This window comes from Vibrio chanodichtyis (assembly GCF_028863985.1).
GTDB classification, from domain to species: domain Bacteria; phylum Pseudomonadota; class Gammaproteobacteria; order Enterobacterales; family Vibrionaceae; genus Vibrio; species Vibrio chanodichtyis.
In genome coordinates, this window is the sequence record NZ_JARBFT010000005.1 from 115,344 (window position 1) to 230,686 (window position 115,343).

A 115,343-nucleotide genomic window follows, 5' to 3' on the forward strand; every position below is an offset into this window, starting at 1 on the left:
ACAATCCATCTCTTTGGCTTTAAACATCACCACCGGTGTGGGTACAAATTTATCAATAAAGCTCACCACAATACCATTCGCGGCTAATACTTCGGCAAACCAGCGTCCGGCTTTATCGGATAAAAAGCGGCGGTCATAGCCAATCACGAAGCCTTGTGCTGCCACTTGTTCATGTTGAATGATGTTCGCCAAAGCTTGAGCCACCAAACGCACATTATCTTTAGTGAATTCCTCACCAATAAACGCACGCCAGCCGCCAGTACCAAATTTAATCATTTTCTCTCCCTATTCCTTTGCCTGTTGTCATTGTCGGGGGCGCTGACAACGGGTTTGGACATAAAACGTTTAGGTATTAGAAAACGGGCACTCAGCGAATGCCCGAAAATCGGTTAACCCAGAATCACCACCACTTGATTGATGCTGCCTGCGGCTTGAACCGGCACAGCACCTTCAATCGCTTGGCCATTGAGCGTGATCGATTGCACACCTTTTGATACGCCGTGTGGGTTTTCCACTTTGATTTGGTAAGTCGCATCACGCCACTCACGAGTCACTTCAAAACCGGGCCATGAAGTTGGGATACAAGGATCAATTTCCAGTCCAGCAAAGCCCGCTTTGATACCTAACATGTAGTTGGTGACCGCGTGATACGCCCAGCCAGAAGTACCGGTTAACCACGGGTGGTTAGCGCGGCCATGATCTTGGTGATCGCGGCCCATAATGAACTGCACGTAAGAGTACGGTTCGGCAATCCGAGTCTCGATGATGTCGTTTTGGTTGTATGGGTTGAGTGCGTCATACAGTTCCATCGCACGATCGCCACGCCCCAGTTTCGCTTCAGCCACCCACGCCCATGGGTTTGGATGCGAGAAGATCGCGCCGTTCTCTTTCACGCCTTGGTAAACACGAGTCACGAAACCAATGTCATCATTTGGCGTTGCGAATGAGGGGGCATTCAGATGTAGGCCGTATTTGGAGAACAGATATTGGTAGACCGCATCCATCGCTTTGATGCCGCGTTCATGGCTGACTGTGCCAGAGAGCACCGCCAATGAGTTAGACTCTAAGTGCACCTTACCTTCGACTTGATCAAAGGTACCGATCTTGTCGCCATTTTTGGTCAGGCCACGGATGTACCATTCACCTTGCTCATCCCACAAGTGAGTTTCACATGCATTACGCACGCCGTCTGCCATTGCTTGATACTTGTCGGTGGCCGCTTGATCATTACGATAACGTGACAGCTCAAGAAACGCTTCCAATGCCCAGAAATGTAGGAACGAGACCATAGATGACTCACCGCCACCTAAGTTCAAGCAGTCATTCCAGTCCGCACGTAAGCCTTTACAAATCCCGGTTTGGCCAACGTATTCAGCCGAGAAGTCCAACGCAGCCATCATATGCTGATACACGCTAGCGTTACCGCCATCAGCATAAGGGATCACTTCATCGATAAAGGCAAAATCGCCGGTTTCTTTCACATAGCTGAGGATGGTCGGCACAATCCACAGGTGATCGTCCGAGCAGGTATCTTTGATGCCGTGGATCTTGTCGTCATCCGATGGGGTTGGTACCACGGTAGGTGATTTAGACGGTTTGACATCCGCTTTCGCCGGATCGAACCAATCAGGATCAAACAAGTGCAAACCGTAACCCGCTTTCACTTGGCCGCGCAGTAGGTCAACCAAGCGTTTACGCGTCATGGTTGGGTTAGTGTGCGGGACGGAGATCGCATCTTGCGCGGTATCGCGGTAGCCAAGACCGGTACGGCCGCCGACTTCAATGAAAGAAGCAAACCGTGACCATACTACACAAGTTTCTGCTTGGTAGAGGGTCCAAGCGTTGATCATGGTATCCAGTCCTGGATTTGGCGATTTTACTTGGAACTTAGCACAGCGCTCATCCCAGTGGGCTTTAATGCCGGCAAACGCTGCATCGACTTGAGTGAGGTCTTGGTATTTGGCACGCAGTTTCGCACCATTACCTTTACCGACCCCAAGAATTACCGCGAAGCGTACTTTTTCACCAGGTTGCAGCACAAATTGTTTATGCAGTGCGCCACAGTGGTTGTAGCAGGTTTGCGCGCTGTTAGAGCATCGACCTTGGGCAACCGCAATTGGGTTAGCTTCATCACGGTACATGCCAAGGAACTGGTCACGTTGACCGTCGTAGCTGTCGGCATCAAAGGTTGCAGTTAAGTAGTAGAAACCTAAGAAATCATCGGTGTTGTAATACAGATCATATTCGATCACGCCATCTTGGAACGAAGTGCCCGCAGAGTAGAGTGACATCTGGTGGTTTTGGTTATCCGATTTGATGTGGCTGAAAGAGAACTCAACGTAGTTAAACGCACTGATGGTACGTACTTCATTCGAGGTGTTTTCAATCACCACATCCCATACTTCGGCATCTTCCCCTTTGGGGACGAACAGCGTTTTAGTCGCGTGGATCCCGTTGTAGTCACACTTGAATTTTGAGTATGACAAGCCGTGACGCACTTCGTATTTGGCTTGCTCAAGGCTTTTCGCCACTGGTTGCCAAGATATTGACCAAAAATCACCGCTCGCATCATCACGCAGATACACGTAATGACCAGGGCGATCTTGGGTAAAGTTAGGGCGGAACTTGGTCACGCGATTGTACTCAGGCGAGTGGTAGAACGAATAACCTCCCGCGTTATGAGAAATCACAGTACAAAACTTTTCTGTACCGAGATAGTTAGTCCAAGGGGCGGGTACGTCAGGGCGAGTGATGACGTATTCGCGTTGTTCATTATCGAAATAACCGTATTTCATGGTGCTTTCCTTTTAAACTAGCTGCGTTGGGCAGCTAAAACCTATGCTAGTGAAAACTTATGCTGAGTAAAAATTTATGCTGAGTAAAAAAAGGGTTGATAAGCCCACGACAATTCGAGACAACTCACATCGTCGTGGTCTTTGGTTACTCTTTCCAAGGTGCGCGATAAGTGATGTTTTGCTTATCGAGCAGCGGCAAATGCCCCTTTAGGCGTGCCAAATAATCTAACCAGTTACGTTGCGATTTTTCGGTCCAGCCCCCCTCGGCTAAAGCGGTTAAACGCGGGTAGAGCATATATTCCATCCGCTTAGGGTTATTGATCAGCTCACACCACAAGGCGCACTGGGTGCCGAGGATCCGTTTGCGTAGTGGGTCATCGATTGCAATATCGGCCAGCGGTTCATAACCGTAAGCACGCTCTAGCGGTGTGACGCCAGCCCAATCCACGCCCGGCTCTTCTGGGGCGAAATCTTGGGTCATATCGAGATAAGTGAATTGCCCTGGTTGCAAGATCACATCAAAGCCAAGCTTGGCGCATTGCAAAGCCGCCTGTTCGGATAACCAAGCGTAAATGATGGTGTCTTTGCTGACTTTATCGCCATGGTGGGCCTCTTCCCAGCCCACCATGCGCTTACCCAAACTTTTCAGTTTCTGTTCGGCATAACGCAGCAGGTGGCCTTGGAGCTCTTTGGGATCGGTATAACCTTGCTGTTGCATTAACGCTTGGCATTTAGGGCTATCGACCCACACGCCATTAGGAACTTCGTCGGCACCAATATGGATCAACGGACTTGGGAACAGATCGGCGACTTCTTGCAGCACAATATCTAAAAATTGATAAGTTCCCGGTAAAGCTGGCGAGAGCACATTATCGGTATAGTTTTGAATACTGCGATATTGAGAGCGATCTTCATCGTCGACTAACCATTCCGGCAGCGCTTTAATCGCGGCTCGGCAATGGCCAGGAATATCAATCTCAGGAATAACCGTGATACCGCGTTGCTCGGCATATTCGATCACTGAGCGGATCTCATCTTGGGTATAAAACCCGCCATGCCGTTCGGTCAATAAACTGTATTGAGGTTCGAGCACTTCATCCATACCGCGCCATGCGCCGATAGCGGTTAATTGAGGCAGGCGTTTGATCTCAATGCGCCAGCCTTCATCATCGGTGAGGTGCCAATGGAACACATTAAATTTGTAGTGTGCCAGTTGGTTGATCACTCGTTTCACTTGTTCTAACGAGTGAAAATGGCGTGCGCAATCGAGCATCATGCCGCGATATTTGAAACGTGGCGCATCGACGATTTTGACCAATGGGAAGCGTAAGTGGTCCGCTTGAGGCTGGGCCAGTTGTAATAAGGTGGCGCTGGCATGAATAAAGCCGCTATGGCTGCCTGCTTCAATGCTGATCCCTTGCGTATCAATCAGCAGTTGATAGTGACCGTCATCGAGAGTGGGATTGCTGCGATAAACAATATCACTGTGCCCAATCGCACTTAGGCCAACCCCATGTAAAGTTTGTAGTTCTTCAGCGAACCAGTGCGCGGCACGCTCAGCCAGATCGGAGTGCAAAGCGATCTGACTCGAACGGCTGATAACAAACTCGCCCTTAACTCGTTGCAGTGAGTTGGGCTTGGGGATCACGCACAGCTCGGCTGCGGTCACCGCAGGGATCTGGCTGCGCTCACGGTATGGAGAGGCGAGTACGATCGGGTTAACCACCACTTCGATGCGTTCTGCCGGTTGTCGGTCATTACGTTGTACGAAAGCGTGGGCGATACCATTGTCATAAAAATGATACGGCGCGGTTTTAATGATGAACTCACAATAAAAGTGACCATTGGCGGGCAGCACAGGCTCAGTGGGCACCAGTGAACATAAGCTGCCGACTTGGGTCAGTTGACCATGGGAGACGCTGGCTGGCTGAATATAGCGGTCAATCACAAAGTGCAGTGACCAGTCATGCAGATCTTGATCGCTCAAATTGTGCAAGGTTAAGCCAAAACGACAATCTGGCTGTTGTTCGGAGAGCACCGCAAATTCAATTCGATAACTCATAAACCATCCTTATACAGGTTGTGCTCGGGTTTTCCGGCAAACATTAATCCACCTTCGATAGCATCCGCTTGGGGGGCGACTAGCCATTGTTGGACTGGTGGCGATAACCAATCATGCAGGCGTTCAGCAATGCTACCCATCAGGCAGATCTGCTCTGCGCCTTTGCGATGCAGCGCGATTAGTAACATTTCGATATCCGCCGCCGTTTGCTTGAGTAGCTCGATCGCGAGCTCATCTCCGGCATACGCATGGCTGAAAATTTGTGGTGAAAACTGGGCATAATCGCAAGGTAGTGCGGTTTTGGACCAAGTGACGATCGCATCCAGATCATGTTGAAAATGGTCCATCACCACTTCACACAGTGGAGTGTGTGGGCGGATCTCATCTTGCGCGAGCAGAACCTGCTGAATGAGGCGCAGCCCCATTACGGCACCGCTGCCTTGATCTGAGATGGGAAATTCACGACCGCCGACCACATATGACTGACCATGTTTAAGCAGTAAGCCACATGACCCAGTACCCGCTATCATGATTGCTCCGTCATGGCCCAAATGTGCACCAAGGCAAGCGCCATAAGCATCCGTGTTTAGGGTCATTGACGCAAAAGGGTGGGCTTGTTGCATAAAAGCATGCCATGCGTTTTTTTGTTCTGCGCCAGCTAACGCCAACCCAACATGCATGTTAGCGAATGCCTGCTCACTTAATCCACCTTGCTGGGCCGCGAGAGTAATGGCATCGATCACCGCTTGCAGCGCCCGATCGACCCCTAACAAAATGTTGGCACTGCCACTTTTCGCTTCGCCGATCGATTGACCTTGCGCATCGCGGATCCTGGCTCGACAAGAGGTGCCACCACCATCAACTCCGACGTAGTAAGTCATTCGGTCACCTCCGCAGTGGTGAAGTGATCAAATTGAGTCATGATCGCCAGCAGATACCAAGCGCCATGCGGGATCCACTGTTCACCCCAGCGCCAGTTTTGCAGCGGATCGTGTTTTTGCTCATCAGGGTTGAACGCGATATCGCGCGGATCATCAAATCCGGCGGTGATCCCGTTACACACCCCGCCTTTGGCATTGAAAAAGCCCAAATGAGGCAGATAGTCAGGGTTATTTTGGCCATGACCATCGAGCATGCACATGTCGTAAGGGTTAAGGCCAACAATCCAGTTCAGTGCATTCTGCGCCCAAACTTGCAGTGCTTGGGCAACGCTCGGCGTCAAATGAGGCTGGGCGAGGTAGGCCATGCTAGCCAGTGAGGCTAAGCGGGCATTTTCACCTTGCCACCAGTAACCACTCTCGTTGTCTTGTGCGATAAAAAAGCTGCTGCGTTTTGGGCTAGTGATGCCTTTCACGTACTGGCGTGGATAACCAAATGGGTTGGTGACTTGCGCGGTGATCGTCAGTTCAAATTGACAAGCTTGCTCGACCACGCGTTGCTGCTGGGCATAGTAAGCGGTATCGGTTTCGATATTGAGGTATTCACACAGGGCAATGACCGGTAGGCCCGCATCGGAAGGATGAAAGTAAGGGCGAACTCCATCACGGGTCGCCGACCAGTAATGGGTCATTTGCTGATCGCAGGTTTGACGCTGAGCCAAACGCTGTGCCCATTCACGCGCTTGCGTGAGATATGCATGGTTGTCGGTGCTACGGTACAGCTCACAACAGGCGAGAAGTGCGCAATATTCATCAATGATGTTTTCTACTCCATCATCGAGATATTGGCTATTGTGCTGTTTAAGGTGCCAATAACCCGTTTCTGCCGCCTGTAAATATTGCGTTTGGTTAAACTCACCATGGGTATCTAAGCGTGCTGCCGCGGCGAGCGCAGCAATCGCGATTCCGCCACCTTGACGAAATCCAGCTTGATAAGCGGCAGATTTATCGCCTTTTTGCGTCGCATAAGCGCAAATCTCTCGCTGTTTAGTGTCTTTGCTCCAGCGATCAAATACCGTCATATAGAAAAAGCCTGCCGAATCTTGCATTCGGAGCAAGAAGTCAGCGCCAAACAAGGCTTCATCGGTTAGGCGCGTGCGAGAAAATGGCGCAAAATCCGCGTGGTGTTGTAACACCGCTAGCCCTTTGAGCATGTTCCACACCACCATAGGTGTTTGCTGTGGATTCAAATAGTTAGCGTAAGAAAGGTGACTGAGATACTTACTGACGTCACCGGAAGCATCGTACCAGCCGCCATGCACATCGGCAGTGGTTGATGTGCCGAGCAGCGGTACGTGCTTGTCTTGTTGATCAAACTGCCCTGAGCAGCGCTGCGACTTGAAGTAGTGCAGCACATCGGAAAAGGTACGCTGCATCAGCACGCCTTGCCCAATGCTAAAGATGGCAGATTGAGTGTGCTCAAGGCGCAAATAGTAGTCGCCTGGAGTGGTAAAATCGGAAAAATCGATACGATGAAACTGTCCCTGATGCCAGCTATCCACGCTACCGTGCTGCTCGATAACAAGCGTGGCAACGGTTTGATGGCTACGAGCGCAAACCAAAAGCACACAGTCATCCATTAACTGTGTTTGGCCACATAGCAAAACTGCTTGCTTGGCACCTTTGGTTTCATAGCCAATGTGGTTGGTCAGTAACTGCATTCATGTTCTCCACTGGATGGATGGAGCTGGCTCCTGGCAGGATCAGGAGCCAGCTCGGTGGTTATTTTTGAGCTTGTTATTTTTCGAACAGATAACAACGTACAAAGTGGTTGTCAGAGAGCTGAGTTACTTCCGGTACCGCTTCACGGCACTTCGCACTGGCATGTAAGCAGCGTCCAGCGAAAGGACAGCCGACTGAATCTGGCGTCCACAACGGGATCTCACCTTTATTGCCTTCCAGTTTTTCATGGATAGATTTTTTCGGATCCGGTACGGCAGAAACCAGCAGTTTGGTATAAGGATGCTGAGGATCGTGAATGATCGCATCGGTATCCCCCCATTCCACCATGTGTCCGACATACATCACCGCCAAGTCTTCCGCGATGTAACGTGCGGTGGCGATATCGTGGGTGATGTACAGCAGCGACATCTGCCGCTCAAACTTCATCTCTTCCATCAGGTTGAGAACGCCCGCTCGAATCGACACATCCAGCATTGAGGTTGGTTCGTCAGCCAGTACCACTTCTGCGCCTACCGCAATGTTACGTGCCAAGTTGACCCGCTGCCGTTGACCACCCGAGAGTTGGTGTGGGTATTTGGCTGCCGTTTCTTTTGGTGGGATAAGGCCCACTTGCTCCAGCAGTTCATAAACCCGCTCTTCTAGCTCTTTTTTATTGCCCGGTGTGACCTTTTTGTGGATCAGCAGGGGGCGAGCGATATGGTGGAAAATGGTATGGGTTGGGTTGAGTGAGCCAAACGGATCTTGCCATACCATCTGCACACCTTCGCGGTAGTGCATCAGATCGTCACGTGATGTGATGTCTTGAATGTCACGGCCTTTGTACTCAATGGTGCCCGAGGTTGGCGCGTACATCTTGGCGATCATTTTGGCGGTGGTCGATTTGCCTGAGCCTGACTCACCTACTACCGATAAACCGCGGCTTTTGTACATTTTGAATGACACGTCGTTAATCGCACGCATCATAGGTTGTTTGAGTGCGTTACTGTTGATCGGAAAATCTTTAACCAGATTTTTCCCCTCAACCAGTAATTCGCCAAATGATTTGCTCATAATTGTCTCCAGAAATTCTTTGCTACTGCTTAACCTTGCGCCTTAAGCTTTGATGGTCGCATTCGGTTGGGCGTAGAGATGGCAATTAGAAAAACGGCCATGCTCAATTTGACGCAGTGCGGTCGGTATCTTAGTGCAAGCCTCATGAACTCGGTCACAGCGAGCTTGGAAACGGCAACCTTGTGGAATTTCCAGCAGGTTGAGTGGGTTGCCAGGGATCCCTGTGAGCTTGGTTTTGGGTCCGGTTAACGGTGGAAAAGAGCTACCAAGACCTTTGGTGTAAGGATGGAAAGGGCTTTCCAGAATCTGTTTTGAAGGCGCAACTTCAATCAATTCACCTGAGTACATGATGCCGATGCGGTCAGAGAACTCGACCATCAGTGACAAGTCATGAGTAATAAATAAGATAGAGAAACCAAATTCTTCTTTTAACGCATATATTTTTTGCAGAATTTCACGCTGTACCACCACATCTAAAGCGGTGGTCGGCTCATCCATAATGATCATTTTCGGATTGAGCGCGAGAGCAATAGCAATCACCAAGCGTTGTCGCATACCGCCCGAAAACTGGTGCGGATAGTCATTGAGTCGGCTGGGATGGATATCGACGATCTCTAACAGACCTTCTGCGCGCCGTTTTGCTTGTTCACGTGTCATGTTGGTGTGACGCATGATCACATCGCAAAATTGCTCTTCCATGGTCAGCACTGGGTTGAGTGCATTCATTGCGCTTTGAAACACCATCGACATTTCTTTCCAGCGGAAGGATTGCATCCGTTCATCGCTGTATTTGAGGATATCTTCACCGTTGAAGATCACCTCACCACCGGTGATAAATGCGGGCGGCTTATGCAGGCGCATCAGCGAGAAGGCGACGGTTGATTTACCACAGCCAGATTCACCAGCCAGACCAAATACTTCGCCTGGGGCTAAATCAAAGCTGACATTGTTACAAGCTCGTACATCACCCGCATCGGTAATGTAGTCGACGCATAAGTTGCGGATTGAGATTAATGGTGCAGTCATGATTATTGATCTCCGCTACAAAGTGCATTTTGTTGTGCTAGGTCTGGTTGACGGGCTTTTTTGTCTTGCTTAGCCAGATTTTTCCAACGCTTCATACCTTTGTGTGAACGCAATTGTGGGTTGGCAATTTCATCAACCGCAAAGTTGAGCAGCGCTAGGCCAGTTACCAGCAGGGTTAAAGAGATACAAGGAGCAAGCAGTTCCCACCAAGCGCCAATCAGCATCGACGATGAGGTTTGTACGTTGTAAAGCATGATGCCCCAACTGATGGTGTTAGGATCGCCCAGTCCTAAGAAGGAGATGGTGGCTTCCATCATGATCGCGTACATCACCGAGCCGATAAAACTAGCGCCAACAATTGAAATTAGGTTAGGTAGAATTTCAATGAAGATAATGCGCCATGACGATTCACCGAGTACTTCTGCGGCTTTTACGAACTCTTTTTCACGCAGTGCCATGGTCTGTGACCGTACGACCCGTGCGCCCCACGCCCAGGAGGTACAGCCAATAATTAACGCAATAGTTAGCGGTCCCGCCTCGCCGATAAAGGCGGCTAATACAAACAGCAGCGGGTATTGTGGGATCACCAGCATGATGTTCATCGCGGCGGTTAGGAAGTCATCGATTTTCCCACCAAAATATCCAGCGGAAATGCCGATTACAGTGGCTAAGAAACACACCGTGATCCCCGCGCCAAAACCGACCGCGAGTGATACACGAGCCCCATAGGCGACTTGTGACCAAACATCGCGCCCCATGCGAGTGGTGCCTAGCACGTGATCTGCTTTTTTAGATATGGCCAGCGTACGACGATCGGTGGCTAAGTTTTCTGCTATCCAACCATCGGGATTAGCTTGTGCAGCTTTGACTACAAACGCAGGGTACTCATGAGGATTACCGGTGCGTTTATCTGGCGCAAAAGAGGTGATAACTGGGGCCGCTAGTGCGATAAACAGGAACATGCTTAAGATGGTGACACCAATCATCGCCATGCGGTTGCCACGTAAGAGTTTCCAAAGTGCTTTCATGATTATTTACCTCCCTTGCGTAAGCGAGGGTCTAGAACAACGTATAACATGTCAGCCAGTAGGTTAAAGAACAGCATGAACAGGGTCATGATAAGTAGCTGGCCTTGTAAAACTTGATAGTCACGAGCCGTAATGGCGTTAAACAGTACAGTACCTAAGCCTGGGTAGTTAAAGATGATTTCAATAATCAACTGACCACCAATCGCCATACCGAGTGACATGGAAAGGGCGGTCACACTTGGCAGTAGCGCGTTACGTGCGGCGTAGTTGAATACCACGCGGTTTTCGCTTAAGCCTTTGCCTTTCGCCATAGTGATGTAGTCTTCTGCGAGCAGGTTAATCATGTTGTTACGCATGTTGACTAAGAAACCGCCGATTTGCACAATTGAAGCACAGACCAGTGGCAATACCGCGTGATAGCCGACATCTTTAATAAATGCCCAGTTAGTCCAATCGGGTATGGTGCCCGGAGTGTAGGCGTAGCCGGTTGGGAACCAGCGTAAACCTATCGCGAAGGTAAACATCGCCAGCATAGCGATAACCACTTGTGGCACGGCTTGAATAACCAAGGTACCTGGTGTGATGAAGGTGTCATAACTGCTGCCTCGTTTCCATGCGGCAAAGATACCGAGCACCGAACCGATAGAGAAAGAGATGATCACCGCCGTACCAGCAAGGAACAGCGACCAACCAAATGCACCACCCAGTAACTCATTGACACTTAATGGGTAAAATTTGATCGAAGTACCCAGTTCCCAAGTCAAGATGCTTTTGATGTATGTCACATACTGAACATACCAAGGGCCATCAACAAAGCCTAAAAGTTGTTTCATGGCTTCGATGCGCTCAGGTGTCACTTGTGCTGTGGCATGAGCAAACATCATAGTTACCGGATCACCCGGCATGGCACGAGGAATAATAAAGTTTAATGTTGCTGCAACCAGCAACGCGGCAAAATAGAACGACAATCGTCTTAAAAAGTAACCCATAACTTACACCTTACTCACCCAGTTTTGTCCTGTCTCTGGTTTCAGGTCTCGCCCCTAGCGAATTTGAGAGCGAGAAATCCCCTGACGACGAGCGCCATATGTTTGCTTAGCAGCCAATTAGCTTAACAACCAAAGGGGATTTAGATAGGCGGCGCACAGCGTGCGCCGCAAGAAATGAACGTGTATTACTTAACTGGTTTCAGATCCAGTACATGCAGTAGACGCTCTGGGATACCAGCCCAAATGCTTGGACGGCCCTGTGGATTTTCTTCACTCCACCAACCAGTAAAGCGAGTGGTGTTGTATTGGTACATCCACGCACCAGACATTACTGGGATAGTTACTTGATTTTCAGCAATAATCTTCTGAATACCGTGTGCAATAGCTAGCTGCTCATTTTTGTCTGCAGTTTTGTAGAAACTGTCGAGCAAGCTGTCGAGTTTCTTATCTGCGAAGTAGTGCATCGCGAAACGAGGCATACCGTCACCAGATTGCAGAGCTGAGTTGTAGCCGCTATTCCAGTAAGTGTGTGGATCAGCACCGTGGAAGTAGTTGGTGTACGCCACATCGTAAGTACCATCCAGCATTGCTTGGTTATAAACCGCAAATTCTGGTGTACGAGCACGCGCTTTGATACCCACTTCTTGGAGCTGTTCAACGGCTAGTTGCACTGTGTTATTAAAGTCAGTCCAGCCGTTAGGTGATTGGATCAGCAGTTCGAAAGATTTGCCAGATGGAGTTTCTACGAAACCGTCACCATTGACATCTTTGAAGCCCGCTTTTGCTAACAGTTTTTTAGAGCCTTCAACGTCATAGGTGTTGAAGCCTTTATATTTTTTGTGGGTCGCTTCATCAGACCATGCTTCGAATGCATAGCCTAGACCTGATGCGAAGTCATTGACAGTACCGCTGCCGTAGAAAGCGATGTCAATGATGGTTTGACGGTCAAGCGCCATTGAGAACGCACGACGGAAGTCTACGTTAGTCAAAGCTTCTTTCTTCGCAGGATCTGGGTTTTTGAAGTTCACCATGAACGACTGAGTACCCGCTGCTGGATACCAGTAGTGGTGATTAGGATTCGCTGCCGCATAAGTGCGATCGATATCTGGAATGAATGAAGAGGTCCAATCCAGTTCAGAGTTTACGATTTTGCCCAATAATTGGTCGTTGTTTGCGATTTGTGGTACACGCAGACAGTCAACCTCTAGGTTAGCGTTATCCCAGTAGTTCGGGTTACGACATTGAATGTACAGCTGTGGGGTGAAGGTATCGATCACGGTGAAAGGACCAGTGCCCACTGGGTTTTCATTGGTGAAAGTGGTTGGATCTTTAACATCTTTCCATACGTGCTCAGCAACGATAGGGATCAATGAAATTTCATAAGGTACGTTAGAGTTTGCTTCCGACAGGCTAAAGCGCACTTGGTACTCGTTTACTTTCTCAACTTTAGTAACCCACTTGTTGATACCACGTTGATCCAGTTCAGGTTTTGCTTTCAACAAATTGAAAGAATACACCACATCGTCAGCGGTGAAAGCTTCACCATCAGACCACTTAACCCCTTTACGGATATCAAAGGTGACACTCATCAAGTCATCAGACATTTTTAAGTTTTCCGCTAAACGGAAGACTGGAGTGTTACCTTTCATTTCATTAAAGACCACCAGTGGCTCATAGATGAAATCTGTAGTGGTACGCAGGTTAGTCGCTAGGTACGGGTTAAAGTTACGTACCATTGTAGGGTAGAAATCTGGCACGATAGTTAGCTCACTACGAGCAAAGGCTGGAGCTGAAACACTGGTTGCTGCTGCGATTACTGCTGCGGCTAGTGCGGTTTTTTTAATATTGGCAAGCATAGCTGTTCCTTACTAGTTGCTTTCATTTCACTAATGGATGGAATGTTATCAATTGATAAACACTCTCCAAGACCTACCTCATGATGATGCCCCGTCGGAGGGAGGGGGTAAATGAGTGGCCTGTAGGCCTTTGGCAGGAGTAAGAAAACACCTTACCAAGAAATTTATCAATTCGATTTCCCGTTAAAAACGTCAAAAGCATTGCTTGTCACGTTATTAACGTCAATATGCCTTGTGGTGAGTGTTTTTTATGCAAAATTTGTTGGGTGATTCGCGTCGCAAAAGCCAAACGGGTTACTGTTGTTAGTTAGTGATTACTTCTGTTGTATTCTTTTTAAATATTAGCGTTTGAGTGGTTTTTTTATTAACGAGATCTTGCTCACTAGCCCGATGTTCCGTTAATTTAACCGATGAAATTAATTCTGGCGAATTGTTGTGACCCCCTTCGCAATCTCAAACAAAGAGCAATGCTCCCCCTTAGCTGAGCGATGGCTTGCGTGTTTTTTTCGTCGTTTTGGTGAGGGTGAGGGCCGTGATTGTTACGTTTTTTTGTGATGTAAAGTAAGTGGCAAATATAGCATTTAGAGTCATTTCCAACCTTAGCCTGTTGGCCTACGGCTCGATAATTGCTGATAAAAAAAACCCACCATGTGGTGGGTTGAAATGATATCGGCTGATTAATCGCTGCTGGTGAGCAGCTTTTGTAACTTATCGCGCTGCATTTCAATATGAGCCCGTTCCGGACCTGATTCTTTGCAGTGTTCTAAGATGTAATCCAGCGAGTTGAGTACGGTTCTCCAACGTGGTGTTCTTGGTAGGGTTTCGATACGTAGGTATTTATCCAAGGTGCGAGTTTGTAAGGTACTACGGTCAAGATAGACACGCCATAAACCGCTTTGTTCAGCAAAGGTGAATTTGCTTTGCCCAGAAACTCTCTCCCAATAATTGAGCGCACTGGTCATCGCTTCGACTAATACTGCGCGCATCAAATCTTGTTTCGATTGATACTCACCAGTCGCTTTGTCGGCGAGCCGAGTAAACTCGCCACCGAGCTCTTTGAGTTTTTGCAGTTTGTCTTTATCTCCCTCAAAGGCATAGCTAGACAGCGCCTCTACTGCAGTCTCTAAATTGTAGATCCGCGCGGCGTTGATACTGCCACCGACATTAAAAATGTACATCGCTTGCAGGCCGGAACCTTGTGGTAAGCGCAGCACATCGGCCGAGAGGTGTTGGCGTACATCTTCAACATAAACATCAATGTTACCGCAGTAATGCTCTTGATCAATCGAGAGGTATTTAGGGGCGATCAATTCTTCAGCATTTGAGCGTTTAAGCTGCTCTGGCGTGCGTCTAAATAGGCGAGCGGCCGCTTCATTGGCAAAACGTACTTTATGTTCTTCATTGACACATAAAATTGCTTCGGGAGCCGATTCGAGCTGTTCCAATAAGCGTCCTTGAGTTTCCAGTAAACTGGCTTCGACCATAGCTCGATGCTTGAGCTCTTGTTGTAACTGTGCATTTTCAATCCGGCGTAACTCGGCCTTACTGGCGGTCAGATGAGCCATAATTCGCGCCGCGAGCTCTTGCTTATTAAACGGTTTACATAAGTAGTCATTTGCACCAGCATCAAAGCCACGCACTCGATCATCAGGCTGGTTGAGTGCGGTGAGCATGATGATTGGCAACTCGGCATGATCGTAGTCTTGTCTTAATTTTTCACAAACTTGATAGCCACTCATCCCTGGCATCATGATGTCGAGCAATACCAGCTCTGGTTTTTCAGCTTGTACCGCATCCAGTACTTGGTGTCCATCTTGGACGGTATGCACTCGATAACCTTCAAGACGTAAAAAACTGTCTAATACTCTTAGATTGACAGGTTCATCATCAGCGACCAGCAGCAGTGGCCCATGTTCATTTTCCGGTAATGAACTCTGCTCTGGTAGCTCTGGGTCAACCAGATCAGGGGCTTGGAAGTGCGACAGTTCTATAACGTCCGCTTGTTCGATCTCAGCTTGAGTGGCTAATGGCAGGGTAAAGCTGAAAGTGGTTCCGACCATTGGTTGACTGCTAACATACAAGGTGCCATCCATTAGCTCGATCAACTGGCGGCTGATCGATAATCCTAAGCCTGCACCTTGGCGGTAGCGACTGGCGTCTTGACCGGCTTGGGTCAGGGGTTCGAAAATCTGCTCAAGTTGATCGGCTGGAATGCCTTGCCCGGTATCCACCACTTGTACACGTACCTTATCTTCCATACAGGTGGTCGAAATGACAATTTTGCCTTCGGAAGTGTACTTAATTGCATTACCAATCAAGTTGTACAGAACTTGCTCTAAGCGTTGGGGGTCGACGGACACCCAGACTGGTTGATCTGGCACTTGGTTGATGATCCGTAAGGTTTTTTTGCCGAGTAAATGATGCGAGAGTTCAAGTACTAAGCGAGTGGATCTCGACAAATCGACGGCACATCGTTGAATGTCTAACGCGCCATAGCGCATTTTATGATAATCAAGCAGATCATCGACTAGGGTTGCTAAGCGCTGGCCACTACTAATAATGATATCAAGCTGATATTTATGTGCTGCCGTTAATGGGCCATTGGCACCAGACACTAACGCCTCGGCAATGCCGATCATGCCATGTAACGGGGTGCGTAACTCGTGTGAGGTGGTGGCAAGAAATTCATCTTTCAGCTTGTTAGCCAGTTGTAGCTCATCATTTTGTTTACGAATGATCAGCAGATTGCTTTCCAGCTCTTTATTTTGTGCTTTGATCAGGGTGATTTTGTCACGGATCGAACGTTGCATCCGTTCAAAACTGACCGCTAAACGGCCAATTTCATCTTTACGTTCGGTGTTGATCATCGCTTCATCCAAATCGCCGGCCGAGACGCGTTCTGCCGCCCAGGTTAGTTTCAATAATGGCGAAGTAATGAAGTTTGACAGGTAATGCGACGCGATAATCACTAATACAATTGCGGTCAGCATCGCTAACACAAACAATTTTTCTAGCTGGCGTATACCAGCAAACGCTTCTTTTTCTGGCAACTCAACCACGAGTGCCCAGTGAATATTTTTCAGATTAATGGGTGTATAGGCAGCAATAACATTTGCTCCCTCGGTGTTGGTATAAGTGCCAACTGAGCGTTGTCCTGATAAGGCTAAATCGACCACTTGCTTACTTTTTTCAACCGCCATATCCGCCGTAGTCAGGGTTCGAGATCGATGATCTTGACCGACTAAGATAGTTTGCATTGTTGGGTGGTTATTGCCGTCGGCAATCAATTTAGTAATCGCATTACTCGGTAGGCGGAACATCGCATAACTGTGCAGGTAGCCTTGCTGGATGATAGGCGCACCTAGCCAAGCGTACTGTTGACCATTTTGTGGTTCAAAATCAGAGATCACCACCGGAGTGAAATCTTCATTGGCTTGGCGCTGTTCACTGACCATTTGTTCGAGGCGTTTAAAAGTTTGGCCAAGTAGGGTGGCTTGGTCTTTTCCGGTGAGTAAGTTGGTACCAAAGTTATCGTGTTTGTAGATTGAATAGACCACGTTACCGTCAATATCGACCAACAAAATATCATCAAAATCGGAACGTTTAAGTAACTCCAAATATGCCCAGTGATAACGCTTATGCAGTAGGCGGTAACGTTCACTGCCTACATAGGCGCTCGACTGTGGTAGTACTGAGGTTTTGATCTGATCGCCAGAGCCAGGGATATAGCGCTGTTGGGCATGTTCACGCGCCCCTTCAATCGTGATGTCTAAGCGTTGAAATGCATTGACCAGACCATAAAAACGCCCGCCACTGGCGTAGGCGAGCTCAGAGCGCACAAAGCCCATCACTTCCGACTCTTTCGCCAACATGTAATCAATCACTTGTTGCTGTTTAGTATCTCGTACTGAAACAAGGTAAGAGGTACTTTGCTGTTCGAGATCTTGACTGTGTGAACGCAGGAAAAACAGCGCGGTAATCGTCAGTGGAATGATGCTCAGTGTCAGAAACGCGGCCATCAGCGTATTCTGTAGGCGCTTGAATTTTTGTTTTCGATAGAACCTAAACATAATTAAGACGTTACTTCTTGGTCAAACTCAATGGCGTTGGTCAGCCATGAGTGAGTGGATGATAAGAAACAATGAAAGTAACGAAATTAACGAGTTTTTTTACTTTGACAAGTAAGTCCAAGCTAAAGCGTGGGGATAGGCACAAAAAAGGCCAGAGTAAGGCCGTTTTTAGGCGAACTTTTCGTCAAAAACGGCAAAATAGGCGACGTTATTTTTTTGCGTGATAGATGGTAAATTTGCTGGTTTTGGCTGCAATATCACACTGGCCAAAGGCTTGTTCAATGATTGGTGGATATTTTAAAAAGCTGTTGGCGACCACCCACAGTGAGCCTTGATTGGCGAGGTGATTGACCGAGTGTGCCAACAACTGTTCAGTCGCGCCATAACTGGTTTGCAAGCCGGAGTGGAAAGGCGGATTGGTGACAATCGCTTGGTAATCACAGCCCGCATTAGAAAGCATATCAGAGGGATAGACCTTGCCGTGTAGCTGGTTGGCGCGCAGCGTTTCTTGACTAGAGCGAATCGCCAGTGCGCTGATATCGGTCATCTCCAGCTCAATTGCTGGGTTGAGAGTGGCCATGACGCAGCCTAATACACCAGCCCCGCAGCCAACATCAATCACTTTGCCACTTAACGCTGGTAAGGTATCTAGCAACAGTCGACTACCAAGGTCAAATTCACCATGGCTAAACACTCCTGGTAGGCTGCGAATCGTCAGCTCGTGCCCTTGATAGTGAACGGTATAAGATTTAAACCATTGCTCGAGCTTAAAGGCGGCCGGAGTATTAACGCATTGTCCCCAATAAAATGAGCAGCGACGTGCCGAATCGTATTTGTGGATCGGGCCGTAAGCGGCGAACATTTTTTCAATGCTTTTGACCCCAGAGCGATTTTCACCGACCACGATAATTTCGGTGCCGGTGCCGAGTTTAGCCAGCAACATCGCCAGCAGATATTCCGCTTCTTGCTTGGCTTTCGGCCAATAGAGCAAAATTAAATCAGCCTTGACCTCATCAGTGAGCTGTTCACCAAAATAACAGTCGATGGCAGCGTGCTGCTCAAGTTGTGAAAAATAGCCGTAATGCGTTGTGAACACCGCAACTGAAGCACAATGTTCACGCAGTTGGAGTGGAAACAGATCTTCTACTTCACCGGCAACCAACACATGCTTATCGGCAAAATAGTCGAGTTGACGAAGGGCAATTTCACTTGGGGCGGTATAAGGTTGCATGGCACGCTCTAGAGCAGAAAAAGGGGGCCGATTTTCGCACACTCAGCCCGCTGAATGAAGTGTTAACTTTGGATCAACTGTTGTCTTGTTGATCCAAAAAGCTACGAAACTCTTCTTCGTAAAGATTAAACAGCACTATGGTGATGGCAAAGATCAGTGGACCATAAATTAAGCCAATCAAACCAAATAACTGGAGTCCGCCAAGCAGGGAGAAAAAGATCATCAGCGTATTCATGCCGGCACTGCCTTGCATTAATAAAGGGCGCAGCAAATTATCAATTGAACCCACTATGATCACGCACCATATGGTAAGGAAAATTCCCCAGTTAGTGTCGCCAGTTAACAACAAATACAGTGTGGCTGGGATCCAGATTAACGCAGTACCGATCACGGGAATGAAAGAGGCGAAGCCCATCATGGTACCCCAAAATAGTCCGGGAAATCCGGCGAGCCACATGCCCAATCCACCGGCTAAGCCTTGGGCGATCGCGGTTAAAAACGAGCCCATTACCGCCGATTTAGAGACATTTTCAATTTCTGTCAGTAAGCGATCTTCTTGGCTGCGTGATAGTGGCAAGATATGACGGATAGCACTGATGATCTGATCGTGGTCACGCAGCAAGAAAAACAGCACAAACAGCATCAGGAAAAAACTCATGATAAAGCTGGTGGTATCCCCGACAATTTTGGCGCTAATACTCACCAAATTACTACCAAATGCAGTAGCAAATTGGCCAATTCGCTGCGCGATTTGTTGCGAGCTAATCTCTTCAAAGGGCAAATATTGATTGATTAAATCGAGCCCTTTAACCACCCATGGGTGATTGAATAACTCCTGAATACCGCCATGCGAGACCCAAGTGTAAAGGTTTTGCGAAAATTTCGATCCTTGTTGTACCAGCGCGCCAAAAATAAAACCGAGCGGGATCACCACAATTACGGTCAGCACAATACAAGATAACAGCGCGGCAAGATTGGGGTGTGAGCGCAACTTCCCCTCAAACCAGCTATGGATTGGAAACATCAATAAAGAGAGGATGAACGCCATCACAATCGAATTGATATAAGGTTCAACCAGCCAGTAACAAGCGAGAGCTGCCGCCAGCAGTGCCACCACTAATACACGATGACGGGAGGTTAATGGGATTTTTTGTGACACAGAAGTTGTCCGCTTAAAGGAGTGTTAAGGCTATAATGAGGCCAATCGCGCTGCTTAGCAATCGAGAGGTGGATATGGGCTGTTGTGATAACAATGAGTGTAGTGACAAGTCGGCAAAACGTAAGTCAATTCCGTGGCTGGCTTTGGTGATTGGTGTTTTAGTGCTGCTGAGCCTGTATTACTGGCAGTAAAGTTGGCTTACCCGTATCACGAATCGATAAAAAGGCAGCCGATCGGCTGCCTTAGTTATCTATAGCGGGTTATCTACAGTTATTTATAGATTTAGCCATCTATGGTGTATGGCTTAAGCCTGCGCGGCTAGGATTGCAAAGCTGCGATCGGCTGCTTCCAGCGTAGCGGCAATTTCTCTGCTGCCATGTGCCAATGAGGTAAAGCTTGCTTCAAAGGCAGAAGGGGCGAGGTAAACGCCATGCTCTAACATCAAATGGAAGAAGCGTTTGAAACGTTCCACATCGCAACGGGCCACGTCTTCATAGCAGGTTACTTGCTTCTGCTCGGTAAAGAAGAAGCCAAACATGCCACCGACTTGATGGACTAACAGCGGAATGCCGTGTTGATCAGCCAGTGATTTGAAACCATCCGCCAGTTGTTTGGTGATTTCAGCGAGGCGTTTTTCATTGCCTTCTTCACGCAGCAGATTAAGGCACGCATAACCAGCGGCCATCGCAATCGGGTTACCCGATAGGGTTCCAGCTTGGTAAACCGGGCCCGTTGGCGCAATGTACTGCATGATTTCACGTCGACCACCAAACGCACCGACGGGCATTCCGCCACCAATCACTTTACCTAATGTGGTTAAGTCGGGCTTGATGTTGTAATAAGCCTGCGCACCGCCTAGTGCCACGCGAAAACCAGTCATTACTTCATCAAAAATCAGTAGTGCGCCGTGTTGGTCACAAATCTCGCGCAGCCCTTGATGGAAACCTTCCACAGGTGGGATACAGTTCATATTACCCGCTACAGGCTCAACAATAATACAGGCGATTTCACCGGGATTGGCGGCGAAAAGCTGGCGTACGGAGTCTAAATCGTTAAAACGAGCGGTTAAAGTATGCTTAGCAAAATCTTCTGGAACACCGGGAGAGCTTGGTTGACCCAAGGTCAGCGCACCAGATCCGGCTTTGACTAATAAGCTATCGGCATGGCCGTGGTAACAACCTTCAAACTTGATGATTTTGTCGCGGCCGGTGTAACCCCGCGCGAGGCGAATCGCACTCATGGTCGCTTCCGTACCTGAGTTAACCATGCGCAGTTGTTCCATCGATGGCACTAACTCAGAGACTAATTCTGCCATGGTGATTTCCATGGCGGTTGGTGCGCCAAAACTTAAACCGCGCTGCGCCGCTTGCATCACCGCATCACGGATCGCGGCATGGTTATGGCCAAGGATCATCGGTCCCCATGAACCAACATAATCAATATAGGCTTTGCCATCGGCATCAAAAATCAGCGCGCCGTCAGCTCGTTCAATGAAAATTGGCGAACCACCAACTCCGTTAAAGGCACGCACTGGCGAGTTTACTCCGCCAGGAATGGTGGTTTGTGCCTTTTGATATAACTCGGCGGATTTGGTCATGTTATTTTCCTCTTATGATCAATAGGACCAATTTGGGGGGCATTGTACGCCTATGCTCCATAGGGTGAAATATTTTCGCTACATTTTTACCGAAGTTGTCGATCAATCATCGCAAGTCTACTTGTCATGCAGCGATTTCCGTCAGCAAATCCATTTCGATTAAGGCTAATACTTGAACGCTTAACTCAGGTATTAGATAATCGCGCCATTATTACTATGAGATGTGTGGCGCACCCTTGACGGGTTAGCGTGGCACGTTGCACGAATGAGAGGTCATCGTGAGCGAAGTTACTATTCCATTATCCTTTTCTGACGCGGCAGCAAGCCGGGTCAAGGCATTGATTGCTGAAGAAGAAAATCCATCGCTAATGCTGCGTGTTTACATTACTGGTGGCGGTTGTAGCGGTTTCCAGTACGGTTTTACTTTTGATGAAACGATCAATGAAGGCGATACCACGATTGATAACAGTGGTGTGATCTTGGTGGTTGATCCGATGAGTTTGCAGTATTTGATTGGTGGGGTGGTTGACTATACTGAAGGGCTGGAAGGGTCGAGATTTTTCGTCAATAACCCAAATGCCACCACTACCTGTGGCTGTGGTGCATCATTTAGCGTTTAATTGTGCGCGCTATCGAGCCTCAATATGACTAACAACGAAGAGGGCCAGTCGTGTTTTGACTGGCCCTCTTTTTATCGATGGTTTCAATGCTACTGCTTGGCATACAGCAACTGGCTGTAGCGTTCGAGTTTGGCCATGCGCTGCTTGGCATTGGCAATAAAGGTCTCTTTGGCTTTGCCTTTCAGTGATTGAGCCTGCGGTAACTCGACCGTTCTTGGGTTTTTGTGTACGCCGTTGACCAAAAATTCATAATGCAAATGCGGCCCTGTGACGCGACCAGTGCCACCTAAAGTACCAATCGTTTGATTTTGTTTGACTCGTTGACCGGTTTTCACCATACGTCGTTGTAAGTGCAGGTATTTGGTCAGGTAAGTGCTGTTATGCCGAATATAAACATAGTTACCGTTAAATTGGTTGTAGCTCGATTTTTCCACCACGCCATCCCCCGCGGCCCAAATTGGGGTACCAACCGGAGCCACATAGTCGGTACCACGGTGCGCAGCGACTTGGCCAGTGACCGGATGCAAACGCCGCGGATTAAAATTCGATGAGACACGGCGAAAATCAACCGGTGAGCGCAAAAAGGCTTTTTTCATCGCACGACCATCTTGGTCGTAATAGTTACCCGTGTTGTCATCCAAAATGGTGGTAAAGGTTGTGCCTTGGTTGGTAAAGGTGGCAGCAATAATATTGCCGCGTCCAATCACGCTACCCTCAACAATTTTTTCTTGATAGAGCAATTTGAAGTGATCACCAGCGCGAATATCGAGTGCAAAATCGATATCCCAGCCAAACAGATTGGCCAACTCCATAATTTGGTTGGCACTTAATCCCGCAGATACGCCCGCATTCCAGAAATTAGAGGTGATTTCTGCTTCGGCATAGTTGAGTTGGAAAAACACCTCTTTCTTATCAAATTCGGAGCTGAAACCCGAATCTGAACGCGTCACCACAAAGCTTTCGTAAGGGCTAATGGTACGTTTGAGTTGCACCAACTGATCATTTTCATCAAAACCGAATTTCAATTCATCCTTCGGCATGAGTCTAGATAATTGACTATTGATATCACTGTTGCTTGAGGTTAGCTCATGCAGCAAACGTGACGAGAGTCCAGCGCGTTGAAATAGTACTGCGGCACTTTCGCCATTGCGGACTTGGTGCGTTTCCCAGCGCAGCATCGCGGTTGAGATCGGCGTCTCTTGCTCTAGGTTAGCAAACAGTTGGTTATCGAGCTCTATCGGGTAATGACGCCCAACTTCTAATTGACTGTTCGATTGACGTAAGCCATCAGAGTTGGGCAGAAAAAACACCGCGAATACGATGATGGCGCTAAATGCGGTGATTAACACGCGGTGTAGCCAAGGCAGACGATTGAAAAGAGAAAGCATATTCAGTTCAAATTCATTTAATTATTAACAAAATCGCTGCCCGCTAGTCTAACTGGTTTCAAAATGCATCGCTATTCAAGTAAGATGTCCCACTAGCATATTTTTGCCAAATCTGTGGGAGTGAACAAGAATGGCGAGTATTGAAGCGGCTTTGGCTGAGATTAAACGTGGTGTTGAAGAGCTGATCCCAGAAGAAGAGCTGATGGCTAAGCTCAAAGAAAATCGTCCACTACGCATTAAATTGGGCGCGGATCCAACGGCTCCGGATATTCACTTAGGTCATACGGTTATCCTCAATAAGCTGCGTACTTTCCAGGATTTAGGCCATGATGTGACGTTTCTGATTGGTGATTTTACCGGTATGGTTGGTGATCCGACTGGTAAAAATACCACTCGTCCACCGCTGACCCGCGAAGATGTATTGCGCAATGCGGAAACCTATAAGCAGCAAGTGTTTAAGATCCTTGATCCAGCAAAAACCAAAATTCAATTCAATTCAGAATGGTTATCGCAGCTCGGCGCTGAAGGGATGATCCGACTCGCTTCGAATCAAACGGTAGCACGTATGCTGGAACGGGATGATTTTAAAAAGCGCTACCACAATGGCCAGCCGATTGCGATTCATGAGTTTATGTATCCTTTGCTACAAGGTTATGACTCAGTGGCGATGGAAACTGATGTCGAGCTTGGCGGTACCGATCAGAAGTTCAACCTGCTGATGGGACGCGAGTTGCAAAAATCCCATGGTCAAAAACCACAAGTGGTATTGATGATGCCGCTGCTGGTTGGGCTGGATGGCGAGAAAAAAATGTCGAAGTCCGCGCACAACTATATTGGGGTGAGCGAAGCGCCGAGCGAAATGTTTGGCAAAATCATGTCGATCTCTGATGATCTGATGTGGAGTTACTACGAACTACTCTCTTTCCGTCCGTTAGAGCAAATTGCTCAGTTCAAAGCGGATGTGACGCAAGGCACCAACCCGCGTGATATTAAGATCCTACTCGCGAAAGAGATCATTGCCCGTTTCCATAGCGAAGCGGATGCTGAGGCGGCAGAGCAAGAATTCATCAATCGTTTCCAAAAAGGCGCGATGCCAGAGGAAATGCCAGAGTTTAGTTTTGCGACTGGGATTGCGATCTCTAATCTGCTTAAAGAGGCGGGGCTAGTGGCTTCTACCTCGGATGCGCTGCGTATGATCAAGCAAGGTGCCGTGAAGCAAGACGGTGAGAAGCTCGAAGATGCCAAATTAGTCCCTGCTTGTGGCACTGCGGTTTACCAAGTGGGTAAGCGCAAGTTTGCCCGTGTGACCATTCAGTAATATAAGTATTCAGTAATATGACCATTGAGTTGTAGTCAGCTACTTGCTTACATCGAAAAAAGCGCCAATCGGCGCTTTTTTTATCGCCGCCGTTTGAGTGGCTAAGCCCATTGATTAAGCCCATTGATTAAGTTTACTGACTAAGCTAGCGCGCCTTGAGCACTGTAGTGGTCACACGGTGAGTCAGTTCAGCTTTATGGCGTATTGGCCGGTGAGCGATCCCACTCAATCAGCTGTTGGTAAAGCTCGCTTTCAAATTGCACAATCGGCGCTTCCACTGCCACGCTGGGTTTAGCGGGGGGCGGAAAATAATCCGTGACAAATTGAACAAACAGAGTGGTTGGACGCTGCTGTTGATCGACGATAAAGCCAGCCATGTTATAGGTGCCATACAGCGAACCACTTTTGGCTTTAATTTGACCGCTGACGAGTGGGCTACGCATACTGCGTCGATATTGCAAGGTGCCAGATTGCCCAGCGCTAGGCAGCATAGCAATCAAACCAAGTTCGGCATCGTGTTGATAAATATAGCGCAGAGTCTCTAGCATCACTTGTGGTCGGATCCGGTTATTGCGCGACAGACCTGAGCCATCTGCCAACGGGCTATCTTGTAAGTCAATCCCGGCTCTGGAATACAAGATCTGTTTAATCGCTTGCGTGCCGTTGGCAAAACTGCCTGGTTGCAGATAAAAATGCTGACCTAAAGTTTTGGTTAAGCTATCGGCAATCAAGTTGTCGGATTTTTGCAGCATAATGGGCAATAATTCAGCCAGAGGCGCGGATTGATGTTGTGCCACGCCTTCAAATGGTGCAAATGGCGGAGTGCCAATCTTAACTTGGCCTTTGAGCTTAATATTTAACTGCCCCAGTAGGCGATACACGATGCGCTGGGTATACAGACCCGTATCTTGTACCGCTAATTTCAAGGCTAATGGTTTATCGCGCTGCACTAAACAGCCGGCTAATTGATAGTGGTTTTCAGGGCTAGTGGTGAGCTCTAAATCGCAGCGTAGGCTTTCTTGCTGCGCTTGGCTGACACTGATGGTTTGTGACTGCACATGCACAGGATGGTGCTCCGGTACATAGACTCGGGTTTTGCCTTGCGGCTCTGTATAAATCGAGGCTTGAATGCAGTTGCTGTCTAAATTGATCGCACTGACTGGAGCACTATAGCAGACGCCGAGAATGTCCCACGGCCAGCCAACCGCACGTTGATAGCCGCTAAATGCGCTATCATCCAGCCATAAATCACCTTCGATCTGCCCGCCACTGTGCGCTTTAAGCTGCTTGAGTAGCGCATTAATATCGGCGCTGGTCAGGGTTGGATCTCCGGCAAAGCGAATCGCCCAATCTTGTTTCGCGCGCAGCAGTTCGGTACTAAAGCGAAACTCATCGCCCAATTCCAGCTTGGCCGCCAGTGCGGTTAATATTTTAAGGGTGCTGGCGGGCGGATAATATCCGTCGGCGTTGAGCGCAAGCGTGGGTTGCGTAGCGTGAATTGGCTCAATCAGTAGCGCATAACGTGTACCAGCCGGAAGCTTATGGACTGCGCCACTCAACGGGTTTTGCGCGCGTAGTGGTGTACCGCCAAGCAGTAAACTGAGCAGCAGTAGCCTAATTGAGATAACGCGCCAACCCATAACTCAAACTTCCAAGCACCATTGAATTTGCAGTATAGCCAGATAAAAAAACGCCTGCTAGTAAGCAGGCGTTAAGCATGTGACCTTAAGTCAACAATTAGAAGTCGTAACGTAGGCCGATTGCCAGTTCGTCTTCTGCTTTAGTTTTACCTACTTTATCTGAGTCTAGCAGATTGAAGTTGTAAGAAATGTAAGAGCGGAAGTTTGGCTTGAAGAAGTAAGTTGCGTCGATAGCAAAGTTATCTGTTGAAGTTTTGCTATCTGTTTCTGCATTATTATAGGTAGTTGTAAATTTAGCTTGACCTAATTTATAAGCCGCTGCTAATTCATAGCCAGTTTTATCCACGACTTTTAGATTTGGCTCTTCACCAACAACAACTTCACCATCAACAAAAGCTCCCGCGAAGTAGAAATCAGCAATTGCGTAAGAAGCTGCCAGCATATATTGGTTAGCTTGATCTTGGTCTGCATAACCGGCACCGATATTTAAGCCAGTGTCACCGAACGCGTAGATTGCGGATAGAGAGTAGCCATCTTGGCCATTGTCAATAAATTTATCATTAGAAACGCCAGAAACGAATGTGCCTTCTGCATCTCGATCGGCAAAACGATAGCTCGCTTTGATACTCAGATCAGCAAATTGACCTTTATACGCCAGCATATTGTCTGTGCGATCTGCAACGGCAATTTTGTAGGCTGCTGAGTTACCGTGGTAAGCCATGATATCGGTAAAGTCAGTGATCACACCCAGTGCGCCATCGTTTTTACCGTAAGTCACTTCACCAAATGTGCCGCCGATACCGGCATAGGTATAACGGTTATCTAGTTCTGAACCATCTTTTACTGAATCGTCAGTAGTGAATTCACCTTCGTAGAAACCGACACCGTACAGGCTGTCGTTGATCGCCACTTTACCTAGGAAGTTTAGACGTACGCGAGTTTTGTCTTCCGCTTTACCATCTTGCACAGACAGACGCGCTTCAGCTCGGCCGCCCATGTTCAAAGAGGTACCATCTTGATTGTAGAGTTCGCTAGCGTTTACACCGGTAGCCACTGCAGCAGCTGAAACAGCAAGAGCAATAAGAGTCTTGTTCATATTATTAAGTCCTAATTTATTGTCCATAAATTTGATTTTTATACGACGTAAGCCACGTCACACGAAATTGACTCATCATCAAGCAGGACCAATCTGCGGTATGGGGGTACATAACCACACAGTCTAGCGAAATTGATGTTGTCGCCGATTTCGTGGTTGTTTTTTTACTCCCAAAGTTCCGCTATTGGTTAGTAAAATGATATAAATCAGACTTATGAACACTGTTTTATTGTTGGTAAAAAAATATCAAGATGATGTTTTTATTAATTTTTTATTAAATTTTGTTGTTCAAAAAAAATATTGTTTTAGCGGTGTTTTTTATTTTTTTTTATCAGATTTGAGTAAATTGACGACAATTCAACTGTGTGGACGATCACAGATAAAATGGTCAAATCACCATTGGCGTAAATTCGCCTCGCAAATCTTGAATTTGGATGATTTCACTCTTAACTTTGTTTACACTTTCGGGTAATCCAAATGGTTCAACCCTGACCTGACTCGCTTTAGGATGTTGGGGATGTTTTTTATTGTCCAAAGCAACACTTTGGCGCAGAGGTAGATGATGGAAAAAGTTCCAATGACATTGCGTGGCGAACAACTGCTACGTGAAGAGCTTGATCGGCTATTAAAGCTGAGACCGAAAATTACGCAAGCGATTGCCGAAGCTCGCGAGCTTGGTGATCTGAAAGAGAATGCGGAATACCATGCCGCTCGCGAAGAGCAGGGGATCTGTGAAGCGCAAATTCGTGATATCGAATATAAGCTATCGGTAGCGCAAGTGATCGATGTGACCAAAATGGACAACAGTGGCAAAGTGATTTTTGGTGCCACGGTTACTGTGATTGATGTCGATAGTGACGAAGAGAAAACTTACCAAATCGTTGGTGATGATGAAGCCGATATCAAATCAGGCCGTATTTCGGTTAACTCACCGATTGCTCGTGGTTTGATTGGCAAGTTTGAAGGCGATGAAGTGGCGATTGCGACTCCAGGTGGCGATAAGCTGTTGGAAATTGATCGCGTTGAGTATCGTTAATTCGATGCCCAATAAGGAAAAAGGTCGCGATTGCGACCTTTTTTGTGGATCCTGCGGCTAATTTATTTGCGCGGTAATTCGATTTTACGTTGCGGTGATTGGCGATAAAGTACCAATACTTTACCAATCACTTGTACTTTTTCGGCACCAGTTTCGCGAACAATAGCATCAACAATCAATAGTTTAGTTTCACGATCTTCTGAAACCACTTTGATTTTAATCAGTTCGTGGTGATCAAGCGCAATTTCGATTTCCGCCAGCACAGCTTCTGTTAATCCGTTTGCGCCCATTAACACAACGGGTTTTAAGTTGTGTGCCAAGCCTTTCAGATGCTGTTTTTGTTTGTTGCTTAGGTTCATTACGCGGCCAAATTTATTTAATATTAGGGTTGAAAACCGTCATTTTAGCGCCATCTATTCGAGAAGACTATATTTTCTACCATACTTTCTCAGATCGTGGTGACTTAGTTAGGAATATAATGAGTAAACAGAAACACTCAGCCAGCTCAACTCGCTGGTTAAAAGAGCATTTTGATGACAAGTACGCTAACGAGGCGAGAAAAAAAGGTTATCGTTCACGTGCGATCTTCAAAATAGAAGAGATCCAAAACAAAGATAAACTGCTTAAACCCGGCATGACGGTGGTCGATCTAGGTGCCGCACCGGGGGGCTGGTCGCAGTTTTCTGCCAAAGTGGTTGGCGAGAGTGGGCGGGTGATCGCCTGTGACCTGCTACCGATGCAGTCGATTGCTGGCGTCTCTTTTCTACAAGGGGATTTTCGGGAAGAAGCGGTATTGAATGCCTTACTTGAGCGCATTCAGCCAGACATGGTGGATGTGGTGATGTCGGATATGGCGCCGAATATGGCTGGCAATCTATCAGTTGATCAACCGCGCGCGATGTATCTGGTTGAGCTTGCACTGGATATGTGTCGACAAGTTCTGGCTCCCGATGGTAGTTTTGTGGTGAAAGTGTTCCAAGGCGAGGGTTTTGATGACTATGTCAAGGCCGTGCGCGATCTGTTTAAAGTGGTGAAAATTCGTAAACCCGATTCCTCACGAGCCCGTTCACGAGAAGTTTTTATCGTGGCGACTGGTTACAAAGGTTAACTATTTCACCCTTGGGTGTCCAAGTAGAGTCTATAGCCGCTAGTGATAAACTGTAGTACCCTATTTTTCAATTACAATTAGTTATCGAGAGGCTTACACCTTGAGTGACATGGCAAAAAATTTAATTCTGTGGCTGGTGATTGCGGTCGTTTTAATGTCGGTATTCCAGAGCTTCGGCCCGAGTGAAAACAGTGGCAGAGCGGTTGACTACACCACCTTCGTAAAAGAAGTGGGTCAAGGCCAGATTCAGGAAGCACAATTCAACAACGGTGAAATTACTTTCATGCGTCGTGGTGGTGGTAGCCGTTATGTAACTTACATGCCGGTTTATGATCAAAAGCTGCTCGATGACTTGATTAATCAAGACGTTAAAGTACAAGGCACGCCTCCAGAAGAGCAAAGCTTACTCGGTACCATCTTTATCTCATGGTTCCCGATGATTCTGCTGATTGGGGTGTGGATCTTCTTTATGCGTCAAATGCAAGGCGGCGGCGGTAAAGGCGCCATGTCGTTTGGCAAAAGTAAAGCACGCATGATGAGTGAAGAGCAGATCAAAACCACCTTTAATGATGTGGCTGGCTGTGATGAAGCTAAAGAAGATGTGAAAGAGCTGGTCGATTACCTGCGTGATCCTAGCCGCTTCCAAAAACTCGGTGGTAAAATTCCAACTGGGGTTCTGATGGTGGGACCTCCTGGTACTGGTAAAACACTGCTAGCCAAAGCGATTGCCGGTGAAGCAAAAGTACCGTTCTTTACTATTTCCGGCTCTGATTTCGTTGAAATGTTTGTCGGTGTCGGTGCATCGCGTGTGCGTGATATGTTTGAACAAGCCAAGAAAGCCTCACCGTGTATCATCTTTATTGATGAAATCGATGCGGTCGGCCGTCAACGTGGCGCGGGTGTCGGTGGTGGTCATGATGAACGTGAACAAACCCTCAACCAAATGCTGGTTGAAATGGATGGTTTCGAAGGTAATGAAGGCATCATCGTGATTGCGGCTACCAACCGTCCAGATGTACTTGACCCTGCTCTATTGCGTCCGGGACGTTTCGACCGTCAAGTGGTGGTCGGATTGCCGGATGTGCGTGGCCGTGAACAGATCCTTAAAGTGCATATGCGTAAAGTGCCTTTGGCCGATGATGTACAGCCTGCATTGATTGCGCGTGGTACTCCTGGTTTCTCTGGTGCTGATTTGGCTAACCTAGTTAACGAAGCCGCACTGTTTGCCGCTCGCGGTGATAAACGTAACGTGTCGATGGTTGAGTTTGAACTGGCGAAAGACAAAATCATGATGGGTGCCGAGCGCCGTTCGATGGTGATGTCGGAAGAAGTCAAAGAGTCTACCGCTTATCATGAAGCCGGTCATGCGGTGGTTGGTCGTTTAGTACCCGAACATGATCCAGTGTATAAAGTGTCGATCATTCCTCGTGGCCGAGCGCTAGGGGTGACCATGTATCTGCCGGAGCAAGATCGCGTCAGCATGTCGAAGCAGCATCTGGAATCGATGATCTCTAGCCTATATGGTGGCCGTCTTGCTGAAGAGCTGATCTACGGCAAAGATAAAGTGTCAACCGGGGCTTCGAATGATATTGAACGTGCCACTGAAATTGCACGCAAAATGGTGACCCAGTGGGGCTTCTCGGAAAAACTTGGCCCGATGCTATATGCCGAAGATGAAGGTGAAGTGTTCCTTGGTCGTAGCGTGACTCAGACTAAGCATATGTCGGATGACACGGCTAAGTTGATTGATGATGAAATTCGTATTTTGATCGACCGCAACTATGAACGTGCACGTCAAATCATTAGCGATAACATGGACATCATGCATGCGATGAAAGATGCGTTGATGAAATATGAAACCATCGATGCTGGTCAAATTGATGACTTGATGGCTCGTAAAGCGGTGATCCGTGAACCTGCGGGTTGGGGCGATCACGCTAAAGCGGCTACTGAAGTCAAGGCAGCACCCGCTGCGGCAAGTGATTCAGATAGCGCAGCTCCGGAAGAATCGGTCGATCCTCAACCGGATGCTAGCGCATCGAGTGATAACAAAGACGCACAATAAACGCGCTGTTAATCCTAAACCCCGACTTGTTCGGGGTTTTGTGTTTGCAAGGGAGGGAAAATTTATCCATATGAAAATTAGCTATGCCAATAAGCAGCTTGATCTGCACTCTCCAGTCGTGATGGGGATTTTAAATACCACGCCAGACTCTTTTTCTGACGGCGGATGTTATGTGGATCTCGACCTCGCGCTGACTCGCGCACAGCAGATGATCAACGCGGGGGCGGCGATCATTGATATTGGCGGTGAGTCGACTCGCCCTGGTGCGCCAGAAGTCACCTTAGCTGATGAATTGCAGCGCGTGATCCCGTTGGTGCAAGCGATCCGTGCGCAAGACTCACAAGTGTGGATCTCGATTGATACCAGTAAAGCGGAAGTTATGCGCCAAGCTATCGCTGCCGGTGCCGACTTGATTAATGATATTCGTGCCTTACAGGAGCCGCAGGCGTTAGAGGTTGTGGCGCAAGCACAAGTGCCAGTGTGCATTATGCATATGCAAGGCCAACCGCGCACCATGCAACAAGATCCGCACTATCACCATTTGATTGAAGAGGTTAGTCAATTTCTGGCTGAGCGGATTGCTATCTGTGAAGCGAGTGGTATTAAGCGTGAGAATATTATCTTAGATCCCGGTTTTGGCTTTGGAAAATCGATCCAACACAATTATCATTTGCTCGCTCACCTAGAGCATTTTCATCGTTTCGGATTGCCGGTTTTGGCGGGAATGTCCCGTAAATCAATGATCTTTAAAACGCTGAATAAGCAACCTGCAGAGTGTGTCGCAGGGAGCGTCGCGTGTGCGACCCTTGCCGCACAGAAAGGGGCGCAAATCATTCGGGTACATGATGTTGAAGCAACAATTGACGCACTGAAAATGGTGCAGATGATGCACAGCAATCAGTAAAAATAATAAATTAAAGGGAACGCAAATGTCTGATAAAAGACGTTATTTTGGCACTGATGGGGTGCGTGGCAAAGTTGGCCAGTACCCGATTACACCTGATTTTGTACTTAAGCTTGGCTGGGCGGCTGGACGTGTTTTGGCAAAACAAGGCACCAAAAAAGTCATCATAGGTAAAGATACGCGGATTTCTGGCTATATGCTGGAGTCGGCCTTGGAAGCGGGGCTGGCAGCGGCGGGATTAAAAGCCACCTTTACCGGACCAATGCCGACCCCTGCGGTTGCGTATCTGACTCAAACTTTCCGCGCTGAAGCGGGGATCGTCATTTCGGCATCGCATAATCCTTATTATGACAACGGGATTAAATTCTTCTCTTATCAAGGCACCAAACTGCCGGATGAGATTGAATTAGCGATTGAAGCCGAGATGGATAAAGAGATTGAATGTGTTGAATCGGCTGAGTTGGGTAAAGCGACTCGCATGGTGGATGCCGCGGGGCGCTATATCGAATTTTGTAAAAGCACCTTTCCTTCTCAACTCAGTTTGTCGGGATTGAAAGTGGTGGTTGATTGCGCGCATGGTGCAACCTACCACATTGCACCGAATGTGTTCCGCGAGCTGGGTGCTGAGGTGATTGCGATTGGTGTTGAGCCGAATGGCTTAAATATCAATGATCAAGTCGGTGCCACTGATGTGCGTGCTTTGCAACAACGGGTGGTCGCAGAGCAAGCGGATCTTGGCCTTGCTTTTGATGGGGATGGCGATCGCATCATTATGGTTGACCATCTGGGTAATAAAGTCGATGGTGACCAAATTGCCTACATCATTGCGCGCGATGCATTGCGCCGTGGTGAACTCAAAGGTGGCGTGGTCGGAACCCTAATGACCAACCTTGGGATGGAAAATGGCTTAAAACAGCTCGGTATTCCGTTTGTGCGTGCTGCGGTCGGTGATCGCTACGTGATGGAAAAACTGCTCGAAAAAGGCTGGAAAATTGGCGCAGAAAATTCAGGTCATGTGATTTTACTGGATAAAGTCACCACTGGAGATGCAATTGTGGCTGGCTTGCAAGTGCTCGCTTCGGTCGTCGGCAGTGAAATGACCCTGCATGATCTTGCCAAAGGTATGACACTTTACCCACAAGTGCTGGAAAATGTTCGTTTTGCTGGTGACAATAACCCGCTGCAAGCCTCTGCCGTTAAAGCGGTGGTTGCGCAAGTTGAAGCGGAACTCGGTTCGAAAGGGCGTGTGTTACTGCGTAAATCGGGCACAGAACCGCTACTGCGCGTGATGGTAGAAGGTGAAGATGCCGAGTTGGTGCAACAATCTGCTCTGAAAATTGCCCAAGCGGTCAAGGATAACTGCTAAGCAGGATGGATTGGTGATGATTCCTAGCCGATTGATTTTGCGCTAGGAATTATCGCAATGCTTAAAAAATCGCGCTTGTGCGAGTTTTTTAAGCGATCAAAGCGAAAAGTGATTTTTTTAGAAAATTCCGCTTGTCAGCTCCAGAACCATTGGGTAGTATTGCGTCCGCTTTCGGAGAGAAAGGTCGCTGGCTTTGTTCGAATCGTCAATGATAAGAATGGCGCTAGCTCAACAAATATGAACATAGGTGGAAGTAATGTTTACAGTTCTACTTGTGATTTACCTGTTGGCAGCGGTTGCTATTATTGGCCTAGTGTTGATTCAGCAAGGTAAAGGCGCAGATATGGGAGCCTCATTCGGTGCCGGCGCGTCAAACACTGTGTTTGGTGCTGGTGGCTCAGGTAACTTCCTAACCCGAATGACTGCAATTTTTGCAACAGTATTCTTTGTTATTAGTTTGGTGCTGGGCAATATGTCTACGCATAAAACTGAATCACAATGGGTTGACCCGTCACAAGGTCAAGTGATTCAACAAACTAGTGATACAGTGAGTGAAGCGCCTGCTAAGAGCAGTGACGAAATTCCTCACTAAGCTGTCAGTAATACGATAGCGCAAGATATGCCGAGATGGTGAAATTGGTAGACACACTAGCATGAGGTGCTAGCGCCTTAGGTGTGAGGGTTCGAGTCCCTCTCTCGGCACCATATTTACAAACTTGTAAATCACCTTGTTGAGCGTATAATGCTCGCAAGTCGGACGCGGGGTGGAGCAGCTTGGTAGCTCGTCGGGCTCATAACCCGAAGGTCGTTGGTTCAAATCCAGCCCCCGCAACCATCTCTCTTTAGCTAGAGAGACAAGTTTGGCAGTGTTAACCTCACTGCAGTTGAGAAGCGATTCTCAATTTATCAGGGTCCAGCAATAAAAAACCCCGACTTAATCGGGGTTTTTTATTATCTGAATTTCCTTTTCGGGAAGATTTGGATGTTTGCTTGGAATTTAAATTGGGCTCTCAGCCCTTTTTTTGTTTCTGGAGTGGTTTAGATGACGGGTTTAGAAAGACAACTTACTGAAATGCTTGAAGCTCCGGTAGTTGCTGCTGGTTATGAGTTGGTCGGATTAGAGTTCGTACGTGCGGGAGAACACTCCACACTGCGTCTTTTTATCGATCATGCCAACGGTATCAACGTGGATGACTGTGCGGCAGTGAGTCACCAGGTGAGTGCCGTTTTGGATGTTGAAGATCCGATTTCGGTCGTTTACTACCTCGAAGTCTCTTCACCGGGTCTGGAAAGACCACTCTTTAAAGCAGCACATTATGAGCAGTTTATTGGTCACGAGGTCAGCATCGTTTTGAAGATGGCTGTTGGCAACCGTCGCAAGTGGAAAGGTGTTATCCAATCAATTGATGGAGAGACTGTTTCTGTGCTGGTTGATGGGCAAGCGGAAGAGTTTGCTCTCAGCAACATTTCAAAAGCTAACCTGATCCCTAAATTTTAAGTCTTTGAGGCTAGAACAATGAGTAAAGAAATTTTAGCGGTAGTTGAGGCGGTTTCTAACGAGAAAGCGGTACCTCGTGAGCGTATTTTTGAAGCGCTAGAAACTGCGTTAGCGACTTCAACTAAAAAGAAGTATGAAATTGAGGTCGATGTACGTGTTGCTATCGATCGTAAAACGGGTGCCTTCGAAACTTTCCGTCGTTGGTTAGTAGTCGAAAACGTTGAGAACCCAACCAAAGAGATCTCATTTGACGCGGCAAGCTATGATGATGAATCAGTACAATTGGGTGATTACATTGAAGATGAAATTCAATCAGTAACCTTCGACCGTATTACCACTCAAACCGCTAAACAAGTGATCGTACAAAAAGTACGTGAAGCTGAGCGGGCACAGATTGTTGAGCAATTCATTGATAACGAAGGTGAGTTGGTTACCGGTGTGGTGAAAAAAGTGAACCGTGAAACGGTGATCTTGGATCTTGGTAACAATGCTGAAGCCGTGATCCTGCGTGAAGACCAACTGCCGCGTGAAAACTTCCGCGCTGGTGACCGCGTGCGTGGTTTGCTGTTTAAAGTGGCTCCAGAAGCGCGTGGTTTCCAACTGTTTATTACTCGTTCTAAGCCTGAAATGTTGACCGAGTTGTTCCGCGTTGAAGTGCCTGAAATCGGTGAAGAGCTGATTGAGCTGAAAGCGGCTGCGCGTGATCCTGGTTCGCGTGCCAAAATTGCAGTGAAAAGCAATGATAAACGTATTGACCCAGTGGGTGCTTGCGTTGGTATGCGTGGTGCGCGTGTACAAGCGGTTTCTGGTGAACTCGGTGGTGAGCGTATTGATATTGTGTTGTGGGACGATAACCCAGCGCAATTTGTCATTAATGCGATGGCACCTGCGGATGTAGCTTCAATCATTATGGATGAAGATACCCATTCAATGGATATCGCGGTGGAAGCCGATAATCTTGCACAAGCGATTGGTCGTAACGGACAAAACGTTCGTCTTGCTTCACAACTGACCGGTTGGGAACTGAACGTTATGACGGTTGCCGATCTGCAGAAGAAACACCAAGAAGAGTCAATGGCATCGATCGAAAACTTCATGAAGTATCTCGATATCGAGCAAGATTTTGCTGAGCTATTGGTTGAAGAGGGTTTCTCAACCCTAGAAGAAGTTGCTTACGTACCAATGAATGAGCTGTTAGATGTTGATGGCTTAGATGAAGATTTGGCTGAAGAGTTACGTAGCCGCGCTAAACAAGCGCTAACCACGCTTGCGCTTGCGCAAGAAGAATCGTTCGAAGGTCTTGAGCCAGCAGAAGATTTGCTAGCACTAGCAGGACTTGAGCGCGAAATGGCATTCAAACTGGCAGCGAAAGGTGTTGCGACACTAGAAGATCTCGCTGACCAAGGTGTGGATGATTTAGAAGGTATTGAAGGTCTAACTGAGCAACGTGCGGGTGAGCTGATTATGGCGGCTCGTAACATTTGTTGGTTCGGTGAAGACGCATAATTTCAGCAAGGGGAGGAAGCGGCATGACACAAATTACCGTTAAAGCACTGAGTGAAGAAATTGGTACACCAGTAGACCGCTTATTAGAGCAACTTGCTGATGCAGGAATGAACAAAGCCGTTGCCGATCATATCTCGGAAGATGAGAAGCAGAAGTTGCTGACTCATTTACGTAAAGAGCACGGTGACGCGACCGGCAGTGAGCCAACGCGTTTGACACTGCAGCGTAAAACCCGCAGCACACTAAGCGTAAGCGCAGGTGGCGGTAAAAGTAAGGATGTTCAGATCGAAGTGCGCAAGAAACGTACCTATGTTAAGCGCAGTTCTATTGAAGATGATGCGGCTCGTGAAGCGGAAGAAGCCGCAACGCGTGTCGCGGAAGAGCAAGCTATCCGTGAAGCGGAAGAAGCTGCACAACGCGCGGCAGCAGAAAAAGCCAAACGTGATGCAGAAGAAGCCGTTAAGCGCGAAGCTGAGGCCAAACGTGTTGCTGAAGAAAAAGCGAAGCGTGAATCGCAAGCTACCGCACAACCACGTTCTGACCAAGATAAATTGAAGCAAGAAGCAGCGCGCAAAGAAGTCGAGGCGTTAAAACGCCGCCAGGAAGAAGAAGCAAGACGTAAGGCCGAAGAGGAAAGTCGCCGTCAACTTGAAAAAGTACGCGAATTGGCTGAAAAGAATGGTGAGCGCTGGTCTGCTGAAAAAGAGACAGTAGGTGATATGCAAGAAAATACCGATTACCATGTAACCACTTCGCAATATGCTCGCGAAGCGGAAGATGCGGCAGATCTTCACGAAGAAGGTGCTCGTCGCCGTTCGACAAAAGCGAACAAGAGAAAGATGTCTTCGCGTGATGATAACCAAGAACGTGATTCTCGTCCTCGTGGTGGCAAAGCGGGTCGTAAAGGCCGCATCCATAAACCAATGTCTATGCAGCACGGTTTTGATAAAACGGCTGTAGTTGCTAAAGCAGATGTTGTGGTTGGCGAAACCATCATCGTTTCTGAACTGGCACAAAAAATGTCAGTAAAAGCAACTGAAGTGATTAAAATCATGATGAAGATGGGCGCCATGGCGACCATTAACCAAGTGATCGATCAGGAAACTGCACAACTGGTTGCTGAAGAAATGGGTCACAAGGTGGTGATTCGTAAAGAAAACGAATTAGAAGAAGCGGTTCTTTTGGATCGTGACGACAAGTTCGAAGAAGTTTCTCGCGCACCAGTGGTGACCATTATGGGCCACGTTGACCACGGTAAAACCTCAACACTGGACTACATTCGTCGTACCCACGTGGCCTCTGGTGAAGCGGGTGGTATTACCCAGCACATCGGTGCTTACCACGTAGAAACGCCGAATGGCATGATCACCTTCCTTGACACTCCTGGACACGCCGCGTTTACCGCCATGCGTGCTCGTGGTGCGAAAGCGACGGATATCGTTGTGCTAGTGGTTGCGGCAGACGATGGTGTAATGCCACAGACGGTTGAAGCGATCCAACACGCGAAAGCGGCGGGTGTACCGCTGATTGTTGCAGTGAACAAGATCGATAAAGAAGCGGCGAACCCAGATAACGTAAAAACCGAACTGGCGCAGTACAATGTTATGCCTGAAGAGTGGGGCGGCGATAACATGTTCGTCCACATCTCAGCGAAACAAGGTACCAACATTGAAGGCCTACTTGAAGCTATCCTGCTACAAGCTGAAGTTCTTGAACTGAAAGCGGTTGAGCAAGGTATGGCATCAGGTGTGGTGATCGAATCACGTCTTGATAAAGGCCGTGGCCCAGTGGCGACCGTTCTGGTTCAGTCTGGTACTCTGCATAAGGGTGACATTGTTCTGTGTGGTCAAGAGTATGGCCGCGTACGTGCAATGCGTGATGAAGTGGGCAATGAAGTTGAAAAAGCTGGCCCATCAATTCCTGTTGAGATCCTTGGTCTGTCTGGCGTACCTGCTGCCGGTGATGAAGCGACAGTGGTTCGTGACGAGCGTAAAGCGCGTGAAGTGGCTAACTACCGTGCTGGTAAGTTCCGCGAAGTGAAACTGGCTCGTCAGCAGAAATCTAAACTGGAGAACATGTTCTCCAACATGACTGCTGGTGATGTGGCTGAATTGAACATCGTTCTGAAAGCTGACGTACAAGGTTCGGTAGAAGCGATTTCTGATTCATTACGCAGACTTTCGACTGAAGAAGTGAAAGTGAACATCGTTGGTTCTGGTGTTGGTGGTATCACTGAAACAGATGCGGTGCTTGCGGCGGCTTCAAATGCGATCGTGGTAGGCTTTAACGTTCGTGCTGATGCTTCAGCGCGTCGTACCCTTGATTCTGAAAATATTGATCTGCGTTACTACTCAATCATTTACCAATTGATTGATGAAGTGAAACAGGCGATGAGCGGTATGCTTTCTCCTGAATTCAGACAAGAGATCATCGGTCTAGCTGAAGTTCGTGATGTGTTTAAGTCACCGAAACTAGGTGCGATTGCCGGCTGTATGGTTACCGAAGGTGTCATCAAACGTAATGCTCCGATCCGCGTACTACGTGATAACGTAGTCATTTACGAAGGTGAACTGGAATCTCTGCGTCGCTTCAAAGATGACGTGGCAGAAGTTAAGAATGGTTACGAGTGTGGTATCGGCGTTAAGAACTATAATGATGTTCGCGTGGGTGACCAAATCGAAGTCTTTGAGACTATCGAAGTAAAACGTACCATCGACTAATCAACTACTGTTGCATTAATCAAGGCAATGTTGGTTGTTGAATACACCATGGGGGGCTGGTCAAAACCATCCCCCCATTCTTTCTATTAGTGAGAATAGATATGCCGAAAGAATTTAGCCGCACTCAGCGTGTGGCACAGCAATTACAAAAAGAACTGGCGATGATCCTGCAACGTGAAGTGCGCGATTCTCGCTTGGGTATGGTGACCATTTCTGATGTGGAAGTATCACGCGATCTGGCTTATGCCAAAGTGTTTGTGACCTTCCTATGCATTGGTGAGCAGACGCCAGAATCTTGCCTAGCCGCGCTGCGTGAGCACGAAGTTGCAGTACGTATGCTCCTTGGTAAGCAGATCCGCCTACGTTTAACGCCAGAAATTCGTTTCTATTACGACAACACTTTGGTGGAAGGTATGCGCATGTCGAACCTTGTGACTGAAGTCGTGAATACTGACAAGCGTCGTATGCACGAAGCGGGTCGTGATGAGGACGAAGCGTAATGGCTCGTCGACGTAAAGGTCGGATTGTTCACGGGGTGATCTTGTTGGACAAACCGACTGGGATCTCTTCTAACGACGCTTTGCAAAAAGTTAAACGTCTCTATGGGGCAGAAAAAGCCGGTCATACTGGTGCGCTCGATCCATTAGCAACCGGAATGCTGCCGATTTGTCTTGGTGAAGCGACTAAGTTTTCGCAATTTCTGCTCGATTCCGATAAGCGTTATCGGGTGATCGCGAAACTGGGCGAACGCACCGACACTTCAGATTCTGATGGTCAAGTGGTGCAAACTCGCCCGGTTAATGTCGAGCGGGATACGCTGCTCGCGAGTATCGCCAAGTTTCGTGGTGAGACGGCTCAAGTGCCATCGATGTTCTCAGCCTTGAAACATCAAGGTCGTCCACTATACGAATATGCTCGTCAGGGCATTGAAGTGCCGCGTGAAGCGCGCAACATTACCGTGTATGAGATTGAGCTGCATCGTTTTGAAGGCGATGAAGTGGAGATGGAGGTGCACTGCTCGAAAGGGACTTATATCCGCACTATCGTTGATGATCTCGGTGAAATGCTCGGCTGTGGCGCACACGTGACTATGCTACGTCGGATCGGGGTCGCGAATTATCCGTATGCCAGAATGGTGACCTTAGAGCAACTGCAAGAGTGGGTTGAGCAAGCTCAGCGTGAAGAAAAAACCGTGGCAGAGGTGCTCGATCCGCTGTTATTGCCGATGGATACTGCAGTAGAGGCATTACCGGAAGTCAATGTGATTGCTGAGCTGATCCCGTTGGTGCAACATGGCCAAGCGGTACAGGTCGCTGGCGCGCCAACCGAAGGTATGGTGCGGATTACTGGCGGCGAGCATAAATTGTTTCTCGGGATTGGTGAAATTGACGATCATGGCCGAATTGCCCCGAAACGTTTAGTGGTGTACGGAGAATAATCCTTTCGCTGTGAAGCCATAGAAATTTGTGTTGTTGTCTGAACTTAAGTCTTCGCGATCTGACTCTAAATCGTTCTTATATCATTTCTTATGAAGTGGTAAAGAGAATAAAGATTAAATCAGGTTTTGATGACGTTTATAAATCTTCACTAAAATGACGATTGAAGCTAAGTTTCAATCGTCATTTCTCATTATTATTAATCTGGTTTTGATATCTTTAATGATATATATATTATTTGTATAAAGATACATGTAAATAATGCCATTGTTCAATCTTTATTATGTGTGTTATGGATTTCATGCTATTTAAAATTTTTATTCTTTAGGTTTTATTATTTATATTATATATATCTTGTATTATAAATGTCATTTCTACTTAATAAAAACACAATCAAATTTGGATAATGTAGTAAGCATGATGTGATTTCAATTAGGGAATAATAAACATGCTTAGCTTTAAAAAGGTTTCTTTAAGTATTGCTATTACGGCTGCATTGTTATCTGGGTGTAATAATGATAGTAAAGATACATATTTCAATGATTCTATTAAAATTGGTATAGTAACAGACACTCATTTATATGATGCTAGTATGGGTGCTGATATTGATGGAGAGTTCTTTCAATCTGCAATATCTAGTGATCGTAAAGCCTTTTTACAAAGCCAAGAATTGCTAGATAATGCAATTCAAGAAATGATTAATAATGATATTAAAGTTATTTTGGTTCCTGGTGACCTGACTAAAGATGGTGAGAGGATTAACCATAATAAAGTACGAGAAAGTCTGCAGTACGCTAAAGATAAAGGCATTAAAGTTTATGTGGTACCAGGTAACCACGATATGAATAATCCCTATGGATTTAAAGAGTCTTTGACGCAAACCCCGACTGCCAAAGGCGCTGTATATTTGGAAGGGAATGAGCATGGTATTGATCCTGGTACCATGGCGCCACACATGACTAATGCTACTGGTGAGCCTTTATTTATGGAAAATTGGGATGTTTTTTATCATGATTTTGGCTTCAGTGAAGCTGTCTCTCGTGATCCAAATTCTTTCTCATTTGTGGCAGAACCTATTGATGGGGTTCAAATTTTAGTCATTGATGCAATTACTTCCTCTATTAAAGATGTTCAGAAACACTGGCAAAGTGATAATTCTGATTATGGTAAAACGGGTGGTTCTTTGCTAACCCCTGAGCGTGCTGAAACTTTAGAGTGGATCCAGAATAGGGCGAGAGAAGCAAAAGCTCAGGGCAAGATTCTGCTTGCGATGAGCCATGCTGGAGTAGTTGAACACTTTCCCAGTAAGAGCGCATTAATTCCTGGTTATGTGATTGACGGTGAAAAAACTTCTTTTCATGATAATATCGATGTAACACCCTATACCGAAGAATTCACAAACATCTATACTGGTGAACAAAGCCAATCAATTTATACAAGCACTAGTGAATATGTATCAAAAATATTAGCTCAATCCGGTGTGAATATTGTTTTTACAGGCCATTTTCATGCCAATGATATTGCAAAACGTCAATATGAAGATGGTAGTTGGATTTATGATATTCAAACTGGGGCATCGGTAAGTTACCCTGCGCCTTATCGTTCAGTTCTCGTTGATATTAAAAATAAAACAATTACCACTGATGTCGATAATACCACGGTAATGGAATCTGTTCCTGATGCAGATTTGATTGGATTAGTCGATGGCCTCAGTGAAAATATTTTTGCTGCATTGGGGGTCGATGTGGATGGCCCACTGCTGGAGATCCTGGATAACTCGCTTACCAAGAAACCAGTCGCGCAAACTATGTTGGATGTTTATAAGCGTGAGGATATGTGCTCCGATTTAAGTACTGAAGAGTGTCAAAAACAGTTTGAAGAGGAGGTATTATCGGGATCTAATTTATCGTGGGATGATCTCTATGATACAACCCTTAGCCAGTTAATTGGTGCTGTGCTCAAGGCGCATTACCATGGCGATGAAGCTAATTCAGTGCAAATTGATCATAAGATGCGCTTTGTGTTGAACTGGGCCCGTGAATATGGTCAAAAACATAATATCAGTAAGCAAGTGTTTGCTGATGAAGTTTCTAATATCAATGAATTAGCGCTTTCTTACGAGTGGAATCCAAGTAAAGATTTCAGCAATCTACTTGGTGATAAAACGCTAGCTCCGATTTATGGTCTGCTTGGCACGGTTGGTGAAGGGATTATCTATGATCCTGTGCCTGATATTCATATTCAGATTGACTTGACTAACGGTAAATTTGAAAGCCTTAACTGATTATTCGCTTTTCCTTTCGATCCCCTCCGCTCATCTGATGATGAGCGGATATTTTATTTGTACAGCCAAAGTTTGCTAAAACGTGAGCGGTAAAATTCCTTACCCCCTTTTTAGTCTCTTGTTGCCTATCTTTATCTTCTGCTCACGGGGACTACTACCGTTGCCCTCGCATCGAGTGAGACATTCCGCTTGTGCGGTTCGGGAATCTTCCCTATAATTCGCGCTTCTCGTGTCGGCTGAATCAGAGATTGGCTGACACAAACTTAAACCTTAACTCTTTAGGAGAGAATTATGTCTCTGAATGCAGAAACTAAAGCAGCAATCGTTGCTGAATACGCACGTTGTGAAAATGACACTGGTTCACCAGAAGTACAAGTAGCTCTGCTGACTGCTTCTATCAACCACCTGCAAGGTCACTTCCAAGCACACAAAGGCGATCACCACAGCCGTCGTGGTCTGCTGCGTATGGTTTCAAGCCGTCGTAAGCTGCTGGACTACCTGAAAGGTAAAGATCTTTCTCGTTACCAAGATCTGATCAAACGTCTAGGCCTGCGTCGTTAATTCGTCGCTGTACTGCACAGTTTGTATAGAAAAGGGGCTTATGCCCCTTTTTTGCTGCCTAAATTCGCTATCTAATTAGCTATCCTTTCGCTAAGTAGTTTATACTAGCCGCCGTTCAGTCTATGTGGCTGAACAAGTTTGTGCTCACGGCATTACAGTCACCGCAGTCGACCAAAAGGTCGCGGCTATTAAAAACAGACTGCTCTCTCAAGAATATCCCTAAGTATCCAGTCTTTTTTTACTAGTCGCGATTAGTAGTGCTTTGAGTATTGATGATTTAATTTCAGGCAAGTCCTGAAGATAAGGAATACTCATGTTCGAAAAACCAGTAGTAAAAACGTTTCAGTACGGTAACCACACCGTTACTTTAGAAACGGGTGTTATGGCTCGCCAAGCAACCGCAGCCGTAATGGCCACCATGGATGACACTTCAGTGTTCGTCAGCGTGGTAGGTAAAAAAGAAGCGGTAGTCGGCCAAGACTTCTTCCCACTGACCGTAAACTACCAAGAGCGTACTTACGCGGCAGGTAAAATCCCAGGTGGTTTCTTCAAGCGTGAAGGTCGTCCATCGGAAGGTGAAACCCTGACTGCACGTCTGATTGACCGTCCAATTCGTCCTCTGTTCCCAGATGGTTTCACGAACGAAGTGCAAGTGATTGCAACCGTAGTATCAGTAAATCCAGATGTGCAACCAGATATGGTGGCGATGATCGGTACTTCTGCTGCGCTGGCGATTTCTGGTCTGCCATTCAATGGCCCAATCGGTGCGGCACGTGTTGGTCACATTGATGGTCAATTAGTGCTTAACCCAAGTGAAAAAGAGCTGAAGCAGTCTCGTCTGGATCTGGTGGTTGCGGGTACTGAAGGTGCGGTGCTGATGGTTGAATCAGAAGCACAGATCCTGAGCGAAGAAGAGATGCTGGCGGCTGTGGTATTTGGTCATGATCAACAGCAAGCCGTGATCAACGCGATCAATGAATTTGCCGCTGAAGTTGCGACTCCGGCATGGCAATGGACTGCACCAGCTGAAAACACTGAGCTGAAAGGCAAAGTGGCAGCTTTAGCTGAAGCGCGTCTGGTTGAAGCCTACCAAATCACTGAGAAAATGGCGCGTTATGATCGCATCCATACCATCAGTGCAGAAGTGACGGCGGCTCTGCTGGCTGAAAACGAAGCTTTAGATACTAAAGAAATTCACACCATTTTCCACGATCTGGAAAAAACCGTTGTTCGCCGCAGCATCATCGCGGGTAACCCACGTATTGATGGCCGTGAAAAAGACATGGTTCGTGCACTTGACGTTCGTACTGGTGTATTGCCACGTACTCACGGCTCTGCGCTGTTCACCCGTGGTGAAACTCAGGCGCTGGTGACCGCAACGTTGGGTACACAACGTGATGCGCAAATCATCGACGAGCTGACTGGCGAGAAGAAAGATCACTTCCTGCTGCATTACAACTTCCCTCCATACTGTGTGGGTGAAACTGGCTTTGTGGGTTCTCCTAAGCGTCGTGAAATCGGTCACGGCCGTTTGGCGAAGCGTGGTATTGCCGCGGTAATGCCATCGGCAGATGAATTCCCGTACACTGTACGTGTTGTGTCTGAAATCACTGAATCAAACGGTTCATCTTCTATGGCTTCTGTGTGTGGTTCATCGCTAGCGCTGATGGATGCTGGTGTGCCAATTAAGGCTTCTGTTGCGGGTATCGCAATGGGTCTAGTAAAAGAAGACAATGATTTCGTTGTACTGTCAGACATTCTGGGCGATGAAGATCACCTAGGTGATATGGACTTTAAAGTTGCGGGTACTGCAACGGGTGTTACTGCACTGCAGATGGACATCAAGATTGAAGGTATCACCAAAGAGATCATGCAAATTGCACTGAACCAAGCCAAAGGTGCTCGTCTGCACATTCTGTCGGTGATGGATCAAGCGATCGCGACTGCGCGTAATGATATCTCTGAATTTGCTCCACGCATCCACACCATGAAGATCAGTGTTGAGAAAATCAAAGACGTGATCGGTAAAGGTGGTGCAGTGATTCGTCAACTGACTGAAGAAACTGGCACTACGATTGAGATCGAAGATGACGGTACGATCAAGATCGCAGCAACTGACGGTGATCAAGCGAAAGAAGCGATCCGTCGTATTCAAGAGATCACCGCTGAAGTTGAAGTGGGCGTGATCTACACCGGTAAAGTGGCTCGTCTGGCTGATTTTGGTGCGTTTGTAACCATTCTGCCTGGTAAAGATGGTCTGGTGCATATTTCGCAAATCGCTGACAAGCGTGTTGAAAAAGTGTCAGACTACCTGACTGAAGGTCAAGAAGTTCAAGTGAAAGTTCTTGAAATTGACCGTCAAGGCCGTGTTCGCTTGAGCATGAAAGAAGCGGTTGAAACTTCAGCCGAAGCAGTAGAGCCAGCGGCACCTGCTGCAGAATAATTTACCTTTGATGGTAAAAACAACACGGCTTTTCTTTTCATAGCCAAAGCGTGTTATAAAGGGGAGCGTTATTCGCTCCCTTTTTTTATGCGAAATCCACAGGAGTATGATGAGTGAAATGGTTTCGATTACCGATCGCGCTACTAGGATTGGCGGTACTGTCTGGCTGTGCTGCGCAGCATAAATCGGCCACTCAGTGGTTGTATCCACCGATGGCGGTACCACTACAAGCCTCAGTACAACAGGAAGTGCAAATTGCTCGACTCAGCCAATTATTGCTAAGAACAGATCTTGATGCAGAACTGCGCGCTAAGATGTTGTTTGAACGTGGGAATAATTATGACAGCGTTGGCTTACGTGAATTGGCTCAGCTCGATTTTACTCAATCGTTGGCGCTCAATCCGGCGCAGCCTGATGTGTTTAATCTGCTTGGGGTGTATTACACCGAAGCTGGAGAATTTGATGCTGCGTATGAAGCTTTTGATTCAACGCTAGAATTAGACCCAAGTAATGAGTATGCGGTGCGTAACCGGGCGATTGCTCTTTACTATGGTGAGCGGCCACAATTGGCGCTGGAAGAGATCACTAAACATTATCAACAAGATCCCAATGATCCTTTTCGTGCGATCTGGTTATACATCATCGAAAGTGATGTGAATCCAGAGCAAGCGCGTATCGATCTACAACAACGTTATCAGCAGCATGATGAGCAGTGGGGGTGGGTGTTAGTCGGCTTAATGTTGGATCAACTTCCAGAAGAGATTGCGTTTAAAGCGATTATCGCCGGCTCTCGTGAAAATGATCTGTTAGCCCAAAGGTTAACCGAAGCCTATTTCTACCTTGGCAAGCGTTATCAAATGCAAGGCGAACTGGCGCAAGCACTATCCTTGTATAAGCTGGCCATCTCTTTCAATGTGTATGAATACGTAGAGCACCGTTATGCCTTTCTTGAACTAGGGCGTATCTTCCAGCAAGTGCGTGAAGAGCGTTTAGCTACCTCGAAAGCTGAGTCATCGACTCCTTAGGGTGATCTTCTGATCATAAAAAGCCGCCAATCGCGGCTTTTTTTATGCCTGTCATTTTGCTAATATAGTTAGCCTTGCTAATTATGTGGTGCAATTTATGTTGGAAACTAATCTTGAGAAAATGGAACGTTTTTCGGCTAAGGTGTGGCGCAAATATGCCAAAGAGGATCCTTTTGCCCAGCTCAGTTTCAATGAGTACGACTATTTGAAAGTGCTGCAGAATTCCCCGCAAGCGATTCGTTTAACCGATTTGGCTCAGGCATTAGAAGTCAGTAAGCCTTCGGCATCTAATATGCTTAAAAAGCTTGAGCGGCGAGGCTTGGTCAAGCGAATTTGTTGCGCGGAAGATGCCCGTGCTCAGTTGTTTGAGCTGACAGAGCAGGCTGAGCAGAATTTGGCTTATGAAGCGCGAGTCTATCAAACTTTAGCCCAGCAAGTGGCGCAGAGCTTGTCTGCTGAAGAAGTGGTGATCCTCGATTTGCTACTCGGCAAAGCATTGCGCCAATCGTAATTTTTATTAGATAAACTAACTAAACAAGACGTGTTGTTATGATGAATCGATCTATTTACCGACAGTTTGTTCGCTATACCATTCCTACGGTCGCGGCGATGCTGGTTAATGGTCTGTACCAAGTGGTGGACGGTATCTTTATTGGCCACTATGTTGGTGCGCAAGGGTTGGCTGGGATTAATGTGGCTTGGCCGGTGATCGGTACCATTTTGGGGATCGGCATGTTAGTGGGCGTCGGCACTGGAGCGCTGGCTTCGATCAAGCAAGGACAAGGTGATGCGGAGAGTGCAAAACGCACCCTGGCGACGGGCTTAACCAGTTTACTGCTGCTAGCGCCTTTAGTGGCCTTGATCTTATGGTGGAGGGCAGATGATTTTTTGCATTGGCAAGGCGCACAAGGGCGGGTATTTGAATTAGGCCAACAATATTTACAAGTGTTGCTGGTCGGCTGCGTGTTTACCTTGGGCTCTATTGCGATGCCATTTCTGCTGCGTAACGATAATAGTCCCAATTTGGCGACCTTACTGATGGTGATTGGTGCGCTGAGCAATATTGCGCTCGATTATCTGTTTATTGCTTGGCTCAATTGGGAGCTGACGGGAGCTGCGATTGCCACTACTTTGGCACAATCGATTGTGAGCTTGCTCGGCTTAGCGTATTTCTTCTCCAAACGTGCCAAAACCCGTTTAACCCGCCACTGTTTTAAGTTGGAGTGGCGCACGTTACCTAAGATTTTAACCATTGGCGCTTCGAGCTTTTTTATGTACGCCTATGGTTCAACCATGGTCGCGCTGCACAACACCTTGATGATTGAATATGGTGATCCGGTCATGGTAGGGGCTTACGCGGTGATGGGCTACATAGTGACGATTTATTATCTGACGGTCGAGGGGATTGCTAATGGTATGCAGCCGCTGGCCAGTTACCATTTTGGTGCACGTAACTATGGCCATATTCGGCAATTATTACGCTTGGCGATGAGTATTGCGGTGCTGGGTGGGATGCTATTTGTCATACTACTCAATCTGTTTCCTGAACAGGCGATTGCAATTTTTAACTCTAGCGACCGTGAGCTGATGGCCGGTGCGCAGATGGGGATAAAATTACACCTATTTGCTATGTATCTGGATGGTTTTTTGGTGGTGAGTGCGGCGTATTATCAATCGATCAATCGCGGTGGTAAGGCGATGTTTATTACGCTTGGCAATATGTCGATTATGTTGCCATTTTTGCTGATTTTGCCGCTGTTTTTCGGTTTGACTGGGGTGTGGATTGCGCTGCCAATCTCTAATATTGTGCTGGCTACGGTGGTGGCAATCATGCTGTGGCGTGATGTGCAGCGTTTGGGTAATGCTGAGCAAGTTTGCCCAGTATAACTGTGTTCAAACCCACTCAGCAGGCACCTGTCCGCTGAGTGGGTCGTTAAGTTTAGTGGCTAGCTAAGCTTAGTAGGTAGTTAAGCTTAGTCGTTTTTAATCGCCAAGCCGGCTAATTGATGCCAATAACCATTACATTGGTGCTGGGTGATCACTTGTGGTTTTTGCCCATGCTGATTGGCTTTGAACTGCTGGAGATGCTGAAAGGTTTCGACACCAAGTGGGCTTAAACGCACCACATCGACTAATCCAGCCATGCTGGGCAAATCATTCACCAAGTTATAGCAATAACCCGATTGGGTCTGAATACCATTGAGGTTAAACACTGATTGTCCTTCTTGGCTTGCCACCTGAATACCGGTTGGGTAACGAATACAGCAGGTTTCACACTCATCTTTGGCGCGGTTTTCTGCTCGTGCCGTGAAACAGCGTGCGGAATAAGCCAGCGGAAGGTAGCCATGGCTAAATACTTCGACTTCAAACTTGCCGATAATGCCTAGCTGATCACACTGTTGCAAGGTATTGACTAACCAGTCGCGTGATAATTCCACCGGCATACACCAGCGGATCATACCTTGCTTTAAAAACAGCTTTAATGTGTGTGCGTTATAGGTGTTGATGGCGGGGCCGACGATAAAAGGAATGCCTTTTTCGTGTGCCATTTGTACCGCGGAGACATCATTGGCTTCAATCGCAAAATCACCGTTATCGATGTATTTTTTCATCAGGTTGATTTCGCTGGGAGCTTCAAGCAGGGCCATGGTGGAGAGCACCACTTGCTTCCCCGCCGCTGAAAGGGATTTGGCAATCTCCAACCAGTGCTGTGGCTTGAGTTCACGCCGTTTCGAACACACCGTTTCGCCAAGATAAATGATATCGGCTTGGCTCGCTTCGGCTTGGGCATAGAAACGGTCGATGTCTTGTTTGGGCCAAAAATAGAGTAGAGGACCTAATGCATACTTCATAATCGTGTGACCTTATTGCCATTGACGGTGATAAGCACCGAGTGTGGTTTGCGTTCCTTCCGATACATTGGCCAGTGCCGCATCCCATTGGGGCTCGACCTGATAATGGGCTGGATTGGCCAGATAGCGATCAATCGCGGCGCGCCATGTGCGAGTCACTTGCTCGACGTAGGCAGGACTGCGTTGGCGTCCTTCAATTTTTACTGACGCGACATTGGCAGCAAACAGCTCAGGCAGCAAAGATAAAGTATTTAAACTGGTCGGCTCTTCTAAGGCATGGTAACACTTACTTTGCGTATCGATTTCGGCGATAAAGCGACCCTTACATAGGGTTGGATAACCGGCATTTTCTCCAGCAGCATACTTATCAATCAGGATCTCGTTTAAGCGAGACTCAAGCCCTGATTCAGTTTCTTGCCAGCGTACATATTTGGCTGGCGAGCATGCTCCGACGGTATTGGGTGACTCACCAGTCAGATAAGATGAGAGATAGCAGCGCCCTTCGGACATGATGCACAAACTACCAAAGGCAAACACTTCCAGCTCGACACCTTGTGGAATATTACGCGAAAGCTGCTTAACCTGATGGATCGACAGCACACGCGGTAGCACGACCCGTTTGACGTTAAAATTCTGATGATAAAACTCAACCGCTTTAACGTTAGTGGCTGATGCTTGCACAGACAGATGCAGCTCAAGGTGTGGATATTTGCGCGCCGCGTACTCTAGTACGGCAATATCGGCGATGATTAAGGCATCGACGCCAAGATCGGCGGCTTGATCAACGGCGGTAGTCCAGCGTTCAAAACCATGTGGATGAGCAAACGTATTGAGCGCAATATGAATTTTTTTGCGGTGATCGTGCACATATTGCACGGCTTTTTCGAGTTTCTTGCCGCTAAAATTAAGACCGGCAAAATGGCGAGCATTGGTATCATCTTTAAAACCGATGTAAACCGCATCGGCACCGCAATCAATCGCTGTTTTCAGGGCCGGCAAATTTCCGGCCGGACAGAGAAGTTCCATAGCGTAAGGCTCTGAATTCAGGGAATAGTGTTTGCATTCTAGGCAGGATTAAGCGCAGCAGATTTGATATAAGGCAGGTTTCCGATAATCAAAACCAAATTACCCCCTTAGAGGGATTTGTGATGACGACGATTTTGGGCAAATAGCTCTTCCACTTCATGTTTTGGCTGTGGACGATAAAAATGGAAGCCTTGGATCGAATGGCAGTTGAGGTTAGAAAGTAAAGTTGCTTGCTGCTGGGTTTCTACCCCTTCTGCGACCACAGTCAAACTCAGCGAACGGCCTAAGTTGATTATGTTTTCTATCACTGTCAACTGCTTAGGTAGAGTATCGATATCACTGATGAATGCGCGGTCAATTTTTAGTTCATCAATCGGGAAGCGAGCTAAGTAGGCGAGCGATGAATAACCGGTGCCAAAATCATCGATTGATAAGCTAAAGCCTAATTTTTTAATCGCATTGAGCATTTGTAGCGTGTGTTCGCTATCACTCATCACCGCACTTTCGGTTAGCTCAAAAGTGATGCAATTTGGATCTAACCCACTGGTGCGCAGCAGTTTTTCTAAGTAGTCAATTAACTGCGGATTGCCAAATTGTTCTGGTGAGATATTGATGGCGACCCGCCCCGGCAAAATGCCTTGTAGCTTCCAGCGTTTAACGGTTGCGAACACTTCACGCATCACCACGCGACCTAAGTGTTCAATCAAGCCTGCTTTTTCTGCCACTGGAATAAAGGAGCTTGGGCTGATATAGCCCTCAACGGGATGCTTCCAACGCACCAGTGCTTCAGCACCATTGATACTAAAATCGCGTGCGTTGACTTTCGGCTGATACCAGACTTCTAAACCATTTTGCTGCAGTGCTTTTTGCAGTTCAATTTCCAACCACAGACGCATACGTGCTTCTTTGTTCATCTGATCATTAAATTTGATCAGGCGATTGCGACCACGTTCTTTGGCTTCATACATTGCAGTATCGGCATTTTGTAGCAGTACCCGCGCATCATTACCATCTTGCGGATAGCATACGCTACCAATTGAACAGGCTAAGCGCTTACTAAAATGGTGCAGATCAAAAGGCTGATTAATCAAAGAGATAATTCGCTCTGCCAACATTTCTGCGGAACGATGATGCTCAGGTTCGGGTAAAATTAGTCCAAATTCATCACCGCCCAAATGGCCCAAAATCGCTTGTTGTGGCAGCAGACGCTTTAAGCGTGCGGCGACTTCTTTAATCACCTTATCACCGATATGATGACCTAGTGAGTCATTGATATTTTTAAAATTATCGATATCCAGATACAACATCACCAGCGGGGTTTCGTTGTGGATACACTGTTGTAAACGTTTAGTAAAACCGTGTCGATTATACAGACCAGTTAGGCTATCGAGATGGGCATCGACCTGAGCGGTGGTTGAAAATGGTTTGGGGGTATCATCAGCACTTTGTAATAAAATCAATTGTGCTTGATTGCCGAGCAGTGAGGCATGCTTGGCATGCAGTTGCACTTGGTGCTCAAAACCACATCTTGGTCCGGTCAGACAGACGAGGGGCCTTTCGGTCAGTTGAGTGGCCAATTGGTTGGAAAAAACGGTTTTGGTTTTTTCATCGATAAACAGGCGCGATAGGTTTTCACCTAACAGTTTTTGCGGATCCTCAAAGCCCAGTAAACGTGCGGCCGAGGGATTGGCGGAGAGAATGCTGTCATTCTCGACCATCAGCAAACCATCGGGCAATAGGCTGGTTAGTAACGCATAGTTAGTTTCAGACTCTTGCAAACTACGCGCTAAAATCTGTTTTTCTGAGCTATCGAGTGCGTGAAACACGATGTATTGTACTTGCTCGTTGACCACCAGCGGTGACAGTGAAAAGTGCAAACTGGTTTCGAGGTCTATTTCGCTCAGCGTTAGCTCGGATTCAATGTGTTGATTATTAAAAGCTCGTTCATAGAAGGGTTTGAGATGGTTGTAAAAATGTTCGCCTAACACTTGCTTATCACTCATACCCACCATCTCTTCACATGGTAGGCCAGCAATATCACCATAGCGCTGATTGACCATCACATACTGGTGTTGATCATCAAGGATGGCAAAAAAGAACGGACTATGTGACGTAATTTTTGCAAACCAGTGCTGGAGTTGGGATAGGGCTTGAACTGACATCAAGTGATTACCAACGGTCCATACGCAGTGACATTTATGTGATCCCTTCTAAGTTGAGCCTAATATCGGCGGCAGTTGATACCAGCTGATGCAGATTATGCTGTTCATCATGGCTTGGTTTCAACAATCGCAATTAGCACTGATGGTCAGAATGTTACACTCCGATCTGATAACTGAGTCACTATAACCGCGATTGCTAGCATAGAGAAGCTTCTCAGCCTCAAGTTATTTTTTTGATACATAACAGGAATCGGTAGCCTGACATCCAGTATGATGCGCGTAGACAGACTAACAAGGTAACGGATAACGCTCGTGTTAAACAAGATTCGCACTCAACTGGTTCAGAACGCGGCTTCAATTTTGCGATCTCCAATCCATTTATTGCCTCAAAACGTTCAAAAAAAAGCCTTGCTTGATGCAATGAGTTTAGTATTTCGCGAGGCATTACAAGACGGAGATTTTGAGTTTTTGGAAGATAAATGGCTGAAAGTCGAAATAAAAGATCTCGATTTGCGTTGGTTTATCAGCTATCAAAACGATAAATTGGTGGTGGCGGATAGCCCTGTCGAGCAGGATGTCAGCTTTAGCGCTGAGTTAAATGATTTAGTGCTGATCGCGGGACGTAAAGAAGATCCCGACACGCTATTTTTCCAACGCCGTCTTTCGATTGAAGGCGATACCGAACTTGGATTAGAAGTCAAAAACCTGATGGATAGCGTGGATCTGCAACAATTACCTAAACCTTTACAGATTTTACTTCACCAGTTAGCCGATTTTGTGCATAAAGGGATGTCAGTAGCGAACTCATCCCAAGAGGTTATTAATGCTTATTCGAACTGAAGCTCCCGCCGATATTCTGGTGGTCGATCAACTGCTCAAAGAGGTTTTTGCCACCGAGGCGGAAGCCAATTTGGTAATGGCACTGCGTGAAAATGGGCGGCGTACCTTATCGTTAGTCGCTTGCGATGATGAGGGGGAAATTGTCGGTCATGTGCTATTTAGCCCAGTAACGGTCGCCGGTGAAGATTTGAATTGGCAAGGCTTAGCGCCTTTGGCGGTTAAGCAAGCATATCGTCGTCAAGGGATTGGTGCCGAGTTGGTCAAAGAAGGGTTAAGTTCACTCGGTGAGCTAGGTTATCCGGCTTGTGTAGTGCTTGGCGATCCAGCTTATTATGCTCGGTTAGGTTTTGAAGATGCGGCTCAATATCAGCTCTATTGTCCTTGGGAAGTGCCGCAAGGTGCATTTCGCGTGGTGGGATTGTGGGAACGAGAATTAGACGGTCGTCATGGTTTGATTGAATATTGTCCAGAATTTGCCAGCGTTTAGCCGTTTATCATCGACCTAGCCGTAGAGAAAGGAGCTTTTGAGCTCCTTTTTTGATTAGCGCTTGAGTCGGTTATCCTCGGTTTGTTAGCATGGTCACTCAAGTTAGTTGCGAGGCATGCATGTTTTCTTCTTCACACTATTTATCCGCGATGGGCATTCAACAATGGGATTTGATCCATCCTGAACGCTTGAGCGGTTTTCAAGTGACTGCGCAGCGATTGGATCCGGATTGTCGATTGTTGCTGGTGGCCAACCAGCCTCCACAAGATGCGGAAATTGTGTTGTTAGAGCGTATTATTAGTAGTTTTAAGCTAGAACTGGCAATGGTACGTTATATTCAACCGAGTCAGCTCAAACAACTGGCTTATCAAGACCTTGAGTGGATCTGGTTTGCTGGCTGTGAACCGATGGTTCACCAAGCACAAAAACAGCTACACTCACCTCGTTTGAGTGAGATTGCCGGCAATACTCAATATCGCCGCGCTCTGTGGCAACAAATTTGTCGTTATCAAGCTGCTACCACTCAAACCACCACCACGCAAGAAATCACCACGCAAGCCAGCGCGACTCAGCCACTGAACATCCAAGGAACTCATATATGACACCACGGTTTAGCGCGATGCAAACTGAACATTTGCAGGCCATTTGGCACATTGAATGCCGTGCTCATTCGCATCCTTGGGCCGAATCTTTAGTGCGTGATCTCTCTAGCCGAGGAGCCTGTCATCAAGTGATGCTGGTTGAACAACAGGTAGTGGGGTATTTCTATGCCCAGAATATCGTCGGTGAAGTAACGCTACTCAATATTGCGATAGATCCCGCCCAGCAAGGTAAAGGTTATGGTAAGCAACTGTTAGAGCATTTTATTGAGCAGAGTGAGCAACAACAGGCTGAAAGCGCTTGGCTTGAAGTACGTGAAAGCAATCAGCGCGCTTTTCAGCTGTATCAACAGGCAGGCTTTAATGAAATTGATCGGCGGATTAACTATTACCCTGCCGCTAATGGTAAAAGTGAAGATGCAATCATCATGAGTTATCTATTTTTTTGAGCAATCCATGTTTTTTGAGCAATCCATGGTGAGCGGTAAGCGGTCGATTTGTGCATAGCTATTGCTAATAAAGCGCTGCGCGATCTCCTCTGCCCGTAGCGGTTTGTCAAATAAGTAGCCTTGAAATTGCTTGCAGCCAAGCTTTTTAAGGGCGGCAAGCTCGCAAACATCCTCAACACCTTCCGCGATGACTTCTAAGTCCAGTTTCCGTGCAATCGCCAAAATAGTATCGACGATGGCTTGATCGTTATCATCGAGATGAAGCCGATTAACGAAAGAGCGATCGATTTTCAAAGCATCGATCGCCAAGTCTTTTAGATAACGCAGTGAAGAGTAACCGGTACCAAAATCATCAATCGAGATACTGATCTGACTCTCTTTGAGTTTGGCCATTTTTTGCAGCGCATTTTCCACGTTTTCCAGCAGTAACCCTTCGGTGATCTCAAACTCAATCTGTTCGCCAGTGATCCCCGTTTGCTGGAGGATATGCTTCACCTGTTCGATAAACGAATCTTGTGCAAATTGTAATGGGCTAATATTGATGGCTAAGCGGTGAAAATGCGCGGGTAGAATGCCCTGTTTTTTCCATTGGGCGTATTGATAGCACGCTTGTTCGATGATCCAGTGACCAATGGACAGAATCAGTCCGGTTTCTTCGGCAATCGGCATAAATATCCCTGGTGAGAGTAAACCGCGTTTAGGATGATGCCAGCGGATCAGCGCTTCCACGCCAATCAACTGACCGTGTTCATCCACTTGTGGCTGATAATAAAGCTCTAATTGATGCTGTTTAAGCGCTTCATGCAGCCCTTTTTCGATCTCTAGAAAAGACTCCACCTGTGCCTGCATCTCTGGCTCATAGAAGACAAATTTATTGCGGCCACTGGCTTTAGCTCGGTACAGGGCAGTGTCGGCCTGACGTAGTACATCAATATTACGGCATCCAAGCGCTGGGAAAATCGCGATGCCAATACTCGCGGTACAATAAAGTTGGTGATCATCAACGCTGTATGAGTTGGAGATCAGCTTAAGCAGCTGTTTAGCGAGTTTTTCAGCTTTATTGGGCGATAAATAAGGGATCAACACCACAAACTCATCACCGCCAATCCGAGCGGATAAATAGGCATTTTGCGCCCAAATGTCCATGCGTTGCGCCACCGCTTTGAGCAGTTGATCGCCAATTGTGTGACCAAGTGAATCATTAATAGTTTTAAAACGATCGAGGTCGAGATAAAACAACACGCCAGTGGTGTGTGAGTTTTCGGCGGTTTCAATCGCATCCGTCAGTTTTTGCAGCAATAAACGACGGTTGGCCAAGCCGGTTAAACTATCGTAATAAGCAAGCTGGTTGAGCTTGGATTCTGCCAATTCTTTTTCTTGCCACATGGATTGAAAGGTGGAAGCCAACTCACTGAGTTCATCATTCTGCTTGAGCCGAGCCGGTAATGGTGCGCGTTGTGTATCATTGAGTGAGTTGACTCAACTGATCAGCATAGTGAGTGGCAATGAGAGCTTTTGATAGAAAAAAATCAGCAAAATCGAAGTCAGTAAGATATTTCGCAACAGATCAAACAACAAATCATGGGTGGTTCTCGCGATAAACATTCTGGCCAGTGAAAAACCATCAATATAGAAGCTCAGTTTTCCAACCACCTGATCCGAGTTAGGTTGATGGAGATCCATACTAAAAACCGAGACCTCTGGGGTTAGATAACCCGCCAGTACACTGACTAATCGGGTTTCTTCACAAGCATCGCGCGCGGTATTGGTCATCACATCACCAAAATCATCGACAATTTCGACTTTGGAGATACCAGGATCAAGCATCAAGGTGGTTGCCACTTGCTCCGCTTGCAGATTATTTAAGTTATACGCAGCTTGGCTGGCATTTTTATAACTCTGCGCCAGCTTAATGTTGTAGTACTCCTGTACCTTAGCTTGTTCATCGTGTAGGTCGGCTAAGGTGTGGTAGAGACTAAAACAGAGCCCTAATAGCACCGAAACTAAAAAGACACTTTTAGCTTGTTTAAACGCCAAAGAATGAAATTTGCGAAATTGGGTCATCGGTTGAGCTCGTGATTAGTCTCATTCTAAAGTTATAGCCGAAGTTGAGAAAGTTATGTCAATCATCCCCAAAATATGAAACAAAGCACTTACTGGTCGGATATGTTGCACCAAGTTGCATTCTTAGTGTTTCGTACGAAAAGAGTATTTTTATGCCTCGTCGATCCATATGATTTGGTGCCCACGTTTATACCCAAATAACTTGGAGTTGCAGGTTGGCGGCAAGTGAGTCCTTATGAACATAGGCAAAGTATGTGATTGGAGTGAACGAACGTATCCAACACCGCTGCAGCTTCAAGTAGGAAGGGTAAAAGTAAAAGCAGGGGGGCTGCATGAGTTGAAGAGTAATTAATATCGCTATTGAGGAAATATGATGCAACCGTTGAGCATATTTCAATTAATTTATAGCCAAATGATTCATAGGAAATATTACATAATTTAATTTTGATTAAATAGACATGTCTAATTGCTGTTGTTTTTAGTGTTTAATTTTCGGAATATCCGAAAGCATTTGTCTTGTGAATGTCACGGTTGTTGATTTATATATTTTTTCGAGTTTTGGTAATGAATTGATAGTTAATCATTGATGATTTTAATGGTCATATTCCATTGGTTTTATAATCAGGCGTGCATTATTTTTCTTTTTGAATTAAGTGGTTATTTTAACGTTTGCTATTTACCTTGCTGAGTAATCGCTCTATTATGAGCCAAATATGGATATAGGTGGTCTCAAATGTTAACTATTAGATCGAAAGTAATATTAACCAATGGTTTGGCGTTGATTCTTTTGATTGCGCTGTCATTTATGGTTACTAATGTTATGCAACGTAATACGTCAGTGGTCAATGGAATTGATAGTACAGGTTATCCCAGTCTAAGCCTTTCATCGGCTAATCTTTCCTTACTAAAAGAAGCATTTGAAAGATTTAATATAGCGGTCACACTTGGTGATGATGAGTTATTGGAAATCAATGATGCCGTTAGGCTTGAAATTATTAATAACCTCAAGCAACTTGAGAGTATGCAGCCTGAATATGCAGCAACCGTTATTCAGTTGAGTCGTCAGACAGGACAGTATTTCTCTGCCGCTGCTAACCTAGCTCGCTCAATCATTGATGGTGGGGTTGACTTAACCAATGCCACAGCGACAGCGCAGCAGAATAACCAACATTTTGAAGCGCTAAAATCTGATTTTGAAGCCTTTTATGATCTTAACCGTAATAGCTTAACCAGTACGATACAAAATCTGGCGGTGCAAAATGAGAATACGGCTAGATTTATCCAATTAGCTTGTGTGATCAGTTTGATTTTGATTGCGGGATTAGCTCTGTATATTGTTAATGGTATCCGCAATGATTTGCGTTTGATTACTGAAAAAATGCGCGACATCTCAACGGGTGATGGTGATCTCAGAGCTAGACTCGAATATCACAAGCAAGATGAGTTGAAAGATTTGGTCAACTATTTCAATCAATTTGTTGGCAAGCTGAATGACAACATTAGTCAAGTGATCCGCAATACCCAAACTCTATCTGATATTTCTAGTCATTTATTGGCCGCCAATCAGACGGCGAGCCAAGTTTCAGAACAGCAGTTGGCCGCAATGGATGAAGTTGCAAATGCGATAATGCAAATGACTCATGTATCTGCCGATATTTCCGGTAATGCTCAGGATACCGCTCAAGCCGTGAGCCGTTCCATGACGCTGTCGCAAGAAGGGGCAACAATGGTAAATCAAACGCTATCTGCGTTAGATTTACTGGTGAATGATGTTCAACAAACCTCTAGTGTTGTCTCTGAACTTAATGACAGCACTCGTAATGCGGAATCAATTCTGTTGGCCATTAACGCTATTGCTGAACAAACCAATTTACTGGCCTTAAATGCGGCGATTGAAGCGGCTCGCGCTGGTGAGCAAGGTCGTGGTTTTGCGGTGGTCGCTGATGAAGTACGTACCCTTGCTGGCCGTACCCAAAGTTCAACTCAAGAGATCCAGACGGTACTGGTGAACTTACAGTCTAAAGCTGATACCGCGATGGAGATTATTCGCGGTAGTTTGGTTAATACAGAATTATGTGATGAAAAATGCAATCAGGCTGAATTGACAATTAAAAATGTGGCAGAAAATATGAGTGATATTGATCAAAGAAATATCCTGATTGCTGCCGCGACCGAAGAGCAAGTCCAAACCAATAAAGAAATGGAAGCGCATTTATTGAATCTTCAAAATATGTCGCAACAGACAGTAAATAGTCTTAAGCAGGTTGATGATATGGTTCAAGAAATTGAACGAGTCAAAGAGGCTTTGATTTCTGTATCACAACAGTTTAAAACCCATGACTGATATCAATATGTAAATATTCACCAGGTTAATTTCTGGCGAATATTTAATGTCACATGTTTAAAATGTTAGCAATGTGTATATAAACGCATGCGGTATCGTCATGCCTTATTATTGTGATTTTTATTCAAAAAAATAGAAAGGGAAATAATGAAAAAGAGCAATTTGGCCATTATTGTGGCATTGGCTTTGTCTGCGCCTTATTCAATGGCTGCCTCAGTGGGAAATATGAATGTCAGCGGTTTTGGCAGTGTTGGGGTTGGTATTGCCAACAATGACGCAGGCTATGCTGGTTATGAAAATAAAGTGGATTATAAACAAGACTCGCTACTCGGTTTGCAATTTGACTTCCAAGTAAATGACCGAGCTAAGGTTACTACACAACTGGTGGCGAATGGTCGTTATGATTTTGACCCGACAGTTGAAGTGGCGTATTTAAGTTACGATCTCGATTTTGCCACCGTACGTGGTGGTAAACTGCGTACTCCATTCTTTATGTATTCCGATTATTTAGATGTCGGTTATGCTTACCCTATGCTGCGTCCATCGCAAGAGATCTATGAGTTATTGATCATCAGTAACTTTACAGGGATTGATGCTTTAATACCTATTAAGCTAGGTAATACCACGTTGCAGTTACAACCCTTTACTGGTGTCAGCCAAGTTGAAGAACGTGATTCAACCTTAGGTAGTCAAGTCGATATTAAGGATGCCTTTGGTCTAACCGCGAACTGGTACATTGATGACTGGACACTGCGTGGTTCATACACTCAGGCAAGAACTGAAGAGCATGAAAACCTGATGGTGTCTGATAAAAAGTCAACTTTTGCCTCATTCGGGCTGCAATATAATGACGGTGCTTTACTGTTTAATACCGAAGGTATGTTGATGAAGTTATCTGGGAAATACCCTGATGTACAGGCGGTATCGGCTCTACTCGGTTACCAATTTGGAGCATTTACGCCTTATGTCGCTAGTGCTTGGGTGAAGTCTACGGATAATGATCAACGCACTAATCCTGTAGAATCAATCTTCTCTATGAAGCGTACCTCATACTCGGCTGGTATGCGTTGGGATTTAGCTCCGAAGGTTGCATTGAAAACTGAAGTAACATATGCCGATTTCCACGGTACAGTTGGCGGTATTACATCTAATGTAGATCTATCATCATTTAAACCGCTATATGACGACTCTCTTGTCTACTCTGTATCTCTCGACTTTGTATTTTAAGGAATCAGCACAATGAAAAAAACCATTCTGGGTCTGTTAGTGATGGGCTTGAGTTGTGCCGCTCAAGCGGGTGTGGTAGTGATTGGCCACCCTCAAGGTATTGATGCCATCTCGGCAGATGCGGTGAAACAGCTGTACTTAGGTAAAGATCAGCAATTAGCCAATGGCTCTGCTGCGCAGTTGTTTGAACTTAGCGAAGGCAGTGCTGAGCGGGTTGAGTTTCACGGCAAAACCACAGGCCGTAACGATGCGCAGCTGCAATCAAATTGGTCACGTTTAGTGTTTACGGGTAAAGCGGTTGCGCCGGTTATCGTTGCTGATTCTGCAGCGATGATTTCAGCAGTAAAGAGCCAACCGAACGCGATTGGTTATATCGATGAAGCGGCGGTAACAGCAGAGGTTAAAGTCCTGCTCAAGCTGTAAATAGCGCTTAACATTACGTGTTAGCTTACCAGCCCCACCTTATTTTTAGGCGGGGCTTATTTATTCAATAAGGATGTAATTTTACTACTACGACACGAACTCTTTGGCTTGCAGTGGGCAGTTTTCGACGAGTCAACTCTCGTTGTGTGCTGAGTAGGATATTGCAATATTAACCTTGATTGAGCATGAATGATGATCGATTGGGCAAGCATAGATTGTGTATAACCGCAAGATCAGCGAAAATAGCCGCTAATTACGATTCCCACGATGGATTTGATCGGTGCCGTGCTCAGTGCTGAGCTAAATGGCGATCAATCTATGCATAAACCAAAAGAATTTATCCATGGCAAACCAAGAATTTCTTAATGAAATCAATAAGCGCCGCACTTTTGCGATCATTTCGCACCCAGATGCGGGTAAAACCACGATTACTGAAAAAGTATTGTTGTTCGGACGTGCAATTCAAGTTGCCGGTACTGTAAAAGGTCGTGGCTCCAACCAGCATGCCAAATCAGACTGGATGGAAATGGAAAAAGAGCGGGGTATTTCGGTTACCACCTCGGTGATGCAGTTTCCATACGGTGATTCGCTGGTCAACCTGCTGGATACCCCAGGACACGAAGACTTTTCTGAAGATACCTATCGTACTCTAACGGCTGTCGACTCATGTTTGATGGTGATTGATGCGGCCAAAGGGGTTGAAGATCGTACCCGTAAATTGATGGAAGTGACGCGTCTGCGTGATACGCCTATTGTTACTTTTATGAATAAGTTGGACCGTGAGATCCGCGACCCAATGGAACTGATGGACGAAGTGGAAAATGAGCTAAAGATTGCTTGTGCCCCCATCACTTGGCCGATTGGTTGCGGCAAAGAGTTCAAAGGTGTTTACCATATATCTCGCGATGAAACGATTTTGTACACTAGTGGTCAAGGCCACACTATTCAAGATCAGCGTATTATTAAAGGGTTAGATAATCCTGAGTTAGCTCAAGCGATCGGTGAAGAGTTGGCTGAGCAGCTGCGCGAAGAGTTGGAGTTGGTGGTGGGGGCTTCCCATCAATTTGATCATGAACTGTTCTTACAAGGTGAACTGACCCCTGTGTTTTTTGGTACTGCGCTGGGTAACTTTGGCGTGGACCATATGCTAGATGGCTTGACGCAATGGGCTCCGGCTCCGATGCCACGTCAAGCGGCAGAGCGAGTGGTTGAGGCCAGCGAAGAGAAATTCAGTGGCTTTGTGTTTAAAATTCAAGCCAATATGGATCCGAAACACCGTGACCGCATTGCTTTTGTGCGCATTGTGTCTGGCACCTACAAGCAAGGCATGAAGATGAACCATGTACGCTTGGCGAAACAAGTTAATATTTCTGATGCGGTAACCTTTATGGCTGGCGACCGTGCCCGTGCTGAAGAGGCGTTTGCTGGGGATATTATTGGCTTACACAACCACGGTACCATCCAGATTGGTGATACTTTTACCCAAGGTGAAACGCTTAAATTTACCGGTATCCCTAACTTTGCACCTGAGCTATTCCGCCGCATCCGTCTGCGCGATCCGCTCAAGCAAAAGCAGTTGCTCAAAGGTTTAGTACAGCTGTCTGAAGAAGGTGCGGTACAGGTTTTCCGCCCATTGCAAAATAACGATTTGATCGTTGGTGCGGTCGGTGTGCTGCAGTTTGATGTGGTGGTGTCGCGTCTTAAATCAGAATATAACGTTGAGGCCATTTATGAAGGCGTTAACGTGGCGACTGCGCGCTGGGTAGACTGTGATGATGTGAAGAAGTTTGAAGAGTTCAAACGCAAAAACCAGAGTAACCTAGCGCTGGATGGTGGCGATAACCTAGCCTACATTGCGCCGACTATGGTTAACCTTAACTTAGCTCAGGAGCGTTCACCAGAGGTGGTGTTCCGCGCTACGCGTGAGCATTAATCCTGAGCATGATTGACTAAGGTGCACGTTGTATAATTCGTAGCTTAGTGACTAAATTGCAGTGATAAAAAAGCCGATGATGAATCATCGGCTTTTTTACTAGAGATTTTTACTAGCGGTTTATTGACTAGCGAGTTAACGGCTCAAGCGGGTGGCTATTTCTTTTTGGCCTTTTTGACTTTGCCAGTGCTTTTTTTCTTAGCCGTGCTTTTATCCGCTGGTTTCTTGCTGTCTTTTTTCTTTTTCTTGAACACCGGTTTTTTATGTTTAGGGCGTAGGCCATCAACAAAGCGCTCTTTGACTTCCTCTTTGATGTAGCGCTCAACGCGCGCCATCATCGGCTGATCATGCGCTTCAACCAGTGAAATCGCGATGCCTTTTTTGCCGGCACGCGCGGTGCGGCCAATACGGTGTAAGTAAACATCGGCACTGCGTGGTAGGTCAAAGTTGATCACGTGGCTGATGTCTGGCACGTCGATGCCACGCGCAGCAACATCGGTCGCGAGTAGAATGTTGATTGAACCATCACGGAAACGACTGATCGCATTGTTACGGCGATCTTGAGGCATTTCACCTTGGATCCACACGCACGGGATCTGGACTTTTTCTAATTCTGCACGTATTTCTGCCAGGCGTTCACGTGTTTTGAAAAAGACAATGGAACGCTCGGCTTGTTCGGTGAGGATTTTTTTCAGCAGCTCGACTTTATGTGGCATATCATCAGCGCGATGATACCACTGAGAGATCTTTTTACGCTCGCGACGTGGTGGCTCGGCATCGACATGCGCTGGGTTTTTCAGCAGATCGGCAGTAAAGCCTTCGACGCCACGCCCTTCCAAAGTGGCAGAGAATAGCAGAGTCTGTTTACGCCAGCGGCATTCGGTTGAAAGACGATCCACTGTTGGACCAAAGCCCATATCCAGCATGCGATCCGCTTCATCGAGGATTAACCATTCAATCGCACGGCAATCAAAGCGTTCGGCATCAATATATTCTAAAAGACGGCCAGGTGTTGCGACCACGATATCTTGGGTTTTCGCCAAAATGTCCGCGTGCTCTTGGTACTGAACACCACCGGTAATGGTGAAAATATTGAGATGGGTATTTTTAGCTAGAGTTTGGATTTGATCGGCAACTTGCATCGCCAGCTCACGGGTTGGCGTTAAAACCAAAATCCGCGCAGGGCCTGCTTTACGGCGTGGAAAATCGAGCAAATATTGCAGCGCAGGAATCGCAAAGGCTGCGGTTTTGCCGGTACCCGTTGGAGCCGAGGCTAAGACATCACGTCCATCCAGAGCTTGCGGGATCGCTTCAGCCTGAACTTGGGTTGGGCGGCTAAAGCCCATATCATCGATCGCTTCAAGCAGCACCGGATCGAGTTCGAGATCGGCAAAAGTTTTAATCACAAATAATTACTCCACAAGCGTTGAAAGGCTCTGTCTTAAAACAGGCCGCACATTATAGATGGATCACACTTTAGATCACATCTTTAATTACGTCATCTTCAGATAAAAATCGCGTGTCAGTTGGCAAAATGGCTCACTGTAAGCGCCATGCTGCTGGATCACCAGCTCGGTGGCTTGGCTGATACAAGGTGAGCGGTGCAGCTCAAACAGTAACCGATGGACCGGTTTGCTGGCAGTCGCTTGAACCTGACAATAGCGTCCCAGATAAAGTCCTGCCTGTTGGGCTAACGCGATAAATTGCTCGCCTTCGCTTTTTGGCAGAATAAAACTCGCTACGCCGTCTGAGGTTAGTAACTGAGGCAAGCGTGCAATTAATGCTGGATGACTCAAACCGAGCGTGTGGCGAGCGGTGGCGCGAACCGGTTGTTGTGCGCTTGCACCACTAGTGAAATAAGGTGGATTACAAATAATCGCCGCAAAACGTGTCAGCGGTTGCCAATCGAGAATATCGGCCTGTTGGCTTGTAATGCGTGCTGCCCAAGGGCTGTTTTTGCGATTGAGTTCAGTGGCTTGATAGGCGCTAACTTCAATATCGATGGCTGTGATGACAGCCAGAGAGAAACGCTGTGCGCACATTAAACTCAACAGTCCAGTGCCACAACCAATATCCAGAATTGTTACCGGTGGAGTGCTAAAGGCCCAACTTCCGAGCAGTACCCCATCGGTACTGACGGGCATGCCACATTGCCCCTCTTGGATACTGAATTGTTTAAATTGAAAGCTTTTATTGATTAATTTATTGGTTTTCATCGTAAATTTGCTGCCAAACAGGAGTTAAGCGAAAAGCTCTTTCGGAGAGATGATTCATAATATTTTATTCTGTTGGTTGGTGAAAAAACAAGCGCATAAATCAGTTTGTCGTGCTGGTTTTCTTGCGGCAGATAGCACATGTCACTGGGTTATTGTGCTAATTATAAATTATTGTGGCGTTTTTTGCTTTGCGGTTGCGAAATAGCAGCACATTGGTCATTATTCGGCAACACAGGTTAGGGTTAAATTTTACTAAGCTGTGAGATGCATACACAACATTCATTACATTTATAAATAAGGGTTATCTGTGAAGCAGACGTTAAAACTAGCAGATATTTTAGCTTTGGGCTTTATGCTGTTTGCCTTCTTTCTTGGCGCAGGCAATATCATTTTTCCACCACTCGCGGGCCAATTAGCGGGTGAGCATATTACTCCAGCCATGCTTGGCTTTTTAGTGACTGCCGTGGGTTTACCGCTGATCACCATTATTGCGATTGCGGTAGCCGGAGGAAGTTGGGAGCATCTGACCAAAGATTTACCAGCTAAAGCCTCGCTGCTGATGGCGGCCTTGATCCTGATTGTGATTGGTCCTGCCTTCGCCGCACCTCGTACTGGTTTGGTGGCCTATGAAATGGCGGTAAAACCATTTTTTGTTGAGAGCACTCAATCTTATTTAACCATTTTTTCGGTGCTGTTTTTTGCGGTAGCGATGTTCTTTTCATGGTCGCAAGGTAAGTTGGTCGATCTGATCGGTAAGCTACTGACACCAGCATTGTTTATTGGTTTGGCGATTCTTGCGCTTGGGGTATTCATCAATCCACAAGGTGAAATGATTGCCGCACAAGGTGACTACCTAACGCAGCCGCTGACTAAAGGTTTCTTGGAAGGCTACAACACCATGGATACCTTTGCATCATTGATGTTTGGTATTTTGATTGTTGATGCTCTACGTAGCAAAGGGATCACTGAGCGTAGTGCGATTACTCGTTACTTGATCTCCTCTGCCGTGATTGCGGCGATCGGCCTAGCGCTGGTATACGGCTCACTGTTCTATCTGGGCGCGACCAGTGCCAGTGTTGCTGCTGGTGCGAATAACGGCGGTGCGATTTTGAGCCAATATGTGCAAGCCTTATTTGGTGCTAACGGCCAATACGTCTTGTCAGTGATTGTGCTGTTGGCCTGTCTGACGACGGCGGTTGGCTTGATCTCAGCCTGTGCGGATTTCTTTAGCAAACACACTAAGCTTTCGTACAAGCAGTGGGTTGTGATCAATGGTGTGGCGTGTGGTGTGGTCGCTAACGTAGGTTTAGCACAATTGATCACTCTATCGATTCCGGTACTGTTTGCACTATACCCAGTTGCGATTGCCTTGGTTGCTCTGACGTTTGTGCGTCACAAACTGCCGAATCCGCGTATCGCGTATCGGGTTGTGCTATCCGTTGCTCTGCTGGTGGCCTTGCTCGATGCGGCAAAAGTCGCGGGGTTTGATGTAGCGCTGTTCGATTTCTTACCTTTCTTTGAGTACGGAATGGGCTGGCTGTTACCTACTTGTGTGACGATGATCAGTATGTTCTTCGTATCGGCTCAAGTATCTCCGTCACTTGAGCAAGAGTTGGCATAAGCTGATTAAAGGTTGAATGGAGCGGAGGCAATAGCTTCCGCTTTTTTTATGTCTGGATTAGGTGCTTTCTTGCTATTCACCGGCAGAGATTGCGTATTTTTTCCTGTATCTTCATCACGTTTTTCAGTAGAATTCCGCGGTTAATTTCTATCCATAACTCATAAGCCAACATGTTTGAAATCAATCCTATTAAAAACCGCCTGCAGGATGTGTCTGAGCGCACAAATATCCTGAGGGGGTATCTTTGACTATGATGCCAAGAAAGAGCGTCTTGAAGAAGTCAATGCCGAATTAGAACAGCCGGATGTCTGGACTCAGCCTGAGCGTGCGCAAGCCCTCGGTAAAGAGCGCTCAGCACTTGAAGCGGTGGTCGAGACTATCGATCAACTGGATCGTGGTGTTGAAGATGTTGATGGTCTGCTGGAACTGGCGATTGAAGCGGAAGATCAAGAGACGTTCGATGAAATCGGTCCTGAGCTTGATGAACTAGAAGCTAAGCTTGAGCAGCTAGAGTTTCGTCGTATGTTTGCCGGCGATCATGACTCCTCCGACTGCTACCTCGATTTGCAAGCTGGCTCTGGTGGTACTGAAGCGCAAGATTGGACGTCGATGCTGCTGCGTATGTATTTACGTTGGGCGGATGCCAAAGGTTTTAAAACAGAAGTTATTGAGGTTTCAGAAGGTGATGTGGCTGGTTTGAAATCGGCCACGGTGCGTATCATTGGTGATTATGCTTATGGTTGGCTGCGTACCGAAACCGGCGTACACCGTTTAGTACGTAAATCACCGTTTGACTCTGGCGGTCGCCGCCACACTTCATTTGCTTCGGCGTTTATTTACCCTGAAGTTGATGAAAATATCGATGTCGATATTAACCCGGCCGATCTGCGTATTGACGTGTATCGAGCTTCGGGCGCTGGTGGTCAGCACGTTAACACCACCGAATCAGCGGTACGGATCACCCACGTTCCAACCAACACCGTGGTACAGTGTCAAAACGATCGCTCGCAGCATAAAAACAAAGATCAAGCGATGAAGCAACTGCGCGCCAAGCTGTTTGAGCTGGAACTGCAAAAACAGAACGCGGAAAAGCAGGCCAATGAAGATGCCAAATCAGACATTGGTTGGGGTAGCCAAATTCGTTCTTACGTGCTGGATGATTCGCGGATCAAGGATTTACGTACAGGCATTGAAAACCGCAACACGCAAGCGGTACTCGATGGTGACTTAGACAAATTTATTGAAGCTAGCCTGAAATCAGGCCTATAAGCTTTTTACCGACTACACAAGGTATATGCCAATGACTGATGCTGTTCAAAATGAGATGAATCACGAGCACAATGCGCAAGAAGAAAACAAACTGATTGCAGAGCGTCGTAGCAAGTTGGATCACATCCGCAAGGAGTGTAAAGCCAACGGGCACCCTAACTCGTTCCGTCGTGATAGCCTCGCGGGCGATCTGCAGAGTATGTTTGGTGACAAGACCAAAGAAGAGCTAGAAGCGTTAAATCACGTGGTGTCTATCGCTGGTCGAGTGATGGCAAAACGCGGTCCATTCTTGGTGATTCAAGAAACCTCTGGCCGTATTCAGGCTTATGCTGCCAAAGAAGTGCAACAACAGTTAAAAGACCAGTATCAAGGTCTCGACATCGGTGACATCATCGGTGTGCAAGGTGCGCTGCACAAATCAGGCAAAGGTGATTTGTATGTCAATATGGAACAATTCCAACTGCTGACTAAAGCACTGCGCCCACTGCCAGAGAAATTCCACGGTCTGACTGACCAAGAAACCCGTTATCGTCAGCGTTATGTGGATTTGATCGTCAACGAAGATTCACGCAACGCGTTTATCATTCGTTCTAAACTGGTATCTGCCATTCGTAACTTTATGATTTCAAAAGGTTACTTGGAAGTTGAAACCCCAATGATGCACGTGATCCCTGGCGGTGCCTCGGCACGTCCTTTTGTGACTCATCACAATGCATTAGATATGGATATGTACCTACGTATCGCCCCTGAACTGTACCTAAAACGTCTGGTAGTGGGTGGTTTTGATCGCGTATTTGAGATCAACCGTAACTTCCGTAATGAAGGTCTGTCACCGCGCCATAATCCAGAATTCACTATGATGGAATTCTACCAAGCTTATGCAGATTATCAGGATCTGATGGATCTTACCGAAGAGATGCTTAGCTCGGTTGCGCTGCAAGTGCTTGGTACCACGTCACTACCATACGGTGAGCATGTGGTTGAATTTGGTGGCAAATACACGCGGATGAGCATGCTGGAGGCGATCAAACACTACAATCCGAACCACGCTGAGATTCAGGCGTTGGATTACGATAAAGTGCAAGATCGTGAGCATATGGTAGCGATCGCTAAATCGGTGCGCGTCGAAGTTGAACCGTTTTGGACTTGTGGTCAACTGTTAGAAGAAATCTTCGGTGAAACCGCAGAGCCTAAACTGATGCAACCGACCTTCATTACTGGCTACCCAGCAGATATTTCACCGCTGGCGCGCCGTAATGATGATTTCCCATTTATCACTGATCGTTTTGAATTTTTCATTGGCGGCCGTGAAGTGGCGAATGGTTTCTCTGAGCTGAATGATGCGCAAGATCAAGATGCGCGCTTCAAAGCTCAAGTGGATGCGAAAGATGCCGGTGATGATGAAGCGATGTTCTATGATGCGGACTATGTACGCGCACTCGAGCACGGTTTGCCGCCAACCGCCGGTCAAGGGATCGGTATTGACCGCTTGGCGATGCTGTTTACCAATACTCATACTATCCGTGATGTGATTTTGTTCCCGGCCATGCGCCCGCAGCAATAATCGCTGATTGTGATTGATAAAGCCGCTTAATTCGCGGCTTTTTTTATACCGCTCACCAGTAATATGGCCGGGAACAGGCTTGATTTGCCACAGTGAAGAATGCCAAATTATCCGTTTGTCATGATCGAGTTAAGTCAATTGACGAAAATATCACCCAATATCACTAATGATTTGATCTCCGATATTATGTGAACTCACACAAACGTTGACTGGAAAGTTTAGTATTTATAATTCAGTCTTATTTATGAAACAGACGGCAATCTAAAGTCTGGTTAATGTAGTCTATGTGACAAGTGGCAGATGTGGGCTGGTTGGCTTGCATTACAATGATAAATATAAGGAATGTTGTTTCATGAGCACTCATTTCCGTATGGATTCAGTACCGGGCTCACTGATTGTGGTGGGTGGCAGTTATGAACCTTGGCTTGCTGTATTAGAAAATGTGGGTTGGCGCTGTACCCAAGTGGCGGATTTACGTAAAGCAGATACGTTGTTTGTTGAAACAGGGCCATGTATTGGGATTGTCGATTTAACCCATGATGAGTTTAGCCTGAACGGGATTGCTAATCTGGTCAGTAGCCATAAACAAGTACGTTGGCTGGCATTTATTCGTGAAGCGCAGTTAGGCTCAGATACGATTTGCCAATTTATCGTTAATTTTTGTATTGATTTTTTTACCGCGCCGATCCCTGATGCTCAATTGCTCGGTACCATCGGTCATCAGTTGGGGATGCTCAAGCTGGAAAAAAAGGTGTGGCCGCATTTTGGCTCGGCGGGCAACCTTGGTTTGATTGGTGAATCGATGCCACTCAAGCGTCTGCGTGATCAAATCAAACGGATTGGACCGACTGATGTCAGTATTTTGATCTACGGTGAAAGTGGCACGGGTAAAGAAACCGTGGCTAAAGCGATCCACAAAACCTCATCACGCGCTAAAAAGCCTTTTATTTCCGTTAACTGCCGAGCAATGTCCGAACGGCGCTTAGAAAGTGAGCTGTTTGGGATTGGCGAGCAGGATGACGTTCAGCAGTCCCTTTTGTTACAAGCTGACGGTGGAACTTTGCTGTTGAATGATATTTTAACGCTACCGAAAAGCCAGCAACTTAATTTGTTGCGCTTTTTACAAGAAGGGACGGTTGAGACTCGCCAAGGCGTTCTGACGGTGGATGTGCGAATTTTGGCCGCCAATTCATCGGATATCGAAAAAGCGCTGATTGATGGGGATTTTAACGAAGAGTTGTATCACTACATCAATGTGCTGCGGATTAATGTGCCGAGCCTCAAAGAGCGTGCGCCAGATATTGTGTTATTGGCCAAATATTTTCTGCAGGAGTATTCCAAACAGCACAACGCGCAAGCGCGCAGTTTTTCAGAAGATGCAGTACGCAGTTTAACCCGTTACTCGTGGCCGGGTAATGTGCGTGAACTGATGAATCATATTAAACGTGCAGTACTGATGTCTGATAGCGTGGTATTGGATGAGTCGCAGCTCGATCTTCCCAAGCGTGGTGAGGGGCGGCGCAGTTTAAAAAACATCCGTGAACGTTCCGAGCGAGATGCACTATTGCTGGTGTTGGAGTCTAACTTTGGGCAAGTTTCCACGGCAGCCAAAGAGCTTGGCGTGTCGCGTGCGACTATGTATCGCTTGCTCAATAAGCATAATTTGATCACTGATGATAATCTCTCCGCACGTTGATTTAATCAGAGTTTGGCGAGGAGCTGCATAGATGCATAGATGCATAGATGCAGTGTATTGTGATCGTCGATGTTAACTGGGGGCTGGTGTAACCGCCCCCATTGCAACACAAATATCCACGCCCCTGTTAGCGAGGTGTGTAATAACTGGCTAGGAGTATTAACCGGTTAGGCGTAGTAACGTTGTAAAATTTGCGCGGTGAATTGAGTGCGTAAGTAGAAACCGCGTGGCAAGGTTTTAATCGGCCGTCCATTAATGCCGTAAGCCTCAGTAAGAGCTCGTCCATTGGCGGCTTTCGGACGTAGTTGCAGTACTTCACCATGTTTGGCGGTGATTTGCGCCACATTTCCGAGCACAATCAACTCCATTAACTCTTCCCAATCGGCTTTGAGCTGAGCTTCTTCATCTTGATTAGGGCTCCACAGTAGTGCTGAGCCAACACGGCGATCCGCGAGGGGGATTTCTCGCTCACCTTGCACAGGGATCCACAGGACTTTTGATAGCTTATTGCGCACATGGCTCTGCTCCCAAGTTAAGCCATGCACTCCAGTCAGCGGTGCCACACACACAAAGGTGGTTTCGAGTGGTTTGCCTGAATGGCTGATCGGAATACTTTTTAACTCAATACCTAGGTGAGCAAAATCTTGCTCTGGGCGGCTGCCCGCGCTGGCCCCTAAATGCCATTCCAGCAGTTGCCCCACCCAACCTTTATCTTTGCGTAAATCAGGTGGTACCACCATACCGGCTTCTGCGGCCAATTCTGCAAAGCTAAGTCCGGCAATTTGTTCTGCTCGCAACAGGAGTTCGGATTGAGAAGTGGGGGTTGGTTTCATACGCTGGCTTGGTTTGGGGTAATCGGCCAGATTGTACCAATTTTGTTGCGGATTGACATGGATAAACACCGTTCAAATAGCGTATTGAGTCAGGTTAGATCACATGCTGCCTAGGCTGAGCCGAGCGCAGCAGTTTCGCTCAATCACTATTGATGCTTAGGTTATCCACAGCCTAGGTGTTGATCATCAAGCATACTAACCAACTGGTTTTATACACAGTATTGTTAAGTAGACCAATCTGAGCGTTACGCTGGATCTCTCGACTATCTGCTGTAGAGATAATCATGTTTAGCCTCAATTGATGGATCTTTAACCTCTGGTCGGGCTGTTTGATTCGGTGGTCGTGTTCTCTGTTTGTTTTCGGTGCGTAATTTAATTAACCTTTTGTTTTTATGTGTTTTTTGTTTTTGATTGGCTGTTTTTATTGGTTGCTATTCCGTTAAAAAAAAATTTTTTTGCACAACCTCAAAGTTTTTTCACATGGTTATTCACAGAAAACGTGCATAAATGTGCGGAATGTCTCGTAAAGTTGTTGATAACTTAGTTTTTAAGCCGGATTTAGTTTTTTTCGCCGATTTACCGATAAATATCGAAGGAATCACAATAGTAAGTTTGCTCCGTTTGGGGATATGTGGAAAAATCAGCGCAATTAAACAAGTTACTAGAGGTTTGCCAGTGATCGATGGCGATGGTTACCGACTGAATGTCGGGATTGTGATCTGTAACAACCATGGTCAGGTTTTCTGGGCAAAACGATACGGGCAACACTCATGGCAGTTCCCACAAGGCGGGATTGATGATGGAGAATCTCCAGAACAGGCCATGTATCGTGAATTGTACGAAGAGGTTGGGCTGACCAAGAAAGACGTTAAAGTGATTGCGACCAGTCGTCATTGGCTGCGTTATAAGTTACCCAAGCGTTTGGTGCGTTGGGATTCGCAACCGGTCTGTATCGGACAAAAACAGAAATGGTTCTTGCTGCGTTTAGAATGTGATGAATCGAGAATCAACATGCAACGTGGTAGTTCGCCTGAGTTTGATGGTTGGCGCTGGGTAAGTTACTGGTACCCAGTTAGGCAAGTGGTATCGTTTAAGCGTGATGTGTATCGTCGCGCTATGAAAGAGTTTGTTTCATTGGCGATGCCATTTAAAGAGCGAAAAGTGAAGGGTAAACGCAACACTTATAGAGGTTAAGCCGCATGCTTTCTCAGCTAAGGGATATAGTAGAGCAAGTTTCAAAGGTCGAAGATGTCCATCAAGCCTTGGATATTTTTGTCAAGCAGACGTGTGAAGCGATGAACACGGAATGCTGTACGGTCTACTTAGCTAACGAAGAGATGCATCGTTTAGAGCTGATGGCAACTCAAGGGCTGAAGTTCAAAGGCGATAAAATTCACATTGATTTTGATGAAGGTTTGGTCGGTTTAGTCAAGCGTAGCGCTGAGCCGATTAATCTGGCTGAAGCATCAAAGCATCCTAATTTCAAATATTTTAAGCAACTCGGTGAAGAGGTGTATCACTCTTTCCTGGGGACGCCGATCATCTATCGCAAACAAGTGCTTGGCGTCTTGGTGGTGCAGCAAAAGTCGCCTCGTTTGTTTAGCGAAATGGAAGTTTCTTTTTTAGTCACCCTTGCCGCCCAGTTGGCGGTGCTCGTTGCCCACGCTCAAACTCAAGGCCAGTGGCGTTTATCGAAAAAACAACCTGCAATCACTGGGGTTGCGGCTTCTTCTGGCGTCGCGATTGGTGAGTTTTGGTGGGATGATACTCAACCCGATCTAGCCGAAGTGTTACCGGCCTCAACCCTTGATATCGATCTTGAGCAGGGGCGTATCGCGTTAGCGGTTGAGAGTGCGCTGGCTGACTTTCGGCATATGCGTAAAAAACTCGATAATGACATCAACAAAGAAGCGTTGGCTATCTTTGATTTATTTACTCACCTGCTCAATGATCCAATGTTGCGCAAAGATCTCAAAGCGCAGATCCAAAAAGGCGATCGCGCAGATTGGGCGCTGCGCCAAGTGGTGGAAAGTTATTCAAACCGTTTTGCGCGCATGTCCGATGTTTATCTGCGTGAACGGGCGCAAGATATTCGTGAATTAGGCCAGCGCTTACTGTTTTTCTTGCTCAATACTGAGACAAGCGAGCCAAAAATCGATAAACCCGTGATCTTGGTGGTGCGAGAGCTGACCGCAACCGTTTTAGCCGCGTTACCGAAAGACAAGTTGTTAGCGGTCGTTTCACTGGAAGGGGCCGCGAATTCCCATGCCGCGATTTTATCGCGTGCATTAGGCATCCCTGCGGTGATGGGAGTCTCGGTCAACCTGCGTGATATCAATACCAAGCAAGGTATTGTCGATGGTTATCGTGGCAAGTTATTTATTACCCCATCGAAAAGCATTCTGAATGAATATCGCACCTTGGCCAGTGAAGAGCGTGAGTTGGCACAGATGGTCAATGAGGCGATCCATGAGCCTGCAGTAACGTTAGATGGTGCAAGAATTGAGCTATTATTGAATGCCGGACTTAACGCTGACACTAGCAGTGTGATTAATCAAGGTGTTGATGGGGTTGGGCTGTATCGCACCGAAATCTCGTTCTTATTGCAGCATCGTTTTCCTTCCGAGCAAGAGCAAACGCAACAATACCGCCAAGTGTTAAATATGTACCCTCATCAATCGGTGGTGATGCGTACCCTCGATATTGGTGGTGATAAACCTTTGCCCTATTTGCCAATTGAAGAGGATAATCCATTTCTTGGTTGGCGTGGCATTCGCTTCACCTTAGATCACCCTGACATTTTCATTATTCAGTTGCGTTCCATGATCAAAGCGAGCGCAGAATCTGGCAATTTATCCATTTTGCTGCCGATGATTTCGGGCGCGAAAGAGCTGGATGATGCGCTAAAGTTTATCGATCAAGCCTATCAAGAGGTTTCACAGTTGGATCCGCGCGTGGTGATGCCGAAAATTGGCATCATGCTTGAAGTGCCTTCCATGCTCTATTTATTACCGCTGATCGCTGACAAAATTGATTTTGTATCGGTTGGCAGCAATGATTTAACCCAATACTTACTGGCCGTGGATCGTAACAATGCGCGAGTGGCGGATGTGTATGAATCGATGCATCCAGCGGTGGTGATGGCGCTCAAACAGATCCAAGTCACTTGTGCCATTCATCGTATTCCGGTGTGTGTTTGTGGTGAGTTAGCCGGCGATCCGATAGGGGCTTTACTGCTGATAGGGCTTGGTTATACCACCTTAAGTATGAATGCTTCGAATATCGCCAAGGTAAAATATTTGGTGCGTCATTCGCAATTGGCTGAACTCAAGCAACTTGCCGAACAAGCAGTAAGCCAACCCTATGGACGTACAATCTACAATATGATGGTGTCGTATATCGAACAGCAGGGATTTGCAGATTTTGTGCGTGCAGGTAAACAATAGGAACCGAATGTGAATCTTGAACTCTTAGCATTACTGTTGCTATTAGGTGCTGTGGTCGGGGTGTTGGCTGGTTTGCTCGGGATTGGCGGTGGTTTATTGGTTGTCCCCGTGCTGTTATTTTTATTGCCCTCCGCTGGTATTGCGCTGGATATGGTGATGCAAGTGGCTTTAGCTACTTCGTTAGCGACCATTATTGTCACCTCTGGCTCGGCGGCGTTCAATCATCTCAAGCTGGGTAATGTTGATCTGTTTGTGGTCAAATGGTTAATGCCTGGGGTAGTGATCGGCGGCTTTGGCGGCGCGCTGCTAGCTGAACTGATCCCCAGTCAATATCTGCCCAAGGTATTTGGGGGAATCGTCTTGGTATTGAGTTGGCAAATGTTTCGTTCGATTCGTCTCTCGCATGATTATCCAATGCCCAATGCTTTACTGACTACGCTATGTGGCACAGGGATCGGTGTGGTTTCAAGTTTGGCAGGGATCGGTGGTGGCTCGTTATCGGTGCCATTTTTAAATCGACATGGCATTGAGATGAAAAAAGCGGTTGGCTGTTCTTCAGTCTGTGGCTTTGCGATTGCCATTGCGGGCATGGCGGGGTTTATTTGGCAAGGTTATCAGCTCGAAAATTTGCCACCATACAGTATTGGCTATGTTTATCTGCCCGCTTTGCTGGCGATTGCGACGACCTCAATCCTGACCACGCGGATTGGTGCTAAGCTCGCCAGTCAAATACCGACGGCACAGTTGAAGAAGTTATTTGCGATTTTTTTAATGTGTGTTGCTGTGACCATGTTATTTCAATAACGCCATAAATCATGGCATTACTATTTTACAAGAGAAGGTTTGTTATGCCCGAGGGTTACCTGCAGTTTCCTAATATTGACCCAGTACTGTTTTCTATCGGCCCGCTGGCGGTGCGTTGGTATGGTTTAATGTATCTGGTCGGTTTTTTATTTGCGATGTGGTTGGCGAATCGTCGCGCCGAGCGGCCAGCTAGTGGTTGGAGCCGTGAACAAGTCTCCGATCTGTTGTTTGCTGGTTTTCTCGGTGTGGTGGTTGGTGGGCGAGTCGGTTATGTACTGTTTTACAATTTCGATCTGTTCCTTGCCGACCCAATCTATCTGTTTCAAATCTGGACCGGTGGTATGTCATTTCACGGTGGCTTACTGGGTGTGATCGCTGCGATGGCCTGGTATGCCCACAAAAACCAGCGCACTTTCTTTGGCGTGGCTGATTTTGTTGCGCCCTTAGTGCCATTTGGATTGGGCATGGGGCGGATTGGCAACTTTATGAACAGTGAATTGTGGGGACGGGTAACGGATGTGCCTTGGGCCTTTGTGTTCCCCAATGGGGGACCGCTGCCACGTCATCCTTCGCAGCTTTATGAGTTTGCTTTAGAGGGGGGGGTACTGTTTTTGATCCTCAATTGGTTTATCGCCAAACCGCGTCCGCTTGGTAGTGTGTCTGGCTTGTTTTTAGCCGGCTATGGTAGTTTCCGTTTCTTAGTGGAATATGTGCGTGAGCCGGATGCGCAGTTAGGTCTGTTTGGTGGCTTCATTTCGATGGGGCAAATCCTCTCTTTACCGATGGTGATCATCGGGATGTTGATGGTGGTGTGGTCTTACAAACGTGGTCGCTATCAAGATCGTGTCGTAGCAAAATAGGGTAGTTAGGTGAAACAATATTTAGAACTTTGTCAGCGCATCGTCGATCAAGGTGTTTGGGTTGAAAATGAACGCACTGGCAAACGGTGTTTAACCGTGATTAACGCCGATTTGACTTATGATGTTGCCAATAATCAGTTTCCACTGGTGACAACCCGTAAGAGTTTTTGGAAAGCGGCGGTCGCGGAATTACTGGGCTACATTCGTGGCTATGATAACGCCGCCGATTTTCGTCAGTTAGGCACCAAAACTTGGGACGCCAATGCGAACTTGAATCAAGCTTGGTTGAGTAATCCTTATCGTAAAGGTGAGGATGATATGGGACGAGTTTATGGCGTACAGGGTCGAGCGTGGGCTAAACCTGATGGCGGGCATATCGACCAATTGCAAAAAATTGTCGATGATTTGACGCGTGGAGTGGATGACCGAGGTGAGATCCTTAATTTTTACAATCCAGGTGAGTTTCACATGGGCTGTTTGCGTCCCTGTATGTACAGCCATCACTTTTCGTTATTAGGGGATACCTTATATCTCAATAGTACTCAGCGTTCGTGTGATGTCCCGCTTGGGCTCAATTTCAACATGGTTCAAGTCTATGTGTTGTTGGCCTTCATGGCGCAGATCACCGGTAAAAAACCGGGTATGGCTTACCATAAGATCGTCAATGCTCATATTTATCAAGATCAGTTAGCCTTGATGCGTGATGTGCAGCTTAAACGTGAGCCACTCGCTGCGCCTCAGTTCCATATCAATCCTGAGATCAAAACGCTGCATGATTTGGAAACTTGGGTCACTTTGGATGATTTTGAGGTAACGGGATACCAGTTCCATGACTCGATTCAATATCCGTTTTCGGTCTAAAGGCAACACAGGCTAGAGCAATAAATTGTGTTTGAGATCGCCAAACAGCAAAAGCGCCCAAATTATGGGCGCTTTTTTATCCATCGATAGTCAATAAGGCTTAAGCTGTTAAAGCGAGGATTGCACCTGGAATGACCACAAATACACCCAGTAAGTAGGCAAGCACCACCATTTTATTTTTACATGCCCAAGTTGAAATCAGCTCAGCCCCTTTGATCGGCAGTTCGCGCAGGAATGGAATACCATAGATCACTACAGTTGCCAGTAAATTAAAGCATAAGTGTACCAAAGCAATTTGTAGAGCAAATACCGCAAACTCACCTGAAACCGCTGTTGCCGCAAGTAGTGCGGTGATACAAGTACCGATATTGGCACCTAGCGTGAATGGGTAGATTTCGCGGATCTTTAATACACCAGAACCGACCAAAGGCACCATCAGGCTGGTTGTCGTTGACGAAGATTGTACCAGTACCGTTACTACAGTACCTGATGCAATTCCGTGCAGCGGACCACGGCCGATGGCATTTTGTAAGATTTCACGGGCTCGGCCTACCATCAGGCTTTTCATCAGTTTACCCATTACGGTAATCGCCACAAAAATGGTCGCAATACCGAGCACAATAAGCGCAACTCCACCTAATGGATAACCCAGAAACGCAAGTTGGCTTTCAAGAGTGCTGAGTACAGGCTTAGTAATCGGCTTGATAAAATCTAAGCCTTTCATGCTCATATCGCCGGTTGCCAGCAATGGTGATACCAACCAGTGTGACACTTTGGCTAAGATACCAAACATCATTTCGAGAGGTAGGAAAATCACGACTGCTAACAGGTTGAAAAAATCGTGGATAGTGGCACTGGCGAACGCACGGCGGAATTCCTCTTTACAACGCACGTGACCTAGGCTGACCAAGGTATTGGTAACGGTAGTACCAATATTAGCGCCCATCACCATTGGAATCGCTGTCTCAACCGGTAAACCTCCGGCGACTAAGCCAACAATAATCGAAGTGACGGTACTTGAGGATTGGATCAGGGCGGTGGCCACTAAACCAATCATTAATCCCGCAACTGGGTGTGAAGCAAATTCAAACAGAACTTTAGCTTGATCGCCAGTCGCCCATTTAAAACCACTGCCGACCATCGCGACAGCAAGAAGTAGTAGATACAGCATGAAAGCCAAGTTTGCCCAGCGCAGGCTCTTCGTCGTCAGCGAAATTGACGCTGTTGGGGAAGTTGCTTGGTTTATCATCATTTTCTCCGTGGACCGTTATTTAAAGGTGCGGTCGGTTATTCAATTCGAGGCCGATGGTAGAGTGGAAATATTTCACTAATATGACACTTTGGTGTAATCGGCAATTAATTGATCCAATTTTGCCGCTGACTTAAAAGCTTAGCCAATTTGATTTTTTTATCTTGCTGATTTTAAAGGGATAGCAAGCGCTGGTAAGGGATGCGCTCGAATGGGGAGATCGGCAATAAAGTTGCAATAAGTCGAATAAAGCCAAGTGTTACATATTCATAATATGACGATTGGTTGATTTTTGTTGTGGAAAAATTCAGTGTTATTTGTCGTTTTATTCGGTTTATTCGAATTTATTGTGATAACAGAACGCATCTGTTATAAAACGGTTTGGTTTTTATTGGGTGCCACAAGCCATGTCTCATCTTAATTACAATCACCTCTATTACTTCTGGATGGTATGCAAGCAAGGCTCGGTGACTAAGGCGGCAGATGCCTTATTTTTAACGCCACAAACGGTTACCGGACAGATTAAAGCCCTCGAAGATCGTCTTGATGGCAAATTAACCAAGCGCAATGGTCGTAGCATTGAAGCCACGGAATTGGGGCAATTGGTGTTTAAATATGCTGATCGCATGTTTGGCTTGAGTTATGAAATGTTAGATATCGTCAACTACAGCCAACGTTCCAACGTATTGTTTGATATTGGGGTGGCGGATGCTTTATCAAAAAGATTGGTGAGTAAAATTTTGCTCACTTCAATGCCTAACGATAATCGGATCCACTTACGTTGTTTCGAATCGACTCACGAAATGTTGTTAGAGCAGCTGGCGCAGCATAAATTGGATATGATCTTGTCTGATTGCCCTGTTGATTCAAGCCAAAGTCCGGGTTTGTTTAGTAAAAAACTCGGTGAAAGCCGAATGAGTTTCTTTAGTTTTGGTGACGTCGGCTTAGTGCCTTTTCCGGCGATCCTAGAACATAAAAAGTTACTGTTGCCTGGCAGTCGTACCGCTATGGGGCGCAAAGTAAGGCAATGGTTTGATCGACAAGGATTACAACCGAATATCCTCGGTGAATTTGATGATTCGGCGTTAATGAAGGCATTTGCGATTTACCATAGTGATGCGGTATTTATGGCACCATCATTTTATGTGTCCGAGGTCGATGCTGAATCGTCACTCAAGCTGATTGGTCATGTCGATGAGATCAAAGAAGAGTATTACGTGATTTTTGCCGAGCGCATGATCCAACATCCGGCGGTAAAAAATGTGTGTGATGCGGATTTTAGCAACTTGTTTTTATAGTTATCGAGAGTGATGAATTGGCTATTTGATCGACATTCGATTAGCCATGTCGTTACTGTGATGGCCACAGAATAAATCACAGCAATAAAAAAACCGGCATTAAGCCGGTTTTTATTGCTGGTTTAAAACTCAATTACAGAGCTTTGATCGCAGCAGCAAAGCGAGACTTGTGACGAGCAGCTTTGTTCTTGTGAACAAGGCCTTTAGTCGCCATACGGTCTAGGATTGGTGTAACTACTGCGAATGCAGCAGTTGCAGCTTCTTTGTCGCCAGCAGCGATTGCAGCAACAGTTTTCTTCATGTAAGTGCGCATCATAGAACGACGGCTAGCATTGTGCTGGCGACGTTTCTCAGCTTGGATAGCGCGCTTCTTAGCAGATTTGTTATTTGCCAAGGGTCTAACTCCCAAAAACATAGTTCGGTGACATTTTAAGGGCGGGAAATATCCCCGATTTGCTCTTTAATGTCAAATGATTTGTGCAAAAACCCAACTGAACCAAACAAACTTGGTATCGGAGAGCCTTCGCGGTTAAGATGGCGGGGATTCTATCAGCATTTTTTTACCAATGCTAATACTTATCTGATCTCACGATGACATTCTTATGCTTTCGAATCAGATAATTTGGTTTTGACTGTTTGTTCGAGGTTACTGTGAGTAAACGCTTACTCAAGTCAGGCATGATTGTTAGTGCTATGACTTTGATTTCTCGTGTTTTAGGTTTAGTACGTGATGTGGTGGTGGCCAATTTGATGGGGGCAGGCGCGAGCGCTGACGTGTTCTTTTTTGCCAATCGAATTCCCAATTTCTTACGCCGATTATTTGCTGAAGGGGCTTTCTCTCAAGCCTTTGTACCAGTATTAACCGAGTATCATGCCTCGGGCGATATGCATAAAACCCGCGAATTGATTGCACGAGTCTCTGGAACCTTAGGTGTTTTAGTAACAATTGTCACGTTGATTGGGGTGCTTGGATCCGGTGCGGTGACCGCACTCTTTGGTGCTGGTTGGTTTCTCGATTGGCTCAATGATGGCCCCGCGGCGGGCAAATTTGAGTTAGCCAGTCTACTTTTGAAAATTACTTTTCCCTATTTATGGTTTATTACCTTTGTTGCTCTATCAGGGGCGATTTTAAACACATTAGGTAAGTTTGCGGTCGCTTCTTTTACCCCCGTTTTCTTAAATGTGATGATGATACTCTGCGCTTGGTATCTCTCGCCCAATCTGGCACAGCCTGAGATTGGATTGGCAATTGGTGTGTTTTTAGGTGGTTTAGTTCAGTTTTTATTTCAATTGCCTTTTTTGATCAAAGCTGGTGTGCTGGTTAAGCCGAAATGGGCGTGGCGCGATCCTGGAGTGGTGAAAATTCGCACACTGATGATCCCAGCGTTGTTTGGGGTATCGGTCAGTCAAATTAACCTGCTGTTTGATTCTTTTGTGGCCAGTTTTCTGCAGACCGGCTCAATCAGTTGGCTGTACTATTCTGATCGTTTACTGGAATTTCCTCTGGGCTTATTTGGAATTGCGATCGCCACCGTGATTCTACCAGCGTTGTCGCGCAAACATGTCAATGCCCATAGTGCAGGGTTTGCCCATACCATGGATTGGGGGATCCGTATGGTGATGTTTCTTGGCATTCCGGCCATGCTTGGTTTGATGGTGTTGGCTAAACCCATGTTGATGGTGCTGTTTATGCGCGGTGAATTTACCGCCAATGATGTACAACAAGCCTCTTATTCACTGCTGGCTTATTCATCGGGTTTGCTGAGTTTTATGCTGATCAAAATATTAGCGCCTGGTTATTACTCGCGGCAGGACATCAAAACACCAGTACGTTATGGCATTATTGCCATGCTCAGCAATATTGTACTCAACGCGATTTTTGCTTGGTTTTATGGTTATGTCGGATTAGCCATTGCAACTTCTATGTCAGCTTTACTTAATATGACTCTGCTTTATGGTGGTTTGCACCGACAAGGTGTGTATCAACTTACCAGCCAAACATTGTGGTTTGTGTTGCGTTTAATTATCGCGGGGGCCGTCATGACGGGGATTATGTTATGGCAGCAAGCCAGTATGGCCACGTGGTTGAGTTGGGGAATTAGCCAGCGCGCGTTAATCCTCAGTGGGCTAATTGTGCTTGGCGCTGCGAGCTATTTGGCGGTTTTACTGTTACTAGGCATACGTCTCAAACACTTAAAAGCGGCGACAGAGTAGTGAATTTTAGGTATAATCCGCCAGTTTCGCTCCACGAGAACTCAAATATAGGTTTTAAGCATTTCCCGATGGAATTAATACGCGGTATTCATAACATTCAATCTCACCATCATGGCTGTGTGCTGACGATTGGTAATTTTGATGGGGTTCATCTCGGCCATCAACAAGTGCTTAATCAGGTGGTACAACGAGCAAAACAGATGGGATTACCCGCAGTGGTGATGACCTTCGAACCTCAACCTTTAGAGTTGTTTGCTAAACAGCAAGCTCCAGCGCGCCTGACTCGGCTGCGCGATAAGTTTGTACAATTGAGTAAACTTGGGGTAGATCGGTTGTTGTGTGTGAATTTTAATCACCACTTCGCCGAGTGGAATGCTGAGCGCTTTATTGCTGACTTGTTGGTGGCCCGTTTGGGTGTTAAGTTTCTGGTGGTTGGTGATGACTTTTGCTTCGGTCAACAGCGCAAAGGTGACTTCGCTCTGTTACAGCAAGCTGGGCAAACATTCGGTTTTGAAGTCGTCAGCACGCAAAGTTTCTGTTGGCAACAACAACGGGTCAGCAGCACGGCAATTCGTGAGGCGTTAGCTGCGGATCAGTTACTGCAAGCGGCTGCGATGTTGGGGCGTAATTACAGTATTAGTGGCCGTGTCTCGCATGGGCAAAAATTGGGCCGGACTATCGGTTTTCCTACGGCCAATATTCCGCTTAAGCGTTGTGTTTCCCCCGTGTCTGGTGTGTATGTGGTTGAAGCGTACGGTCTAGATACGATGCCGATTGCTGGGGTGGCCAATATTGGTTCTCGGCCAACCGTGAATGGGGTGCGCCAACAGCTTGAAGTGCATTTTTTTGACTTTCACGGCAACCTATATGGCAAGCAGTTGGAAGTCGCGCTATTACATAAACTACGTGATGAGCGCAAATTCGCCTCTTTTGAGGCATTAAAACAACAAATTGAATTGGATGCTGAAGCCGCAAGGGTGTGGCTGCTGCAGCTTAAGGGTTGTTCGGTTGATTCCACCCAACAACATCATGTCTAACTTCGCCCAATATAACGGAATTAAGAATCGATGAGTGATTATAAAGATACCCTGAACCTTCCTGAAACAGGGTTTCCAATGCGCGGTGATCTGGCCAAGCGTGAGCCAGAAATGTTGCAACGTTGGTATCAACAAGATCTGTACGGTGCGATCCGTCAGGCTAAAAAAGGCAAAAAATCTTTCGTATTGCACGATGGCCCTCCGTATGCCAACGGTGATATTCACATTGGCCACGCTCTGAACAAGATTCTTAAAGACGCGATTATTAAATCGAAAACCCTTTCTGGCTTTGATGCGCCTTATATTCCGGGCTGGGATTGCCACGGTCTACCGATCGAATTGATGGTAGAGAAAAAAGTTGGCAAGCCAGGGCAAAAAATCACCGCAGCTGAATTTCGTGAAAAATGTCGTGCATACGCGGCGGGTCAAGTTGAAGGTCAAAAAGAGAGCTTCAAACGGCTCGGTATTTTGGGCGAGTGGGATAAGCCTTACCGCACCATGGATTTTATCACTGAAGCCAACATTATCCGTGCATTGGGTAAAATTGCCGATAATGGTCATTTGCTCAAAGGTTTTAAACCAGTTCACTGGTGTACCGATTGTGGTTCAGCACTGGCTGAAGCGGAAGTGGAGTACAAAAACAAAGTCTCGCCTTCGATTGATGTGCGCTTTAAAGCCGCTGACGAAGCCGCGCTACTGGCTAAGTTTGACCTTAAAGCGGGCCATGAAGGTCAAGGTGATGTGTCGATTGTTATTTGGACTACCACACCTTGGACCTTGCCGGCTAACCGCGCAGTGTGTCTGCGTGCAGATTTAGAATACGTATTGATCCAAGTGGAAGGTGAGCAACCAGAGCGGATTATTGTCGCCTCTGAACTGGCCAAATCGGTGATGGATCGTGCGGGCATTCAGCATTTCCATAACCTTGGTTTCGCAAGTGGTGCCGATCTGGAATTAGCCCAGTTCCAACATCCATTCTATGCCTTTACCGTACCGGCTATTTTAGGCGATCACGTGACCACCGATTCTGGTACGGGTGTGGTACATACTGCGCCGGGTCATGGTCAAGAAGACTTTGCGGTTGGTCAACACTACGGTTTGGAAGTCGCCAACCCAGTCGGTTCAAATGGTGTCTATCTGGCCGATACTGAACTGTTTGCCGGTCAGCATGTATTTAAAGCCAATGATTCAGTGTTAGAGGTGCTCAAAGAGCGCGGCGCACTGCTGCATCATCACGCGTATGAGCACAGTTACCCACACTGTTGGCGTCACAAAACGCCGATCATCTTCCGTGCCACACCGCAATGGTTTGTCTCGATGGAGCAAGCAGGTCTGCGTGAACAAGCACTGAGCGCGATCAAAGGTGTGCAATGGATGCCGGATTGGGGTCAAAGCCGAATTGAAGGCATGGTTGCTGGTCGCCCTGAGTGGTGTATTTCACGGCAGCGTACTTGGGGCGTGCCGATTGCTCTCTTTGTTCATAAAGAAACCGCGGAACTGCACCCTAACAGCGCTGAGCTGATTGAGAAAGTGGCACAACTGGTTGAGCAAAAAGGTATTCAAGCATGGTGGGATCTAGATACTGCGGAGCTACTGGGCGCAGAAGATGCGGCCAACTATGAGAAGGTACTGGATACTCTAGACGTATGGTTTGACTCTGGTGTGACTCACTCTGCCGTGGTGGATGCGCGGAGCGAATTCAATGGCGCACAAGCGGATATGTACCTAGAAGGTTCCGATCAACACCGTGGTTGGTTCCAATCCTCACTGATCTCTTCTATCGCAATGAAAGGTCAAGCACCTTACAAAGAAGTGTTAACGCACGGTTTCGTGGTTGATGGTCACGGTCGTAAAATGTCGAAATCGGTGGGTAACGTGGTTGCGCCGCAAGATGTGACCAATAAGCTCGGTGCGGACATTCTGCGTCTGTGGGTTGCTTCCACCGATTATACCGGTGAAGTGGCGGTTTCCGACGAGATCCTTAAGCGTTCAGCAGATGCGTATCGTCGTATTCGTAATACCGCGCGCTTCTTCCTGGCTAACTTAAATGGCTTTAATCCAAGCACCGATATTGTACCGGTTGCCGAGATGGTGGCGTTAGATCGCTGGGCAGTTGGCCGTGCACTCGCTGCACAGCAAGAGATCATCCAAGCTTATCAAGATTATAACCTGCATACCGTGGTACAACGTTTGATGAACTTCTGTTCAATCGAGATGGGCTCCTTCTATCTTGATGTGATCAAAGATCGTCAATACACCGCCAAGCGTGGTGGCCATGCGCAGCGTAGTTGTCAAACCGCTTTGTTCTTCATTGTTGAAGCACTGGTGCGTTGGATGGCGCCAATTATGTCGTTTACGGCGGATGAAATTTGGAATGCGATGCCAGCACAACAAGCCGATGGCAGCCAACGTGATCAGTTTGTGTTTACTAGCGAATGGTTTGATGGCTTATTTGGTCTGGCGGAAGGTGAAGAGCTTAATAACGCATTTTGGGATGAAATCCAGCAAGTGCGTGGCGCGGTGAATAAGCTGCTAGAAAATGCACGTAACGAAAAGCGGATCGGTGGTTCATTGCAAGCCGAATTGGTGTTGTTTGCCGATCAAGCGTTGGCAAGCAAGCTTGCGAAACTGGGTGATGAGCTACGCTTTGTGCTGCTGACATCACAAGCGGTGGTTAAACCATTGGCAGAGAAGGGTGATGCTGCACAGGCAACTGAAATTGATGGCTTGTGGTTGCAAGTGAACAAAACTGAAGCTGAGAAGTGTGATCGCTGCTGGCATCATACCCCTGATGTAGGAACGCTAGCTGGCCATACCACGATTTGTGGCCGCTGTGTGACTAACGTTGAGGGTGAAGGTGAAGTTCGTCAATTTGCGTAACTTAGGCTGAGCATCATGTCAAATTTGCCACTGAGTGTTAAACAATCCGGATTGCGCTGGCTATGGCTAGCGCTGCTGATGTTCATTGCTGATATTACGATTAAGTGGGTCGTGATGAACAATATGGGTTATGGCTGGGGGAATCGCATTGAGATCCTCCCATTCTTTAACCTGCTGTATGTGCATAATTACGGCGCCGCATTTAGTTTTCTGAGCGATCAGCAAGGTTGGCAGCGTTGGCTGTTTACTGGCATCGCTTTTGCGGTGACCGGAATGCTCACCTACTGGATGCGTCGTCTACCGGCCAGTGATAAGTGGAATAATATCGCTTATGCGCTGATTATTGGTGGTGCACTCGGTAATGTATTCGACCGTGTTGTGCATGGTTTTGTGGTCGACTATCTCGATTTTTATTGGGCTAGCTACCATTGGCCAGCCTTTAATTTAGCCGATAGTGCGATCTGTATCGGAGCGGCGATGATCATTCTCGATAGTTTTCGAGTAGATAAAAAAGCACCACCACAGTCTTAAGCGTACTGTCTAGTTGTCGGTTGATTACGGTGAATAACCATAAGCGCTGTCCGTTGATTCGGAGAGCGCTTTTTATTATAAAGGCTGGGATTTGATGTAGGCCTCAGCATGGCATGGAGATTTTTTCTGCTAAAAGGTTTGGTCTACAATCCCTCCATAACGATGAGCAATGAGCAAGCCCATGAAAATATTGTTAGCTAACCCTCGCGGTTTCTGCGCCGGTGTCGATCGTGCGATCAGCATTGTTGAACGCGCGCTTGAACTTTATCAGCCGCCGATTTATGTACGCCATGAAGTGGTGCATAACCGCTTTGTGGTTGAAGGGTTAAAGCAGCGCGGCGCTTGTTTTGTTGAGGAATTAAATGAAGTTCCTGACCATAATATCGTAATTTTTTCGGCTCATGGCGTTTCACAAGCTGTGCGCCAAGAAGCCAAAGAGCGTTCACTGACGGTATTTGATGCCACTTGCCCACTGGTGACCAAAGTGCATATGGAGGTGGCGCGTGCCAGCCGTAAACACATGGAAGTCGTGTTGATTGGCCATGCAGGGCATCCAGAAGTAGAAGGCACTATGGGGCAATATGTCAGTGACTCGGGTGGCATGTATCTGGTCGAAAAACCAGAAGATGTATTGTCACTACAAGCGAAGGTGAAAGATCCGAATCATCTGCATTATGTGAGTCAAACTACGCTATCGGTCGATGAGACGGCGGACGTGATTGACGAACTGCGCCGAGTGTTTCCGCACATTCAAGGGCCACGTAAGGATGACATTTGTTATGCCACTCAAAACCGTCAAGATGCAGTACGGTTATTGGCGGCACAAGTGGATGTGATGGTGGTGGTCGGTTCGAAAAACTCTTCTAATTCAACGCGTTTGAAAGAGTTGGCTGAAAAACTTGGCACACCAAGTTATTTAATTGATTGTCCGCAAGATATTGATCCGCAATGGTTTGAACAAGCAAAGATGGTCGGGGTTACGGCTGGCGCCTCTGCGCCACAACAATTAGTCGATCAAATTTTGCATCGCATCAAAGCGCTCGGCGCCAACTCGGTGGAAGAGGTGCTCGGGCGTGAAGAGAATATGTTTTTTGAAGTACCGAAAGAGCTACAAATTAAAGCTCTGGATTAGTCTGATTTGAGCTTAATTGGAACACATACGGCTCCCATTCAGGGAGCCGTATGCTTAAATGCTGATGGCTGATTGTTGAGGGCTTAAAGCAAAGTCACCTTATGATTGGATGATAGTGCTGTATCCATATCCGTGGTTGCCTCACCATCTTTCGGATCTAAATCAGGAAATCGTCCGACAATCGCCTTCAACTCTTCTTGGTTCTCACGTAACGCATTGACACAGTCACGATCTAATTTGCCTTCGCTGACCATTTTTTCAAGTTCTAACAAAGTATGAGTGATTGATTGCGCTTGCTGGTAAGGACGGTGCGCCGTGAGAGCATCAAAAATATTGGCGACGGCCACAATACGTGCCGGAATGGGGATCTGCTCACGAGTGAGACCAAACGGATAACCACTCCCATCTAAAAACTCGTGGTGGTAAGCCATGATTTCACGCAGTACCGCAAGGCAAGGATGGTGGGGAGTGCCGAGCTTTTCAATCACATTATTCAGTAACTCGATCCCATGTTCAATGTGACGATAAATCTGCAGCCTTTCACTGCTGGCGAGCGATGGATTTTTTTGTAGCAAATCGGCAGGTAACGCTAACTTACCGAGATCATGGCAAGTAGCAAATTGGCTGATGTTCTCGATCAACCCATCATCAAGTGCATATTGCTCAGCAATATCAAGGGCAATGATACGCGCATAGCGGCGAATGCGCTCTTTGTGTTGTTTTATGTATTGCCAATGATCCGGTGAGTTGGATTTCATCTGCTCGACATTTTTGATCAGATAATGGACCAGTGCGTATTCACAGCAGACAGCTTGCTGGAGTAAGTCAATATAGGCTTGTAACTGTTCAATTACTTGTGGAGTAAAGTAGTACTCTTTTGATGAGTTAAAGAACAGGAAACCGACGAAAGCCTGTTGGTGAAAAATGGGTTTAGTGAAGGATGAGCGATACTGGTGTTCGAGCAGCCACTCATTATGGCGAGTTTGACTGTGCAACTGCTGTGGCATGTCATCAATAATGCGTACCGTCTGAGTCTGTTTAATCTGTTGCAGTGAAGGCAAATCGGCAAGCGCAAATTCATAATGCACAAAATCATGACTGGCCTGAGAGCTATCGGCGTAGGTCTTGATCGAGTCCTTTTTTTTGTCATACAGCGAGAAGGAAATTCTTTTAATATCAGGAAGTTCAACGGCTATTTTTTCAAGCATGTTGACGAAGTAAGTATTTAACGAACCCACAGATGGATAATAACGCAACTGCCCGATTGGGGGTTGGATGTACATGTTACCGCCCTTTGCTTGCCTATCATATACTCAGTTTAGACAAGCTTTGGCGGGTTGACGACTGGCACTGACACTTTTCTTTTACACTAGACAAGGCCGCGAATTAAGCCAAACAGTAGAGCGCCGATGACCATGGCAAACAAAGGTACTCGTAGCGTTTTAAACAGAAAAAATCCAACCATAATAGCTGACCAGTCGAGAGGATTGTATACCGTGGTACTCCAAATCGGTTGATAAAGTGCTGCTAATAGCAAACCGACAACACAGGCATTTACGCCATGCATCGCTCCGACAATTTTCGAGCGCTGGGCCAGATTAGACCAGTGCTTTAATACCCCTAATAGCAGTAAAAAACCGGGCAGAAATATCGCTAAGGTGGCGGTTAAAGCCGCTGTGATCGGCATCTCAGGGCGTAGCAGATAACCAAGATAAGTCGCTAAGGTGAACATCGGGCCGGGCACCGCTTGTGCTGCTGCATAGCCAGTGAGGAATTGATCGCTTGAGAGGGTATCAGTAAAGGTACTCTGTAGTAGAGGTAGTACGACATGCCCGCCACCGAATACCAAACTACCAGCTTGGAAAAAATCGCTAAACAGTGTGAGCCATGGTGATCCCGCGGCGCAAATAGGTAGTCCGAATAATAATAGGGCGAAAAAGATCAATGGTTGCCAAGCTGGAGTAAAGTTGGCTGATGATGTCTGAGCTGTAGGTGCTAAATAAGCTTGGCCAGCCAGCGCCGCCAGTAGTAATAGCGCCAATTGGCTCGGTAAACTTGGCGCTAAACTGATGGTCACTGCAGTGACAATACATAGCGCTCCCGTAAGGCGTTGTTGGCAAAAGTTGCGGTACATGGTCAAACACGCATCAGCCACGACAATAATCGCGAGCAGTTTTAAACCATGGGTGATGTCCGTAAATAAAGGTGTTTGCCATAGATGGCGACTCAAGCCAGCCAACAGGAGCATGATCAATACGGAGGGCAGCGTGAAGCCGAGAAATGCCGCCCAAGCTCCAGCAATCCCGCCACGATGATAGCCAATCGCAAAGCCAACTTGGCTGGAACTGGGACCAGGTAAAAATTGGCTTAAGGCGATAAATTGTGCGTATTGTTGTTCACTCAGCCAGCCTAATTTATCCACAAAAGTGTGACGAAAGTAACCAAGATGTGCCGCTGGGCCTCCAAAACTCACCCAACCTAGTGCAAAAAAAGTTTTAAAAATAGATAACATAGGAGGAGAACCAGTATTGAATAGGTTTGCTAGCGCTAATAGAGCGGTCATCGACAAAATCTCTATCTTACATTTTATCGATGACAAGCTGATGACACTGAACTAAGGCTATTTATTTTCGAAAAAACGTAGTCGACGCAGTATCAACAGTTCCAAACCGAAAATCAGCATCAGTCCGGCACAAAATAGCCCAAAGGCAAGAGGGGAGTCGGTACCAGGAATTCCACCAACGTTTACCCCAAGTAAGCCAGTTAAGAAACTGGTGGGTAGAAAAATTGCAGCAATCACCGAAAATAAATAGGTATTTTGGTTCATTTTTTCAGCATGATACTGGCGTAACTCACCTTTGATGATTTCTAGCTCGCTCAAAAAGAAGTCGAGCGTTTCGTTAATTCGCGTCACGGTGTTGACACTGTGGCGTAGGCGCAAATGTTGGTTTTGTGCCAGCGTCATTTCACTGTTGAGATAATCATCTAAAGCGTATTGTTGTGGCTTGATGAAACGTTTGAGTTTGAGTAGTGATTTGTGGGTTTGCATTAAATCGCTGCTGAGTTCTAGCTCATCATCAAATTGAGTGATTTTCTCTTCAATTTGATCCAGATAGATGTCGATATTTTTGTTGATCTCATCGACCACCCGTACGATCAGCTCTGCCAAGCCGGCTGGGCCTTGGCCTTGCTCTAAAGCTTCACGTACCGTGCTGATAGCTTTAGATGCTGTTTTACGGGTTGAAATTAATACACCGCGGTAATACAGCAAGCGAATACTTAGCATATCGGCAGGATCGGCATTGCCACTTAAATTTACTCCGCGCAAGATCAGCAAAAAGTTTTGTCCATCATATTGCTCAAACAGTGGGCGGGTATCTTCGGCCAATAAGCTATCAACAATTGACGCTGGAATTTGTTGACCGATTAACCATTCACGTAGCCCTGCGGCATCGCGTTGGCAGTGGTACCAATCTCCCGCTTGTAGGTTTTGTAATTGAGTAGGATGACGTTGTGGAACAGCACCGTTAAAACGCCAATGATCGATAATAAACTCCATAGTGACTCTCATTCTCTCTCTAAGATAGGCAAGAAAGTAGCAATCCAGTGCTGAAGAGTCAAAGCCCGGATGGTGATCCGGGCTGATTGAGCGATTGAGCTGCCTAGAAACCCCGCATCTGAATGCGACGTAAAAATTCAGTCATTACCCGGTCATAAAGCAGATCACCTAAGAATCCATCTTCGACATGGTGGTCGATACTTGGGTTATCGTTGACTTCAATCACATAGACTTGACCATCAATTTCTTTGAGGTCAACCCCATACAGGCCACCACCAATTAGGTTGGCCGCTTTCACCGCGACATCCACTACGCTCTTTGGTACCTGCTTGAGATCGAGGGTTTCAAAACCACCAGCCGTGACTCGGCCGCTGTTGTGGTGCTGATAAATTTGCCAGTGACCGCGACTCATCATGTACTTACAGGCAAAAATAGCCTGCCGATTCATTACGCCAATGCGCCAGTCAAAATCGGTTGGCATAAACGCCTGGGCTAAAATTAGCGCACTTTTTTCAAACAGAGTCTCGGCTTCTTTTTCTAGCTCTTGCTCATTACGCACTTTCACTACCCCGCGTGAGAAAGCGCCATCTGGAATTTTTAGCACCATAGGAAAATCCAGTTGTTCCATCAAACCGGTTTTCCATTCGGGGTCAAAGCTGCGAATGATCACGCTTTTCGGGGTCGGGACCTTATTGGTTTCTAACAGCTCAGTTAAAAACACTTTATTGGTGCATTTCATGATCGATTCGGAATCATCCATCACCACTAACCCCATTTTTTCAGCGGTTTTGGCAAAGCGATAGGTGTAGTTGCTGATGTTGGTGGTGGCGCGAATAAACAGGCCGTCAAACTCACCCAGTCGAGATAAGTCATCCGGTGAAAGGGTTTCTAAGTTCATGCCTAAGCGGTTGGCAGCACGATGAAAACGTTTCAGCGCCGAAGCGTCAGATGGCGGCATTTTTTCGTCAGGATCAACCAACATTGCGATGTCATAGCGGTATTTTTTCTCTTGCTTGGGTCGTCGCCAGACTTTGGTTGAGAACATTTCCAGTGATTCAATAAAGAAATCTTGCTCGGGATCGGCCAAGTCTTGGAATGGGAAAGGTACAATTTTAATGATCTGCCATTGGCCTTGATATTTGTGCATTTCCAATTCAATCACCGGCACCATGAACTCTTCAAACAGCCGGCGTGCGAGTTTTTCCAAGCCTTTTTGTGGCGTGCGACCAAAGTAAATTTTGGTGCTAATGATCTCTTCGCTACTGCTTAGCTTGTGCATTTTGATCAGCCCTGAAGAGAGGAAAAACGGCTGATTAATATCATTGATGGCCATGACGCGTGGAATGACGCGATGGCCGCGAGCTTCTGCCATTAGTGAGACATAGTAACCACTACTCATGTAGCCGTAATCGCGGCACAGGTTGACCACCTGTACACTGCGCTGATTAAATTTCCAATCGGTATCGAGATACTGATCGACACTCACCACTTGTTCAGAAGGGAAGTATTGTCGCCAGTCACTGACCTGATCGGTCACGATTAAAAGGTTAGCCATCAGTATATTCTTCCTTGCGATAGGTCTATTATTTGATTGGTAATCTGGTCAATCCACACACGATTAAGGATGTAGAATGGACATTCGTCTTGCTACTAGCGCTGATCTCAATGCGCTTAATGCGTTAGAACAACAGTTGTTTGACGGGGACCGAATCTCTCCTCGTCAAATGAAGCGTTTTTTGCATTCGGACCATGCCGTGTTGTTTGTGGCGGATGCCGGCGACCAACTGGCTGGATATGCACTGTTGCTTTTTCATCAAGGGACACAGCTATCAAGATTGTATTCGATTGCCGTTAAGCCTGAGTTCAGAGGGCGGAGGATTGCGCAAAGTCTGGTTGAACAGTGCGAGCGTGCTGCTCTTGATCAAGGCTCGACTACATTACGGCTGGAAGTGCGTGAAGACAATACCGCCGCATTAAAATTATATGAAAAGATGGGCTATAAAACCTTGAAGCTGCTCATCCATTATTATGATGATTTGTGCGATGGACGACGGATGCAAAAACGGCTAACACCCTTAGAATCCAAAGTACTACTGCCGATGCCGTTATATGTACAAACCACGCCTTTTACTTGTGGTGCCGCTTGCTTATTAATGAGCTTTTCTTGTTTGGATGCGCAGTTTGAACCAACTCGTACTCAAGAAATGCAGTTATGGCGTGAATCGACCACCATTTTTATGGCCGCAGGCCACGGTGGTTGCAGTGGACAAGGTTTGGCGTTGGCGGCGACGCGACGCGGTTATCATGTTGAGTTGTGGAATCAGTCTAAATCGACCCCATTTATTGATAGTGTGCGTGATCCAAATAAAAAACAGATCATTGAGTTAGTGCATCAAGATTTTTGTCAGCAACTGGCCGAGCAAGATGTGAGCATGATTGATGCGCCGCCTTCACAACAGCAGCTTGAAGCATGGGTAAGGCAGGGGGCTTGTGTGCTGCTGTTGATCAGCACCTATCGCTTTGATGGTAAGAAAGAGCCGCACTGGATTGTGCTGAGTGGCTTGAGCGATAAATTCTTCTTTTTTCATGATCCGCATGCCGAATCGGAAGAGCATGCAGTGGGGTCGGGATACATCCCCGTCGGGAAAGCAGCGTTAGCACAAATCATCGGCTTTGGTAAACAAAAGCAGATTGCTTGTGTGGTGATCACCCCGCGTCAAGCGCAGGAATAGAAAAGAGCACCGTACGTGTACCATCACGCAAATGGCTTGGATTGCCAAGCCATTGTCGTGCTTGGTGTCGCTAAATCAGTCGCACTGAGCTAACACCATATTTGCAGGCCGCTGATCGATCAAGCTCACCGTTCGATCAGTTATTTTTGTGCAGTTCGCTGTTGAGTTCGACCGCTGATTTATTGGCGAGACATTCAATTTGTCCGGTCAGCGAATTACGACGGAACAACAGATCAGAAACGCCAGCTAGATCGCGCGCTTTAATAATATCGACTTGGTTGCCCTCTTTATCCAGCATACGCACCTTGGTTCCCGCTGTGACATATAGACCCGATTCAACGGTGCAGCGATCGCCGAGTGGGAAACCTAAGCCTGCGTTGGCGCCCAGCAGTGAGTTTTCCCCAATCGAGATCACCACTTTGCCGCCACCAGACAGTGTGCCCATGATTGATGCGCCACCGCCGATGTCTGAGCCATTACCGACCACGACACCGGCAGAGATACGACCTTCCACCATGCTCACACCAGTGGTGCCCGCATTAAAGTTGATAAAGCCTTCATGCATTACCGTCGTACCTTCGCCAACATGAGCGCCAAGGCGTACCCGTGAAGTATCGGCGATACGGGTGCCGGTTGGGACCACGTAGTCGACCATTTTCGGGAATTTATCGACACAATCAATCGTTAACACTTGGCCTGCCAGACGCGCTTCAATTTGGCGCTCCGCTAGCTCTGGCAGATCAATCGGGCCTTGGTTGGTCCATGCGATGTTGTGCAGTAGGCCGAAAATGCCCTCCAGCACGGTACCGTGTGGCTGCACCAGACGGTGTGAGATCAGTTGTAGCTTGAGGTAACCTTCAGCCACGCTTTGTGGCTTGTCGTCACTGGCCAGAATTACCAGTACTAGAGGCTGATGACTATTCGCCGCTTTATCGGCAAATGCAGCACTGGCCGCTTGTTGATGAGCGGCGAATACGGCGGCTAATGCTTGACTTTGTGCGGCGCTGATATCTAGCGCTTGATTGCCTGCTTGGTAGTCTACGATCGCAGCCAATTTGGCCACCAAAGCATCGCTAGGCGCCAGAATCGGGGTTGGGAAGAAGGCTTCAATAATTTTTCCATCACGATTTTTGGTCGCGGTTGCTAGACCTAAAGCAAAGTACGCCATGTGTATTCTCCATAATCAAAGGTGAGTTGAGCATCTATACCCTTCCTACTTGAAGATGCAGCGGTATTGGCGACGTTCGTTCACCCCAATCACATGGTTTGTCTATGCTCATGGGGACTCACTCACTTACTGCCTACCTGCAACTCCAAGTTGTTTGGGTATACTGCTCAACCGATCGGTTGTTTATCATCATAAAGAGTGGATGAGCTGGATAAAAGAGCGTACTGGTAATCCGTCGGTAAAAGGATACCTTTTGTCTTTTTAAAGAGATATTGCGTTATCCCCTTCTTACTTGAAGCTGCAGTGGTGTTGGCTACGTTCGTTCACCCCAATCACATCGTTTATCTATGCTCATGAGGATGAACTCTCTTGCCGCCTACCTGCAACTCCAAGTCGTTTGGGTATAAAAAGAATCCCGTTCATTTTTCGCATTGTTGCGTTGATGAGCCAATCTCAGCCAATAAAAAACCGCTGGCTTAAGCAGCGGTTTTCTCGATTAGGCAGCGTCGTCAACCGACTCATCTTCATCACTGTCTACAACTGCTTTCGGCTTTTTGCCGGTTACGGTTGGAGCCGGTTTACGTTTGGCTCCCAGTGCGCACAATACGTCTTCTTTGTTTTGCGCCAAGAACATCGCTAGCTCTTCTTGCTTGGTTTCATCTTCGATCAGAGCACTTTTACCGAGCAATTCGAATAGCTCGTCTGCCATATCCAGCATTTTGTCATAAGCGTCAGCTTCGGCTTTCGAGGTAAAAGTCATTTTCTCTTCTCCGTTGCGCTCTACCACGTACTTCACGATAACAGCCATGGTTAATCCTCTAGTTTGGTCGCGAAAAATAACTGGCTGTTTATACAGTTTTTGGTCACTAAAGTCCAGTGACGAGCACTAAAATGGGCGTTGAGTCATATCCCTTACTTTGTGGCTGGATCGAGTTGCAACAAGGGGCTGTGGTTGGCCCATTGTGGGCAAAATGCAATGAATTGGCGCAGTAGTGGGGTTTGGTATTTCTCTTTATGTACCAACATCCAGAATCGACGTTGCATATCAAGCGGTACATTGAGGATCACCACGCGACCATCTTGTTGCGGCGTGTTGGCCGCTAAGCGAGATAAACAGCCTAGCCCTAAACCGGAGCAGACACTGTTGATCAGCGCTTCGGTGGTATTGAGCTCAAACGCTTCAATCCAGTGTTCGATGCGTGGCGCGATCACGCGTAAGAAGAACTCACGTGAGCCTGAACCCGCCTCACGCAGTACCCAGTGAGAGTGTTCAAAATCACTCATCACCAAACGCTGTTGCTGCGCAAGGGGATGATCCGGCGCGCAGATAATACACATCTCATCTTGGCTAAATGGCGTTGAGATCAGTTCGGGATGTAGCGTTTTGCCTTCAATCAGACCGATATCAAGCTCGTAATCGACCAGCTTTTGGCACACTTGTGCCGAATTGGAAATAAATAGGCTTTGTGAAGGATGCGGATGCAGTTGACGAAAGGCGCTGATCAAATAGGGGGCAATTTGGTTGCCAACCGTATCGCTGGCCCCAATCCGCAGTTTGCCGGTTAGGTTCTGCTGTTCATCAAATAGGCGGTCGATATCGTTAGCACGTTGCAACAATTCATCGGCTAAGGGCAACAATTTTTGCCCTTCCTGATTGAGCACTAAACGGTTATTGACCCGATCAAACAGAGCATGGCCGAGCTGTTTTTCCAGCTCAGACAGCGCCACACTGACTGCTGCTTTAGACAGATACAGCACTTGAGCGGCGATGGTCAAACTTTTGTGTTGCGTAATAGTGGTAAACACCCGCAATTGTTTGAGTGATATATGGCTAGCCATGATTGATGTTTAGTTTTATTGAACATGTGTTAGAAATAATTAGATAGTTGAAAACAAAGTGCAAGCGTAAGATGCGCCTATTCATCGTTTACCAACCATAGAGAGACAGTATGATTCGAGCCGCAAAAGCAAAAGTGATGGGAGCACCGACCCCAATGGCGGGTTTGGCACTCGGGATTGCGAGTTTGGGCTGGTGTTGGGAAAACATGCTTGCGGCCAACGGGATCGCGCAGTGGACGGGGGCCGCACTGGCCAGTATTTTACTGCTGATCCTCGCTTTCAAATTTTTATGGCATGGTCATTTACTGCGCCAAGATCTCGCGCATCCGGTGGTGGGCAGTGTGGTGCCGACCTTTGCGATGGCAACCATGGTGGTATCGGCGTCACTTGGTCACTTTTACCCGCTGGCGGGAGATGCGTTGTGGCTATTGGCGGTCGGTTTACACCTTCTATTTTTGGTGAGCTTTGTGTATCACCGCAGTCAAGCATTTGAGCTACATCATATGGTGCCGAGTTGGTTTGTTCCGCCGGTGGGAATTATTGTGGCGGATGTAGCGTTTTCCGGTAATCCATTGCTCGCCCCGATTGCGCACATTGCTTTACTGTTTGGCATGCTGGCTTACGCGGTGATGCTGCCGATGATGATCTATCGCTTTATTTTTACGCAAGAAATTCCAGATGCCGCGAAACCGACGTTAGCGATCATGGCGGCACCTGCCAGCCTCTCTCTAGCGGGTTATCTGACGGTAGTGACTGAACCTTCACCGGTCATTGTTGCACTGTTATTTGGCATTGCGGTACTGATGACGGCCATTATCTACTTGGCGTTCACCCGTTTACTGCGGCTACCCTTCAGCCCTGGTTACGCGGCTTTTACCTTCCCGATGGTGATTGGCGCTACCGCGCTGTTTAAAATGGCGCAGTGGATGGAAAATATCGGCGTGGCCGAGCGTTATGTGGCGCAAGTGCATGGTTTGGCGAGTTTAGAGTTGATAGTCGCTACTGTGGTGGTGAGCTATGTAGCAATCCGTTATCTGGCGTTTTATCAACCACACAAAGTGTTAGTGGGTTCTCGTTAACCCCCCTTCCTACTTGAAGTTGCAGCCGTGTTGGCGACGTTGGTTAACCCCAGTCACATAGTTTGTCTATGCTCATGGGGACTCACTCACTTGCCGCCTATCGGCAACTCCAAGTGGTTTGGCTATATATTGAGATCGAGCCCCACGCTTTTTTATCCTTCCTGACATGCACTTATGCTACTCTCCGCTGATGATGAGCCGAGCAGCATGAGTGCATTGTGTTTACTGTCTACCACTCCAACCACCTTGAAACGCTGAAAATCCTACTGGTGCATTTGATCAAGCATGAGCCTTTGTCCGATCCCTTGCAGGCGGAATGCATTTTGGTGCAAAGCCCCGGCATGTCGCAATGGCTGAAAATGGCACTGGCCAGTGAATTGGGCGTCGCGGCCAACTTAGAGTTTCCGCTGCCAGCGACGTTTATCTGGCAGATGTTTACTCAAGTGTTGCCTGATGTGCCAGCGCGTAGCGCGTTCAATAAAGAAGCGATGAGCTGGCGTTTGATGGAACTCTTGCCCAAGCTGCTGGACCGCATTGAATTTGAGCCGCTGCAACGCTATCTGCAAGAGGATAGTGATGATTCAAAACGCTTTCAGCTCGCGGAAAAAATTGCCGATATTTTCGATGGTTACTTGGTGTATCGCCCCGACTGGATTTTAAGTTGGCAAGCGGGAGAAGAGGTGGCCGAGCTTGCCGGTCAGCACCCGTGGCAAGCGATTTTGTGGCGTGAACTGTACGCTAGCACTCGCGAGCAGGGGCATTCGATCTATCATCGTGCCAATCTCTATCAACGCTTTATTGATCAGTTAGCGAGCGGCGAGCTGGATCGCAGTCAATGGCCAAAGCGTTTGTTCATCTTCGGCATTTCTGCGCTACCCCCGCGTTATATTGATGCGCTGCACGCGATGGGTGAGCATATCGATGTGCACTTGATGCTGAGCAACCCGTGTCAGCACTATTGGGGTGATATTCGTGACCGCAAATATCTGGCGCGGGTAGCGGCGCAAAAACGCCAGCAAATGCATATACATGGCGAGCAAGTTACGATCGGCAGTGAAGTTTCGCCGCTCAAAGGCGATCTAGAAAGCTATCTGCACCAGTCGCTGCATCTGAGCCACGCGGTGGGCAATAGTTTGCTCGCATCAATGGGGAAAATGGGGCGCGATAACCTCGCGCTACTCGCGCAGCATCAACCATCCGAATTAGAGCTATTTATTGAGGTGGAACGCGATTCATTGCTGCATCATATTCAAGCCGATATTTTGCATTTACAAGAGCATCAAGACGATGCCAAGTTCGCCACTAGCCAGCATAAACCGAGCATTTTGGCACAAGATGATTCCCTGCAGATTTCGCTATGCCACAGTCCGATCCGTGAAGTTGAAGTGCTACACGATCGACTGCTGGCGGAATTTGAACGTGATCCGAGCTTAAAACCGCGCGATGTGATCGTGATGGTGCCAGACATTAACGCCTACGCACCTTATATTCAGGCGGTGTTTGGTAATGCGCCCGGCGAGCGCTTTATTCCATTTTCAATTTCTGATCGCAGCGCCGATCAAGAAAGCCCGATCTTAACCGCCTTTTTGCAACTGCTCGCACTGCCACAATCGCGCTGTCTGGCTTCTGAATTACTTGAACTGCTTGAAACGCCTGCCATCATGGCTCGCTTTGCGATTGATGAAGAAGAGTTCGTCACCGCTAAGCGCTGGGTGGAAGAAGCGGGCATTCGCTGGGGATTAAATAGCGCCACCGGAGCCGAGTTTGATCTGCCCGCCAGCGAACAAAATACTTGGCAGTTTGGTATCGAGCGGATGTTACTCGGTTACGCGATGCCGGCGGAAGCCGGGTTGTATGAGCTGGCAGGTCAGTGGCTTGCGCCTTACAACCCAGTGCAAGGCATGAGTGCTGAGCTGGCGGGTAAGTTGGCCAACTTTATCACTACGCTCAGTGAGCTGCGTAGCCAACTGGCGCAAACTCAAACCATGGAGCAGTGGCGTTATTGGCTCAATCAATTGTTGGAGCGCTGTTTTAGTGTCGATTTGCAAGGTGAGCTGGCACTGAAAACCATTCGTGATAGCTTGGTCAATCTAAAGCAGCAATTGGCTGATGCGGGCTACCAAGCGGAGATTTCACCTGCGATTATTCGCCAAGTGTTGAGCGATAAACTCTCCGCCACGCGGATCAGCCAGCGTTTTTTAGCCGGCCAAGTCAACTTCTGTACCTTGATGCCGATGCGCTCGATCCCATTTGCTAAAGTCTGCCTATTGGGCATGAATGATGGCGTTTATCCGCCGAATGAAATGGCCGAAGGGTTTGATCTGCGTAATATGCAGCGCCGAGTCGGCGACCGCTCGCGGCGCGAAGAGTCGCGTTACCTATTTTTAGAAGCGCTGTTATCGGCCAAACAGCAGCTTTACATCAGTTATGTCGGGCGTTCAATTCAAGATAACCGCGAGTGCATGCCCTCGGTATTGGTCAGCGAATTGCTGGAATATTGCGAGCAAAATTACTGTTTAGCGGGCGATGAACATTTAACCAGTGATGATTCTGGCCGCCGCTTGGTGGCGCACTTAACCACTGAGGCGGCGATGGTGCCGTTTAGTCCGCAGGCGTTTATCGCTGGCAGTTTCGCCCGTGAATGGTTACCTGCCGCCCGTCGGCAAGGCCAGCGTCGGGCAGATTTTCTGACCCCACTCAGTGATTATCGCTTGGAAGTGAGCTGGCCGTTTGAGCTGGAGCTGGTTGAGTTACAACGTTTTTGGCGTTTGCCGGTTGAGTATTTTTTCAAGCGCCGTTTAAAAGTGAGTTTTGAGCCGCCGCTGGCGATGCTCGACGATGATGAACCGTTTGCCCTCAATGGGCTGAGCGCCTATCAGTTGCGTGATGAGTTGGTGGAAAAATTGCTCACGTGCCGCACTACTGCCGAGCGTGATCACTGCGTCGCGCAGTTTGCTAAACAGCAGCGCGCACAAGGCAAATTGCCGATGGCGGCGTTTGGTGAACTTGAATTAGCACAAAGTGCTGAGCAGGCGGCAGCGCTGGCCGAGAAAATTGGTTTTTTGTGCCACCAACCCCTTGCTGATACGGAAATCAACCTCCGTTTGCAGCCATTTGCCGATGATCGCGTCGTATTGCTGCGTGGTTGGTTGGTCAAGCGTTATCAATCGGGCTTAGTGCGTGCGCGCAGTGGCGCGATCCGCTCTGAAGACTTATTGGCTGCTTGGATGGATCATCTCTGTTTAGCGGCGAGTGAACAGGCGGTCACCACCCATTTGATCGGTTATCAGCGTAAAGAGGGGGTACAACATCAGATCCTGCCGCCACTCAATGATGCACAGCAAGCCAAGGCACTGCTGAGCGAGCTGGTGGCGCTGTTTTGCCAAGGTATGGATCAGCCATTGGCCTATTTTCCGAAAACGGCGTTAGCCTGTGTGGAAGCGGGCTTTTCTCGTGGTAAATATCAGCCTGATGAAGCGAAGTCCTACAAAAAAATGGCCGACACCTTTAACGACAGTTATTACCTCAAAGGTGAAGGGGATAATCGTTACATCGCGCGCATCTGGCCGCAATGGAGTGATGAATTGGCTAGCGCACTCTATTCATTAGCGATGGGCGTGCTGCAAACTGCGCGCTTGCAAGTGCAAGATGCAGGGTAAGTTCAATCATCAAGTGCTGAAAAAGCAATTAAGGTAGGAAGTGAGTGGCCGCCAGAAAATCATTATTGGTGTAGGGCGTTCGCTGTACGGCCACGGGTCAGAGGGACCACAATTCTTGTGCAACCCAGTAATGGGTTAACCTGCGCGCAGTGTAAAGTGCTGCTTCGGCTGGTGCCGTGAAGTGGATCCCATAAGCTCATACTCAATAACGGTTTTGGGTTGAGCGCAGAGAAATATTTGTCTTGCGTCACATCTGTGTGGAAAGGATAAGGATTAAGGCTGATGAGTGCCGATTCAAATAAGTTAGCGGTTACGCTGGATACGTTGCGTTTTCCCTTGCATGGGGCTCGCTTGATTGAAGCGTCGGCCGGAACTGGAAAAACTTACACCATTGCCGGACTTTATCTGCGGCTGGTACTTGGCCATGGCAGCGGTGAGACGCGTCACGCTCAGCCGCTCAGCGTGGATCAAATTCTGGTGGTGACCTTTACCGCTGCTGCGACCGCCGAGCTGCGTGATCGTATCCGTCGTCGTTTGCACGATGCACGCCTCGCTTTTGCGCGCGGTGCCAGTGACGATCCGCTGATCCACTCCTTACTTGAGGAGTTTACCGATCACAGCTTAGCGGTGTCTTTATTGCTTAATGCTGAGCGGCAGATGGACGAAGCGGCGATTTTCACCATCCACGGTTTTTGCCAACGTATGCTGACCCAAAATGCCTTTGAATCGGGCAGTCGCTTTGCAAACGAATTCATCACGGATGAAAGTCGCCTTAAAGCGCAAGTGGTGGCCGATTATTGGCGCCGACAATTTTATCCGCTGCCGATGGCTCTGGCGAGTGAAGTGCGTCGCCTATGGCCAGCGCCCTCTGCACTATTGGCTGAGATTGCGGGTTATCTTTCTGGACCGCCGGTCAAACTGACCACGCCATTAATGACTGGAGATTTGGCCGCACTGCAACAAGCGCAGATGGCGCGCATTGGCGAAATAAAGCAGCGCTGGTTAAGTGAGTGTGATGAGATAGCCGCAGTATTAGCCAGCTCGGATCTGCATAAAAATAGCCAAAATGCGCTGCTGCGCCGGGTGCCGATTCTGGATAGTTGGGCACGCAGTGAAACGCAAGATCTGCACGTGCCCTCAGAGCTTGAAGAGTTCACTCAAAGCGGGCTGCTGGCGAAATCGAAGCAAGGCAATCCGCCACAATTAGCGCTGTTTGAACGGATAGAAGCGTTTGTTGCCGAGCCAGTATCACTCAAAACCCCGCTGTTGGTGCATGCGATCCACCACTGTCGCCTGTGGCTGGCACAAGCCAAATCCGCACAACATTGGCTCTCGTTTGATGATCTACTGACCCAGCTCAGCGCGGCGTTAGATCAGGATCAGCAAGGATTGCTCGGGGAGCGGATCCGCGCGCTTTATCCGGTGGCGATGATCGATGAATTCCAAGACACCGACCCGCTGCAATACAGTATTTTCAGCCGCTTGTATCTTGAGCATCCGCACTGCGGCTGGTTGATGATTGGTGATCCGAAACAGGCGATTTACGCTTTCCGTGGCGCGGATATTTTCACTTACATCAAAGCGCGCAATCAGGTGAGTGCTCACTACACTTTGGGCACTAACTGGCGATCCAGTGCAGCGATGGTGGCGGCGGTTAACCAAGTGTTCAGCTCAGTCAGCGATCCGTTTATTTACCGCCACGATATTCCATTTTTACCGGTGGCGGCGAGCCCGAGTGCCGATCTGCGCCACTGGACACTGGCAGGGCAAGTGCAGCCGGCTTTGACCTATTGGTGGCCACAAGATGTTGAGAAATCGCAAAGTAAAACCGACTACTACGCGCAAATGGCCGAGGCCTGTGCCGCGCAGATCCAGCATATTTTAAGCGCTTCGGCGGCGGGCGAGGCCAGCTTTGATCACGGTACTTTTGATCGCGGTACTGCGATTGATGCGGGTGATTTAGCGGTATTGGTGCGCACCGGTAATGAAGCGCGTATGGTGCGCGATGCGCTTAGCCAACAAGGCATCGCTAGCGTTTATTTGTCTAACCGTGACAGCGTGTTTGCCAGTGAGGTAGCGCAAGATGTGCAACGCTTGCTGCTGGCGGTGTGGCAACCGGAAGATGAGCGTTTATTGCGCGCCGCCGTTGCTTCGCATCTGTTTGCGTTAACCGCCAGCGAGCTGGATGGATTGAATAACGATGAAAACCAGTGGGAGCAGTTGATTGCCGAGTTTCGTCACTATCGCTGGTTGTGGAGTGAGCGCGGTGTGCTGCCAATGTTACGAGCGGTATTGACTCAGCGCCATATTGCCGAACGTTGGTTAGCGGAAACAGAAGGTGAGCGTTGGCTGACCGATTACCTGCATCTCAGTGAATTGTTGCAGCAGGCGACGCGTGATATTGATAGTGATCAGGGCTTGCTGCGTTTTCTGACTCAAGCGATGGCCGATGCACAGTTAGGACTTGGCGCCAGTGATGAGCAGATCCAGCGGCTTGAGTCTGAGCGCCGCTTGGTGCAGATCGTCACCATTCATAAATCGAAAGGGCTTGAATATCCGCTGGTCTTTTTGCCATTTGCAATGAGCTATCGCGAGAGTAGCGAGGGTAAATATTACGATGCCGAGTCGGCCACGACTTGGGTTGATTTAACCGGTAATCAGGAGGCGTTAGCCAAAGCCGATCAAGAACGCTTAGCGGAAGATTTACGTTTGCTGTATGTGGCGTTAACTCGCGCAGTGTATGGCTGCTTTATTGGCATTGCTCCGCTGCGTAACGGAAATTCGAGTCAAGAGCCAACCTCGGCCCATCGCAGCGCGATGGGGTATCTGTTGCAAGATGGCCAGCCGGGTGGGATTGCCGATCTAGAGCAAGCGCTGCTCAAACAGTGTGAGCGTCTGCCGGATGTGGTCATGCAATCTCCACCGCCGCCGCGGGTTGAGCAAGCGTATCAACCACCCCAATTGGACGAGCGTGAACTGATTGCTCGCGAGTTAAGCCAAGCCATCGATCGTCGTTGGCGAGTCACCAGTTACTCAGGCTTGGTAATGCAATCGAGCCATGCTCGCTCTGATCCGATGCAAGAGATCCCCCTGCTTGACGTAGGCGGTTTTGATCTCGACAGTGCGCAAGAGGATAGCGCGCAAGAGCGAGATGGCGCGGCGCTTGAATCGCTCGAACGTTCGATTTTCAATTTCCCACGTGGCGCACGTCCCGGTACTTTCTTGCATTCGTTGTTTGAAGAGGTCGATTTTCAGCAATCGGCGCACAGTGCAGCCAATATGCAAATTATTCTGGATTTAATCGAAAGTGAGCAGATTGACGTAGAGTGGTTGCCGGTGCTGCAACAGTTGATCGATACGGTATTAAGCACGCCACTCGATGGCAAAGCGCTGCGTTTACAGCAGATCACGGCGGCCCAGCGGCTAGCAGAATTGGAGTTTTTACTGCCGATAGAAGGTTTAGATGCCGCAAATCTCAATCGGATTATTCAGCGCCATGATCCGCTTTCCGCGCAAGCGGGCGATCTCAGTTTTCATACGGTGCAAGGCATGCTGAAAGGTTTTATCGATCTGGTGGTGCAATATCAAGGGCGTTATTACGTGCTGGATTGGAAATCTAACCATTTGGGTGACGATCCTGCGGCCTATCATCCACAGCGTTTGGGCAGTGCTATGGCCGAACACCGTTATGATCTGCAATACCAGATTTACGCGTTAGCCCTGCACCGATTTTTGCGTAGCCGTTTAGCGGATTACGACTATCAACAACATTTCGGCGGAGTGTTTTATCTGTTTTTACGCGGTATGGATGGCAGCACCGAGCAAGGTGTGTTTCATACCAAGCCAAGTTTGGCTTTGTTAAATGAGTTGGATGGATTGATTGCCGGGCGCGAGCTGGCACAAAGAGCCAGTAAAGCCGGGCAGATGGAGCTTGATTTATGATGTTTTGGCAGAGTGAAATCGCGCAGCGTTTGCAGGCCCAAGGCGCGCTACGTCCTTTGGATGTGCAGTTTGCCCGCTTTATCGCGAAACAAGCTGCATTGGCTGGGCACAGTGCGGCAGAAAGTGAGCTATTGAGCGTTCTGTCTGCTGCACTGAGTGCTGAGTTAGGTCGTGGCCATATTTGTTTACCGCTGAACGATGCGCATGGCCATCGCTGCGATTTAGCGGCGCTGATCGGGTGGTATGGCGCAGCAAGTGTGCCGCACCGCGAGCGCTGGTTGGCGTTGGATTGGTCAGCGCTATTGCAAGCTTCCCCTCTTGTTGGGCACAAAGGTGAAGCGGTTCCTTTAATGTTTGATGGCACAAGGCTGTATCTGCATCGCTACTGGCATTATGAAACTCAGTTGGCTGCCCGCCTGACTGAATTGGCGACCCCTTGTCGTTTAACCAGCAGCGAATTGGCTCGTTTACGCGCGCAGCTTGATAACTTATTTGCTCGCGATTACGTGGGCTTATGGCAGGCTTTGCAAGCTTCATCCCCATCCTCGTCGCTCACTGCGGTTGAACGTATTCAATGGCTAAGTGATCGGCTAGATATTGTTGCACCACAATTGCTCGATTGGTCAGCGATTGAAGCGGTGCTGGCAAAGGCGCAGCGCGCCGCGGATTTGCAAGCGTTAGATCAACTGATTGCGCCTGAGCACTGTTTAAATTGGCAAAAAGTCGCCGCTGCTGTAGCGCTGACCCGCCGTTTTGCGGTGATTTCTGGTGGCCCAGGCACGGGCAAAACCACCACCGTGGCTAAGTTATTGGCGGCACTGATCAGCCAGAGTCTCGCGCAAGGTAAAGTACCGGAGATTAAATTGATTGCGCCTACTGGCAAAGCGGCGGCACGTTTAACTGAATCGATGGGTAAAGCCATCAGTCAGTTGGCGATTGAGCCGGCGATCGCTGCCGCAATCCCCAGCAGTTCCAGTACCATTCACCGTTTGTTAGGGGCGATCCCAGGCAGTGCCGAGTTTCGCCATCATGCGCACAATCCACTGCATCTGGATTTACTGGTACTCGATGAAGCCTCGATGGTCGATTTACCCTTGATGGTCAAATTGTTAGAAGCGCTGCCTAAACATGCTCGCTTGATTTTGCTCGGTGATAAAGATCAGTTAGCCTCGGTTGAGGCTGGTGCCGTCTTAGGGGATATTTGCAGTTTCATCAGCCAAGGTTATAGCGCAGAGCAGGGTACGCAACTGGCGGCATTGACTGGCTTTACCACTTTGAAGCCTGCGGCGAGTCATGCCGTGAATCCACTGGCGGATTGTCTGTGCATGCTGCAAAAAAGCTACCGCTTTGATGCGCGTTCAGGGATTGGGCAGTTGGCCAAAGCGATCAATAGCGGTGTGCCAGCGCGAGTTAACGCAGTGTGGCAGCAGCAGTTTAGTGATATCGAGCATTTTGCTTTAAGCGGTACCCATTATCAGCAACTGTTGCACACCTTAGTACAAGCGTATCGCCCCTATTTAAGCTTGATCCAATCTCCTCATTTAAATTCAGCGGCGTTGCCAGCCAGTACTCCAGATATGCTCACGTTGGCCAAAGCCGCACTGGATGCCTTTAGTCGCTGCCGATTACTGTGCGCATTGCGCGAAGGTGATTTTGGGGTGGCAGGCTTAAATGCTCGCATTGAACGCGCACTCAATGCGCATAAGTTGATCAAAAGCCAAGAAGAAATTTGGTATCACGGACGACCGATCATGGTCACGCGTAACGATCATGGTTTGGGTCTCTACAATGGTGATATTGGTTTGTGTTTGCGCGATGATGGGGATGAGCTGCGTCGACTAAAAGTCTATTTTGAACTGCCCGATGGCAGCATCAAGGCGGTGTTGCCGAGCCGAGTTCCTCAGCATGAAACCGCTTATGCGATGACAATTCATAAATCGCAAGGCAGTGAATTTGATTTAACGTTGTTGATCTTACCGCCAGAGCATAGCCCGATTTTGACCCGCGAGCTGGTGTATACCGGTGTCACACGAGCTAAACAGCAACTGAAATTGTATTGCGAACCGTCAGTGTTACAGCGGGCGATTAAACTGAGTACCCAAAGGGCGAGTGGTTTAGTGGTGCGTTTACAGCAGTAAATGCTCCGCCAATCCGTGGCGGTAGGGCATTAAAGATTGGAGAACGCTTTGGTAAAGGTGATATTACGGATTTGGTGGCGTTGACAAGCTTCGATCAGCATCATCTTAAGGCTCTCAGAGGCGGGAAACACACAATGTACATGCACACCAGACAGAAAATCAGCGTCTGCCATATCCCAAAAACTTTGTAGCGAGTTACAAATAACAGTTTTCATTGACGATTTGCTCTTAGGTACTGAATTTAGTAGTAAAAGCAATCCATGCGTGGCGCTAAGCACACGATGAGAGTGATCACCTCACCCAGTGTTCAAGCGCCTAATCCTAACGACTTGATTGAACGGTATTTAATCAAGTGGGCGCATTTTAGCGATCTTGCGCACAAAATAAAAGCAAAAATGCATAAAAAAACGGCAGTAATTACCGTTTGATTATTTATGCATTTCATTGCCGTGCCTTTATTGCGTCTGATGAGAGGCGGCATACTCGATTCAAAGTGCGAGCATTAAAATTTTTGAGCGACGTTGATAGTTATACAGACGCTGTTTTGCCACTGGCAGCGCTTCGACATCCACCTCATTAAAACCTTGTTCACGAAACCAGTGAGTACTGTGTGTGGTGAGCACAAACAGATCATCGATACCCATCTGTTTGGCTTGCTGTTTACTGTGCAGCAGTAAATGCAAGCCACGATGGCCATCACGGTATTCCGGATGGATCGCCATGCACGCCATTTCCGCCATGTGCTCTTCAGGATAAGGGTAGAGTGCCGAACAGCCGATGATTAAACCATCTTTGTCAATAATGGTGAATTTATGGATCTCTTGCTCTAGCTGCTCACGAGAACGGCGGACCAGAATCCCTTGCTCTTCAAGTGGGCGGATCAGATCGAAAATGCCACCAATATCATCGATGGTGGCTTGGCGGATCTGCTCAGCACTGGCCATTACAATCTGCGTACCGATCCCGTCAAATGAAAACAGCTCTTGCAGCAATGCGCCATCTTGTTGATAACTGACTAAGTGGCTGCGTGGTACACCCGCCCGGCAGGCTTTTAAAGCGGCACGCAAGAAGCGTAGGGTACTAAAGCAATCTTCATCATTGGCCGGGCACTCTTGCGCCATTTTTTCCACTAGCCGTTCAACATCACTGGGAAACAATTCAGCAATCGCATTGCCTTTGCTATCAATGATGCCTTGCTGTGGACAAAAACCGATCAGCTTATCGGCTTTGAGCTTAATCGCGACTTGAGTGGCCACTTCTTCGGAAAGCAGATTAAAACACTCGCCGGTGACTGAGCTGGCGATAGGGCCGAGCAGAACAATCGAACCTAAATCCAGCATGCGATTGATGCCTTCCACATCAATCCGGCGGATCCGCCCACTGTGGCAGTAATCGACGCCTTCATCGATCCCGAGTGGTTGCGAAATAATAAAGTTACCGCTGACCACGTTAAGCTGCGCCCCCGCCATCGGCGTATTGTTAAGATTCATTGAAAGACGCGCGGTGATGGCGTGTTGCAGTTGTCCGGCCGCTTGCATCACTAAACTTAGCGAGGATTCATCGGTGATGCGCACGCCTTTGTGATACGGAGTATCACGATGATTTTTTTCAAGAATTTTATTGATTTGTGGCCGAGCACCGTGCACCAACACAATTTTTACGCCAAGGCTATGCAGCAGGGCAATATCGCTAATGATATTGGCGAAATTACTATCGGCAATCGCCTCACCACCGAGCATGACCACCATGGTTTTGCCACGATGGGCATTCACATACGGCGCTGATTGACGAAATCCTTTGACGAGAGCGGTGCTACGAATTTTCACGGCTAAACATTCCATTTGTTTAAATATGCTAAAATAATGACTTTTTATTCTTCGTTCGGCAAGTTTTTTATCTACTTGGGCGTTAGCTCCGATTTCAGGAGTCGCCACGTGTAGATTAATCGGAATAAAAAACAGAGAGATGACAATCGGCGATGGGTTATCGAGATACGGGTTCAATTGTTAGAAAGTGCAAAAAATCATCGTGATTGGTCTAAGGTTAATTGCACTGTTCAACTGAGTTTGTCATGCTCTTGGCAAATTCAAACTATGGGTTAATTTTGTGAGTAAACGTCTTCTTTCTGTGCTGAGCTTAGGGCTGTTATTTGGTTGTGCTCAACCGAATACTGAGCGTGCTCAGCAGTATCACCAAGCTCATTTCCCGCACATTTTAAATCGAGTGGATGTGGTGGAATCCAATACGCCGCGTGACTACACCGAATTCAGCAAACAGAGTGAGCTGGTGGTACAAGGCTCTGCTTCTATGGCAAAAATCTACCAACCCTTATATCAGCAGTTGAATGAGTGGGTATTACAAAGTGGCGATCCGACCACGTTGGGGCAGTTTGGTATTAAGGCTGCGCAGTTCGGTGGTGGTGATAAGCAAGGTAATGTGTTGTTTACGGGTTATTTTTCGCCAGTCATGGAGCTGCGTCATCAAGCTGATGATGTCTTCAAATACCCAGTGTATGGATTGCCTAATTGCCAGCAAAATTGTCCAACCCGAGCCGAAATTTATCAAGGTGCGTTAGAGGGGCAAGGCTTAGAGCTTGGCTATGCGGCTAACTTAATTGATCCGTTTATCATGGAAGTGCAGGGCAGTGGCTTTGTCCATTTTGAAGATGATGACACCTTGGAGTATTTTGCTTACGCCGGTAAAAACAACAAAGCTTATGTAAGCATAGGTAAAGTGCTGATTGAGCGTGGTTTGGTGGCGCGTGAGCAGATGTCGCTGAAAGCGATCAAAGATTGGGTGCTAGCGAATGATGAAGCCACAGTACGTGAACTGCTGGAACAAAATCCTTCATTTGTTTTCTTTCAACCGCGCGCGGCGGCTCCGGTAACCGGTAGTGCTGGTATCCCACTGTTGCCGATGGCCTCGGTCGCTGGTGATCGCTCAATTTTGCCGATGGGGACGCCGATTTTGGCTGAAGTACCGCTACTGAATGCCGATGGCACTTGGTCTGGTGCACATCAGTTACGTTTATTGATTGTGCTTGATACCGGCGGTGCGGTGAAACAAAACCATCTCGACTTATATCATGGCATGGGGCCGCGTGCTGGCTTGGAGGCGGGGCACTATAAGCATTTTGGTCGGGTGTGGAAGCTGGGGTTAGATAACTCGCCCACTCAAGCGCCATGGGCTTTACCGCCAGAAAAGCAGCAATAGGTTCTGCCGTTAGCTGCTTAGTCTGTGGTGATCGCGAGCAAACTGGACATTTTTATGTAGAGTGCGTATAAATCGCACTCTTTATTTTTCAGCTAGAGTGGAAATGCGTTATGCGTGAACTGGATACTGCAGCCTCCGACAATTACAACCAACGGTTTGGTGGTACGCGCCGTTTGTATGGTTATGACCAAGTTGACATTTTACGTGCCGCGCACGTGTGTGTGATTGGGATTGGTGGTGTCGGTTCATGGGCGGTTGAAGCTTTGGTGCGAACCGGAATTGGTGAGCTGACCTTGATTGATATGGATGATGTCTGTGTGACCAATATCAATCGGCAAATCCATGCCATGACGGGTACGATTGGCAAGAGCAAAATCGAAGTGATGGCGGAGCGAGTAAAACTCATTAACCCTGAGTGTAAAGTCAATTTGATTGATGATTTTATCACCCCGGATAACCAGCATGTTTATCTAAGCCAATCGTTTGATTATGTGTTGGATGCGATTGATAGCTTAAAAGCCAAGGCGGCACTGTTGGCGTATTGTCGCAGTAATAAAATTAAGGTGATCACTATCGGTGGTGCGGGCGGGCAAACTGATCCAACGCAAATCACGGTGGCCGATTTGACCAAGACTATTCAAGATCCGCTGGCCAAAAAACTCAAAGATCGCTTGCGTCAGCAGCACAACTTTCCGACCAATTCCGCGCGTAAATTTGGGATTGATTGTGTGTTCTCGACTGAGCAACTTAAATACCCGCAAGCGGATGGTTCGGTATGTGCCAGCAAATCCAGCGCACAAGGCCCGAAACGGATGGATTGTGCCAGCGGGTTTGGCGCTGCGACGGTAGTGACGGCTACCTTTGGTTTTGTCGCAGTGGCACGTATTGTTGATAAGTTGCTGAAAAAGCATCAAGTAAAGGCGATAACTCAATGAGTCCATTTACAGCCCATCCGTTTGGAGATGCCATCACGGCTCAAACCATCTTAGAGACTTTGCAAACTTTGCACGGTTGGGAAAACCGCTATCGGCAGATCATCCAATGGGGCAAATTGCTGCCCGTGATACCTGATGCACTGAAAAGTGAGCAAGTTCTCGTCTCTGGTTGTGAAAGCGAAGTGTGGTTAGTGGCCGAGCGGCAAGGTGAGCAGTGGTTTTTCTGCGCCGATTCCGATGCACGGATTGTGCGCGGTTTGATTGCGATTGTGCTGGCGGCGCTCAATGGCAAAACCTCAGCACAGATCCGCGCATTTTCGATGGATGACTACTTTGCTGAGCTTGGTTTGCTGACGCATTTAAGCCCATCACGCGGTAATGGCTTGCAAGCGATAGTCGCGTCCATGCAAGCTAAAGCGCTCAATTAATCGAATTCGTGCTGTTTAATGAAAATAGCCTCATGATGATGAGGCTATTTGGCTAATGGTGTTAATTGCGAATGACACTAAGTCTGCCAATAGCACAGACCTTTACAGCAGATCGACCGCTTTATGGATCGCGGCGATCAAACGCTCTACTTCTTGTCGATTGTTATACACCCCGAAAGAAATCCGCACCGTGCCTTTGACGCCAAATGCATCCATTAACGGGTGGGCGCAATGGTGCCCCGCACGCACGGCAATCCCTTGCTGATCGAGCAAAGTGGCAAGATCCTGATGATGCACACCCTCCATCACTAAACTCAGCACACTGGCGTTGGGTTGATAACCAAGTACGCGGATCCCCTCGATCGATGAGATGGCTTGGTAAGCCTGCTGCTGCAACTGGTGTAAATGCTCTTCAACAGCCACACGGTCAAGACTCTGATACCAAACGATCGCGGTGGCGAGAGCAATCGCTCCTGCGACATTCGGTGTGCCGGCCTCAAATTTTCCGGGCAGTCCGGCGAAGGTGGTGCCAGTAAACGAGACTTTCTCCACCATCTTACCGCCGCCGTGCCAAGGTGGCATTGCTTCTAAAAGCGCCGTTTTGCCATACAACACCCCAATCCCGGCCGGAGCATACAGTTTATGGCCGGAGAACACGTAAAAATCCGCATCCAAACGATCGACATCCACCGCTTCATGGACAATGCCTTGCGCACCATCGACCACCACTACTGCGCCTTGTTGATGCGCGGCTTGGATCACCGCTTCAATCGGCTGACGAGTTCCCGTGACATTGGTGATATGGGCGAGAGCAACGATTTTGCAGCGTGGCGACAGCAATTGTGCAAAGGCGGCACAGCCAAATTCACCATTAGGCGTCATCGGGATTTTGACCACTTTGGCGCCGGTTTGCTCGGCGACCATCTGCCACGGCACAATATTGGCGTGGTGTTCGGTTTCACTGACCAGAATCTCATCGCCCACTTGCAATGTGCTGCGTGCATAACTTTGCGCAATCAGATTGAGCGCTTCGGTCGCACCGCGGGTCCAGATAATATTTTTGCTGCTTGGCGCACCAATAAACTGTGCGACTTGCTCACGCGCCGCTTCAAATTGGCTGGTGGCTTGCGCGGTTAAACTGTGGCTACCGCGATGTACATTGGCGTTGTGCTGGCTGTAATAGTGACTGAGTGCATCAATCACAGATTGTGGTTTTTGGCTGGTGGCCGCGCTATC

Annotated in this window: 86 protein-coding genes, 2 tRNA genes and 2 pseudogenes (2 of these 90 cut by a window edge); 53 read left to right on the forward strand and 37 right to left on the reverse strand. The window is 47.4% G+C overall.

Features of this window, described 5'->3' with window-relative positions; all coding sequences use genetic code 11:
* The 13 genes from PUN32_RS07080 to PUN32_RS07140 all read right to left on the reverse strand — a co-directional run.
* On the reverse strand, positions 1-276 hold the 5' portion of the coding sequence (locus PUN32_RS07080; protein WP_274722423.1) for a phosphoglucomutase/phosphomannomutase family protein. 1,137 nt of this gene lie to the left of the window's left edge; only the first 276 of its 1,413 coding nucleotides appear in the window; the start codon lies at positions 274-276; the stop codon falls past the left edge of the window.
* A 113-nt stretch (positions 277-389) separates the two neighbouring features.
* Positions 390-2,795, reverse strand: coding sequence for a GH36-type glycosyl hydrolase domain-containing protein (locus tag PUN32_RS07085; RefSeq protein WP_274722424.1), 2,406 nt, complete (start codon positions 2,793-2,795; stop codon positions 390-392).
* A 145-nt stretch (positions 2,796-2,940) separates the two neighbouring features.
* Positions 2,941-4,857 carry a beta-N-acetylhexosaminidase gene (locus PUN32_RS07090; protein ID WP_274722425.1) on the reverse strand — a complete coding sequence of 639 codons (1,917 nt, stop codon included), beginning with the start codon at positions 4,855-4,857 and terminating at the stop codon, positions 2,941-2,943.
* Positions 4,854-5,738, reverse strand: a complete 885-nt coding sequence (locus PUN32_RS07095; RefSeq protein ID WP_274722426.1) for an N-acetylglucosamine kinase — start codon at positions 5,736-5,738, stop codon at positions 4,854-4,856. The genes PUN32_RS07090 and PUN32_RS07095 overlap by 4 nt, the downstream gene beginning before the upstream one ends.
* A complete protein-coding gene (locus PUN32_RS07100; protein ID WP_274722427.1) occupies positions 5,735-7,456 on the reverse strand; it encodes a glycoside hydrolase family 9 protein in 1,722 nt (573 codons plus the stop codon). Before PUN32_RS07100 ends, PUN32_RS07095 begins: the two co-directional genes overlap by 4 nt.
* Positions 7,457-7,532: 76 nt before the next feature.
* Positions 7,533-8,528: an ABC transporter ATP-binding protein gene (locus PUN32_RS07105; protein ID WP_274722428.1), complete on the reverse strand. Its 996-nt coding sequence runs from the start codon at positions 8,526-8,528 to the stop codon at positions 7,533-7,535.
* 42 nt (positions 8,529-8,570) lie between these two features.
* Positions 8,571-9,554 carry an ABC transporter ATP-binding protein gene (locus PUN32_RS07110; RefSeq protein ID WP_274722429.1) on the reverse strand — a complete coding sequence of 328 codons (984 nt, stop codon included), beginning with the start codon at positions 9,552-9,554 and terminating at the stop codon, positions 8,571-8,573.
* Positions 9,555-9,556: 2 nt separating this feature from the next.
* On the reverse strand, positions 9,557-10,582 hold the full coding sequence (locus tag PUN32_RS07115; protein WP_274722430.1) for an ABC transporter permease: 1,026 nt from the start codon (positions 10,580-10,582) through the stop codon (positions 9,557-9,559).
* A gap of 2 nt (positions 10,583-10,584) precedes the next feature.
* Positions 10,585-11,571, reverse strand: coding sequence for an ABC transporter permease (locus PUN32_RS07120; protein WP_274722431.1), 987 nt, complete (start codon positions 11,569-11,571; stop codon positions 10,585-10,587).
* A 185-nt stretch (positions 11,572-11,756) separates the two neighbouring features.
* Positions 11,757-13,427 carry an ABC transporter substrate-binding protein gene (locus PUN32_RS07125; RefSeq protein ID WP_274722432.1) on the reverse strand — a complete coding sequence of 557 codons (1,671 nt, stop codon included), beginning with the start codon at positions 13,425-13,427 and terminating at the stop codon, positions 11,757-11,759.
* Positions 13,428-14,104: 677 nt separating this feature from the next.
* Positions 14,105-17,497, reverse strand: coding sequence for a response regulator (locus tag PUN32_RS07130; protein WP_274722433.1), 3,393 nt, complete (start codon positions 17,495-17,497; stop codon positions 14,105-14,107).
* Between the two features lie 208 nt (positions 17,498-17,705).
* On the reverse strand, positions 17,706-18,728 hold the full coding sequence (gene rsmC, locus PUN32_RS07135) for a 16S rRNA (guanine(1207)-N(2))-methyltransferase RsmC (RefSeq protein WP_274722434.1): 1,023 nt from the start codon (positions 18,726-18,728) through the stop codon (positions 17,706-17,708).
* A 73-nt stretch (positions 18,729-18,801) separates the two neighbouring features.
* Entirely contained in the window at positions 18,802-19,887 is a 1,086-nt protein-coding gene (locus PUN32_RS07140; protein ID WP_274722435.1) for an AI-2E family transporter, read from the reverse strand.
* Between the two features lie 35 nt (positions 19,888-19,922).
* On the opposite strand from PUN32_RS07140, the gene PUN32_RS07145 reads away from it, so the two are divergent.
* The gene (locus PUN32_RS07145; RefSeq protein ID WP_274722436.1) at positions 19,923-20,078 is read left to right on the forward strand and encodes a hypothetical protein; all 156 of its coding nucleotides are present in this window, start codon (positions 19,923-19,925) and stop codon (positions 20,076-20,078) included.
* 113 nt (positions 20,079-20,191) lie between these two features.
* Here PUN32_RS07145 and hemL read toward each other — a convergent pair whose 3' ends face one another.
* Positions 20,192-21,484, reverse strand: coding sequence for a glutamate-1-semialdehyde 2,1-aminomutase (gene hemL, locus PUN32_RS07150; protein WP_166013585.1), 1,293 nt, complete (start codon positions 21,482-21,484; stop codon positions 20,192-20,194).
* 278 nt (positions 21,485-21,762) lie between these two features.
* Here hemL and erpA point away from each other — a divergent pair, with 278 nt between their 5' ends.
* Positions 21,763-22,104 (forward strand): iron-sulfur cluster insertion protein ErpA, encoded by a 342-nt coding sequence (erpA, locus tag PUN32_RS07155; protein ID WP_274722437.1) that lies wholly within the window; start codon positions 21,763-21,765, stop codon positions 22,102-22,104.
* Positions 22,105-22,193: 89 nt separating this feature from the next.
* On the opposite strand, the gene PUN32_RS07160 is transcribed toward erpA, so the two are convergent.
* On the reverse strand, positions 22,194-23,492 hold the full coding sequence (locus PUN32_RS07160; RefSeq protein ID WP_274722438.1) for a peptidoglycan DD-metalloendopeptidase family protein: 1,299 nt from the start codon (positions 23,490-23,492) through the stop codon (positions 22,194-22,196).
* Between the two features lie 130 nt (positions 23,493-23,622).
* Between PUN32_RS07160 and tyrS the strand changes: the two genes are divergently transcribed.
* Positions 23,623-24,810, forward strand: a complete 1,188-nt coding sequence (gene tyrS / locus PUN32_RS07165; protein WP_274722439.1) for a tyrosine--tRNA ligase — start codon at positions 23,623-23,625, stop codon at positions 24,808-24,810.
* A gap of 194 nt (positions 24,811-25,004) precedes the next feature.
* Here the strand turns inward: tyrS and dacB are convergent, their stop codons facing one another.
* Both dacB and PUN32_RS07175 read right to left on the reverse strand, forming a co-directional pair.
* Positions 25,005-26,450: a serine-type D-Ala-D-Ala carboxypeptidase gene (gene dacB, locus PUN32_RS07170; protein ID WP_274722440.1), complete on the reverse strand. Its 1,446-nt coding sequence runs from the start codon at positions 26,448-26,450 to the stop codon at positions 25,005-25,007.
* 97 nt (positions 26,451-26,547) lie between these two features.
* Positions 26,548-27,546, reverse strand: a complete 999-nt coding sequence (locus PUN32_RS07175) for a porin (protein WP_274722441.1) — start codon at positions 27,544-27,546, stop codon at positions 26,548-26,550.
* A gap of 562 nt (positions 27,547-28,108) precedes the next feature.
* Between PUN32_RS07175 and greA the strand changes: the two genes are divergently transcribed.
* Positions 28,109-28,582 carry a transcription elongation factor GreA gene (gene greA / locus PUN32_RS07180; protein WP_274722524.1) on the forward strand — a complete coding sequence of 158 codons (474 nt, stop codon included), beginning with the start codon at positions 28,109-28,111 and terminating at the stop codon, positions 28,580-28,582.
* Positions 28,583-28,644: 62 nt separating this feature from the next.
* On the opposite strand, the gene yhbY is transcribed toward greA, so the two are convergent.
* Complete coding sequence (yhbY, locus tag PUN32_RS07185; protein WP_274722442.1) at positions 28,645-28,941, reverse strand: ribosome assembly RNA-binding protein YhbY; 297 nt, start codon at positions 28,939-28,941, stop codon at positions 28,645-28,647.
* Positions 28,942-29,060: 119 nt separating this feature from the next.
* Here yhbY and rlmE point away from each other — a divergent pair, with 119 nt between their 5' ends.
* The 18 genes from rlmE to PUN32_RS07275 all read left to right on the forward strand — a co-directional run bounded on the left by rlmE (position 29,061) and on the right by PUN32_RS07275 (position 49,385).
* Positions 29,061-29,690 carry a 23S rRNA (uridine(2552)-2'-O)-methyltransferase RlmE gene (gene rlmE / locus PUN32_RS07190; RefSeq protein ID WP_166013578.1) on the forward strand — a complete coding sequence of 210 codons (630 nt, stop codon included), beginning with the start codon at positions 29,061-29,063 and terminating at the stop codon, positions 29,688-29,690.
* 109 nt (positions 29,691-29,799) lie between these two features.
* Entirely contained in the window at positions 29,800-31,755 is a 1,956-nt protein-coding gene (ftsH, locus tag PUN32_RS07195; protein ID WP_274722443.1) for an ATP-dependent zinc metalloprotease FtsH, read from the forward strand.
* Between the two features lie 70 nt (positions 31,756-31,825).
* The gene (gene folP / locus PUN32_RS07200) at positions 31,826-32,659 is read left to right on the forward strand and encodes a dihydropteroate synthase (protein ID WP_274722444.1); all 834 of its coding nucleotides are present in this window, start codon (positions 31,826-31,828) and stop codon (positions 32,657-32,659) included.
* A 25-nt stretch (positions 32,660-32,684) separates the two neighbouring features.
* Positions 32,685-34,025 (forward strand): phosphoglucosamine mutase, encoded by a 1,341-nt coding sequence (gene glmM / locus PUN32_RS07205; RefSeq protein WP_274722445.1) that lies wholly within the window; start codon positions 32,685-32,687, stop codon positions 34,023-34,025.
* Positions 34,026-34,281: 256 nt separating this feature from the next.
* A complete protein-coding gene (secG, locus tag PUN32_RS07210; RefSeq protein ID WP_166014977.1) occupies positions 34,282-34,617 on the forward strand; it encodes a preprotein translocase subunit SecG in 336 nt (111 codons plus the stop codon).
* A 29-nt stretch (positions 34,618-34,646) separates the two neighbouring features.
* Positions 34,647-34,730, forward strand: a tRNA-Leu gene (locus tag PUN32_RS07215).
* Between the two features lie 53 nt (positions 34,731-34,783).
* Positions 34,784-34,860: transfer RNA gene (locus tag PUN32_RS07220), tRNA-Met, on the forward strand.
* Positions 34,861-35,067: 207 nt separating this feature from the next.
* Entirely contained in the window at positions 35,068-35,523 is a 456-nt protein-coding gene (gene rimP, locus PUN32_RS07225) for a ribosome maturation factor RimP (protein ID WP_166013575.1), read from the forward strand.
* 18 nt (positions 35,524-35,541) lie between these two features.
* Entirely contained in the window at positions 35,542-37,029 is a 1,488-nt protein-coding gene (gene nusA, locus PUN32_RS07230) for a transcription termination factor NusA (RefSeq protein ID WP_166013574.1), read from the forward strand.
* A 23-nt stretch (positions 37,030-37,052) separates the two neighbouring features.
* On the forward strand, positions 37,053-39,749 hold the full coding sequence (gene infB / locus PUN32_RS07235; RefSeq protein WP_274722446.1) for a translation initiation factor IF-2: 2,697 nt from the start codon (positions 37,053-37,055) through the stop codon (positions 39,747-39,749).
* A 101-nt stretch (positions 39,750-39,850) separates the two neighbouring features.
* On the forward strand, positions 39,851-40,249 hold the full coding sequence (gene rbfA, locus PUN32_RS07240; protein WP_166013572.1) for a 30S ribosome-binding factor RbfA: 399 nt from the start codon (positions 39,851-39,853) through the stop codon (positions 40,247-40,249).
* Positions 40,249-41,187, forward strand: a complete 939-nt coding sequence (gene truB / locus PUN32_RS07245; RefSeq protein WP_274722447.1) for a tRNA pseudouridine(55) synthase TruB — start codon at positions 40,249-40,251, stop codon at positions 41,185-41,187. The genes rbfA and truB overlap by 1 nt, the downstream gene beginning before the upstream one ends.
* 446 nt (positions 41,188-41,633) lie before the next feature.
* Positions 41,634-43,469 carry a metallophosphoesterase family protein gene (locus tag PUN32_RS07250; protein ID WP_274722448.1) on the forward strand — a complete coding sequence of 612 codons (1,836 nt, stop codon included), beginning with the start codon at positions 41,634-41,636 and terminating at the stop codon, positions 43,467-43,469.
* 291 nt (positions 43,470-43,760) lie between these two features.
* On the forward strand, positions 43,761-44,030 hold the full coding sequence (gene rpsO / locus PUN32_RS07255) for a 30S ribosomal protein S15 (protein WP_000055655.1): 270 nt from the start codon (positions 43,761-43,763) through the stop codon (positions 44,028-44,030).
* A gap of 313 nt (positions 44,031-44,343) precedes the next feature.
* Complete coding sequence (gene pnp / locus PUN32_RS07260) at positions 44,344-46,473, forward strand: polyribonucleotide nucleotidyltransferase (RefSeq protein WP_274722449.1); 2,130 nt, start codon at positions 44,344-44,346, stop codon at positions 46,471-46,473.
* A 113-nt stretch (positions 46,474-46,586) separates the two neighbouring features.
* Positions 46,587-47,498, forward strand: a complete 912-nt coding sequence (gene nlpI / locus PUN32_RS07265; RefSeq protein WP_274722450.1) for a lipoprotein NlpI — start codon at positions 46,587-46,589, stop codon at positions 47,496-47,498.
* A 97-nt stretch (positions 47,499-47,595) separates the two neighbouring features.
* Positions 47,596-48,009, forward strand: a complete 414-nt coding sequence (locus tag PUN32_RS07270) for a MarR family winged helix-turn-helix transcriptional regulator (RefSeq protein WP_274722451.1) — start codon at positions 47,596-47,598, stop codon at positions 48,007-48,009.
* A 38-nt stretch (positions 48,010-48,047) separates the two neighbouring features.
* A complete protein-coding gene (locus PUN32_RS07275; RefSeq protein ID WP_274722452.1) occupies positions 48,048-49,385 on the forward strand; it encodes an MATE family efflux transporter in 1,338 nt (445 codons plus the stop codon).
* Positions 49,386-49,471: 86 nt separating this feature from the next.
* On the opposite strand, the gene PUN32_RS07280 is transcribed toward PUN32_RS07275, so the two are convergent.
* The 3 genes from PUN32_RS07280 to PUN32_RS07290 all read right to left on the reverse strand — a co-directional run bounded on the left by PUN32_RS07280 (position 49,472) and on the right by PUN32_RS07290 (position 53,538).
* The gene (locus PUN32_RS07280) at positions 49,472-50,350 is read right to left on the reverse strand and encodes a U32 family peptidase (protein WP_274722453.1); all 879 of its coding nucleotides are present in this window, start codon (positions 50,348-50,350) and stop codon (positions 49,472-49,474) included.
* A gap of 12 nt (positions 50,351-50,362) precedes the next feature.
* Complete coding sequence (gene ubiU / locus PUN32_RS07285) at positions 50,363-51,376, reverse strand: ubiquinone anaerobic biosynthesis protein UbiU (protein ID WP_274722454.1); 1,014 nt, start codon at positions 51,374-51,376, stop codon at positions 50,363-50,365.
* Between the two features lie 107 nt (positions 51,377-51,483).
* Positions 51,484-53,538, reverse strand: a complete 2,055-nt coding sequence (locus PUN32_RS07290) for a bifunctional diguanylate cyclase/phosphodiesterase (RefSeq protein WP_274722455.1) — start codon at positions 53,536-53,538, stop codon at positions 51,484-51,486.
* A 312-nt stretch (positions 53,539-53,850) separates the two neighbouring features.
* Here PUN32_RS07290 and ubiT point away from each other — a divergent pair, with 312 nt between their 5' ends.
* The 4 genes and pseudogenes from ubiT (at position 53,851) to rimI (ending at position 55,913) form a co-directional block, all read left to right on the forward strand.
* Positions 53,851-54,378, forward strand: a complete 528-nt coding sequence (ubiT, locus tag PUN32_RS07295) for a ubiquinone anaerobic biosynthesis accessory factor UbiT (RefSeq protein ID WP_166013563.1) — start codon at positions 53,851-53,853, stop codon at positions 54,376-54,378.
* Complete coding sequence (locus tag PUN32_RS07300; protein WP_274722456.1) at positions 54,362-54,865, forward strand: GNAT family N-acetyltransferase; 504 nt, start codon at positions 54,362-54,364, stop codon at positions 54,863-54,865. Before ubiT ends, PUN32_RS07300 begins: the two co-directional genes overlap by 17 nt.
* Positions 54,866-54,984: 119 nt before the next feature.
* Positions 54,985-55,377: pseudogene (locus PUN32_RS07305) on the forward strand (DNA polymerase III subunit psi); the annotation flags it as partial.
* Between the two features lie 86 nt (positions 55,378-55,463).
* The gene (gene rimI, locus PUN32_RS07310) at positions 55,464-55,913 is read left to right on the forward strand and encodes a ribosomal protein S18-alanine N-acetyltransferase (protein WP_274722457.1); all 450 of its coding nucleotides are present in this window, start codon (positions 55,464-55,466) and stop codon (positions 55,911-55,913) included.
* On the opposite strand, the pseudogene PUN32_RS07315 reads toward rimI, so the two are convergent.
* Positions 55,902-57,977, reverse strand: a pseudogene (locus tag PUN32_RS07315) (putative bifunctional diguanylate cyclase/phosphodiesterase). The gene rimI and the pseudogene PUN32_RS07315 sit on opposite strands and share 12 nt — an antisense overlap.
* Before the next feature lie 820 nt (positions 57,978-58,797).
* Between PUN32_RS07315 and PUN32_RS07320 the strand changes: the two are divergent.
* The 4 genes from PUN32_RS07320 (at position 58,798) to prfC (ending at position 63,904) form a co-directional block, all read left to right on the forward strand.
* A complete protein-coding gene (locus tag PUN32_RS07320) occupies positions 58,798-60,321 on the forward strand; it encodes a methyl-accepting chemotaxis protein (protein ID WP_274722458.1) in 1,524 nt (507 codons plus the stop codon).
* 147 nt (positions 60,322-60,468) lie between these two features.
* Positions 60,469-61,548, forward strand: coding sequence for a porin (locus PUN32_RS07325; protein ID WP_274722459.1), 1,080 nt, complete (start codon positions 60,469-60,471; stop codon positions 61,546-61,548).
* Positions 61,549-61,560: 12 nt separating this feature from the next.
* A complete protein-coding gene (locus PUN32_RS07330; protein WP_274722460.1) occupies positions 61,561-61,971 on the forward strand; it encodes a type 2 periplasmic-binding domain-containing protein in 411 nt (136 codons plus the stop codon).
* Positions 61,972-62,314: 343 nt separating this feature from the next.
* On the forward strand, positions 62,315-63,904 hold the full coding sequence (gene prfC / locus PUN32_RS07335) for a peptide chain release factor 3 (RefSeq protein ID WP_274722461.1): 1,590 nt from the start codon (positions 62,315-62,317) through the stop codon (positions 63,902-63,904).
* 155 nt (positions 63,905-64,059) lie between these two features.
* Here the strand turns inward: prfC and srmB are convergent, their stop codons facing one another.
* Together srmB and PUN32_RS07345 are read right to left on the reverse strand one after the other, a co-directional pair.
* Entirely contained in the window at positions 64,060-65,310 is a 1,251-nt protein-coding gene (gene srmB / locus PUN32_RS07340; protein WP_274722462.1) for an ATP-dependent RNA helicase SrmB, read from the reverse strand.
* A gap of 87 nt (positions 65,311-65,397) precedes the next feature.
* Positions 65,398-66,120: a tRNA1(Val) (adenine(37)-N6)-methyltransferase gene (locus PUN32_RS07345; RefSeq protein ID WP_274722463.1), complete on the reverse strand. Its 723-nt coding sequence runs from the start codon at positions 66,118-66,120 to the stop codon at positions 65,398-65,400.
* Positions 66,121-66,427: 307 nt separating this feature from the next.
* Here PUN32_RS07345 and brnQ point away from each other — a divergent pair, with 307 nt between their 5' ends.
* The 4 genes from brnQ to vpsR all read left to right on the forward strand — a co-directional run bounded on the left by brnQ (position 66,428) and on the right by vpsR (position 72,270).
* Positions 66,428-67,741, forward strand: coding sequence for a branched-chain amino acid transport system II carrier protein (brnQ, locus tag PUN32_RS07350; RefSeq protein ID WP_274722464.1), 1,314 nt, complete (start codon positions 66,428-66,430; stop codon positions 67,739-67,741).
* Positions 67,742-67,911: 170 nt separating this feature from the next.
* Positions 67,912-69,010 (forward strand): peptide chain release factor 2 gene (gene prfB, locus PUN32_RS07355; RefSeq protein WP_166013554.1). Its coding sequence is split into 2 segments (ribosomal slippage): positions 67,912-67,986 and positions 67,988-69,010, totalling 1,098 coding nucleotides; the frame shifts between segments, so codons are not numbered across the junction.
* A 31-nt stretch (positions 69,011-69,041) separates the two neighbouring features.
* A complete protein-coding gene (gene lysS / locus PUN32_RS07360; protein WP_274722465.1) occupies positions 69,042-70,574 on the forward strand; it encodes a lysine--tRNA ligase in 1,533 nt (510 codons plus the stop codon).
* 352 nt (positions 70,575-70,926) lie between these two features.
* Entirely contained in the window at positions 70,927-72,270 is a 1,344-nt protein-coding gene (gene vpsR / locus PUN32_RS07365) for a cyclic-di-GMP-binding transcriptional regulator VpsR (protein ID WP_274722466.1), read from the forward strand.
* A 167-nt stretch (positions 72,271-72,437) separates the two neighbouring features.
* Here the strand turns inward: vpsR and mutH are convergent, their stop codons facing one another.
* Entirely contained in the window at positions 72,438-73,103 is a 666-nt protein-coding gene (gene mutH / locus PUN32_RS07370) for a DNA mismatch repair endonuclease MutH (RefSeq protein ID WP_166013551.1), read from the reverse strand.
* Positions 73,104-73,778: 675 nt separating this feature from the next.
* Here mutH and rppH point away from each other — a divergent pair.
* Genes rppH through PUN32_RS07395 form a run of 5 tightly spaced genes read left to right on the forward strand, consistent with a single transcriptional unit; the run spans position 73,779 to position 79,074 of the window.
* Positions 73,779-74,297 (forward strand): RNA pyrophosphohydrolase, encoded by a 519-nt coding sequence (gene rppH / locus PUN32_RS07375; RefSeq protein ID WP_166013550.1) that lies wholly within the window; start codon positions 73,779-73,781, stop codon positions 74,295-74,297.
* A gap of 5 nt (positions 74,298-74,302) precedes the next feature.
* Positions 74,303-76,549 carry a phosphoenolpyruvate--protein phosphotransferase gene (gene ptsP, locus PUN32_RS07380; protein ID WP_274722467.1) on the forward strand — a complete coding sequence of 749 codons (2,247 nt, stop codon included), beginning with the start codon at positions 74,303-74,305 and terminating at the stop codon, positions 76,547-76,549.
* A 9-nt stretch (positions 76,550-76,558) separates the two neighbouring features.
* A complete protein-coding gene (locus tag PUN32_RS07385; protein WP_274722468.1) occupies positions 76,559-77,353 on the forward strand; it encodes a sulfite exporter TauE/SafE family protein in 795 nt (264 codons plus the stop codon).
* A gap of 44 nt (positions 77,354-77,397) precedes the next feature.
* Positions 77,398-78,213 (forward strand): prolipoprotein diacylglyceryl transferase, encoded by an 816-nt coding sequence (gene lgt / locus PUN32_RS07390; protein WP_274722469.1) that lies wholly within the window; start codon positions 77,398-77,400, stop codon positions 78,211-78,213.
* Positions 78,214-78,222: 9 nt separating this feature from the next.
* Entirely contained in the window at positions 78,223-79,074 is an 852-nt protein-coding gene (locus PUN32_RS07395) for a thymidylate synthase (RefSeq protein WP_274722470.1), read from the forward strand.
* 100 nt (positions 79,075-79,174) lie between these two features.
* Here PUN32_RS07395 and PUN32_RS07400 read toward each other — a convergent pair whose 3' ends face one another.
* Positions 79,175-80,323: a Na/Pi symporter gene (locus PUN32_RS07400; protein ID WP_274722471.1), complete on the reverse strand. Its 1,149-nt coding sequence runs from the start codon at positions 80,321-80,323 to the stop codon at positions 79,175-79,177.
* A 407-nt stretch (positions 80,324-80,730) separates the two neighbouring features.
* Between PUN32_RS07400 and nhaR the strand changes: the two genes are divergently transcribed.
* Positions 80,731-81,621: a transcriptional activator NhaR gene (gene nhaR, locus PUN32_RS07405; RefSeq protein WP_274722472.1), complete on the forward strand. Its 891-nt coding sequence runs from the start codon at positions 80,731-80,733 to the stop codon at positions 81,619-81,621.
* A gap of 133 nt (positions 81,622-81,754) precedes the next feature.
* On the opposite strand, the gene rpsT is transcribed toward nhaR, so the two are convergent.
* The gene (gene rpsT / locus PUN32_RS07410; RefSeq protein WP_166013544.1) at positions 81,755-82,015 is read right to left on the reverse strand and encodes a 30S ribosomal protein S20; all 261 of its coding nucleotides are present in this window, start codon (positions 82,013-82,015) and stop codon (positions 81,755-81,757) included.
* Between the two features lie 257 nt (positions 82,016-82,272).
* Between rpsT and murJ the strand changes: the two genes are divergently transcribed.
* From murJ to ispH, 5 genes are all read left to right on the forward strand, one after another.
* Complete coding sequence (murJ, locus tag PUN32_RS07415) at positions 82,273-83,835, forward strand: murein biosynthesis integral membrane protein MurJ (protein ID WP_319946305.1); 1,563 nt, start codon at positions 82,273-82,275, stop codon at positions 83,833-83,835.
* Positions 83,836-83,903: 68 nt separating this feature from the next.
* The gene (gene ribF / locus PUN32_RS07420) at positions 83,904-84,872 is read left to right on the forward strand and encodes a bifunctional riboflavin kinase/FAD synthetase (RefSeq protein ID WP_274722474.1); all 969 of its coding nucleotides are present in this window, start codon (positions 83,904-83,906) and stop codon (positions 84,870-84,872) included.
* 30 nt (positions 84,873-84,902) lie between these two features.
* The gene (gene ileS / locus PUN32_RS07425) at positions 84,903-87,752 is read left to right on the forward strand and encodes an isoleucine--tRNA ligase (RefSeq protein WP_274722475.1); all 2,850 of its coding nucleotides are present in this window, start codon (positions 84,903-84,905) and stop codon (positions 87,750-87,752) included.
* Between the two features lie 15 nt (positions 87,753-87,767).
* A complete protein-coding gene (gene lspA, locus PUN32_RS07430) occupies positions 87,768-88,283 on the forward strand; it encodes a signal peptidase II (RefSeq protein ID WP_274722476.1) in 516 nt (171 codons plus the stop codon).
* Positions 88,284-88,452: 169 nt separating this feature from the next.
* A complete protein-coding gene (gene ispH, locus PUN32_RS07435; RefSeq protein WP_274722477.1) occupies positions 88,453-89,415 on the forward strand; it encodes a 4-hydroxy-3-methylbut-2-enyl diphosphate reductase in 963 nt (320 codons plus the stop codon).
* An 83-nt stretch (positions 89,416-89,498) separates the two neighbouring features.
* On the opposite strand, the gene PUN32_RS07440 is transcribed toward ispH, so the two are convergent.
* The 4 genes from PUN32_RS07440 to PUN32_RS07455 all read right to left on the reverse strand — a co-directional run bounded on the left by PUN32_RS07440 (position 89,499) and on the right by PUN32_RS07455 (position 94,529).
* On the reverse strand, positions 89,499-90,698 hold the full coding sequence (locus PUN32_RS07440; protein WP_274722478.1) for an HD-GYP domain-containing protein: 1,200 nt from the start codon (positions 90,696-90,698) through the stop codon (positions 89,499-89,501).
* 86 nt (positions 90,699-90,784) lie between these two features.
* Positions 90,785-91,927 (reverse strand): chromate efflux transporter, encoded by a 1,143-nt coding sequence (gene chrA / locus PUN32_RS07445; RefSeq protein ID WP_274722479.1) that lies wholly within the window; start codon positions 91,925-91,927, stop codon positions 90,785-90,787.
* Between the two features lie 108 nt (positions 91,928-92,035).
* Positions 92,036-92,974, reverse strand: coding sequence for a CorA family divalent cation transporter (locus tag PUN32_RS07450; protein WP_274722480.1), 939 nt, complete (start codon positions 92,972-92,974; stop codon positions 92,036-92,038).
* A gap of 103 nt (positions 92,975-93,077) precedes the next feature.
* Entirely contained in the window at positions 93,078-94,529 is a 1,452-nt protein-coding gene (locus PUN32_RS07455; RefSeq protein ID WP_274722481.1) for a RimK family protein, read from the reverse strand.
* 76 nt (positions 94,530-94,605) lie between these two features.
* Between PUN32_RS07455 and PUN32_RS07460 the strand changes: the two genes are divergently transcribed.
* Positions 94,606-95,706, forward strand: a complete 1,101-nt coding sequence (locus PUN32_RS07460) for a GNAT family N-acetyltransferase/peptidase C39 family protein (RefSeq protein WP_274722482.1) — start codon at positions 94,606-94,608, stop codon at positions 95,704-95,706.
* Between the two features lie 136 nt (positions 95,707-95,842).
* Here the strand turns inward: PUN32_RS07460 and dapD are convergent, their stop codons facing one another.
* The 3 genes from dapD to PUN32_RS07475 form a co-directional block, all read right to left on the reverse strand.
* Positions 95,843-96,874: a 2,3,4,5-tetrahydropyridine-2,6-dicarboxylate N-succinyltransferase gene (gene dapD / locus PUN32_RS07465; RefSeq protein WP_274722483.1), complete on the reverse strand. Its 1,032-nt coding sequence runs from the start codon at positions 96,872-96,874 to the stop codon at positions 95,843-95,845.
* A gap of 496 nt (positions 96,875-97,370) precedes the next feature.
* Entirely contained in the window at positions 97,371-97,682 is a 312-nt protein-coding gene (locus PUN32_RS07470; protein WP_274722484.1) for a YebG family protein, read from the reverse strand.
* A 104-nt stretch (positions 97,683-97,786) separates the two neighbouring features.
* On the reverse strand, positions 97,787-98,713 hold the full coding sequence (locus PUN32_RS07475) for a LysR family transcriptional regulator (protein WP_274722485.1): 927 nt from the start codon (positions 98,711-98,713) through the stop codon (positions 97,787-97,789).
* Positions 98,714-98,823: 110 nt separating this feature from the next.
* Between PUN32_RS07475 and PUN32_RS07480 the strand changes: the two genes are divergently transcribed.
* From PUN32_RS07480 to recD, 4 genes are all read left to right on the forward strand, one after another.
* Positions 98,824-99,792 carry a TDT family transporter gene (locus PUN32_RS07480; protein ID WP_274722486.1) on the forward strand — a complete coding sequence of 323 codons (969 nt, stop codon included), beginning with the start codon at positions 98,824-98,826 and terminating at the stop codon, positions 99,790-99,792.
* 218 nt (positions 99,793-100,010) lie between these two features.
* Positions 100,011-103,451 (forward strand): exodeoxyribonuclease V subunit gamma, encoded by a 3,441-nt coding sequence (gene recC, locus PUN32_RS07485; protein ID WP_274722487.1) that lies wholly within the window; start codon positions 100,011-100,013, stop codon positions 103,449-103,451.
* Between the two features lie 282 nt (positions 103,452-103,733).
* The gene (recB, locus tag PUN32_RS07490; RefSeq protein ID WP_274722488.1) at positions 103,734-107,393 is read left to right on the forward strand and encodes an exodeoxyribonuclease V subunit beta; all 3,660 of its coding nucleotides are present in this window, start codon (positions 103,734-103,736) and stop codon (positions 107,391-107,393) included.
* Positions 107,390-109,531 carry an exodeoxyribonuclease V subunit alpha gene (gene recD / locus PUN32_RS07495; RefSeq protein WP_274722489.1) on the forward strand — a complete coding sequence of 714 codons (2,142 nt, stop codon included), beginning with the start codon at positions 107,390-107,392 and terminating at the stop codon, positions 109,529-109,531. The genes recB and recD overlap by 4 nt, the downstream gene beginning before the upstream one ends.
* A gap of 29 nt (positions 109,532-109,560) precedes the next feature.
* On the opposite strand, the gene PUN32_RS07500 is transcribed toward recD, so the two are convergent.
* The gene (locus tag PUN32_RS07500; protein ID WP_274722490.1) at positions 109,561-109,746 is read right to left on the reverse strand and encodes a hypothetical protein; all 186 of its coding nucleotides are present in this window, start codon (positions 109,744-109,746) and stop codon (positions 109,561-109,563) included.
* Positions 109,747-110,019: 273 nt separating this feature from the next.
* Entirely contained in the window at positions 110,020-111,357 is a 1,338-nt protein-coding gene (gene argA, locus PUN32_RS07505; protein WP_274722491.1) for an amino-acid N-acetyltransferase, read from the reverse strand.
* A gap of 280 nt (positions 111,358-111,637) precedes the next feature.
* On the opposite strand from argA, the gene mltA reads away from it, so the two are divergent.
* The 3 genes from mltA to csdE all read left to right on the forward strand — a co-directional run bounded on the left by mltA (position 111,638) and on the right by csdE (position 114,107).
* Positions 111,638-112,744, forward strand: a complete 1,107-nt coding sequence (gene mltA, locus PUN32_RS07510) for a murein transglycosylase A (RefSeq protein WP_274722492.1) — start codon at positions 111,638-111,640, stop codon at positions 112,742-112,744.
* Between the two features lie 110 nt (positions 112,745-112,854).
* Entirely contained in the window at positions 112,855-113,679 is an 825-nt protein-coding gene (gene tcdA / locus PUN32_RS07515) for a tRNA cyclic N6-threonylcarbamoyladenosine(37) synthase TcdA (protein WP_274722493.1), read from the forward strand.
* Positions 113,676-114,107 (forward strand): cysteine desulfurase sulfur acceptor subunit CsdE, encoded by a 432-nt coding sequence (gene csdE, locus PUN32_RS07520; protein ID WP_274722494.1) that lies wholly within the window; start codon positions 113,676-113,678, stop codon positions 114,105-114,107. The genes tcdA and csdE overlap by 4 nt, the downstream gene beginning before the upstream one ends.
* A gap of 102 nt (positions 114,108-114,209) precedes the next feature.
* Here csdE and csdA read toward each other — a convergent pair whose 3' ends face one another.
* Positions 114,210-115,343, reverse strand: partial view of a cysteine desulfurase CsdA gene (csdA, locus tag PUN32_RS07525; RefSeq protein ID WP_274722495.1) — the 3' portion only. Its footprint extends 78 nt past the window's final position; only the last 1,134 of its 1,212 coding nucleotides appear in the window; the start codon falls outside the window, past its right edge — the gene reads right to left on this strand; it ends in the stop codon at positions 114,210-114,212.

Coding starts and splice junctions, on each gene's coding strand:
- PUN32_RS07085 (WP_274722424.1), bottom strand. CDS start 2,795: ATGAAATACGGTTATTTCGATAATGAACAACGCGAATACGTCATCACT.
- PUN32_RS07090 (WP_274722425.1), bottom strand. CDS start 4,857: ATGAGTTATCGAATTGAATTTGCGGTGCTCTCCGAACAACAGCCAGAT.
- PUN32_RS07095 (WP_274722426.1), bottom strand. CDS start 5,738: ATGACTTACTACGTCGGAGTTGATGGTGGTGGCACCTCTTGTCGAGCC.
- PUN32_RS07100 (WP_274722427.1), bottom strand. CDS start 7,456: ATGCAGTTACTGACCAACCACATTGGCTATGAAACCAAAGGTGCCAAG.
- PUN32_RS07105 (WP_274722428.1), bottom strand. CDS start 8,528: ATGAGCAAATCATTTGGCGAATTACTGGTTGAGGGGAAAAATCTGGTT.
- PUN32_RS07110 (WP_274722429.1), bottom strand. CDS start 9,554: ATGACTGCACCATTAATCTCAATCCGCAACTTATGCGTCGACTACATT.
- PUN32_RS07115 (WP_274722430.1), bottom strand. CDS start 10,582: ATGAAAGCACTTTGGAAACTCTTACGTGGCAACCGCATGGCGATGATT.
- PUN32_RS07120 (WP_274722431.1), bottom strand. CDS start 11,571: ATGGGTTACTTTTTAAGACGATTGTCGTTCTATTTTGCCGCGTTGCTG.
- PUN32_RS07125 (WP_274722432.1), bottom strand. CDS start 13,427: ATGCTTGCCAATATTAAAAAAACCGCACTAGCCGCAGCAGTAATCGCA.
- PUN32_RS07130 (WP_274722433.1), bottom strand. CDS start 17,497: ATGTTTAGGTTCTATCGAAAACAAAAATTCAAGCGCCTACAGAATACG.
- rsmC (WP_274722434.1), bottom strand. CDS start 18,728: ATGCAACCTTATACCGCCCCAAGTGAAATTGCCCTTCGTCAACTCGAC.
- PUN32_RS07145 (WP_274722436.1), top strand. CDS start 19,923: ATGAGGCCAATCGCGCTGCTTAGCAATCGAGAGGTGGATATGGGCTGT.
- hemL (WP_166013585.1), bottom strand. CDS start 21,484: ATGACCAAATCCGCCGAGTTATATCAAAAGGCACAAACCACCATTCCT.
- PUN32_RS07160 (WP_274722438.1), bottom strand. CDS start 23,492: ATGCTTTCTCTTTTCAATCGTCTGCCTTGGCTACACCGCGTGTTAATC.
- tyrS (WP_274722439.1), top strand. CDS start 23,623: ATGGCGAGTATTGAAGCGGCTTTGGCTGAGATTAAACGTGGTGTTGAA.
- dacB (WP_274722440.1), bottom strand. CDS start 26,450: ATGGGTTGGCGCGTTATCTCAATTAGGCTACTGCTGCTCAGTTTACTG.
- PUN32_RS07175 (WP_274722441.1), bottom strand. CDS start 27,546: ATGAACAAGACTCTTATTGCTCTTGCTGTTTCAGCTGCTGCAGTGGCT.
- greA (WP_274722524.1), top strand. CDS start 28,109: ATGGAAAAAGTTCCAATGACATTGCGTGGCGAACAACTGCTACGTGAA.
- yhbY (WP_274722442.1), bottom strand. CDS start 28,941: ATGAACCTAAGCAACAAACAAAAACAGCATCTGAAAGGCTTGGCACAC.
- rlmE (WP_166013578.1), top strand. CDS start 29,061: ATGAGTAAACAGAAACACTCAGCCAGCTCAACTCGCTGGTTAAAAGAG.
- ftsH (WP_274722443.1), top strand. CDS start 29,800: ATGGCAAAAAATTTAATTCTGTGGCTGGTGATTGCGGTCGTTTTAATG.
- folP (WP_274722444.1), top strand. CDS start 31,826: ATGAAAATTAGCTATGCCAATAAGCAGCTTGATCTGCACTCTCCAGTC.
- glmM (WP_274722445.1), top strand. CDS start 32,685: ATGTCTGATAAAAGACGTTATTTTGGCACTGATGGGGTGCGTGGCAAA.
- secG (WP_166014977.1), top strand. CDS start 34,282: ATGTTTACAGTTCTACTTGTGATTTACCTGTTGGCAGCGGTTGCTATT.
- rimP (WP_166013575.1), top strand. CDS start 35,068: ATGACGGGTTTAGAAAGACAACTTACTGAAATGCTTGAAGCTCCGGTA.
- nusA (WP_166013574.1), top strand. CDS start 35,542: ATGAGTAAAGAAATTTTAGCGGTAGTTGAGGCGGTTTCTAACGAGAAA.
- infB (WP_274722446.1), top strand. CDS start 37,053: ATGACACAAATTACCGTTAAAGCACTGAGTGAAGAAATTGGTACACCA.
- rbfA (WP_166013572.1), top strand. CDS start 39,851: ATGCCGAAAGAATTTAGCCGCACTCAGCGTGTGGCACAGCAATTACAA.
- truB (WP_274722447.1), top strand. CDS start 40,249: ATGGCTCGTCGACGTAAAGGTCGGATTGTTCACGGGGTGATCTTGTTG.
- PUN32_RS07250 (WP_274722448.1), top strand. CDS start 41,634: ATGCTTAGCTTTAAAAAGGTTTCTTTAAGTATTGCTATTACGGCTGCA.
- rpsO (WP_000055655.1), top strand. CDS start 43,761: ATGTCTCTGAATGCAGAAACTAAAGCAGCAATCGTTGCTGAATACGCA.
- pnp (WP_274722449.1), top strand. CDS start 44,344: ATGTTCGAAAAACCAGTAGTAAAAACGTTTCAGTACGGTAACCACACC.
- PUN32_RS07270 (WP_274722451.1), top strand. CDS start 47,596: ATGTTGGAAACTAATCTTGAGAAAATGGAACGTTTTTCGGCTAAGGTG.
- PUN32_RS07275 (WP_274722452.1), top strand. CDS start 48,048: ATGATGAATCGATCTATTTACCGACAGTTTGTTCGCTATACCATTCCT.
- PUN32_RS07280 (WP_274722453.1), bottom strand. CDS start 50,350: ATGAAGTATGCATTAGGTCCTCTACTCTATTTTTGGCCCAAACAAGAC.
- ubiU (WP_274722454.1), bottom strand. CDS start 51,376: ATGGAACTTCTCTGTCCGGCCGGAAATTTGCCGGCCCTGAAAACAGCG.
- PUN32_RS07290 (WP_274722455.1), bottom strand. CDS start 53,538: ATGTCAGTTCAAGCCCTATCCCAACTCCAGCACTGGTTTGCAAAAATT.
- PUN32_RS07300 (WP_274722456.1), top strand. CDS start 54,362: ATGCTTATTCGAACTGAAGCTCCCGCCGATATTCTGGTGGTCGATCAA.
- rimI (WP_274722457.1), top strand. CDS start 55,464: ATGACACCACGGTTTAGCGCGATGCAAACTGAACATTTGCAGGCCATT.
- PUN32_RS07320 (WP_274722458.1), top strand. CDS start 58,798: ATGCAACGTAATACGTCAGTGGTCAATGGAATTGATAGTACAGGTTAT.
- PUN32_RS07325 (WP_274722459.1), top strand. CDS start 60,469: ATGAAAAAGAGCAATTTGGCCATTATTGTGGCATTGGCTTTGTCTGCG.
- PUN32_RS07330 (WP_274722460.1), top strand. CDS start 61,561: ATGAAAAAAACCATTCTGGGTCTGTTAGTGATGGGCTTGAGTTGTGCC.
- prfC (WP_274722461.1), top strand. CDS start 62,315: ATGGCAAACCAAGAATTTCTTAATGAAATCAATAAGCGCCGCACTTTT.
- PUN32_RS07345 (WP_274722463.1), bottom strand. CDS start 66,120: ATGAAAACCAATAAATTAATCAATAAAAGCTTTCAATTTAAACAATTC.
- lysS (WP_274722465.1), top strand. CDS start 69,042: ATGACTGATGCTGTTCAAAATGAGATGAATCACGAGCACAATGCGCAA.
- vpsR (WP_274722466.1), top strand. CDS start 70,927: ATGAGCACTCATTTCCGTATGGATTCAGTACCGGGCTCACTGATTGTG.
- mutH (WP_166013551.1), bottom strand. CDS start 73,103: ATGAAACCAACCCCCACTTCTCAATCCGAACTCCTGTTGCGAGCAGAA.
- ptsP (WP_274722467.1), top strand. CDS start 74,303: ATGCTTTCTCAGCTAAGGGATATAGTAGAGCAAGTTTCAAAGGTCGAA.
- lgt (WP_274722469.1), top strand. CDS start 77,398: ATGCCCGAGGGTTACCTGCAGTTTCCTAATATTGACCCAGTACTGTTT.
- PUN32_RS07400 (WP_274722471.1), bottom strand. CDS start 80,323: ATGATAAACCAAGCAACTTCCCCAACAGCGTCAATTTCGCTGACGACG.
- nhaR (WP_274722472.1), top strand. CDS start 80,731: ATGTCTCATCTTAATTACAATCACCTCTATTACTTCTGGATGGTATGC.
- ribF (WP_274722474.1), top strand. CDS start 83,904: ATGGAATTAATACGCGGTATTCATAACATTCAATCTCACCATCATGGC.
- ileS (WP_274722475.1), top strand. CDS start 84,903: ATGAGTGATTATAAAGATACCCTGAACCTTCCTGAAACAGGGTTTCCA.
- lspA (WP_274722476.1), top strand. CDS start 87,768: ATGTCAAATTTGCCACTGAGTGTTAAACAATCCGGATTGCGCTGGCTA.
- ispH (WP_274722477.1), top strand. CDS start 88,453: ATGAGCAAGCCCATGAAAATATTGTTAGCTAACCCTCGCGGTTTCTGC.
- PUN32_RS07440 (WP_274722478.1), bottom strand. CDS start 90,698: ATGTACATCCAACCCCCAATCGGGCAGTTGCGTTATTATCCATCTGTG.
- chrA (WP_274722479.1), bottom strand. CDS start 91,927: ATGTTATCTATTTTTAAAACTTTTTTTGCACTAGGTTGGGTGAGTTTT.
- PUN32_RS07450 (WP_274722480.1), bottom strand. CDS start 92,974: ATGGAGTTTATTATCGATCATTGGCGTTTTAACGGTGCTGTTCCACAA.
- PUN32_RS07455 (WP_274722481.1), bottom strand. CDS start 94,529: ATGGCTAACCTTTTAATCGTGACCGATCAGGTCAGTGACTGGCGACAA.
- PUN32_RS07460 (WP_274722482.1), top strand. CDS start 94,606: ATGGACATTCGTCTTGCTACTAGCGCTGATCTCAATGCGCTTAATGCG.
- dapD (WP_274722483.1), bottom strand. CDS start 96,874: ATGGCGTACTTTGCTTTAGGTCTAGCAACCGCGACCAAAAATCGTGAT.
- PUN32_RS07470 (WP_274722484.1), bottom strand. CDS start 97,682: ATGGCTGTTATCGTGAAGTACGTGGTAGAGCGCAACGGAGAAGAGAAA.
- PUN32_RS07475 (WP_274722485.1), bottom strand. CDS start 98,713: ATGGCTAGCCATATATCACTCAAACAATTGCGGGTGTTTACCACTATT.
- PUN32_RS07480 (WP_274722486.1), top strand. CDS start 98,824: ATGATTCGAGCCGCAAAAGCAAAAGTGATGGGAGCACCGACCCCAATG.
- recB (WP_274722488.1), top strand. CDS start 103,734: ATGAGTGCCGATTCAAATAAGTTAGCGGTTACGCTGGATACGTTGCGT.
- recD (WP_274722489.1), top strand. CDS start 107,390: ATGATGTTTTGGCAGAGTGAAATCGCGCAGCGTTTGCAGGCCCAAGGC.
- PUN32_RS07500 (WP_274722490.1), bottom strand. CDS start 109,746: ATGAAAACTGTTATTTGTAACTCGCTACAAAGTTTTTGGGATATGGCA.
- tcdA (WP_274722493.1), top strand. CDS start 112,855: ATGCGTGAACTGGATACTGCAGCCTCCGACAATTACAACCAACGGTTT.
- csdE (WP_274722494.1), top strand. CDS start 113,676: ATGAGTCCATTTACAGCCCATCCGTTTGGAGATGCCATCACGGCTCAA.